This window comes from Lachnospira sp., from assembly GCF_016290755.1.
Lineage (GTDB): Bacteria > Bacillota > Clostridia > Lachnospirales > Lachnospiraceae > Lachnospira > Lachnospira multipara.
Genome location: NZ_JAEEVD010000002.1, coordinates 1 through 115,343 on the forward strand (window position 1 = coordinate 1; position 115,343 = coordinate 115,343).

The 115,343-nt window shown below is 35.4% G+C and carries 99 protein-coding genes and 1 tRNA gene; 54 read left to right on the forward strand and 46 right to left on the reverse strand.

Annotated elements, in window-relative coordinates:
- Positions 1–251: 251 nt before the first annotated feature.
- From QVA17_RS01215 to QVA17_RS01340, 26 genes are all read left to right on the forward strand, one after another.
- Positions 252–608: a PqqD family protein gene (locus QVA17_RS01215; protein ID WP_287385876.1), complete on the forward strand. Its 357-nt coding sequence runs from the start codon at positions 252–254 to the stop codon at positions 606–608.
- A 32-nt stretch (positions 609–640) separates the two neighbouring features.
- On the forward strand, positions 641–2,017 hold the full coding sequence (locus tag QVA17_RS01220; protein WP_287385878.1) for a glycoside hydrolase family 28 protein: 1,377 nt from the start codon (positions 641–643) through the stop codon (positions 2,015–2,017).
- Positions 2,018–2,098: 81 nt separating this feature from the next.
- On the forward strand, positions 2,099–2,854 hold the full coding sequence (locus tag QVA17_RS01225) for a response regulator (RefSeq protein ID WP_287385880.1): 756 nt from the start codon (positions 2,099–2,101) through the stop codon (positions 2,852–2,854).
- Between the two features lie 6 nt (positions 2,855–2,860).
- Complete coding sequence (locus QVA17_RS01230; protein ID WP_287385882.1) at positions 2,861–4,852, forward strand: sensor histidine kinase; 1,992 nt, start codon at positions 2,861–2,863, stop codon at positions 4,850–4,852.
- A 257-nt stretch (positions 4,853–5,109) separates the two neighbouring features.
- Complete coding sequence (locus tag QVA17_RS01235; protein WP_287385883.1) at positions 5,110–6,825, forward strand: DUF975 family protein; 1,716 nt, start codon at positions 5,110–5,112, stop codon at positions 6,823–6,825.
- A gap of 377 nt (positions 6,826–7,202) precedes the next feature.
- The gene (locus QVA17_RS01240) at positions 7,203–8,084 is read left to right on the forward strand and encodes a YitT family protein (RefSeq protein ID WP_027431572.1); all 882 of its coding nucleotides are present in this window, start codon (positions 7,203–7,205) and stop codon (positions 8,082–8,084) included.
- Between the two features lie 289 nt (positions 8,085–8,373).
- On the forward strand, positions 8,374–9,927 hold the full coding sequence (locus QVA17_RS01245; RefSeq protein WP_027431573.1) for an ABC-F family ATP-binding cassette domain-containing protein: 1,554 nt from the start codon (positions 8,374–8,376) through the stop codon (positions 9,925–9,927).
- Between the two features lie 185 nt (positions 9,928–10,112).
- Entirely contained in the window at positions 10,113–11,075 is a 963-nt protein-coding gene (locus QVA17_RS01250; RefSeq protein ID WP_287385886.1) for an alpha/beta hydrolase, read from the forward strand.
- A gap of 87 nt (positions 11,076–11,162) precedes the next feature.
- The gene (locus QVA17_RS01255) at positions 11,163–12,095 is read left to right on the forward strand and encodes a zinc dependent phospholipase C family protein (RefSeq protein WP_027431574.1); all 933 of its coding nucleotides are present in this window, start codon (positions 11,163–11,165) and stop codon (positions 12,093–12,095) included.
- Positions 12,088–13,701, forward strand: a complete 1,614-nt coding sequence (locus QVA17_RS01260; protein WP_287385888.1) for a bifunctional diguanylate cyclase/phosphodiesterase — start codon at positions 12,088–12,090, stop codon at positions 13,699–13,701. The genes QVA17_RS01255 and QVA17_RS01260 overlap by 8 nt, the downstream gene beginning before the upstream one ends.
- Positions 13,702–13,794: 93 nt before the next feature.
- Entirely contained in the window at positions 13,795–14,490 is a 696-nt protein-coding gene (locus QVA17_RS01265) for an MIP/aquaporin family protein (protein WP_103952756.1), read from the forward strand.
- Positions 14,491–14,753: 263 nt separating this feature from the next.
- Positions 14,754–15,197 carry an Hsp20/alpha crystallin family protein gene (locus QVA17_RS01270; protein WP_287385891.1) on the forward strand — a complete coding sequence of 148 codons (444 nt, stop codon included), beginning with the start codon at positions 14,754–14,756 and terminating at the stop codon, positions 15,195–15,197.
- A 471-nt stretch (positions 15,198–15,668) separates the two neighbouring features.
- The gene (acpP, locus tag QVA17_RS01275) at positions 15,669–15,905 is read left to right on the forward strand and encodes an acyl carrier protein (RefSeq protein WP_027431578.1); all 237 of its coding nucleotides are present in this window, start codon (positions 15,669–15,671) and stop codon (positions 15,903–15,905) included.
- A gap of 198 nt (positions 15,906–16,103) precedes the next feature.
- Positions 16,104–16,571 (forward strand): acetyl-CoA carboxylase biotin carboxyl carrier protein, encoded by a 468-nt coding sequence (locus tag QVA17_RS01280; RefSeq protein ID WP_287385893.1) that lies wholly within the window; start codon positions 16,104–16,106, stop codon positions 16,569–16,571.
- Entirely contained in the window at positions 16,553–17,935 is a 1,383-nt protein-coding gene (gene accC, locus QVA17_RS01285) for an acetyl-CoA carboxylase biotin carboxylase subunit (protein ID WP_027431580.1), read from the forward strand. The genes QVA17_RS01280 and accC overlap by 19 nt, the downstream gene beginning before the upstream one ends.
- 21 nt (positions 17,936–17,956) lie before the next feature.
- Positions 17,957–18,706, forward strand: coding sequence for an acetyl-CoA carboxylase carboxyltransferase subunit beta (locus QVA17_RS01290; protein ID WP_051195442.1), 750 nt, complete (start codon positions 17,957–17,959; stop codon positions 18,704–18,706).
- 12 nt (positions 18,707–18,718) lie between these two features.
- Positions 18,719–19,579: an acetyl-CoA carboxylase carboxyltransferase subunit alpha gene (locus tag QVA17_RS01295; protein ID WP_287385896.1), complete on the forward strand. Its 861-nt coding sequence runs from the start codon at positions 18,719–18,721 to the stop codon at positions 19,577–19,579.
- Positions 19,567–20,535: a beta-ketoacyl-ACP synthase III gene (locus tag QVA17_RS01300; RefSeq protein ID WP_287385897.1), complete on the forward strand. Its 969-nt coding sequence runs from the start codon at positions 19,567–19,569 to the stop codon at positions 20,533–20,535. Before QVA17_RS01295 ends, QVA17_RS01300 begins: the two co-directional genes overlap by 13 nt.
- A gap of 13 nt (positions 20,536–20,548) precedes the next feature.
- Positions 20,549–21,487 (forward strand): nitronate monooxygenase, encoded by a 939-nt coding sequence (locus tag QVA17_RS01305; protein WP_287385899.1) that lies wholly within the window; start codon positions 20,549–20,551, stop codon positions 21,485–21,487.
- A gap of 10 nt (positions 21,488–21,497) precedes the next feature.
- On the forward strand, positions 21,498–22,487 hold the full coding sequence (locus QVA17_RS01310; protein WP_034246027.1) for an ACP S-malonyltransferase: 990 nt from the start codon (positions 21,498–21,500) through the stop codon (positions 22,485–22,487).
- The gene (fabG, locus tag QVA17_RS01315; RefSeq protein ID WP_287385902.1) at positions 22,487–23,224 is read left to right on the forward strand and encodes a 3-oxoacyl-[acyl-carrier-protein] reductase; all 738 of its coding nucleotides are present in this window, start codon (positions 22,487–22,489) and stop codon (positions 23,222–23,224) included. Before QVA17_RS01310 ends, fabG begins: the two co-directional genes overlap by 1 nt.
- A gap of 220 nt (positions 23,225–23,444) precedes the next feature.
- Positions 23,445–24,698, forward strand: coding sequence for a beta-ketoacyl-ACP synthase II (gene fabF, locus QVA17_RS01320; RefSeq protein ID WP_287385904.1), 1,254 nt, complete (start codon positions 23,445–23,447; stop codon positions 24,696–24,698).
- Positions 24,699–24,730: 32 nt separating this feature from the next.
- A complete protein-coding gene (fabZ, locus tag QVA17_RS01325; RefSeq protein WP_027431585.1) occupies positions 24,731–25,168 on the forward strand; it encodes a 3-hydroxyacyl-ACP dehydratase FabZ in 438 nt (145 codons plus the stop codon).
- A 347-nt stretch (positions 25,169–25,515) separates the two neighbouring features.
- A complete protein-coding gene (locus QVA17_RS01330; protein ID WP_287385906.1) occupies positions 25,516–25,980 on the forward strand; it encodes a MarR family winged helix-turn-helix transcriptional regulator in 465 nt (154 codons plus the stop codon).
- Between the two features lie 116 nt (positions 25,981–26,096).
- Complete coding sequence (locus tag QVA17_RS01335) at positions 26,097–27,548, forward strand: aminoacyl-histidine dipeptidase (RefSeq protein ID WP_287385908.1); 1,452 nt, start codon at positions 26,097–26,099, stop codon at positions 27,546–27,548.
- 238 nt (positions 27,549–27,786) lie between these two features.
- Positions 27,787–29,466 carry a sensor domain-containing phosphodiesterase gene (locus QVA17_RS01340; RefSeq protein ID WP_287385910.1) on the forward strand — a complete coding sequence of 560 codons (1,680 nt, stop codon included), beginning with the start codon at positions 27,787–27,789 and terminating at the stop codon, positions 29,464–29,466.
- An 85-nt stretch (positions 29,467–29,551) separates the two neighbouring features.
- Here the strand turns inward: QVA17_RS01340 and QVA17_RS01345 are convergent, their stop codons facing one another.
- Positions 29,552–30,496 carry an NmrA family NAD(P)-binding protein gene (locus QVA17_RS01345; RefSeq protein WP_027431589.1) on the reverse strand — a complete coding sequence of 315 codons (945 nt, stop codon included), beginning with the start codon at positions 30,494–30,496 and terminating at the stop codon, positions 29,552–29,554.
- Between the two features lie 143 nt (positions 30,497–30,639).
- On the opposite strand from QVA17_RS01345, the gene QVA17_RS01350 reads away from it, so the two are divergent.
- The 9 genes from QVA17_RS01350 to QVA17_RS01390 all read left to right on the forward strand — a co-directional run bounded on the left by QVA17_RS01350 (position 30,640) and on the right by QVA17_RS01390 (position 43,186).
- Complete coding sequence (locus QVA17_RS01350) at positions 30,640–31,947, forward strand: glutamate-5-semialdehyde dehydrogenase (RefSeq protein ID WP_287385912.1); 1,308 nt, start codon at positions 30,640–30,642, stop codon at positions 31,945–31,947.
- A gap of 243 nt (positions 31,948–32,190) precedes the next feature.
- On the forward strand, positions 32,191–32,625 hold the full coding sequence (locus QVA17_RS01355) for a MarR family winged helix-turn-helix transcriptional regulator (protein WP_287385914.1): 435 nt from the start codon (positions 32,191–32,193) through the stop codon (positions 32,623–32,625).
- Positions 32,626–32,650: 25 nt separating this feature from the next.
- Positions 32,651–34,393, forward strand: coding sequence for an ABC transporter ATP-binding protein (locus QVA17_RS01360; RefSeq protein WP_330635124.1), 1,743 nt, complete (start codon positions 32,651–32,653; stop codon positions 34,391–34,393).
- A gap of 11 nt (positions 34,394–34,404) precedes the next feature.
- Positions 34,405–36,321, forward strand: coding sequence for an ABC transporter ATP-binding protein (locus QVA17_RS01365; RefSeq protein ID WP_287385916.1), 1,917 nt, complete (start codon positions 34,405–34,407; stop codon positions 36,319–36,321).
- A 121-nt stretch (positions 36,322–36,442) separates the two neighbouring features.
- Positions 36,443–37,801, forward strand: coding sequence for an HD-GYP domain-containing protein (locus QVA17_RS01370; RefSeq protein ID WP_051195443.1), 1,359 nt, complete (start codon positions 36,443–36,445; stop codon positions 37,799–37,801).
- A 134-nt stretch (positions 37,802–37,935) separates the two neighbouring features.
- Entirely contained in the window at positions 37,936–38,295 is a 360-nt protein-coding gene (locus tag QVA17_RS01375; protein ID WP_287385919.1) for an ArsR/SmtB family transcription factor, read from the forward strand.
- Between the two features lie 82 nt (positions 38,296–38,377).
- On the forward strand, positions 38,378–38,593 hold the full coding sequence (locus QVA17_RS01380) for a cation transporter (protein WP_027431595.1): 216 nt from the start codon (positions 38,378–38,380) through the stop codon (positions 38,591–38,593).
- A gap of 97 nt (positions 38,594–38,690) precedes the next feature.
- The gene (locus tag QVA17_RS01385) at positions 38,691–40,592 is read left to right on the forward strand and encodes a heavy metal translocating P-type ATPase (protein WP_287385921.1); all 1,902 of its coding nucleotides are present in this window, start codon (positions 38,691–38,693) and stop codon (positions 40,590–40,592) included.
- A gap of 260 nt (positions 40,593–40,852) precedes the next feature.
- Positions 40,853–43,186 carry an RICIN domain-containing protein gene (locus QVA17_RS01390; protein WP_287385923.1) on the forward strand — a complete coding sequence of 778 codons (2,334 nt, stop codon included), beginning with the start codon at positions 40,853–40,855 and terminating at the stop codon, positions 43,184–43,186.
- 173 nt (positions 43,187–43,359) lie between these two features.
- Here the strand turns inward: QVA17_RS01390 and QVA17_RS01395 are convergent, their stop codons facing one another.
- The 3 genes from QVA17_RS01395 to QVA17_RS01405 are packed head-to-tail and all read right to left on the reverse strand — an operon-like array spanning position 43,360 to position 45,568.
- A complete protein-coding gene (locus QVA17_RS01395) occupies positions 43,360–44,235 on the reverse strand; it encodes a pyridoxamine kinase (RefSeq protein WP_287385925.1) in 876 nt (291 codons plus the stop codon).
- 17 nt (positions 44,236–44,252) lie between these two features.
- Entirely contained in the window at positions 44,253–45,188 is a 936-nt protein-coding gene (locus QVA17_RS01400; protein ID WP_287385927.1) for a DMT family transporter, read from the reverse strand.
- Positions 45,188–45,568 (reverse strand): PH domain-containing protein, encoded by a 381-nt coding sequence (locus QVA17_RS01405; RefSeq protein ID WP_287385929.1) that lies wholly within the window; start codon positions 45,566–45,568, stop codon positions 45,188–45,190. Before QVA17_RS01405 ends, QVA17_RS01400 begins: the two co-directional genes overlap by 1 nt.
- 210 nt (positions 45,569–45,778) lie before the next feature.
- Between QVA17_RS01405 and QVA17_RS01410 the strand changes: the two genes are divergently transcribed.
- Positions 45,779–47,158: an MATE family efflux transporter gene (locus QVA17_RS01410; RefSeq protein WP_287385931.1), complete on the forward strand. Its 1,380-nt coding sequence runs from the start codon at positions 45,779–45,781 to the stop codon at positions 47,156–47,158.
- Positions 47,159–47,173: 15 nt separating this feature from the next.
- Positions 47,174–47,599 carry a MarR family winged helix-turn-helix transcriptional regulator gene (locus QVA17_RS01415; RefSeq protein WP_287385933.1) on the forward strand — a complete coding sequence of 142 codons (426 nt, stop codon included), beginning with the start codon at positions 47,174–47,176 and terminating at the stop codon, positions 47,597–47,599.
- Between the two features lie 107 nt (positions 47,600–47,706).
- On the opposite strand, the gene QVA17_RS01420 is transcribed toward QVA17_RS01415, so the two are convergent.
- The 3 genes from QVA17_RS01420 to QVA17_RS01425 form a co-directional block, all read right to left on the reverse strand.
- Positions 47,707–48,351 carry a DUF4234 domain-containing protein gene (locus tag QVA17_RS01420; RefSeq protein WP_287385935.1) on the reverse strand — a complete coding sequence of 215 codons (645 nt, stop codon included), beginning with the start codon at positions 48,349–48,351 and terminating at the stop codon, positions 47,707–47,709.
- A 5-nt stretch (positions 48,352–48,356) separates the two neighbouring features.
- Entirely contained in the window at positions 48,357–48,767 is a 411-nt protein-coding gene (locus QVA17_RS12665; protein WP_442911563.1) for a DUF2752 domain-containing protein, read from the reverse strand.
- A gap of 79 nt (positions 48,768–48,846) precedes the next feature.
- Entirely contained in the window at positions 48,847–49,743 is an 897-nt protein-coding gene (locus tag QVA17_RS01425; protein ID WP_287385937.1) for a LysR family transcriptional regulator, read from the reverse strand.
- Positions 49,744–49,873: 130 nt separating this feature from the next.
- Between QVA17_RS01425 and QVA17_RS01430 the strand changes: the two genes are divergently transcribed.
- From QVA17_RS01430 to QVA17_RS01465, 8 genes are all read left to right on the forward strand, one after another.
- A complete protein-coding gene (locus QVA17_RS01430) occupies positions 49,874–50,986 on the forward strand; it encodes a 5-methyltetrahydropteroyltriglutamate--homocysteine S-methyltransferase (RefSeq protein ID WP_287385939.1) in 1,113 nt (370 codons plus the stop codon).
- A gap of 132 nt (positions 50,987–51,118) precedes the next feature.
- Complete coding sequence (locus QVA17_RS01435) at positions 51,119–52,507, forward strand: TrkH family potassium uptake protein (protein WP_287385941.1); 1,389 nt, start codon at positions 51,119–51,121, stop codon at positions 52,505–52,507.
- A 15-nt stretch (positions 52,508–52,522) separates the two neighbouring features.
- The gene (locus QVA17_RS01440) at positions 52,523–53,170 is read left to right on the forward strand and encodes a potassium channel family protein (protein ID WP_034246030.1); all 648 of its coding nucleotides are present in this window, start codon (positions 52,523–52,525) and stop codon (positions 53,168–53,170) included.
- A 68-nt stretch (positions 53,171–53,238) separates the two neighbouring features.
- A complete protein-coding gene (gene alr / locus QVA17_RS01445) occupies positions 53,239–54,408 on the forward strand; it encodes an alanine racemase (RefSeq protein ID WP_287385944.1) in 1,170 nt (389 codons plus the stop codon).
- 233 nt (positions 54,409–54,641) lie between these two features.
- Positions 54,642–55,352, forward strand: a complete 711-nt coding sequence (locus QVA17_RS01450; RefSeq protein ID WP_287385946.1) for an ABC transporter ATP-binding protein — start codon at positions 54,642–54,644, stop codon at positions 55,350–55,352.
- Positions 55,353–55,364: 12 nt separating this feature from the next.
- On the forward strand, positions 55,365–57,692 hold the full coding sequence (locus QVA17_RS01455; protein ID WP_287385948.1) for an ABC transporter permease: 2,328 nt from the start codon (positions 55,365–55,367) through the stop codon (positions 57,690–57,692).
- Positions 57,693–57,795: 103 nt separating this feature from the next.
- Positions 57,796–59,166 (forward strand): MATE family efflux transporter, encoded by a 1,371-nt coding sequence (locus QVA17_RS01460; RefSeq protein WP_287385949.1) that lies wholly within the window; start codon positions 57,796–57,798, stop codon positions 59,164–59,166.
- Between the two features lie 51 nt (positions 59,167–59,217).
- On the forward strand, positions 59,218–59,916 hold the full coding sequence (locus QVA17_RS01465) for a tRNA lysidine(34) synthetase (protein WP_287385951.1): 699 nt from the start codon (positions 59,218–59,220) through the stop codon (positions 59,914–59,916).
- Between the two features lie 258 nt (positions 59,917–60,174).
- Here QVA17_RS01465 and QVA17_RS01470 read toward each other — a convergent pair whose 3' ends face one another.
- The 11 genes from QVA17_RS01470 to QVA17_RS01520 form a co-directional block, all read right to left on the reverse strand.
- Positions 60,175–60,648, reverse strand: coding sequence for a DUF2500 family protein (locus QVA17_RS01470; protein ID WP_287385953.1), 474 nt, complete (start codon positions 60,646–60,648; stop codon positions 60,175–60,177).
- 210 nt (positions 60,649–60,858) lie between these two features.
- Positions 60,859–61,749 (reverse strand): Fic family protein, encoded by an 891-nt coding sequence (locus QVA17_RS01475; RefSeq protein WP_287385954.1) that lies wholly within the window; start codon positions 61,747–61,749, stop codon positions 60,859–60,861.
- Between the two features lie 115 nt (positions 61,750–61,864).
- Positions 61,865–63,118: an ATP-binding protein gene (locus QVA17_RS01480; protein ID WP_287385955.1), complete on the reverse strand. Its 1,254-nt coding sequence runs from the start codon at positions 63,116–63,118 to the stop codon at positions 61,865–61,867.
- A 141-nt stretch (positions 63,119–63,259) separates the two neighbouring features.
- Positions 63,260–64,228, reverse strand: a complete 969-nt coding sequence (locus QVA17_RS01485; protein ID WP_287385957.1) for an N-acetylmuramoyl-L-alanine amidase family protein — start codon at positions 64,226–64,228, stop codon at positions 63,260–63,262.
- 65 nt (positions 64,229–64,293) lie between these two features.
- Positions 64,294–65,256, reverse strand: a complete 963-nt coding sequence (locus tag QVA17_RS01490; RefSeq protein WP_027431611.1) for an SseB family protein — start codon at positions 65,254–65,256, stop codon at positions 64,294–64,296.
- 180 nt (positions 65,257–65,436) lie between these two features.
- Positions 65,437–66,447, reverse strand: a complete 1,011-nt coding sequence (locus QVA17_RS01495; RefSeq protein WP_287385958.1) for a hypothetical protein — start codon at positions 66,445–66,447, stop codon at positions 65,437–65,439.
- A 158-nt stretch (positions 66,448–66,605) separates the two neighbouring features.
- Positions 66,606–69,821 carry a carbamoyl-phosphate synthase large subunit gene (gene carB / locus QVA17_RS01500; protein WP_027431613.1) on the reverse strand — a complete coding sequence of 1,072 codons (3,216 nt, stop codon included), beginning with the start codon at positions 69,819–69,821 and terminating at the stop codon, positions 66,606–66,608.
- Positions 69,814–70,896 (reverse strand): carbamoyl phosphate synthase small subunit, encoded by a 1,083-nt coding sequence (locus QVA17_RS01505; RefSeq protein ID WP_027431614.1) that lies wholly within the window; start codon positions 70,894–70,896, stop codon positions 69,814–69,816. Before QVA17_RS01505 ends, carB begins: the two co-directional genes overlap by 8 nt.
- A gap of 308 nt (positions 70,897–71,204) precedes the next feature.
- Positions 71,205–72,680 carry a sialidase family protein gene (locus QVA17_RS01510; protein ID WP_287385962.1) on the reverse strand — a complete coding sequence of 492 codons (1,476 nt, stop codon included), beginning with the start codon at positions 72,678–72,680 and terminating at the stop codon, positions 71,205–71,207.
- Positions 72,681–72,708: 28 nt separating this feature from the next.
- The gene (locus QVA17_RS01515; protein WP_287385964.1) at positions 72,709–73,524 is read right to left on the reverse strand and encodes a hypothetical protein; all 816 of its coding nucleotides are present in this window, start codon (positions 73,522–73,524) and stop codon (positions 72,709–72,711) included.
- Positions 73,511–74,185 carry an ATP-binding cassette domain-containing protein gene (locus QVA17_RS01520; RefSeq protein WP_287385965.1) on the reverse strand — a complete coding sequence of 225 codons (675 nt, stop codon included), beginning with the start codon at positions 74,183–74,185 and terminating at the stop codon, positions 73,511–73,513. The genes QVA17_RS01515 and QVA17_RS01520 overlap by 14 nt, the downstream gene beginning before the upstream one ends.
- 188 nt (positions 74,186–74,373) lie before the next feature.
- Between QVA17_RS01520 and QVA17_RS01525 the strand changes: the two genes are divergently transcribed.
- On the forward strand, positions 74,374–75,102 hold the full coding sequence (locus QVA17_RS01525; protein ID WP_287385967.1) for a phosphatase PAP2 family protein: 729 nt from the start codon (positions 74,374–74,376) through the stop codon (positions 75,100–75,102).
- Positions 75,103–75,248: 146 nt separating this feature from the next.
- On the opposite strand, the gene QVA17_RS01530 is transcribed toward QVA17_RS01525, so the two are convergent.
- Together QVA17_RS01530 and QVA17_RS01535 are read right to left on the reverse strand one after the other, a co-directional pair.
- A complete protein-coding gene (locus QVA17_RS01530; protein WP_287385969.1) occupies positions 75,249–75,740 on the reverse strand; it encodes a ribonuclease domain-containing protein in 492 nt (163 codons plus the stop codon).
- 52 nt (positions 75,741–75,792) lie between these two features.
- Positions 75,793–76,203, reverse strand: coding sequence for a barstar family protein (locus QVA17_RS01535; RefSeq protein ID WP_051195447.1), 411 nt, complete (start codon positions 76,201–76,203; stop codon positions 75,793–75,795).
- A gap of 141 nt (positions 76,204–76,344) precedes the next feature.
- On the opposite strand from QVA17_RS01535, the gene QVA17_RS01540 reads away from it, so the two are divergent.
- Positions 76,345–77,493 carry an aminotransferase class I/II-fold pyridoxal phosphate-dependent enzyme gene (locus QVA17_RS01540; protein ID WP_103953014.1) on the forward strand — a complete coding sequence of 383 codons (1,149 nt, stop codon included), beginning with the start codon at positions 76,345–76,347 and terminating at the stop codon, positions 77,491–77,493.
- 658 nt (positions 77,494–78,151) lie between these two features.
- On the opposite strand, the gene QVA17_RS01545 is transcribed toward QVA17_RS01540, so the two are convergent.
- The 3 genes from QVA17_RS01545 to QVA17_RS01555 all read right to left on the reverse strand — a co-directional run bounded on the left by QVA17_RS01545 (position 78,152) and on the right by QVA17_RS01555 (position 80,738).
- Positions 78,152–78,223: transfer RNA gene (locus tag QVA17_RS01545), tRNA-Gly, on the reverse strand.
- 658 nt (positions 78,224–78,881) lie between these two features.
- A complete protein-coding gene (locus tag QVA17_RS01550; RefSeq protein WP_287385974.1) occupies positions 78,882–79,868 on the reverse strand; it encodes a diaminopimelate dehydrogenase in 987 nt (328 codons plus the stop codon).
- A gap of 225 nt (positions 79,869–80,093) precedes the next feature.
- A complete protein-coding gene (locus QVA17_RS01555; RefSeq protein ID WP_287385976.1) occupies positions 80,094–80,738 on the reverse strand; it encodes an HAD family hydrolase in 645 nt (214 codons plus the stop codon).
- A 371-nt stretch (positions 80,739–81,109) separates the two neighbouring features.
- Between QVA17_RS01555 and fucO the strand changes: the two genes are divergently transcribed.
- Both fucO and QVA17_RS01565 read left to right on the forward strand, forming a co-directional pair.
- Positions 81,110–82,258 carry a lactaldehyde reductase gene (fucO, locus tag QVA17_RS01560; RefSeq protein WP_287385977.1) on the forward strand — a complete coding sequence of 383 codons (1,149 nt, stop codon included), beginning with the start codon at positions 81,110–81,112 and terminating at the stop codon, positions 82,256–82,258.
- A 181-nt stretch (positions 82,259–82,439) separates the two neighbouring features.
- On the forward strand, positions 82,440–82,976 hold the full coding sequence (locus QVA17_RS01565; protein WP_103953010.1) for a histidine phosphatase family protein: 537 nt from the start codon (positions 82,440–82,442) through the stop codon (positions 82,974–82,976).
- Here QVA17_RS01565 and QVA17_RS01570 read toward each other — a convergent pair whose 3' ends face one another.
- Complete coding sequence (locus tag QVA17_RS01570) at positions 82,977–83,681, reverse strand: GGDEF domain-containing protein (protein WP_287385980.1); 705 nt, start codon at positions 83,679–83,681, stop codon at positions 82,977–82,979.
- Positions 83,682–84,085: 404 nt separating this feature from the next.
- Positions 84,086–85,240 (reverse strand): GGDEF domain-containing protein, encoded by a 1,155-nt coding sequence (locus QVA17_RS01575; protein WP_287385981.1) that lies wholly within the window; start codon positions 85,238–85,240, stop codon positions 84,086–84,088.
- Positions 85,241–85,408: 168 nt separating this feature from the next.
- On the opposite strand from QVA17_RS01575, the gene QVA17_RS01580 reads away from it, so the two are divergent.
- The 4 genes from QVA17_RS01580 to QVA17_RS01595 all read left to right on the forward strand — a co-directional run bounded on the left by QVA17_RS01580 (position 85,409) and on the right by QVA17_RS01595 (position 91,757).
- Entirely contained in the window at positions 85,409–86,140 is a 732-nt protein-coding gene (locus QVA17_RS01580) for a response regulator transcription factor (protein ID WP_027431627.1), read from the forward strand.
- Positions 86,141–86,277: 137 nt separating this feature from the next.
- Positions 86,278–89,862 (forward strand): glycoside hydrolase family 5 protein, encoded by a 3,585-nt coding sequence (locus QVA17_RS01585; protein WP_287385982.1) that lies wholly within the window; start codon positions 86,278–86,280, stop codon positions 89,860–89,862.
- A gap of 149 nt (positions 89,863–90,011) precedes the next feature.
- Positions 90,012–90,950: a capsular polysaccharide synthesis protein gene (locus QVA17_RS01590; RefSeq protein ID WP_287385984.1), complete on the forward strand. Its 939-nt coding sequence runs from the start codon at positions 90,012–90,014 to the stop codon at positions 90,948–90,950.
- Positions 90,951–90,962: 12 nt separating this feature from the next.
- A complete protein-coding gene (locus tag QVA17_RS01595; RefSeq protein WP_287385986.1) occupies positions 90,963–91,757 on the forward strand; it encodes a sensor histidine kinase in 795 nt (264 codons plus the stop codon).
- A gap of 115 nt (positions 91,758–91,872) precedes the next feature.
- Here QVA17_RS01595 and QVA17_RS01600 read toward each other — a convergent pair whose 3' ends face one another.
- The gene (locus QVA17_RS01600) at positions 91,873–92,145 is read right to left on the reverse strand and encodes a PqqD family peptide modification chaperone (RefSeq protein WP_287385988.1); all 273 of its coding nucleotides are present in this window, start codon (positions 92,143–92,145) and stop codon (positions 91,873–91,875) included.
- A gap of 240 nt (positions 92,146–92,385) precedes the next feature.
- On the opposite strand from QVA17_RS01600, the gene QVA17_RS01605 reads away from it, so the two are divergent.
- Positions 92,386–92,838, forward strand: coding sequence for a lasso peptide biosynthesis B2 protein (locus QVA17_RS01605; protein WP_034245987.1), 453 nt, complete (start codon positions 92,386–92,388; stop codon positions 92,836–92,838).
- A gap of 72 nt (positions 92,839–92,910) precedes the next feature.
- Here the strand turns inward: QVA17_RS01605 and QVA17_RS01610 are convergent, their stop codons facing one another.
- From QVA17_RS01610 to QVA17_RS01705, 20 genes are all read right to left on the reverse strand, one after another.
- On the reverse strand, positions 92,911–94,584 hold the full coding sequence (locus QVA17_RS01610) for an ABC transporter ATP-binding protein (protein ID WP_287385990.1): 1,674 nt from the start codon (positions 94,582–94,584) through the stop codon (positions 92,911–92,913).
- 109 nt (positions 94,585–94,693) lie between these two features.
- Positions 94,694–94,900 (reverse strand): hypothetical protein, encoded by a 207-nt coding sequence (locus QVA17_RS01615; RefSeq protein ID WP_287385991.1) that lies wholly within the window; start codon positions 94,898–94,900, stop codon positions 94,694–94,696.
- 37 nt (positions 94,901–94,937) lie between these two features.
- Positions 94,938–95,072 (reverse strand): hypothetical protein, encoded by a 135-nt coding sequence (locus QVA17_RS01620; protein ID WP_278244400.1) that lies wholly within the window; start codon positions 95,070–95,072, stop codon positions 94,938–94,940.
- A 92-nt stretch (positions 95,073–95,164) separates the two neighbouring features.
- Positions 95,165–95,311 carry a paeninodin family lasso peptide gene (locus QVA17_RS01625; RefSeq protein ID WP_287385995.1) on the reverse strand — a complete coding sequence of 49 codons (147 nt, stop codon included), beginning with the start codon at positions 95,309–95,311 and terminating at the stop codon, positions 95,165–95,167.
- Between the two features lie 72 nt (positions 95,312–95,383).
- Positions 95,384–95,530 carry a paeninodin family lasso peptide gene (locus QVA17_RS01630; RefSeq protein WP_287385996.1) on the reverse strand — a complete coding sequence of 49 codons (147 nt, stop codon included), beginning with the start codon at positions 95,528–95,530 and terminating at the stop codon, positions 95,384–95,386.
- 153 nt (positions 95,531–95,683) lie between these two features.
- A complete protein-coding gene (locus tag QVA17_RS01635; RefSeq protein ID WP_287385997.1) occupies positions 95,684–97,693 on the reverse strand; it encodes an asparagine synthetase B family protein in 2,010 nt (669 codons plus the stop codon).
- Between the two features lie 87 nt (positions 97,694–97,780).
- Entirely contained in the window at positions 97,781–98,698 is a 918-nt protein-coding gene (locus tag QVA17_RS01640) for a hypothetical protein (protein ID WP_287385999.1), read from the reverse strand.
- Between the two features lie 6 nt (positions 98,699–98,704).
- On the reverse strand, positions 98,705–100,228 hold the full coding sequence (locus tag QVA17_RS01645) for an oligosaccharide flippase family protein (RefSeq protein ID WP_287386003.1): 1,524 nt from the start codon (positions 100,226–100,228) through the stop codon (positions 98,705–98,707).
- A 12-nt stretch (positions 100,229–100,240) separates the two neighbouring features.
- Positions 100,241–101,416 (reverse strand): nucleotidyltransferase domain-containing protein, encoded by a 1,176-nt coding sequence (locus tag QVA17_RS01650; protein ID WP_287386005.1) that lies wholly within the window; start codon positions 101,414–101,416, stop codon positions 100,241–100,243.
- A 22-nt stretch (positions 101,417–101,438) separates the two neighbouring features.
- A complete protein-coding gene (locus QVA17_RS01655) occupies positions 101,439–103,532 on the reverse strand; it encodes a CotH kinase family protein (RefSeq protein WP_287386007.1) in 2,094 nt (697 codons plus the stop codon).
- Positions 103,516–104,214: a VanZ family protein gene (locus QVA17_RS01660; protein ID WP_287386010.1), complete on the reverse strand. Its 699-nt coding sequence runs from the start codon at positions 104,212–104,214 to the stop codon at positions 103,516–103,518. The genes QVA17_RS01655 and QVA17_RS01660 overlap by 17 nt, the downstream gene beginning before the upstream one ends.
- Before the next feature lie 39 nt (positions 104,215–104,253).
- A complete protein-coding gene (locus tag QVA17_RS01665; protein ID WP_287386012.1) occupies positions 104,254–105,099 on the reverse strand; it encodes a glycosyltransferase family 32 protein in 846 nt (281 codons plus the stop codon).
- A 48-nt stretch (positions 105,100–105,147) separates the two neighbouring features.
- On the reverse strand, positions 105,148–106,509 hold the full coding sequence (locus QVA17_RS01670; protein ID WP_287386014.1) for an O-antigen ligase family protein: 1,362 nt from the start codon (positions 106,507–106,509) through the stop codon (positions 105,148–105,150).
- A 27-nt stretch (positions 106,510–106,536) separates the two neighbouring features.
- On the reverse strand, positions 106,537–107,466 hold the full coding sequence (locus QVA17_RS01675; RefSeq protein ID WP_287386016.1) for a glycosyltransferase: 930 nt from the start codon (positions 107,464–107,466) through the stop codon (positions 106,537–106,539).
- A 4-nt stretch (positions 107,467–107,470) separates the two neighbouring features.
- Positions 107,471–108,454 (reverse strand): glycosyltransferase family 2 protein, encoded by a 984-nt coding sequence (locus QVA17_RS01680; protein WP_074521395.1) that lies wholly within the window; start codon positions 108,452–108,454, stop codon positions 107,471–107,473.
- A gap of 25 nt (positions 108,455–108,479) precedes the next feature.
- Positions 108,480–109,907, reverse strand: coding sequence for a polysaccharide biosynthesis tyrosine autokinase (locus QVA17_RS01685; RefSeq protein ID WP_287386019.1), 1,428 nt, complete (start codon positions 109,905–109,907; stop codon positions 108,480–108,482).
- 30 nt (positions 109,908–109,937) lie between these two features.
- A complete protein-coding gene (gene pssE / locus QVA17_RS01690) occupies positions 109,938–110,429 on the reverse strand; it encodes a PssE/Cps14G family polysaccharide biosynthesis glycosyltransferase (protein WP_027431508.1) in 492 nt (163 codons plus the stop codon).
- Positions 110,430–110,438: 9 nt separating this feature from the next.
- Positions 110,439–110,894, reverse strand: coding sequence for a PssD/Cps14F family polysaccharide biosynthesis glycosyltransferase (gene pssD / locus QVA17_RS01695; protein WP_103952993.1), 456 nt, complete (start codon positions 110,892–110,894; stop codon positions 110,439–110,441).
- A 10-nt stretch (positions 110,895–110,904) separates the two neighbouring features.
- A complete protein-coding gene (locus QVA17_RS01700) occupies positions 110,905–112,341 on the reverse strand; it encodes a sugar transferase (RefSeq protein WP_287386021.1) in 1,437 nt (478 codons plus the stop codon).
- Positions 112,342–112,459: 118 nt separating this feature from the next.
- Complete coding sequence (locus QVA17_RS01705; RefSeq protein WP_287386022.1) at positions 112,460–115,186, reverse strand: glycoside hydrolase family 5 protein; 2,727 nt, start codon at positions 115,184–115,186, stop codon at positions 112,460–112,462.
- Between the last annotated feature and the right edge of the window lie 157 nt (positions 115,187–115,343).

The window sequence follows — 115,343 nt, forward strand, 5'->3', positions numbered from 1 at the left end:
TATTGGTAGTATTGTATTCTTTGCTATTTTAATTCTTTGCTTGCTCAAGTTCTCAATTTGGGATAAGAAAAACTATAAGAAGTAATCGGTAAAGATACTAAGTTTATAATACTTATTTTTCCCTCTCTATCTTAGGATAGAGGGGGATTTTTTTACCTTGACGGTTCATTATTTATTATGTCACAATAGATAAAGTGACTAGTAAAACAATCGATGCTTTTACAAATAAAAGAAAGTGGTGAAATTTTAAGATGGCTAAGAAAAAAGCTGAGGATAAAAAGAAAAATTATCTAGACAATATCCCTTATATTCCAGAGGATAGACAGTGGGAAGTTAAGGGTAAGATTGTCTATGTAACACAGATAAATTCAGGCTTCTACAATAAGATTGCCCAGAAGCTTTTTAAGACTCCAAAGACAAGTCAGATTAAGCTAGAGGGACTTGGAAGTTTTATATGGCAACAGATTGACGGGAAGAGAAGCATTTACGATATAGGAATTCTTGTGGCAGATAAGTATGCGGACAAGGCAGAGCCTTTATATGAAAGATTGTCACAGTATATGAAGACACTTGAGAATCTAGGCTTTATTAAGTTTAAGGAAAATTAAAAATAAAAGGAAATTAAAGAGGTAGGGAATTTATGAAGATGGAATTTAAGGTAGAATTACCAGTATTTAAGGAAAAGGAAGTCAATTTACTAGACTATAAGCCAGTTGCCAATAAGGCAGACTTAGAAACAAGTAAGCACAATGCTTTAGTTATTAATAAGGTAATTAAGGATTTATCAGAAAATGGCGGTGGAAAGCTTGTGATTCCAGCGGGTTTATGGATTACAGGACCTATAAATCTTCTTAGTGGAGTAGAGTTACATTTAGAAAGAAATGCAATTTTAAAGTTTTCTAAAAATCCAGAGGAGTATCCTCTAATCGTAACTAATTATGAAGGTCAGGACTGTATCCGTGCAGTATCTCCAATTACAGCAATTAATGCAATAAACATCGCTATTACAGGTGATGGAGTAATTGATGGTAGCGGTGATGAATGGAGACCTATTAAGGAATTTAAGCTTACTGCTAGAGCATGGCAGGAGAATTTAAAGAAAAGCGACTGCGTTCTTGATACTAAGGAGGGCGGTGTTTGGTTCCCTACAAAGACTGCATTTGACGGAAACACACATAATATCCAGCTAGCTTTTGAAGGAAAGGAAGATGCCGAAGTTTTAAAGCTTGCAACTCCTTACTATGATTTTTATAGACCAGTATTAATAAGCCTTAAGCACTGCGATAAGGTCTTACTTCAGGGTGTAACTTTTAAGAATTCGCCTGCTTGGAATATTCATCCATATTTCTGTACAAACCTTACAGTAGATAGCATTAACGTAAATAACGCTTATCATGCACAAAATGGCGATGGTATCGATATTGAATCTTGCAAGAATGTGGAAGTTAAGAATTCTAGATTTGAAACAGGCGATGATGCCATTTGCTTAAAGTCAGGAAAGAATGCTATTGCTAGAACAATCACTGGCCCTTCAGAGAATATCTACATCCATGATTGTCTTGTAAACGAAGGTCATGGCGGCTTTGTAATTGGTTCAGAGATGAGCCGTGGCATTAAGAATGTTTGGGTTGATAACTGTACATTCCTTGGCACAGACGTAGGTGTTAGAATGAAGAGTGCCCTTGGTCGTGGTGGCGTAGTTGAGAATATTAATATTGAAAATGTAAACATGGTGGGAATTAAAAACGAAGGCGTAATTATGACTATGTCTTATGTTTTAAATTCTCTTAACAGAAACGAGACTATTGCTAAGGAAAATGAGGAAGACATCCCATTCTTTAAGAATATCAATATCAACAATGTAAACTGCGTTGGTGCTAAGCATTCAGTAAAGATCGAGCCATTAGAAGGCCGCATGGATACAATCTCCAATGTAAATATTACAAATTCTAGATTTGAAGATTGTGGCGAAGCTCTAATTAAAGGTGAGAACATAAATATAGCGAAATTATTATAAAATTTTGCAATATCTAGTTACATTTGCTATAATATAATTAATATTTCAACTGTGAACAATTGAAGATTAATGGAGAAATGTATGCATGAAAAAATAGTCTTTATAGGTAATGATAAGGGCTTTGTTTATGGTTCTATAAAGAAGGGACTTGAAGAGCAGGGCTTTAATATTATCTCAGTGAATTCAGATATTGCTTATATTATGGGAAAAGAGTCGGAATCTAAGATTTGGCTCTTGTATATTGAGAACGAAGTAACGGATTATGTAAAGATTTTCGAATATATAAAAAAGGCAGTAATATCAAATGATGTTATGCTTTATTTGATTGCCTCAGATAGTGAAATTAGGGACGTGCACAGATATATTCCAGAGCATTTAATTAAGCATGCCTTTGAAAAACCGGTGGATATGTCTGGTATGTACAAATATTTTTCGCTGATGGTTTTAAAGCAGGAGGAGGTCGAGCAGGAGAAATCAATTCTCATTGTGGACGATGACCCTTCTTCTTTGCGTGCCCTAAGCGACTTCCTATCGGTAAAATATAAGGTTTACATGGCTAATTCTGCCATGAATGCCATTATGTTTCTAACTAAGAAAAAGGTGGACTTAATTATTCTAGATGTGAGTATGCCAGTGGTAGATGGCACTCAAGTTTTCCAAATGCTACAAGACGAGCCTTCAACAAGAGACATTCCAATTATGTTTTTAACTGGAAATTCAGAAAAAGACGTGGTTATGAATGTCCTAAGTTTGCACCCAGTAAAGTATCTATTAAAATCCATGGAGCCAGACAAGTTAATTCTTAGCATCGACGATTTTTTAGATAGCAGAAAGTAGGTGCCTATGGGGATTGGATTTATGGTTTTGCTGTTAATTCTAATCTGCGAGACATTTTTATTAATCAGAATAATTGTAAAAAATAGACATACTAAAGAGAAGCTAAAAAGAGAAGAAGAAATTATAAAGGAAAAGGCGCTAAATGAGGCAAAGTCTAGTTTTCTAACTCACATGTCTCATGAAATTAGAACGCCTATAAACGCTATTCTTGGCATGAATGAAATGATAATTAGGGAGAGCAAGGATAAGACAATCATATCCCACGCTAAAAATATCGAGGATTCTTCAAAGGCGCTACTTGGCCTAGTGGATGAAATTCTTGATTATAGCAGGCTTGAATCAGGAGATTTAAAGATAAATCTAATCCAATATCGCTTTGATAATTTAATAAATGAGGTGCTCTCCTTGACCTATGAGAAGGCCAAGGCTAAGGGCTTGTGCTTTGATATTCACATAAACCCTGAGATTCCCCTTAGAATGTACGGGGATGTGGTAAGAATCAAGGAGTGCCTACTTAACCTACTTACTAATTCTATAAAGTACACAAAGGAAGGCAGCGTCAGCCTTCGCATAGATTTTAAGAAGTTGGATTCTGAAAATGTAGAGCTATATGTAATTATTTCAGATTCCGGAGTGGGCATCAAAAAGGAAGACTTATATAAGCTAAACAATGCTTTTACGCGTCTTGATGAAATCAATAATAGCAGCATTGAGGGCATGGGGCTTGGCCTTAGTCTTACTAGTAGATTACTTGAGATGATGGGCTCAAAGCTTGAGATAGAGTCGGTTTACGGTCTTGGAACTACCTTTGCCTTTAGCTTAAAGCAACTAATTGTTGGCTGGCTTGAGTGCGGGGATGTGGTTAAAAACTATGAGGATTCCCTTTGTAAAATTAATAAGTATAAGAAGGCTTTTAGGGCTAGTAAGGCTAACATATTAGTGGTGGATGATGTGGAGGTTAATGCAAATGTAGTAAAGGGACTACTTTCACGAAGCCATGTAAAGCTTGATATTGCCCTTAGTGGAGAAGAGGCACTTGAAAAAGCAAAATTGAAAAAATACGACATTATATTTCTAGATCACAGAATGCCAAAGATGGATGGAGAGGAAACTCTTAAAAAACTAAGAGAGGATAAGGAGTCCTTATCTTTTAATTCACCTGTCATTGTTTTGACGGCTAATGTATTTAACGGAGTGCGTGACATTTACATAGAAAAAGGCTTTACGGATTATTTAGCAAAGCCGGTTTTTTACGAGGAATTAGAGAGGCTACTTATAAAGTATCTGCCAGAAGATAAGATTGATAATAACGATTTAGCTGACTCTAGCCTAGAATCTGCTTTTACTAATGATGCTAAATCTGGTTCAGATCTTTTTGCTACATGGGATTTTTATAGCTTTGAAAATGATAGCGATAGCCAGATTTTAAGCCTCTTTGGCGATATTAGTTATATCGATTATGAGCAGGCTCTTAGAAACTGCATGACAAGAAATACACTTATAAATAGCATAATTACTATAAATTCCACACTTCCTAACAATTTAGAAAAATTAGAGAGTTATTATAAGGCAGAGGATTATGTAAATTTAGAGATTCTAGTTCATGGCCTAAAGAGCTCTCTAAAACTTATTGGAGCCCTTGAAATCTCAGGACAGGCGGCACATATAGAGGATTTGTGCAAGTCCAAAAATTACAAAAATCTTGATATGGAATATGACGCCTTATGTGTTTTACTTACGAGATTAAAGGCAGATTTAGAAAATGTATTAAGCCCTTTAAAGGATGACAATAAAAAGGAGCTTATATCAAAAGAACAGCTCTCTGAAGCTTATTTGGCCATTAAGGAATATGCAGAAATTGGAGATTTTAGAAATGTGGATCAGATTATGAAACATTTACTTGATTATGAAATTCCAGGAAACGAGAGGGAAAAGTTTGAAAAGGTTAAGGAATATAGCCTTAATGTGGATGCAAAAGGCCTACTAGAAATCTTATAATGTATGTCCTATATTTACATAATTAGTTTTAAATGTTAGGTTATATATATATCTAGAAAGTGGAAACTTTACAGATACAACACTAGAAAACTTAAAGGAATATGCATATGAGTAGAAAAGAATTAAAAAAATCGGCTAGAAAAGTTTTAAGAAAACATTATTTTATTTTGATATTTGCTTGTTTAATGGCCTCTTTTTTAGGAGTAGATTTTTCAAGCTCCTTTATTAACAGTTCAAAGGTTTCCCCTAGGAGATTGTTGGGTGAAGTTACACAGGTGGTCCAGGTTTCAACGGTCATGGAGCCGGACAAATTTATAGATATCATAAATGAGGAAATTGAATACAGTAAGGAGGCTAGTTCTGGTACAAGTTTTGCAAGGAATAAGGGTTTTCTTGCTCAGTTAATTAACGGAACAAGTGATGGTCTGCTTTTTTATAGAGTATTACAGTCCATTAATTCCTTTGTAAGTTCAGAAAAAATAGCCATAAGAATCTTTGTTGTTATTTTTATGATACTGTATTTTTTAATATGGTTTTTGATTACAAATCCTTTTTCTGTGAGCTTTAGACGAGTCTTTCTAGAAGCTAGAACCTATAAGAAGGTGGATTATCAAAAGTTCGTGTATCTTTTTTATAACAAATGCTTGTTAAACGTAGCTATTTCGCAGGCTTTAAGGGCCCTATATCTATTTTTATGGACCTTTACTATTGTGGGCCTTCCAATTAGTTATTATAGATACAAGATGCTTTCCTACATTTTGGCTGAAAATCCAGCAATTAAGCCAAGACAGGCACTTAAGCTTTCAAGAGATATGATGCGAGGCCACAAGTGGGAAGCTTTTAAACTAGATATGTCTTTTATTTTGTGGTATGTGCTTTCGTCTTTTACTTTAGGAGCCCTAGGCCTTCTTTTTGTAAATGCCTATAAGATTGCCACAGTTAGCGAATATTATGTGTATTTGCGAGGCCTAGCTTATGAGAAGGGTCTTGAAAATGTATCGTTATTAAACGACGTTTACCTATACGAGATTGCTGATGCAGCCTTGATTAATGAAAAATATAACGATTTGGTGCTAGAGTACAACAAGGGCGTAGATGGTGAGGATTACGACTTAGATGCGGATCTTTGGCTTGCTAGCGCCATTGATAATTTAAGAAAGCAAAGGGGTGAGTCCTTTGATGAAAACGATTATAAGGAAAGTACGGGAATCTTTAAGTGGTTTGAGGATAATCTAGGCCTTAGCTTTAGAAATTCAAGATATAACCGCCTAAAGCAGAGTCTAAGACTTACTTTTGCTGCGGTTGATGACTATAACAAGATTAAAAATGGAGAAATCTACCCAGAGAGATTATCAAGCCTTCCATATAAGGAAAGACGAATGAAGGCAGATTACATGCGCATGTATTCTATGTTTTCAATTGTATCTATCTTCTTTATTGGCTGCTTTGTTGGCTGGACCTGGGAGGGAATGTTACATTTGATTCAAAAAGGAAGCTTTGTAAATAGAGGCGCACTAAACGGTCCGTGGATTCCAATTTATGGAGTTGGAGCTGTAGTTTCCATTACTTTAGGCTACAGATTTAGGGCTAAACCATTAAGAGAGTTTATCTTTATAGTCATAATAAGCGGAATAATCGAGTACACAACCTCATATTTGATGGAACTTGCCACAGGACTTAGATGGTGGTCATATAATGGTTACTATTTAAATCTAAACGGAAGAATCTGTCTTGAGGGCTTAATTGTATTTGGAATTGGGGGATGTGCCGTTGTTTACTGGCTTATACCATATATAGAAGGACATCTAAAAAAGATGGATTCTAGAATTCTGTCAATAATTTTGATTGCCTTGGTATTTTTATTCATTATTGATGTATTTTATTCATCTATGCATCCAAATACAGGGGCAGGAATAACCCATAAAGTTATCGCTTTAATGCGCCAAAATGCGTACTTTTTTGCAATAAAGTGATAGCAAAATAGAGTGAATATTTTAATAAAAATATTCTTTTTAAAAATTTAATATGCTTGACGATTTATGACAACAAATGCCTTAAAATGTGCATTTATGGAACCGTTCTCACAGCGTGAATATTATGTATAAATATGCATAAATACTGCATAGTATGAATAAAAAAACATTAGTGACAAAATATTGCACGGGTGTTATAATAGCTTAGGCGAAGGGAAGAGCGCTTATTTTTTTTGTCCTTTTTCCCGAGCTTGTTAAGAAAGCGTGATAACTTTTTTGGCAGGATTGCAGAAACGCTCCCCAAAAAATAATCGTTGAGTATTGGCTCACGCGGTAGTTGTAGTTTTAACTATTTTTATTTTTGTGGAGGGGCATATATGCAGAAACTAGAAAAAAGAATCGGTAGTACACTTGTGGATATCCTATTTGATATTCTGGGCGGCTTTTTATACGCGGTTGGTTATTACACATTTGCAAAGATGGGTGATTTCACACCAGGCGGTGTATCAGGTGTTGCTTTAATCTTTAATTATTTGTATTCGGTTCCAGTTGGTATCTTTACTTTGATATTTAACATACCGCTGGTAATTCTAAGTTATAAGGTTGTCGGTAAGAAGTTCTTATTTAAGACAGCTAAGACACTTATTTTTTGTACTATCTTCCTTGATGTCATTGCCCCAATGACACCTCTTTATACAGGAAGCAGAATAACAGCTTCGTTATTCTCAGGAGTTTGCCTTGGTGCATCAATGGCACTCTTTTATATGAGAGGTTCAAGTTCAGGAGGAATGGATTTCCTCATTATGACAGTCAAGGTAAAGAAGCCATATTTTAGTTTTGGCTTCGTAACAATAGTTACTGACTTCATTGTCATTGCAGCAGGTGGTCTCATCTATAAGGACATTGATTCAGTACTTTACGGTTTGATATCAGCATTTACTTGTTCCATCGTAATGGACAAGATCCTTTACGGTATGGGAGCAGGTAAGTTGATAATAATAATTACTGTTCGTAGTAAAGAGCTAACGGACATGATAGGTTCCATGACAGATCGTGGATCTACCATCATCAAAGCCATAGGTAGTTATACCGGTGATGATAGAGACGTTGTGTTGTGTGCATGTTCAAAGAATCAGACTTATGCGGTTACTGATTTGGCTCATAAAGCAGATCCTCATGCCTTCATAATGATCACTGAGACCAGTGAGGTTTTTGGTGAGGGATTTATTGAAGGTAAACGTAATATGAGCAGTAATTAATAAATCATTTTCCTTCCTCATAACGGTAGAGGGGAAGAAGAATCCCGTTTTTTTTAAGCTAATAGTTTCTTAGTAAGGAGATTAAGAAACTTTTTCCTAAGCTTACAAGACACATTTACTACATATCGGAGAATGGAAACATTCCCACGTTAGGGTGTTGCACCCTAACAGGAATGCACGAAGGACTTTTGTCCCTCGTGCATTTTTATTTTTATCACTAAATTAAGATTGAGACAAATTTTCTAATATGATATAATTTTACGGCTACGCTAATTAAAAAGGAGTATTTATGAGTATTTTAACAGTAGAGCATTTATCCCATGGATTTGGTGATAGAGCAATTTTTGAAGATGTATCTTTTAAATTGAATAAGGGAGAACATGTTGGCTATGTTGGTAATAATGGTGCCGGTAAGTCAACATTTATGAATATAATTACAGGTAAGCTCATGCCTGATGAAGGTAAGATTGAATGGGCTAAGAATGTGAAGGTTGGTTATCTTGACCAGCATGCAGTCCTTGAGAAGGGCATGACTATTGAGGCAGTTTTAAAGATGGCTTTTGATGATCTTTTTGAACTTGAGAATCATATGAATGACATCTGCGCTAAGATGGGTGATGCTAGTGAAGAAGAGATGGAACAGTACATGGAAGAGCTTGGTACTATTCAGGATGTCTTAACTAACAGAGATTTTTACTTAATTGATTCTAAGGTAGAAGAAGTTGCAAGAGCTCTAGGCCTTTTAGAGCTTGGACTTGATAAGGATGTTACAGAGCTTTCTGGTGGTCAAAGAACTAAGGTTTTACTTGGTAAGTTACTTCTTGCAAAGCCAGATATTTTACTTCTTGATGAACCTACAAACTATCTAGATCAGGAACACATTGCTTGGCTTACAAGATACTTAGAGGAATATGAGAATGCATTTATTCTTATTTCCCATGATATTCCATTCCTTAATAAGGTTGTAAATCTTATTTATCATGTGGATGGCAGACAGCTTAACAGATATGTGGGCGATTACGACAAGTTTATGGAAGTTTACGAGATGAAGAAGTCTCAGCTTGAGGCTGCATATAATAAGCAGCAGCAGGAAATTGCTGACCTTAAGGATTTCGTTGCTAGGAATAAGGCTAGAGTTTCTACAAGAAATATGGCTATGTCCCGTCAGAAAAAGCTTGATAACATGGATATTATTGAGCTTGAAAAGGAAGCTCCTAAGCCAGAATTTAACTTTAAGGTGGCACGTACACCTTCTAGATATATTTTCCAAACTCATGACCTTGTAATTGGATATGATGAGCCACTTTCAAAGCCTATTAATATTGAGATGGAACGCGGTCATATCGCTACAATTCGAGGCGTAAACGGAATTGGTAAGACAACACTTTTAAAGAGCATTTTAGGCCAGATTAAGCCTATTTCAGGTAGTGTTGAGCTTGGAGATTATTTAGAGATTGGATACTTTGAGCAGGAGACAAGACCGGATATTGAAACAACTTGTATTGAAGAGATTTGGGAGGAGTTCCCAGGTTTTACTCAGTACGAGGTGCGTTCAGCCCTTGCTAAGTGTGGACTTACAACTAAGCACATCGAAAGTAAGGTAAGAGTTTTATCCGGTGGTGAGCAGGCTAAGGTTAGACTTTGTAAGATTATTAATAGAGAGTCTAATTTACTTGTACTTGATGAGCCTACAAACCATTTAGACCAGGACGCTAAGAATGAGTTAAAGCGTGCTCTTAAGGAATATAAGGGTTCAGTGCTTATGGTTTGTCATGAGCCAGAATTCTATGAGGGTCTTGCAACTCAGGTAATTGACCTTGAAAAGTATACAACAAGATTATAGGATTATATTTAAAATTTTATAGATGGAGAAAAGCCACGTTTTTCTAGTCCTTTTAAGGGATTAGAGGGCGTGGCTTTATTTGTAGGAACTTATACAGGTGGACTTTTTCAGATATATTTGTTATATTATTAGTAGTATTCTAATCGTGAGGACATAACAAAATAAACGTAAGGTGGAGGCTTAAAATGAAGACTTATAAACAAGTTTTAATTGGAGCTTCTGCTTCTGTAGCTTTAGGATTATATGGAGCCACTAGGTATTTTTTTAATGTAGCTTTTGAGAGAAAGACGCTAGAAAAGTTCCCTAGACTTGGAAAGGGCTCTCCTTGGGAAGAGGAAATAGAAGAGGGGAGAATTTGGTTAAAATGCCACGCAGTACCAGTGGGCACCATTAACAGCTTTGATGGCTTGAAATTGTCTGGCTACTATGTGGAAGCACCAAATGCGAAGAGAACTATTGTAATGTGTCATGGATGGAGAGGAAGCTGGGAACGTGATTTAGCAGGTATTTCTAAGTGGTTTTATAAAAATGGCTGCAACATGCTTCTAATAGATCAAAGAGCACACGGATTTAGTCAAGGCAAATACACAACTTATGGACTTTTTGAAAGACTTGATTGTGTTAGTTGGTGTAACTGGTTAAATAAAATGTATAGGCCCGAGAAGATATTCTTGTATGGCGTGTCAATGGGGGCAAGTACTGTACTTATGGCATCAGGAACCGATGGATTACCAATTAATGTAGCAGGGATTATTGCTGATTGTGGCTTTAGTTCGCCTTATGACATTATTGCTTATACAGGCTGGAATATAGCCCATGTACCGGAACATCCATTTATGGATGTCTTAAATCTAATGGTGCGTAGAAGAATAGGTGTGGGATTAAAATCATTTAGTGTGGCAGACGCTATGAAAAATAATACAACACCATTACTATTAATCCATGGAAAAGAAGATGAATTTGTCCCCTTTGGCATGTCAATAGAAAACTACAACGAAAGTAATCAGGACACTTCGTTGCTACTAATTGACGGTGCAAATCATTGTCTTAGTTACTATGTGGATAGAAAAAATTATACTAAGACACTAAAAGAATTTATTATCAAGGCAGAAAAGGATTTCAAAACTAGGGATCTTTATGGGACTTGAACGCAGTGCCACTGCGTTCATGAGGAAGTAGCGAAGCGGATTCCGAATGTCCGCTTTACAAAAGTGGCAATATTAGGAGGTGACTAGATGCCAGCTTATTTTTCTCACTATACATGTGGGGTAAAAGCTTATGAGTCAATTCCAATATCATATTTGAAAAAATGTATATCAGACCACAGACATGCATACTGCTTTGGACTTGAGGGCCCGGATTTCGTTTTCTTTAATGTAACCTTTGGAAAGAGAAGTTTGGGTAGCATTATGCATGAGGAAAAATGCGGTCTTTTTCTTAGAAATTTATATAAAGAGTGCGTGAAATTAAAGGGAGAAAGTAGAAGAATAGCCCTTGCTTACTATGCTGGCTTTCTTGGCCACTACGCCCTTGATACAGTCGCTCATCCTCTCGTTTACAGTTTGTGTGAGGAGGATACAAAGATGAAATCTCTGGGAAAACATTTTCGATATGAAGCCGCAATGGATAATTATGTCGTAAGAGATTATTTAAAACGTGAAGTGACAGATGTAAAGATAATGCAGCTTACAAGGCTTTGGGGCATGGAAAAGAAAGTGGTTATGCGCGTCTTTAATAGGGCAGTAAGCAGGACCTACCATGCAAGAAAGATAAATCTACTTTCCGTCTATATGATGTATTTTTCCTATGCTTTTGTAAGGAATCACTTTAACGATAAGTTTAAGATTAAGGAGAATTTTTTTGAGGCTTTTGAAAATGTAATTTATAGACACAATTTTCATTCAGCCCTTTATGTAAATAACAACCTTTATGGTTACACAAAAGAAGACTACAAGCTCTTTAATGAAAAGATGGAGATGGGCATTAAAAGAGCCGCAGAGATACTTAGATGCTTTAATTATGCAACCCGTGGCGAATTGTACGGAGAAGAAGAAAAATGGAATAGGGAGTACGAATTTTTCAAAGAAATAGGGAACTTCTCTTATCATTCTGGTGAAAGGCTAGATGATGCATTTTACGAAGACGATGAGGTAGAAAATTATGGATAATTACAATAATAGATGTGCTATTATGGAAAACTTAATTCAATCATCTCTTGATGCAGTTCTTGTTTTTGATGAAAAAGGACGTCTTGATTTGACTAATGACAACGGCAAAGACCTATTAGAATTGCTTGATATTGATCCGGATAATTGCCATTTGACTAACATAAGTAGCAATAGGCACCTATCAGGCCTTGAGGATTTAAGCGAATCTTTTGTAAAGGCCATAAATTTAAAGGTAAATGATGAGGAAAGAAAATATAATTGCAATTACGGTAGGGTTTTTAAAGAGAAATCTTATGTGGGCTGCTTTTTGATTTTCAATGATTTCACCTGCCAAGAATTACTTTTTAGAAAGCAAAAATATATTGCTGAACACGATGAAATCACAGACTTCTACAATAAATCTGCCTTCTATAGATATACGGAGGAATTAATTGAGAATCATCCGGATATTAAATTTGATATTATTTATTCTGATATAAAGGACTTTAAATTAATTAATGAAAATTACGGACAAGATGTGGGTAATGAAGTTTTACTCTCAATTGCTGAGATTTTAAAGAACTTCCCACAAACTAATACGGTAATTGGCAGGCTAGAGGCAGATCACTTTGCACTTTGTATGCCAGATGACAGACTAGATGTGGACTTAATTAAGAAGCATTCCTGGATTCAGATAAAGAAGGATGATTATGACCTTGTGGTTCACAACGTCTTTGGAATTTATCAGATTAGTGATAAGGAAGAAATAGATGTGCCAACTATGTGCGAGCGAGCTAGAATGGCCCTTGAGCACGATGGACTTGAAAAGAAGGTTTGCTTTTATAACGAGGTTATGAAGGAAAACCTAATAAAGGAGCAGCACATTTTAAAGCACTTCGCCATGTATATTAGGGAGCGCAAGTTCCTAGTTTATATGCAGCCTCAATACGATTGCAAAACTGGCAATTTAGTGGGGGCTGAGGCTTTGGTTCGTTTAAAGAGGAAAAGCGGTATTTCGATTCCTTATGATTTTGTGCCAATCTTAGAAAAGAATGGTTATATAACTGAGATGGACTATTACGTTTGGGAAGAGGCTTGTAGATTTTTAAGAAAATGTATCGACAACAAGTCAGAAGTAGTGCCAATTGCAGTTAACGTTTCTTGCAAGGACTTTGATAAGATAAATGTTAACAATGCATTTTGCATACTAACAAAGAAATATAATATTCCTCATGACCTAATTAGACTTGAGATTACGGAAAGTGCCATTGCTTCAGACGAGAAGTTAATTAGAGTTGTAAAGGATCTAAGGCGAAACGGCTTCTTAGTGGAGATTGATGACTTTGGAAGCGGTTATTCATCCCTTAATATGCTGCAGAAAATCTCCATTGATGTGGTAAAGCTTGATATGAATTTTGTTAAGGAAGATTCAAATAAAGAAAGCGGACTAATAATTTTAGAGGGTATAATTAAGCTTTTAAAATCCCTTAGAATGACTGTTATTGCAGAGGGGGTTGAGACCAAGGAACAGCTAAATCTCTTGACTCGCTTAGGCTGTGATGTAATTCAGGGATATTATTATTCAAGGCCTATTCCAATGGATGAATTTTACGATAGTTTAAAATAAATGTTTATTTCTAAAAATATAAATGCTATACTTAACCTAGTGTTATCTAAAACTAAATAATTATTTCTAAAAAGATTATACGGAGGGATAAGTATGAAAAAATTTATTGCCGAATTAATCGGTACATGTGTACTTGTGACACTAGGTTGTGGAACTGCTATGCTTGTTGGCTGTAACGCTGTAATGGGTGGAGGTTACATTTTAACAGCTCTTGCCTTCGGCCTTTCAATTGTAGCTATGGCTTACTCAATTGGTAACATTTCAGGTTGCCATGTAAACCCAGCAGTTTCTTTTGCTTTCTTAATTAAGGGAGATTTATCTATTAAGGATTTCTGCTCATACGTTTGTGCTCAAATTTTAGGTGCACTTGCAGGTGCAGGTATTCTTGCATTTATATTTAACACAGGTAAGCTTGTGGACATGACTGGGGGTTATGGAAGCAATGGCGTATCGGGTGTTGGCGACAACTATGCAACTGCTATGATCGTTGAAATTGTTCTTACATACATTTTCGTAATGGCAATTCTTGGCGTTACATCAAAGAAGGCTAAGCATGGTAATGTAGCTGGTCTTGTAATCGGTTTAACACTTACATTAGTTCATATCCTAGGCATCGGCCTTACAGGTACATCTGTAAACCCAGCTAGAAGCTTAGGCCCAGCTATTGTAGCAGCAATCGATGGTAACTCAGATCCTATTAAGTGCGTTTGGGTATTTATTGTGGCTCCACTTATTGGTGCAGCTCTTGCAGCCCTTTGTACAAAGCTCTTAGAGGGTAAGAACGAGTAATATAAAAGATAAATATAAAATATAAGAATAGTAATAGATAATACTAAACTAACAAAACAGAATTAACTATGCATTACAAATTCAGTAATAGCCTGCCTTTCGAGTAATTTCGAGGGCAGGCTTAATTTTTTCTTAATAAAGTTTATAAAATGTTTTGTTAGCACTCTATTGACGTGAGTGCTAACAGGTGTTATAACATAATTGTCAAGAGGATAAGAACAGAAGTTAAAAAATAGCTCTTGAAGATTAAGGAGGAATTGAGTATGTTAAATTCATTATTAGTTAGAAATGGTATGTTTGATGATTTATTTGATGATTTCATGGATAAGACACCAGCTTTATTCTCTGGCTATGTAAGCCCTTGTCTTGGACATCTTAACACAGATGTAAAAGAGACAGAGACAAGCTATGATCTTGCAATCGATTTACCAGGATATGATAAAAACGACGTCAAGATTTCTCTAAACGATGGATACTTAAGCATTGAGGCATCTAGAGAATCAGATGATGAAAAGAAAGATAAGGATGGCAACTTCATAAGAAGAGAAAGATATTCTGGACAGGTTTGCAGAAGCTACTATGTCGGAAATGAAATTAAGGATGATGATATTAAGGCATCCTTCAAGGATGGAGTCTTAAATGTAATTGTACCTAAGAAGCTTGAAACTAAGAAGGTTGAAGAGAAGAAGTACATTGCAATTGACTAATCAAATATAGATCAAAAATAAACATACAAGTTAATGTTACAAGGGTAATATTACAAAAAAAACTTACAATAGAAAATTTCTTGGCTAGCTGCCTTTAGGGGCAGCTAGTTTTATGATGAGAATCAACTACTAAATAATAAACCTGATTTAAACTCTTTTGAAGGACTAGTTAAAAAGTTTAAACGGGTTTATTTTTTTTGCTCTTTTCTAATATTTTTAATTCATAAGGAAATTGTATAAAAAAATAAATAGATTGTATACAACTATTTGACTATCAAAATAAGTGCTGGAGCGAGATTGGAAACCCACGCTGAGAAGTGGTTTAAAAAACTAGGTTTTAAAGGATTTATACGTATACTGTTTTGATATTCAAACTAGCTTGACAAAAAAATTTAATTGTTTTATAGTCATAACGTTTTCAGTTAAACAATTTGTAAACAAAAAAATCAAACAGTAAAGGGAGTAATTATTATGACAACATTTGAAAACGTAAAAGAAATTATTGTAGACACATTAAGCCTTGATGCAGACGAGATTAAGTTAGAAAGCGATTTAATCAATGACTTAGGTATTGATTCATTAGACGTTATGGAATTAGTAATGGCTATCGATGAGAAGTGCAACGTAACAATTCCAGACGAAGAAATTCCTAACTTAACAACTGTTGAAGCTATCGTAAATTATATCGATGCTAATAAGGCAGCCTAAGGCAATGTCGTAACCGCTTAAGCGGTTACGATGTAGCGTCAGCCCGATTTTGCTCAAGCAAAACTCTAATGGCTGATGTTCTTTAAGAAGGGGCTTGTTATTTAACAAGCCCCGTTAATTTTTAAGGAAAGGGACTAAATAATGCTATTTAGTGTTGATAAGGGTATGAGTTTAGAAATACAAGATATAGAGAGACTTATGGACAAGTTCGAAAAGAGTTCCTTAAGTGAAATGTCAGTAAATGACAATAAAGTTAGTTTTGTTTTTAAGAAGAATATTGGTGCAAGTGCAGTTGATTATATAAATAAAGACTTAGTAGCAGTTAAGCCACAGGAAGTTGCAGTAAACACAGAATCAAATGTAGTTGCAGCAAATGAGTCTGTAGAAGCTCCTAAGGAAGCCGTAAAAGAGGAGACTAAGTTAGAAGGTAGCTATGTTACAGCTCCAGTTTCAGGAATCTTTTATAGTGCTAGTAAGCCAGGTGAACCAAACTTCGTTAAGGAAGGGGACACAGTTAAGAAGGGCGATGTACTAGGACTTATTGAAGCTATGAAGGTTATGAATGAACTTCTAGCTCCAAGAGATGGTGTAGTTGAGAAAATTAATGTTTCTGATGAAACATTTGTAGAGTATGGACAGGAGTTAATATGTTTAAGAGATTGTTAATTGCCAATCGTGGCGAGATAGGAATGAGAATACTTCGTTGCTGTCAGGAAATGGGTATTGAAACAGTAGTTGCTTATTCGAGCGAAGATGCAAACACATTACCAGTTACTTTTTCACCTGTTAGCGTCTGTATTGGACCTGCATCCCCAACAAAGTCTTACCTTAATCAGGATGCATTAATTCAAGCAGCTATTAGTTATAAATGTGATGCTATTCATCCAGGATATGGATTTTTATCAGAGAATCCTGACTTTGCAAAAAAATGTGAAGATGCAGGAATTAAATTTATTGGACCTAGTAGTGAGATGATTAGAAATATGGGTGAGAAATCTACAGCTAGAAGTCTTATGAAATCTAAGGGCGTTCCTGTAGTTCCAGGTTCAGATGGTCTAGTAAATAGCCTTGAAGAGGCTAAGGAAATTGCCTTAAAGATTGGTTTCCCAATTCTTATTAAAGCCTCTGCTGGTGGCGGTGGTCGAGGAATGAGAAGAGCTTATGATATGTCAGAACTTGCTAATGCTTTTGAAAGCGCAAAAGCTGAGGCTTTATCTGCTTTCGGTGATGATTCAATGTATATTGAGAAACTCATTTTAAATCCTCATCACGTAGAATTCCAGATCATTGGCGATGAACATGGACATATTGTTTCTCTTGGAGAACGTGATTGTTCAATGCAGAGAAGAAATCAGAAGTTAATCGAGGAAGCACCGGCTTCAATCCTTAATGAAAAGCAAAGAGCAGCAATGCAAAAGGCAGCCATTAAGGCAGCTATGGCAGTTAACTACTCCTCAGTTGGTACTGTGGAATTTGTAGTTGATCACGATAAGAACTTCTATTTCATTGAAATGAACACAAGAATTCAGGTGGAACATCCAGTAACTGAGATGGTTACAGGAGTTGACCTTGTAAAAGAACAAATTAGAGTGGCAGCAGGTCTTCCACTTTCCTTTAAGCAAAGCGACATTAAGACTCATGGTTATGCTATTGAATGTCGTATTAATGCTGAAAATCCTGAAAAGGATTTCGCTCCAAATCCAGGTAAAATTGATTTTCTTCATTTACCAGGTGGTGCAGGAGTTAGAGTTGAAAGTGCTATGTACTCAGGCGCAATGGTAAGTCCTTGGTATGATTCAATGATTGCTAAGGTTATTGTAAATGCACCTTCAAGACTTGAGGCTATTAGAAAAATGAGAGTAGCTCTTGAAGAGCTTACATGTGAGGGTATAGATACAAACATCGACTTCTTATATTTGCTTATGTATAACCCAGAATACATCATGGGCCGAATTGATACTTCCTTCCTTGAAAAGAATTGCGAAGGAATTATTAAGTGGGGCAAGGAAAGCAGAAAAGAAGCTCAGTAATGAAGAAAGGAAGCTTTTAACATGAATATGTTTAGCAATAAAAGACAGGTTTTATTAGCTTATAGAAAGCTTCGTACAAAGAATAAAATGCTATCTATGACTGGAAGACGACTTCGTTTCGTATCCGATGCAGGTACATTTTCAGAAATGTATGGAGACTTTAAGTTTAATAATCCACTAGAATTCCCTGAATATGAAGAAAAGTTAGAAGAGGGTTATAAAAACTCAGGTTCTAACGACGCAGCTTTAGTGGGCCGCGGAAAGATTAATGGAATCGACTTTATTGGCGTTGAGCTAAATAAGGGCTTCATGATGGGAAGTATGGGAACTGTAGTTGGTGAAAAGGTAACACTTGCTTGCGAGTTAGCAGATAGCCTAAATCTTCCACTTATTATTTTCTCAGCCAGCGGTGGCGCAAGAATGCAGGAAGGTATGTTTTCTTTAATGCAGATGGCTAAAACAAGTGCGGCAGTTGAGAAGTTTAAGGAAAATGGAGGCCTCTACATCTCAGTTCTTACACATCCAACCACAGGCGGAGTTAGTGCAAGTTTTGCAACTCTTGGAGATATTATTTTAGCTGAGCCAAATGCATTAATTGGCTTTGCTGGTCCAAGAGTAATTGAACAGACAATTAAGCAGAAGCTCCCAGCTGGTTTCCAAAGATCTGAATTCCAAAAGGATCACGGTCTTGTAGATAAGATTGTTCCTTTGGAAGAGATGAAAGAGACACTTTATAAGATTTTGAAGTTACACGGATGCAAGGAATTGTAAAAAGGAGACTTTATGAAGGAGAAGAAGAAGGAAATAAGCGCATACCAAAGAGTTCAGACAGCTAGACATAAGGATAGACCAAAGGTAACGGATTACATTGATGCGCTATTTGATGATTTTATAGAGCTTTCTGGAGATAGACTTGGAAAAGAAGATTTATCCCTACTTGGTGGAATTGCTAGTTTTCATGGCATGCCAGTAACAGTAATTGGCCACAGAAAGGGTAAGAATCTTGATGAAAATGTAAAGTACAATTTTGGTATGACAAGTCCAGAAGGTTATAGAAAAGCTCTTCGTTTAATGAAACAAGCGGAGAAGTTTAACAGACCTGTAATTACATTTATAGATACTCCTGGAGCATATCCTGGAATGGAAGCTGAGGAGAATGGTCAGTCAATTGCAATTGCAACAAATATTGCTAAGATGAGCAATTTAAAAGTACCTATTATTAGTATTGTAACTGGTGAGGGAAGTAGCGGTGGCGCCCTTGCAATTGGCGTTTCAGACAGAATTTGGATGTTAGAGAATGCAATTTATGCAGTACTTTCACCAGAAGGTTTCGCATCCATTTTATGGAAAGATAGTAAGAGAGTTAAGGAAGCCTGCGAGGTAATGAATATTACAGCAGATAGCCTTAAGAAGTATGGAATCGTTGATGATGTTATAAGCGAGGTTAAGCCTATTACTAGTGAAGATGGCTTCAAGATGATGATAGAAGAGCTTGATGACAAGCTAGAAAAGGAACTTAGTTCTTTGAAGAAAATGGACAAAGAAGATTTAGTTCAAAAAAGATATGAAAAATATCGTCATATTGAAGGCGAGAGAGCGCCAAAGGAAACAACTAATGGTGAGGTATTAAAATGGGCGGATTAAGTATTGTAGGTTTAGGTAAGGCCTTACCTATAAAGACATTTTCAAATGATGATTTCAGCGAATTTTTAGATACATCAGATGAATGGATAAGCACAAGAACAGGTATTAAAGAAAGACGACTTTGTAACTTAGAAGATAGATATAAGGGAGAAGAAGATCAGTTAGGTCTTGCTGTTGCAGCGGCTAGGGAAGCTCTAGAGGATTCAGAAATAGATTTGAATAAAATCGACATTTGCATAGTAGCCACAGCAACTCCAAAGTATGCTTTCCCTGCTACTGCTTGTATGGTAGCTAAGGAATTAGGCCTATCAGAAAATTGCATGTCCTTTGATTTAAGTGCAGCTTGTTCAGGCTTTATATATTCTCTAAATGTAGCCCACGACATGTTACTAACTAAGGGAAAAGATAGATATGCCTTAGTTGTGGGAGCAGAGGAATTCAGTAAGATTTTAGATTTTAAAGATAGATCCACATGTGTACTTTTTGGTGATGGTGCAGGGGCAGCAGTTGTAAAAATCGATGAGACTAAGGCCTATGCTAGTGCAAACCATACAAGAGGCGATGACATTTGCCTAATATCAGGTGGGGTTGCAAGCACTAGAAAGTTATCTATGGAGGGTAACACAGTTTATAGATTTGCTATTGGTGCAATAGAGCAGTTACTTAAGGAGTTAGTGGAGGAGAGTAAAATTTCCTTAGAAGAAATTGGACATATTGTTTGTCATCAGGCTAACAAAAGAATTATTAATCATGTAATTCGTTCCACAAAGCAGCCAGAGGAAAAGTTCTTTATGAATTTAGAGCACTATGGCAATACATCAGCAGCCAGCGTTCCAATAGCTTTAAAGGAAATGCAGGAAAAGGGAAAATTAAAAACTGGTGATGATGCTTACCTAGTAGGATTTGGCGCAGGTTTAACCTGGGGCGGAATTTTAGTTAATTATAGCGGTAAGTAGATAGGAGGATGAAATGAAACTACTTAATGAGATTTTAAATATTAAATACCCAATTATTCAGGGTGCTATGGCAAATATTGCAACAGGTCAGTTTGCAGCAGATTGTTCAAATGCAGGCGCACTTGGAATTATTGCAGCTGGTGGCTGGGATGCAGCAAAGCTTGAAGAGGAAATTCACAAGGCTAAGAAGTTAACTAATAAGCCTTTTGGTGTAAATTTAATGCTTATGAATCCACATTGTGATGAAATGGCAGAACTTGTTTGCAGAGAAAAGATTAGCCTTGTTACAACAGGTGCTGGTAATCCTGGTAAGTACATGGATTCTTTTAAAGAAGCTGGAATTAAGGTTTTCCCAGTTGTTGCTTCAGTTATGCTTGCTAAGAGAATGATTGAAAGTGGCGCTGATGCAATTATTGCAGAGGGTACAGAAAGTGGCGGTCATGTTGGTGAAATGACAACAATGACACTTGTTCCACAGATGGTAGATGCAGTGGATGTTCCTGTTATTGCAGCCGGTGGTATTGCAGATGGCAGACAGTTTGCAGCAGCCCTTAGCCTTGGTGCTTGTGGTGCTCAGATTGGTACATCACTTCTTGTAAGTAATGAGTGCCCAATTCATGAAAATTATAAGAAGGCTATTATTGAAGCTAAGGACAATGGAACAATCGTTACAGGTAGATCTGTAAATGCTCCAGTTAGAATTTTAAAGAATAAGATGGCTAGAGAATATACAAGAGCTGAAAAGAGTGGTGCTACAAGAGATGAACTTGAAAAGTATACACTTGGCTCTTTAAGAAAAGCTGTATTTGACGGCAATGTTGATGAGGGTTCATTAATGTCAGGTCAGGTATGTGGTCAGTTAAATGAAATTAAGCCACTTGAGACAATCCTTGAAGACTTAATGAAGGAAACAAAGGAAAGATTAAACTCATTATCATCAATTGCAGTATAGGAGGATAAAAATGATAGCATTTCTTTACGCTGGACAGGGAAGCCAGAAGGTAGGAATGGGTAAGGATTTCTACGATAACAGTACAGATTTTAAGAACATTTTTGATGAAGTTAGAAACGAGGCAGGTTTTGATTTAGAGGAAATCTGTTTTGAAGATAAGGAAGGCAGAATCAATAACACAAGATATACACAGGCTTGTCTTGCAGCTTTTGCAGCAGGGGTTACAAAGCTTTTAAACAAGGCTGGCATTAGCCCAGATTATCTTGCAGGCCTTTCACTTGGGGAATACAGTGCACTTCATGCAGCGGGTCTTATGGATGAGAAGGAATTAGTTAAGCTTGTAGGCTTTAGGGGTGCAGCAATGCAGGAGGCTGCTAATGGCCTTGATACTAAGATGAGTGCAATCTTAGGTTTAACAGGTGAGGACATTAAGCCAGTTTTAGATGAAATAAATAAAAAATATGAGGCAGAGAATAAGGAAAGAGAAAGCAAGGGAGAGATGCTTTTAAGCGTTGAAATCTCTAACTTTAACTGCAAGGGTCAGGTAGTTATTTCTGGTGCAAGCCAGTTAGTTACTGAGGCTGAAGAAAAGTTAAAGGAAGCCGGTGCAAAAAGATGTGTAGCTCTAAAGGTTAGCTCAGCTTTCCACACAAGCTACATGGCACCTGCTAGCAAAAAGCTAGAGGAATATTTTAACGACAATAACAATGGCCTTTTAGTAGATGAAAGAAAGCTATCTAAGCCAGTACTTTTCAATGCTATTGCAGATGAGAAGCAGGAAAGAAAAGTTTCTGATCTATTAATTGCACAGGTTAAAAATCCTGTAAGAATGGAACAGACTATTGTAAAGCTTAAGGATTTAGGCGTAGACACAATCGTAGAAATCGGACCAGGTAAGACTTTAGCTGGCTTTGTTAAAAAGACAGTTGAGGGCATTAAGGTCTATTCAATAGATAGTTATGCTGATTATGAAAATCTAGTAAAGGAGATGGCAAGTTAATGAAGGGACAGACAGCAATTGTAACTGGCGGTGCTAAGGGTATTGGTAAGGCAATAGCGCTTGGACTTGCAAAGAAAGGCTGCAATATTGTAATTAACTACAATTCAAGCAGTGCGGCAGCAGAAGAGACAGCAAAGGAAATTAGAGAATTAGGCGTTGAAGCTTTATGTGTTCAGGCAAATGTATCTAATTCAGAGGATTGTAAGAAGCTTTTTGAGGAAGCCCTAACTCTTACAGGTAAGGTTGAAATTTTAGTAAACAATGCCGGAATTACAAGAGATGGTCTTGCCCTTAGAATGAGCGATGAGGATTTCGATGCAGTTGTAAAGACTAATCTTTATGGAACATTTTACTGTATGAGAGAAGCCTATAAGTTAATGCTTAAGGCTAAGTATGGAAGAATCATCTCCCTTACAAGTGTTGTTGGTCTTCACGGTAATGCAGGTCAGGCTAATTATTCAGCTTCAAAGGCTGGTATTATTGGTCTTACAAAATCAATGGCAAAGGAACTTGCTGCAAAGAAGGTAACAATCAATGCAGTAGCTCCAGGTTTTATTGATACAGATATGACAGCAGCAATGAATGAAAATGCAAAGACAGCCGCTATTGCATCAATTCCAACAAAGAGAATGGGTAGCGTAGAGGATATTGCAAATACAGTAGCATTCCTTGCTTCAGAAGAAGCAAGCTATATAACAGGACAGGTAATTAGCGTCGATGGCGGTATGGGTATGTAATGTCGCAACCGCTTTAGCGGTTACGATGTAGCCCTCGCCCTCAGCCGAAAGGCTGATTTAATGGCGAGTGGTTCCCAAAATGTCGTAATCGCTTTAGCGATTGCGATGTAGCCCCGAGCAGATTTGCCAAAGGCAAATTCTAATGCGAGAGGGTTCCCAAATGTCGCAACTGCGAAGCAGTTGCGATGTAGCCCCGCGCGAGCAGTAGGAAAGGATAAATATGGGAAAGAGAGTTGTTATTACTGGAATGGGTATCGTAAGCCCTATTGGTAACAGTTTAGAGGAAGTACTAGAGAGTGTTAAGAATGGTAAGTGTGGTATTGACCAGATTACAAAATATGACACAACAGGCCGTAAGGTTAGCCTTGCAGCAGAAGTAAAGGACTTTGATATTACAAAGTATGTAGAAAAGAAGGATGCTAGAAAGTTAGATCCATACAGCCAGTTTGCTATTGCAGCTGCAACAGATGCATGTCACATGGCTGGAATTAACGAAGAGCATGACGAAGAGACAGATGATAGAGAAAGATATGGTTGTATTATTGCCAGCGGTATCGGTGGAATTTCTACAACTGAAAGAGAGCATGAGAGAGGAATGAAGCGTGGTTACGATATGGTAAGCCCACACTATATTCCAATGGCAATTTCTAATATGGCAGCAGGTCATGTTGCTATTAGATTTGGCCTTCATGGATACACAACATGTACTGTAACAGCTTGTGCTTCAAGTGGTAACGCTATTGGTGATGGCTTCCACTACATTAGAGATGGTTATGCTGATTTAATGGTAGTTGGTGGTTCAGAAAGCTCAATTACTGAGTTATCAATTGGTGGATTTACAAGTCTTACAGCTCTTTCAACAGCAACGGATAAGAACAGAGCTTCAATTCCTTTTGATAAGGAAAGAAATGGTTTTGTTATGGGTGAAGGTGCTGCTTGTCTCGTACTTGAAGAATACGAGCATGCTAAGAATAGAGGAGCTAAGATTTTAGCTGAAGTTGTAGGTTATGGTGCAAACTGTGATGCTCACCACGTTACAGCTCCACATCCAGAAGGAAAGTACGCTGCTAAGTGTATGGAACTTGCCCTTAAGGATGCAAATCTTTCAACAGAGGCAATTGATTATATCAATGCTCACGGAACATCAACTCACCTTAACGATTTAGGTGAGACAAGAGCCGTTAAGAGCTTATTTAAGGACCATGCTAAGGAATTAGTAATGAGTTCAACAAAGTCTATGACAGGACACTTACTTGGTGCCTCAGCTGCAGTTGAAGCTGTTATTACTTGCCTTGCTATGGAAAATGGAATCATTCCACCAACAGTTAACACAAAGGAATTAGATGATGAATTAGATCTTGATTACTGCTTAGGCGATAAGGCTAGAGCTGGCAAGATTAACTATGCAATGTCTAACTCATTTGGCTTTGGTGGCCACAATGCTTCCTTAGTATTTAAGGCAGTAGAGGAATAATTACATTATAGTAGAGATAGGAAGGCACAAAAATGGAATTAAATTCAAATGAAATCGAAAAGATTTTACCTCATAGATATCCATTTCTTTTAGTGGATAGAATTCTAGATTATAAACCAGGAGAATATGCAGTAGGCGTTAAGTGTGTATCTGCTAACGAGATGCATTTTCTTGGACATTTCCCAGGACAGCATGTAATGCCAGGAGTATTAATTATGGAAGCTTTAGCTCAAACTGGCGCTGTTGCACTTCTTTCAGAGGAAGAAAACAAGGGAAAGGTAGTATTCTTTGGTGGTATTAAGAATGCTAGATTTAAGAAGCAGGTCGTACCTGGTGATAAGTTAGAGCTTAGCTGCGAGATTATTACAAGACGTGCAAACGTTGGTATCGGCAAGGCTGTAGCTAAGGTAGATGGCAAGGTTGCTGCAATGGGTGAGTTAACTTTCGCTATTGGCGACAGAAACGAATAATCAAAAAAATTACAAAAAATATCAAAAATTAGAAGCCGCTTGTTTACTGGCTTTGCGGGCTATCAAGATTTTTAATAGCTCAATAAATTCAGTAAATAAGCGGTTTTGATAAATTCATTGATATATTAGATTTTTTTAAAAATGTATGATATAATACACTTAAGTTAAGTTTCGGTGACAATTGGTTAAAGTTTAAATCTTATAAGACGTGCACTTTAGTTTAGAAAATTTTTCGTAATTTTTTAAGTAAAAATATTGATTTTATGATAAAATCATGTTAAGCTATGAGACGTTGTGCATATTTTGTCTTAAAAGATAAAAAATCTCATGATTGGAGGATTTAAACAATGACAATGGAAGAACTATTTTTCGACGTCTATAACAAGTTTAAGTTGCACTTCTATAAGGATGTTTTCGTGAATTTTGGCAATCGTGAAGCAACTCTAACTACAGTAGAAACATTCTGTATGGAAGTTATTTATGCAATGAACAAGCCTACAATTAGTGAATTTGCCAAGTTTGTTGGTATTTCACCTCCTAATGCAGCATACAAGGTAAACTGCCTTGTAAAGAAGGGATACTTAAACAGAATTCCTTCAAGCGCAGATAGACGAGAGGCTTACCTTGAAGTAACAGATAAGTATCTTGACTACTTCAATTTTAGCGTAAATTATGCAAATACTGTTATTTCGAGAATGAAAGACAACCTTTCAAAAGAAGATTTAGAGGCACTTACAAGAATTCTTAATATCATGACTTCAGAGATGATGCCTGAGGTACCAGATTTCAAGAAGCGTGAAATACCACAGTAAGACAATAAATCAATAATTTTTAAGCCATCACTTCAGGGTTGAAGTGATGGCTATTTTATTATAAAATGGCTAAAGTAAATGTGTATTGCAAGAATCTATACAAGTGAGGTAAAGAAATGGGAATTTTAACAGGTTTAGAGCCAGAGAAGGTGTTTTACTATTTCGAAGAAATTACTAAAATCCCACATGGTTCAAGAGATACCAAAAGAATTAGTGACTATTTAGTAGGATTTGCTAAGGAACATAATTTAAAGTATATTCAGGATGAATTAAATAACGTTATTATATTTAAGGACGCTAGTAAGGGTTACGAGAATGCAGATTCAGTAATCATTCAGGGTCATATGGATATGGTTTGCGAGAAGGAAGACGATTGTGATATCGACTTTAGCAAGGATCCATTAAGACTTGAAGTTAATGACGGAATCATTAGTGCTAAGGGTACAACTCTTGGTGGTGATGATGGTATTGCAGTAGCTTATGCTCTTGCAATTTTAGATGATGATACAATTCTTCATCCAGCATTAGAAGTAGTTATTACAGTAGATGAAGAAATTGGTATGCTTGGTGCAGCTGACCTTGATACAACACCTCTTAAGTCAAAGATGATGATTAACATCGATTCAGAGGATGAGGGTATCTTACTTGCTAGCTGTGCAGGTGGTATGACAGCAACAGTTCATGTTCCAGTAAAGAAGGAAGCAATTAAGGGAACTAAGGCAACTTTAGTAGTAGATGGTTTAGCTGGTGGACACTCAGGTGTTGAAATTAATAAGGGTAGAGCTAATGCTAACAAGTTAGTTGGTAGAGTGCTTTACGGTCTTTCTAAGGAATTTAGTTTTAACTTAGTTTCAGTTAATGGCGGTCTTAAGGATAATGCTATTCCTAGAGCTTCTAAGGCAGAACTTGTATTTGCTCCTAACACTGATTTAGAAGCAGTTAAGGCTTGTCTTGCAGACTTTGATGCTGCCTTTAAGCATGAATATAAGACAACAGATGCTAAAGTTAAGGTTAGCTTAACAGCTGTTAGTGAAGATGAGGTCACAGCTTTTGATACAGACTCAACATCTAGAGTTATTACTGGTTTAATGAACCTTCCATTAGGTATTCAGAGCATGAGCTTTGATATTGAAGGTTTAGTTCAGACATCTCTTAACTTAGGTATTTTAGAGACAACAGAGACTGAAGTAGCATTTTCATATTCAGTAAGAAGTTCAGTAGAATCTGAAAAGCAGGATTTATATTTACAGCTTGAAAGCTTAGCTAAACTTCTTGGCGGTTGCGTTACATCAATGGGTGAATATCCAGCTTGGGAATACAAGGAAGATTCTAAACTTCGTAGCATAATGGTTGAATCTTTCAAGAGACAATATGGACATGATCCTGAAATTCAGGCTATCCATGCAGGTCTTGAGTGCGGTTTATTTGCAGGTAAGATTGAAGGACTTGATGCAGTTTCCTTTGGTCCTGATATGAAGGATGTTCATACACCTAATGAATCAATGGATGTTGCAAGTGTTAAGAGAACTTGGGATTACTTAGTTGACGTACTTGCAAGCTTAAAGTAGAATAAGGCAGTAGTGAAGCGGATTTCGAATGTCCGATTTACTTTGGAGCTAGGAGATTTTTCTCCTAGCTTTTTTATTTTTATGAAAATGTAACATTTTCAAAAGTTATTAGCATTAGGAAAAATATTTAACTATTCATTTGATATGATTACTTTGCTATGATAAAATATAGTTATAAACTACGAAATCACAATTGAATACAAAACTATGAAAATTATTATTTATTGGGGGAAAATAGATGAGTATTGAGGAAAAGATTGTATTTTTTAAGGAGATGTTTAAGATTTTTTCTGATGTTTCAGGAAACATCTATCCTTTCTGGGCCGATTACAATGAGGGGCTTGTATATTGGTCAGATGAAATAACTGAATATTTAGGTTTTCCATCTAGTGAAATGGATGTAAATGATGCAGAGTGTTTTTATAATGCTATAGTTCATCCAAGGGATAGAGTTAGATATATGGAAGGCGCAGATGCCATGTTTAGAGGGGAAACGACGGGCTTTAACTGTAATTATCTTATTAAGAATAAGAATGGGGATTATGTTTCCTTTACAACTAGGTCTAAGCTCTTAAGAGATAGAAATGGTGTGCCATCCGTTTATCTTGGAGTGGTTATAAATCATGATGCAGATGTGGAAATAGATGATTTAACTGGAGTTGGCAACAAGTCGGCAGTTATTGCTAAGGTAAGAAATTCTATTTCTGAAGAACGTAACTTTGGTCTTATGTTTTTTGGCCTTAGAAATTTTGATTATATCAATTCTTCTTATGGGTATGACAATGGTAGTGACTTGATTATTCAGATTGTTGTAAAACTAAAGGAATTATCAGGATCTAACATAATATATAGATGTAGTGGAACAAAGTTTGCAGTATTTTTTGACCAAGATGTTGAGGGAATGGAAGAAAAAATTAAGGGAATATATGAGAAAATAAGGGACTTTGTAGAAAACGATTTAACAATTAATTCTAAAAAGGTTTCTATTGGAATATATGGCGGTTTGATTAATTCTAAGGACTTTATTTCTTCCTCAGAGTATATAAATAACGTTTTATATCAAGCCTTCACTATGGGTAAGAACAGTGGCAGTGATAAATTTGTTTATTATAACGAAAACATTTTATTAAGTAGTAGAAGACAACAGGAGATGATATATGACGTTATTCGCTGTTTAAATGATAATTACAGAGGCTTCTTAATTGTTTATCAGCCAATTATGAATGTTAAGGAAAATAGAATCATTGGTATGGAGGCTTTACTTAGATGGCAGGATAGCCAGAGAGGCACTATTACACCGGGAAACTTTATTGATCAGATTGAAAAGGAAGTTGCTTTTTATGGTCTTTCAAATTGGATTATTAAAAGGGCAATTGAAGATAGTAAGGAATTTATGCGAAAGGACCCAGACTTTTTTATTAGTGTAAATTTATCTCATGCGCAATTACATAATGATAGGTTTATGTCAGATCTTGATAGCATTTTAAAAGAGGAAGATATTCCTTATAAAAACTTAAATCTAGAATTTACAAAGCGTTGTAGGATTCTTGAAAACAAAGAAATTAGGGATAAGATGATTACTATGTTTAATAAGGGGGTAAGACTAGTTATTGATGATTATGGCAGTAGTTATTCTTCCCTTAATTTGCTCTCTAATTATCCTGCAGATAGAATCAAGATTAGCAGGGAATTTGTAAAGGATATTGATAAGAGTAAGACTAGGCAAATAACCTTAAATGCCATAATTGACTGTATTAGACAGCTAGATAAGGAGGTTTGTATTGAAGGTATAGAGTCCGAAGAAATTCTAAAATTCTTTGTGGATAATTATGATATACGTTACGCACAGGGCTATTATTATTCAAGGCCTGTGGTTTTAACTAAGTTTAGAGAGCTTTATGAGAAGATGAATAAATAGATGATGACTTAGATGTGCTTTTTTGCCGGTAGATTTAAATAATCTACCGGCTTATTTTTATTTTCTATTATCTTATTAAAGGGCATTACTTATCCTTTGAATGTCTATCACCAATCTGGAAGTCTGCGTTGTGCTCAAACATGTATTGAACGGTTAAAGCCTTGTCTCCAGTAAGTTCCTCGAAGTCCTTAGTGAAGTTATCCATCTTGCCTTCACGAATAGCTTGAGCAAAGGTAACCATACCATCAGAAGAGAAAGGAGCTTCGCTACCATCTTTAAATACGCCATCTGTTGTTCTTGGAACGCCCATGGCATCAAATACCTGATAGTTCTCTTCATCAGTGATGAACTTATATGTTACGTGATTTCCTGTAGCCTTGTTACCAATCTCACAGAATTCAGAAATTGTCATAAGTTCAGGACCATTAATATCAAATACCTTCTTTGGATACTTATCTCCCTTTACAAGAGCGTGAGCTACAGCCTTAGCACAGTCACGTCTTGAGATATAGGCCATTTTACCATCGCCCTGGGAATTCTTTAATACGCCATCGGATTTTACATATGTAAAGTAATTAGTAATCATAGCCTCGGCATACTGAGAATTTCTTAGGAAAATGTAATCAAGACCCAAAGACTTTACATACTCTTCAGTGTAAATGTGATCCTTCTTTTCAACAGATGGATTTGTCTCGTCTGCTGCATTAACTAAAGAAGTATAGATGATTTGCTTTACGCCAACAGCCTTTGCGGCATCGATAGCATTTTTATGAGCAGCCTGTCTTTTAGCTCCAACGAAAGGCATGGAAATAAGTGCGAGTCTTTCAGCACCAGCAAAAGCTTCTTTTAATCCTTCAATGTTGTTAAAATCTGCCACACGAGTCTCGATGCCCTGGTCGCTGTAAGTCTTTAAAACTTCAGGATTATAGCCTGTTAAAATGATATTAGACTTATCTGTTAAAGTAAGTAATACTCTAGCAGCCTCGCCACCTAGATTTCCATCGACACCAGTTAATAATAATTTACCCATGAAAAACCTCCTATATTAAATTATAAAAATATCTACTTGTAATATATTATAACATCTTATATATTTTTATACAATTTTTCGTATTGATGTTTTGTCATTCAATAACTTATAATAGATTGGTAGTATTTGTAGGAGGTCGCTTTATGAGTATTAGAGAAGACGTAACAAGAATGAAGAGCGTGGCAGCAGAGCTTGCTAGCTCAAGCATTGAATTAAGAAATAAGGCACTTAAGATGGTGGCAGAGAATTTAAGAAAGAATGCTGACAAGATTTTTAAGGCTAACGAAATTGATATAGCTAATGCCTATGCCAATGGGGTACAGGAGTCAGTACTTAAAAGACTTAAGTTTGATAATCACAAGTTAGAGGATGTTATAGATGGTATTAATCAGTTAATAGGACTTGAAGACCCAGTGGGCAAGGTAACTCTAAATAGAGAGCTTGATGAGGGCTTGATTTTAAAGAGAGTAACTTGTCCTATCGGAATTATTGGAGTGATTTTTGAGGCAAGACCGGATGCCCTAGTTCAGATTGCTTCTTTATGTATTAAGAGTGGTAACTGTGCGATTTTAAAGGGTGGTAAGGAAACTGCTGAAAGTAATAGATGCCTCTTTGGAGTTATTAGAGAGGCAATTGTGGAGGCTGGCCTTCCAGAAATCTGCTTAATTCAAGCAGAGGCTCACTCTGAGATTGATGAATTATTAAAATGTGACGGCTTAGTTGACCTACTTATTCCACGAGGTTCTAACGCCTTTGTTCAGTACATTATGAATAATACTAAGATTCCTGTAATGGGACACGCTGACGGTATTTGTCACATTTTCATAGATAAGGATGCAGACCTTGCTAAGGCGATTCCTATCGTTGTGGATGCTAAGACTCAGTATAGCGCAGCTTGTAATGCAGTAGAGACAGTTTTAGTGCACAGTGAAATTGCTGCAAAGGCACTTCCAGTGTTAGTTAGAGCTCTTAATGAGGCAAATGTTGTGGTGAATGCTGATGCTTACACAACTAATGTTTACAATGCTTATAAGGAAGATTCTGATGCTGAGGTTCATGTAATTGAGGATGATGCATATAATGTAGAGTATCTTCGCTACGAGCTTGGTATTAAGATTGTTGAAAATGTTGACGAGGCCATTGCCCATATTAATAAGTTTGGTTCACATCATACAGATAGCATTATTACTGAGAATCAGGCAACAGCTGATAAGTTCCAGAACATGGTGGATTCAGCAGGGGTTTATCACAATGTTTCAACTCGTTTTGCAGATGGCTTTAGATATGGCTTTGGCGCTGAGGTTGGTATTAGTACAAGTAAGATTCATGCAAGAGGCCCAGTGGGGCTTGAGGGCTTAGTTACTTATAAGTATAAGCTTACAGGTAATGGCCAGATTGTTACTGACTATGCTAGTGGAATTAAGACTTTTAAGCATAGAGATTTAGATTAACATTAATAAACATTTTATAAATTGTATACAAACTGCTTGAAGAAAAAAATATTAGTGTTATAATACTTCGTACACGAACTGTTCGGAAACGAACTATTCGTATGCGAAGTATTTTTGTTATTAGAAGATAAATACTAATAGAAAGTAAATTATAGTATGTGTTATAATAAAAATAGTCCGCAACAGGGTAGCGAATACGTGCTGGATTGCAATTGATAGTTGCAATAGAAAGGAAAGTCACAAATGGAAAAGGAAAGTGCTATCAAAAAGATTTGCAAGCTCGAAAGAGTTGTAAAGAGACAATTTGATAAGCTTAGTGGTTCTACAGGAGTCAACGGTGCAGAAGGCCGAGTGATACATTTTCTTATATTAAACCAAGATAAGGATATATATCAAAAGGATGTAGAAATTGGGTTTGACTTACGTCCATCAACAGCATCTGAACTCTTAAAAAAAATGGAGTCCAAAGGATATATAACTAGAGAAACTTCAAAGACAGATGCGCGTCTTAAAAAAATTATTCTTACAGACTTAGCAAGGCAGCATGAAGATAGGATTTTTGAAGAGATTGGTAATTTAGAGCATTATGCCGAGAAGGATATTGATCCTAGAGACTTAGAAGCCTTTGATAGAGTAACTGAAAGTATACTCAGAAATCTAAGAGATTTTAAAAATTAATATATGAAAGGAAAGATTGCTATTTATGTTTAAGATTGTAAAAACTTTAAGCAAAAGCATAAGAGAATACAAGACTGCTTCAATTCTTACACCTACATATGTAACTCTTGAAGTTATCTTAGAATGTATTATTCCTCTTATTATGGCGGCGCTTATTAACAACATGACAGGTGATTCCATGACACCTATTTTAAAATATGGACTAATCTTACTTGTTATGGCTATGGCATCTCTATTTTGCGGTGTTATGTCAGCAAGAAAAGCGGCAACAGCTTCAGCTGGTTTTGCTAAAAATTTAAGACAGGATGTGTTTTATAAGATTCAGGATTTCTCCTTTGCAGATGTAGATAAATTTTCAACATCTTCTTTAGTAACACGTCTTACAACAGATATTACTAATGTGCAGAATGCTTATCAGATGGTTATTAGAGTAGCTGTAAGAACTCCTTTAATGTTTATCTTCTCAGTAGCAATGAGTTTTAGTATTAATGTTAAGATGGCTCTTATCTTTGTATGTATTGTTCCATTTTTAGCAATTGTTTTATTTGGAATTTTCTTTAAGGTACATCCTATTTTTAAGAGAATCTTTAAGAAGTACGATGCCTTAAATAACTCAGTTCAGGAAAATGTTTCTGCGATTCGAGTTGTTAAGTCCTTCGTTAGAGAAGACTATGAAACTAAGAAATTCTTTAAGGCTAGTGGAGATGTTAAAAATGACTTCACACATGCTGAAAAGATCTTAGCTCTTAATACACCAACAATGATGCTTAGTATGTTTACATCAATTTTACTTGTATGTTTTATTGGTGCACAGATCATTGTTAATTCAGGGGCTACAAGCCTTACAACAGGTGAGTTATCATCCCTTTTAACTTATGGTGTTCAGATTCTTACATCTCTTATGATGTTAAGCTTTGTATTTGTTATGGTTTCAATGGCAGCAGAATCTGCAGACAGAATTGTTGAAGTACTTGAAACTGAAAGTGATTTAAAGTCACCTGTTAATGGTAAGACTGAAATTAGAGATGGCGCCATTGACTTTGATGACGTGTCCTTTAAGTATAAGAAGACTAGTGAAAACTACGCTCTTACTAATATTAACTTACATATTAAAACTGGTCAGACAGTTGGTATTATTGGTGGTACAGGTGATTCTAAGACATCACTTATTCAGCTTATTCCAAGACTTTACGATACTACAAAGGGTATGGTAAGAGTTGGCGGAACTGATGTTAGAGACTACGACTTAGTAGCTCTTCGTGATGCAGTTTCAGTTGTATTACAAAAGAATGTCCTATTCTCAGGTACAATTAAGGAAAACTTACGTTGGGGTAATAAGGAAGCAACAGATGAGCAGATTGAAGAGGCTTGTAAGTTAGCTTGCGCCGATGAATTTATTCAGGGCTTCCCAGATAAGTATGACACTTATATTGAACAGGGTGGTTCTAATGTTTCTGGTGGTCAGAAGCAGAGACTTTGTATTGCTAGAGCCCTTCTTAAAAATCCAAAGGTCTTAATTATGGATGATTCAACATCTGCTGTAGATACTAAGACAGATGCCCTAATTCGTTCTGCCCTTGCTAAGTATTTACCAGAGACAACTAAGATTATTATTGCTCAGCGTGTTTCATCAGTTCAGGATGCTGACCTTATCTTAGTTCTAGATCAGGGTAAGATTGTTGAAAAGGGTACACACGATGAACTTGTGGCTCTTGGCGGCATTTACAATGAAGTATTTGAATCACAGACAAAGAGTAAGGAAGAATAGGAGGTATATGTATGAATAAGAAAAATGTAGAGAAAGACAATACATTTGGCAGATTAATAGGCTATATATTCAAGCATTATGCTCCTCAATTAATAGTAACTATTATCTGTATTATAATTGCAGCCCTTGCGTCTGTAATTGCAACTATCTTTTTACAAAGAATCATTGATGAAGTTATTACACCAGCAATGGGTATTGGTATGGATTCAGTTTGGTCTAAGTTTATTGGAATTATTATAACTATGGGCGTTATCTATATCCTTGGCGTTATTGCTTCATTTACATACACTCGTCTTATGGCAAATGTTACACAGGGTACTTTAATGCACTTAAGAAACGATATGTTTGAAAGAATGCAGACATTACCTATTAAGTATTTTGATACTAACGCTCACGGCGATATCATGAGTACTTATACTAACGATACAGATGCTATTAGACAGTTAATTGGACAGAGTTTACCACAGCTTTTCCAGTCAGGTCTTACAATTGCAGGTATCATTATTATGATGTGCTTTTATAGTATTTGGCTTACAGTAGTGGTAGGTGTATTCATTTTCCTAATGACAAGAGTAGTAAAGAATTTCGGTGGAAATTCCGCTAAGTATATGATGGCTCAGCAAAGAACTCTTGCTAAGGAAGAAGGTTTCGTTGAGGAAATGATGGAAGGCTCTAAGGTTATTAAGGTCTTTAATCATGAAGAAGAAAGTAAAGAAGCCTTTAAAAAGATTAACGAAGAGTTATTCGAAGCTAGTGATAAGGCTAATAAATACGGTAATATGCTTATGCCAACTCTAGGTAATATCGGTAATATTATGTACGTAGTTTTAGCAGTAGTTGGTGGTTTGTTAGTTTATTACTCAGTTTATAATTTAAGCTTACAAAACATTTTCACAGGTGCTCATGGAGCTGTTTCGCTTGGTATTATTATTTCCTTCCTTTCTATGTCTAGACAGTTATCACAGACAGTTGGCCAGGTATCTATGCAGGTATCAATGATTGCTATGGGTCTTGCTGGTGCTAGAAGAGTATTTGAACTTATGGATCAGGAACCAGAATATGATGAGGGTTACGTTACACTTGTTCGTGCAAAATATACTAAGGAAGGCGAGCTAGTTGAGGCCGATGAGGACACTTCTCTTTGGGCTTGGAAGCATCCACATAAGGCAGATGGAACAGTAACTTACACTCCTTTAAAGGGTGATATTGTTTTAGAGGATGTTGACTTTGGTTATGTTAAGAATAAGTTAGTTTTACATGATGTTTCCCTTTATGCAAAACCAGGTCAGAAGATTGCCTTCGTTGGTGCAACAGGTGCAGGTAAGACAACAATTACTAACCTTATTAACAGATTCTATGATATTGAAGATGGCAAGATTCGCTATGATGGTATTAACATAAATAAAATTAGAAAGACTGACCTTAGACGTTCTCTTGGTATCGTTTTACAGGAAGTTAACCTCTTTACAGGTACAGTTCTTGATAATATTAGATATGGTAAGTTAAATGCCACAGATGAAGAATGTATTGCAGCTGCAAAGCTTGCCAACGCTCATCACTTCATTGAAAGATTACCAGATGGTTATAATACAATGCTTACAGCTAATGGTGCCAATCTTTCACAGGGTCAGAGACAGTTACTCTCAATTGCTAGAGCTGCTGTAGCTAACCCACCTGTAATGATCCTTGATGAGGCTACATCATCAATTGATACAAGAACTGAGGCTATTGTTCAGGCGGGTATGGATAATCTTATGTTTGGTAGAACAGTATTTGTTATTGCCCATAGATTATCAACAGTTAGAAACAGTAAGGCTATTATGGTTCTTGACCATGGCCGAATCATTGAAAGAGGCGATCATGATGCCTTAATTGATCAAAAGGGTACATATTATCAGTTATATACTGGTGCTTTTGAGCTAGAATAGAGAAAAATTAAATAAATAAAGTATTTTTATCTATATAGATATATGTTATAATTATGGCGTTGTTTAAGAATATTAAACAACGTCATTTTTATTATGCTTTACAGCATGCAGGGAGGATAACATGCTTGGCAAAAAATCAGATAGAACAACATCCCTTTTAACTGCATTGTTAGTTATATTTTTGGGTGCTGTTAGTATTGTAGTAATTTTAGTTTTGAAGATTAATATAGAGCGGGCAATAGATGAGTTTGAAACTATTGTAACTATGAATTTTCAAGACAAGAATCATATAGAATCTTTGACGGAAGATATTTATAAGGAGAACTTTTACGTATACGGTAAGGTTTGGTCAGAAGAGTCTTATGTGGGTAATAGCTATTATGAATCCATTAATACTGAAGAGGATATAAGAGCAATACTTAGTGAGCTTTCAGAAAGTGCCCTTAGCGACAATTATGGAACCATGTATAGTAACATAAGCGAAGAGCTTAATGAGTATTTAAATATGGTTTCTAAGGTGGAAGAATATATTGAGGCTGGAAATTATGAAGAGGCAGAAAGCTATGTAAGCGATGTTATTAATAACAAGGTCTTAAGTATAAATAAGGAATTAAATGTTTTAGAGGAGCAGATTAATGACGAGGTAAAGGTAGCCCAAGACACTCTTAAGTACCGACTTATAAGTATTAGTATCATCTCAGTGGTAGCAATTATTGTTATTATTGCCACTACACTTGTAATTGTCTATTTATGTAATCAGATAACTTCAAAGCTAGAAGATTACAGTGATATCCTAGAGTTTAAGGTCAATAAGCAAAGCGAAGAGATAAACGAACATAATAATAGAATCATGAGTATCCAGAATAGCACTATAGATGCTATGGCTTCTTTGATTGAAAGTCGTGATGGAGATACGGGCATGCATATTGCAAGAACTAGTGCTTATGTGAAAATGTTAGCACAGCTTGCAAAGAACCAAGGTTATTACACTAACATCCTCACTAAGGATTACATTGAATTCCTTGTAAAGGCAGCGCCTATGCATGATATTGGTAAGATTAATGTACCAGATTCCATTTTAAAGAAACCAGGAATCTTAACTCATGATGAATATACCATTATGCAAAATCACACTAAAGAGGGTGGAAGAATTATTAGAGAAGCCCTTGGAAGTATTGAGGAAATCGAGTTTATTAATATAGCTTCAGATGTGGCCACTTTCCACCATGAAAAGTGGGATGGCAGTGGTTATCCTTATGGTCTTAAGGGAGAGGAAATTCCAATTTCAGCAAGAATCATGTCTGTGGCAGATGTCTTTGATGCCCTAGTTTCGGAGCGATGCTATAAGAGAGCCTACAGCTTTGATGAGGCTATGCTTATTATTAACGATAATATAGGTAAACATTTTGATCCAATCCTTAGTAGACTCTTTGTAGAGAATAAGGATAAGGTTAAACAGATAATGGAAGAACTTTCATAAATATTACCACTTTCTATTGACATCAGCTTAGAAAGTGGTATATTTAAATTACAACATATGAACACTTGCTCATATGTTTAACTCATTAAGAAAAGTCTTATAGGAGTTAAATAAACAAACGGAGGTCTTAACTGATGGCAATAAATGACGTAGATAGATGTGATATTAAACATATTCATACAGAGAAAGTAAAAGAGGTATTTTCCGCTATGCCTTCTGAGGATGAGTTATATGATTTAGCTGAACTCTTTAAGGTCTTTGGAGATTCTACTAGAATTAGAATTCTCTTTGCTCTTTTCGAATCAGAGATTTGCGTATGCGACTTAGCAGACACCCTAAACATGACTCAGTCAGCAGTTTCACATCAGCTAAAGATTCTAAAAAATTCAAAGCTAGTTGGTAGCAGAAGAGAAGGAAAGCAGGTTATTTATTTTCTAGCAGATGATCACGTTAGAACAATAATTGACCAGGGAAGAGAACACATAGAAGAATAATAAGATAATTTATAGGATAAATTTAAGAGAATATATATTCTAAGAGTATTAACTAAATTTAAGAAAAGGAAGGTAATTCATTATGAAGAAGAAATTTAAGTGTGAAATTGATTGTGCTAACTGCGCAGCAAAGGTTGAGGAAGCAATTAAGAAGGTTGAGGGTGTAAAGGATGCATCTGTTAATTTCCTCACACAGAAGTTTATGTTAGAAGCAGAAGATGATTGCTTTGAAGAAGTACTTGAGAAGGCAATTAAGGCAGGTAAGAAGGCAGAAGACGAATTTGAGGTTATTTTATAATTTCTATTTGTCAAAGATTTATATTTAGATTTATTGGAAAATGCGTCACAAAGCCCAAGAGTTATGTAAACTAAGGATTGTGACAATAGGAGATAGTATGACTAAGAAACAAAAAAAGATGCGAGCAAGAATTATTGTTTCAGGTATTCTCTATGCTTGTTTGTTTATAGCAGATAAGCTAGGAGCACTTGAAGGCTTTCCAATACTTGCAGTGGCCATAGCCTTTTTAGTACCTTATTTAATTATAGGCTATGATGTAATTTTAAGAGCCTTTAAGAACATTTCTAAAGGTCATGTATTTGATGAGAATTTCCTTATGATGATTGCAACATTTGCTGCATTTGCCACAGGGGAATTTACAGAAAGTGTAGCAGTTATGCTTTTCTATCAGGTAGGTGAGTTGTTCCAGTCTTACGCAGTTGGTAAGTCTAGAGCTTCAATTGCTGAGATGATGAGTATCGCTCCTGATTTTGCAAATTTAGAAGATGAAGAGGGCAACATATCAGAAGTTGACCCAGAAGATGTAGAAGTTGGATCAATTATTTTAGTTAGACCAGGTGAGAAGATTCCTATTGATGGAGTTGTTATAGAAGGGGAGTCTTTTGTAGATACTGCAGCCCTTACAGGGGAGTCAGTACCAAGAAAGGTAAGCCCTGGGGCAGATGTAATTAGTGGATGTGTCAATGGAGATACAGCCATTAAGATTAGAACTACTAAGGCTTATGAAGATTCTACAGTAAGTAAGATCTTAGAGCTTGTGGAAAATGCATCATCTAAGAAGTCTAGAATGGAGAATTTCATTACTAGATTTGCTAAGTATTACACACCAGTAGTTACTATAGGCGCTGTTTTACTTGCATTAGTTCCACCAACTATTCTTGGAATTATGTCAGGTAACTTTGCTTATGTAAGCTGGATTCACAGAGCATGTATTTTCTTAATTGTATCTTGCCCTTGTGCTATGGTTATTTCAGTGCCACTTGGTTTCTTTGGTGGTATTGGTGCAGCTTCAAAGATTGGTGTATTAGTTAAGGGTAGTAACTATTTAGAGGCTATTGCTCAAATGAAGAGCCTTGTCTTTGATAAGACAGGTACTTTAACTAAGGGTGAATTTAAGGTTAGTGAAGTTATTAATCTTAACGGTTTTAGTAAGGAAGATATTCTTTACTACGCTGCCTATGCTGAAAAATTTTCAACACATCCAATTGCTAAATCTATTCTTACAGCTTACGGTAAAGACGTAGATTTAAGCCTTATCTCTAATCAGCAGGAAGTATCAGGTCAGGGTATTAGCTCAGTAGTTAATAAGAGAGAAGTTTTAATTGGTAATTATAAGTTAATGCAGGCAAATGGCATTGACTGTGAGATAAATGACAGTCCAGCAACAATTTGTTACATAGCTGTTGATGGCAAGTTTGCAGGTTACATCATTATTTCTGATGTGATTAAGGAAGGTTCTAAGGAAGCTATGAAGGCTTTATCAAAGGTAGGCGTTTCAAAGCTTGTAATGCTTACTGGCGATAGAAAAGAAGTGGCCATGGCTGTTTCAAAGGAGCTTTCTTTAACAGATTGCAGATATGAGTTACTTCCAACAGACAAGGTTTCTAACGTGGAAGAGCTTATTAAGGCTTGCAAGAAGGACGAGAAGCTTGGCTTTGTTGGCGATGGTATTAACGACGCTCCAGTACTTATGAGAGCGGATGTGGGTATTGCTATGGGTAGCTTAGGTTCTGATGCAGCTATTGAGGCCGCAGATGTTGTAATTATGGATGATGACTTAAGAAAGATTCCTAAATTAGTTCGAATTGCAAGAAAAACTCTTAGAATTGTTAAGCAAAATGTTGTATTTGCCCTTGGAGTTAAGATTATAGTTTTAGCTTTAGGCGCTTTTGGACTTGCAACTATGTGGGAAGCAGTTTTTGCTGACGTTGGTGTTGCTGTAATTGCAATTTTAAACTCTATGAGAGTCTTATCTAGCAATTATGATGAGAAAAATTAATCAAATATATAAGTTAATATTAAAAATCCCCCTCTAAGAGGGGGAATTTTTTTTATACTTCTAGACTAGGATTAGTCAGATTGTATTTTGTTGGTTCTTAAGTACTAGTATATGATTACATTTAACAAGAAAATGATACTTTTACGCTATTTATATGTTAAAAGTGCCTAAAAAATAGACCTAAAACCAACTTTTTTACTATATAAAAAGTTTTTATAAAATGCTAAGATATTTTTGCATTAAATTTTATGGGAGGTTTTATGAGATCGATTTTGAAAAGAGGCCTTAGAACAAGCTTAACAGCAGTATTAGCTTTCGTTGTGGCTTTTGCTACTTTTGCAAGTTCTATGAGTTTCACTGCATCGGCATCTACAACTACATCTTGGAATTTCAAGAATAGCAGTTTTAAGAGCCTAGGAACTATTTCATCTACTACAACAGTAGATGGTTTAACACTTATTGCAACAAGCTCAAAGACTATGAGTGTTAAGGCAGACACACAGACTGTCAATGGAACAGAGTACACATATTGTCTAGCAACAGGAGGTAGTGGTTCAACTTCTTACCGTGCCGTAAAGGTTCCTGTTTCAGGTAATGACACAATTAAGGTAACAATGATGAGCTCAGGTTCATCAAGTAGATCATTAGTAGTAGCAGATGCTTCAGGCAATCAGCTTACAACACTTACAGCATCTACAACAGCTAGCACACAAAGCTATAGCTATTCAGGTTCATCAGGATATGTTTACCTTTACTCTTCTAATAGCGGAATTAACATCTATAAGATTCAGGTAGATTCTAATTCTTCATCTTCATCATCATCAAGCTCATACGAGATTTCTGATGGTTGGTATTACATTAAAAATGTAAATAGCCAGAAGTACTTAGATGTAACTGGAGATAGCGATTCAGATTTCGCTAACGTAGATCAGGAAACTGGTCTTGGTGATAAGAGCCAGAGATGGTATGTAACTAATAAGGGTAATAACGTAATTACACTTACAAATGGTATGTCAGGTGGAAGAATGCTTGATGTTTATTATGGTGGAACAACAGATGGTACTAACATTGATATTTGTAGTGCTAACGGTTCTACTGCACAGCAGTTTAATGTTGTAACAACAGGAACAGATGGCGTTTATTGTTTAACAACTGTAGTTAGTGGTGGCGCTCAAGCCCTTGATGTCTATGGTTGGTCAACAGCTTCAGGTGGAAATATTGATACTTGGACATATAACGGACTTGCTTGCCAGCAGTTCGTATTTGAGGCAATTGATTCATCAAGCTCAAGTAGTTCATCAAGCTCAAGTAGTTCATCAAGCAGTTCATCATCAAGTTCATCTAGCACAACAGATACTTCTGATGGTACTGTAGTTACATCTTACTCAAGCCTTGTATCAGCTATTGCTAGTGCTGAAAAAGCAGGTGGCGGTAAGGTATATGTAAAGGGAACAACTATTTCTTGTTCAGGACAAATCGCCCTTTCAACATCAAATGCAAATGTACAGATTATTGGTGTTCAAAACAGTGATGGTTCTTATCCTGTACTTGATTTTTCTTCTTTCCTTAGCAGCTATATTGGTAAGTCTACATCAGATAGCGCTGTAGGTATTAGAATTACAGGATCTTACTATACAATTAAGAACTTAATTGTTCAAAAGGCACCAGATAATGGTATTCAGATTAAGGGTTCTTCAGCAGGAAACAATACAGTTTCTAACGTAGTAACAAGATACAATAACGATGCGGGTCTACAGATTACAAGTGGCGCTTACTCTAACACAATTGAGTATGTATCAAGCTACCGTAACTGTGACGTTTATACACTTGGTGGTAATGCAGATGGATTTGCACCAAAGCTTGGAGCAGGTTCAGGAAACACATTCTATTGCTGCTACGCATGGGATAACTCAGATGATGGTTGGGATTCATATGATAAGTCAGGAGATGTAACTCCAGATCTTACATATACTCAGTGTGCTTGCTGGAACAATGGTAATCCAGATGTATTTACAGGTAAGTACGACTTTGACAATGGCGATGAACTTGATACTAACCTTTTATTAGTACAGTTAATCATGGCTAAGGATTCATCATTTGCATCAAATTATGCTAAGGGAACATTCTCATTACCAACATCAAGCTTTATTGTTACAAGCGCAGGAACAATTTCAATTTCATCTTGGACAGGTTCAAACTACGATGGTAACCCTAACGGCTTTAAGATGGGCTCAGCTTACTCAACAAGTACAGCAACAAGAGTATTTTCACACTGCTTAACATTTGATCATGACAGCAAGGGCTTTGATAATAACAATAGTTCAGTAACAGGTTCCTTCTCTTACTGTGTAGCCTTTGATAATGGTTACAACTATTACATTCAGCCACTTACAATTAAGACATGGTCTAAAGTTTATGCATTCTCAGGTGCATCAAGCAATAAGTTACCAAGTGGATATTCAGTAACAACACCAAGTTCATCATCACAGTCATCAATTAGAAGTACAGTAACTTCAACAAAGAATTCAATTATTTCTACTTGTGAAAATGATGGCATCCCAGGTGCAATTTACTTTGATATCTACAATTACTAGGCCTACAATTTATTATTGACTAGTACATAAGCTTACATAATGGACATATAGATAAATAAAAAAATTACTAGGAGAAAACTACCGAAATGTGGTAAAAATATAAAACAATAATAGAAAAATTTAATGCACTAGAGCCGCTAAATTAGCGGCTCTTTTTAGTATATAATCTGATTTTAATAATAAATATTATCTCTTAAGACACTGGCAAGATTTGCAAGTTCCTTTTCAAAGTAAACTCCATCTCTTGTATCAGCATCATTTGGTGTATCATTAATAGCCTCGGCTATAAAGTCCTGGGCAATCTCCACAGCCTTAAAAGTCATAAGGCCGTTTAGCTTAAGTGCTGTAATAATAGAGGCGAAGATGTCTCCTGTACCAGAAAAGCTCTTATCAATCATAGGAGTCTTACTTAAGTTAATCTCACCCTCTGATAAAACGAGATTATAAATGTAATAAGAATCTCCTTCACGGACACTAATACCAGTAATAATAACCTCCTGATTTGTAAGGGCGTTCTTACTTAATATAGTGGCTGCAGAACTTGCAAGGGCAATTAGTGAGTCGCGTTCTTTATTACATTTTAAAATGTCCCCTACAGGAATGTCAGCAAGAAGGCAAGCCTCCGTTAGGTTTGGAGTGATGATATTGGCCTGTCTTGTAAGTTCCTTGTGGATGTTTAGCAGGTCGTTAGTAAACATCTTATAGGTTTCACCGTCATCCCCAAGTACTGGGTCGATTAGTAAAAATGTATCCTCTTTTCTAAATTCCTCAATGAAACGTTTAACTAGAATAGCCTGCTTGTGATCTGTGATGTAGCCAGAGTAAATGCCATCAAAGCTTGCGTTATTTAATTTCCAGTTTTTAATGTATTCCTCAATCATGTCTGTAAGGTCAGTGTAGGAATAGTCTTCAAAGCCTGTCTGAGATGTGAAAACAGCAGTGGCTAGGGGAACACACTGAACTGATAAAACCGATATTATAGGTAGGGCTACGGATAAAGAACATTTTCCAAAGCCTGATAAATCGTTAATTACAGCTACTTTCTTCATATAATTACCTCCAAAGTTTAGGCTTTCTTTCCACCAAACTTGTTAACCACGTAAATACCGATGGATACAAGGATTAGGGCAAGAAGGCAATTAAGGTTTAGCTTATCGTATTCCTTTAAGAAGATGGCAGATAGTAGGGCACCAAAGATTGGGTTTGTAAAGCCGTAGATTGTTACCTTAGATACAGGGTTATATTTTAATAAAATGCCCCAAACTGAGTAGGCAACAGCACTAATCATAGCCATATAAATTAAAAGAATCACAGCGCCAACAGAATTTACTGAAATACTAGCGCCAAGGATTAAGCTAACAATTATCATAACAAGGCCACCAATTAGGAATTGATAGCCACTAAGTACTACAGGATTTTCCTTAAGGGAGAATTCCTTTACAAGTACTGATGAAATAGCATAAGAGACAGCAGCAATAAGGATGAAGCCTTCGCCGTTTAGGGCAAAGCTTGAACCAAAGTCGCCATCTGATAATGAAACGATTACAACACCTGCGATTCCAAGGAAACATCCAAGAATCTTATAAATAGTAAGTTTTTCCTGCTTTCTTACAAGACAAGCGATTAGTATGGCAAAAAAGGTTGTCATACTATTAATGATTGATGACTTAACTCCTGATGCATGGGCAAGGCCAGCATAAAAGAAGAAGTACTGAATAATAGTCTGGAAAAGACTTAGGGTTGAAATCATTTTAAAGGAACCCTTTTTTGGAAAAAGAAAACGTCTATCAATTAAACTTCCAATGGTAATTGTAAGGATACCGGCTAGGAAGAAACGAATTCCTGCAAAAAGAATCTGGGAAGCTGTATCAGTAGAGTCTATATTAAAAAGCTTATAACCAATCTTAATGCATGGAAAAGCGCTACCCCATAAAAAACAACAGAGTAGCGCTAGAATAAACACAAGCCAAGGCTTTGTAAAGACTGATGATTCTTTATTCATTAGTTTTCATAGTCTCCATCAAGCATATCATGTTCATCTTCTTCATGCCCGAGGAACTCTCTACTAGTTACTCTCTTCTTATCACGCATAATTTCAACAGCCTGAGATAATTCTTCTTTTACAGCCATAACGTGTTTGATATTCTTAATTTCAAAATCACCAAGTGTTTTATCTGATGTACAAAGCTTTATTGTACCAAGACCAAAAAGTCTTTGACCAAATGATCTTGTAACTGAAATGTCAAGAATTCTATATAGACGACATTCATCCTGACTCTTGTTAAAGAAACCAGTTTCTACAAAGAGTCTTTGATCGTCTCCGCTATATACTGTAAAAGTCCAAGGCAATCCACACCATAATCTTTTACGTTCTTTCCACATAAAATTTTCCTCCGTTTTGTTTAATTTACTAGCTTACTTAAGGCTAGGCAAGGGGCATAAATATAAGCTTTTCTTTAGCAAATGCCCTTCATGAATTAGTTTACCATTAATCTTAATTTCCTTCAATCTTTTATAGAGAAAAAGGTTGACAAGTCAACTAATATAAAATATTATCATTGATGAAAAAAATGTTTATAGGAGTTTTATTTTATGAAGGAAGAGGTAAATTTTAATAATAATCCACTTGCTGTGGAGCCAGTAAGCAAGCTTATTAGAAGCTTTGCAATTCCAAGCATTGTGTCTATGCTTGTAGGTTCCCTATATAACATAGTGGATCAGTTCTTTATTGGACAGAAGGTGGGAGAGTTAGGTAATGCGGCAACTAATATTGCTTTCCCTCTATCTACGTCATGTATAGCCATTGCTCTTTTATTTGGTATAGGAGGAGCATCAACTTTTAATATTCATATGGGTAAGCAAAGAGAGGATATGGCAGAATATTTTATGGGAAATGCAGCAATAACAGCGTTTATTTGTGGTATTGTGCTATCTTTTATTGCTGAGATTTTTCTGGTACCTATGCTTACATTTTTTGGAGCATCTAGTTCAATCCTTCCACTATCTTGTGAGTATACTAGAATTACAGCAATAGGTTTTCCAATGCTAATTCTTACAACCACAGGTGGACACTTAATTAGAGCTGATGGCAGACCTAAGATTAGTATGCTTTGTAACTTAGTAGGCGCTATTGTTAATACTATACTTGATGCTCTTTTTGTATTTGTACTGGGATACGGCATGGCAGGTGCAGCTATTGCCACAGTAATTGGCCAGTGCGTATCTTGCCTATTTGTAATTTATTATTTAGCCCATACTAAGTCGGTGAATTTAGGGCTTAAGCATTTCCGTATGCAGACAAGATACATTTTCCCAACCATATCTCTAGGGGTGGCGCCTTTTATAAATCAGCTTGCCATGATGCTTGTACAGATTGTTTTAAATAATTCTCTAAAGTATTACGGGGCAATTTCAATTTATGGGGCAGAGACAGCTATTGCAGTAGTTGGTATTGCCACAAAGGTAAATCAGGTTTATCTATCCTTTGTCATTGGTATGTCTCAGGGAATGCAGCCTATTGCTAGCTTTAATTACGGCGCTAGAAAATATGACAGAGTTATTGAGGTCTACAAAAAGACTATTAGAGTAAGCTTTATTATATCTTGCATCGCATGGGTTTTATTCTTCTTCTTCCCAAGAGAGATTATTTCTATCTTTGGCAAGGGAACAAGCGAGACTTACTACCTATTTGCAGTGAGATATTTTAAAATCTATCTATTCTTTACAATGCTTAATTTCCTACAGCTTACAAGCTCGAATTTCTTTACAGCTATTGGAAAGGCAAAGATTGGTGGCTTCTTATCCCTTACAAGACAGATTATTTTCCTATTGCCACTACTTTTAATCCTTCCATTATTCTTTAAGATTGATGGTATTATGTTTGCAGGACCAGTGGCAGATTTAGTAGCAGCCATAGTTTCAGGGGTCTTTGCCTTTAGGGAGATTAAGAGACTAACTAGAATGCAGAATTAGAGGAGATTTATTATTATGGATGAAAATGTAAGAATACTTCGACTTATTGCTTTCATAGCAAGAAAGCAGCAGATTAAGATTTCGAAAATGATGACAAAGTATAATCTTACTGCTGGAGAATTTCCTATATATATGGCCATATGTAATAACAAGGGTTTTACGCAAGAGCAGATATCTGAATACGTGTACGTTGATAAAGGCTTTACTGCTAGAGTTCTAAAAAGCTTAGAAGATAAGGGCTATATCTATAGAGAAAAAGATGAGAAGGATAAGCGAATTAATCACGTATATCCTACAAAACTAGCACTTTCTTTTCACAAGGAAGTCTCAGAACTTCTATCTGATAATAATAAAAGTGCCACAAAGGACTTTAGTTTAGAGGAAAAGCTACAATTTAAGGAGTATCTAACAAAGCTGGATGAGGCTTTGGATGAGCTCTAGAATTGCTTGCTATTGGATATTGATAAGCAAAAGAAATTAATTAGTAAAGGCAACTATTTAGTAATACTAAGTAGTTGCCTTTTTGATTATAATCTTATTTATTTTGATTAGACTAATCCTCTAGAATAGTTGTAAGCTGAACAAATCTTATTTGTGTTTTTAATTAAGATATGCATTGCAATAAATGGACCTATGCCACATAATATAACACCGAAAAGGTACCACATAAGTATAGTTGTACCATTTTCACTGAAATGTAGATTATATCTTGGTGCATTTTCTGCAAGACGATTACCTAATTTGTAGTACCAAATAAGAGCGTATATACCACATGTAATGAAAGATAAAACTATAAATGCAACTAAGCCACCAGTTTTTTCTCCATCACCGTCACAAGCAATATTTACATCATAAGCTAATTTGTAAATAAAGTAATAACTGTAAATGCCACAAGTGATTATTGATAAAACGATGTAACCTAATAAGCTTCGGTTAGTGTTAAGGGCTTCACCTCTATATGGCTGACCTGCATTGTTAAATGATTGTTTTACATCATTTACTGCACTACCTAAACTTTGTTCAGCATTATCAAATGCTTGATTAACGCTATCTGTGAAGTTGTTAAAACCTTCATTGGAATTGTTTGTATTGTAGTTGGCATTGTTATTATTGTTTGCATTAATTGGCGCACCACAATTAGGACAAAACTTTTCGTTGCCTTCTACTTTTGAACCACAATTGACACAAAACATTCCTTTTACCTCCTCATATTTCGCAGTATGCGATTAATAATATTATTGGATGGATGAAATGTAACAATTTCGTTGTCACCGGATACCATCCTTATAATGTAGACAAGAATAAAAGCGAGTAAGATTAATAACAATATGATATTACGATACTTACTTATAAACTTGCCATTTAAAAATGTTACTAAGAAAGCAATTGGAACTAAGAAAAAAAGAGGGTGATAATAAAAAGCTAAGTGTATATCTCCATGTAAAAGATAAATCCAAGCTCTTGTCATACCACATCCAGGACAGGAAATTCCAGTTATAAATTTTATTGGACATCCAATTCTTGTTATGGATAAAATGATACAGAAAAAAATTATCATTAATAGAAGTTTTATGAAATCTTTAAGTCTGTTTTTAAATGAATTATCCATTTTACATTCCTCATAAACAATTTAGCAACATAACTATATTATTGTTTTATGATTTTTTTGTCAATTAATATATTATTGTTTAGATATATTTTCTTATGGCCTCTAAATAAGCCTCTCCATATATAGAGGATACCAGCCCTTTCTTTCTTAAAGTACCAATACTCATAAACTCATCTGATATAAGGGGTTTTGAAATAATATTACCGCCGTTTAGCTCTTTACTAATAATACCTGAGCAGACAGTGTAGCCATTAAGACCTACAGCTAGGTTAAAGAGGGTGGCTCTATCACGAACCATAATGTTCTTCTTTCTATCTATAGAACTTAATAATTCTTCTGAATAGTAGAAGGAGTTATAGTCTCCTTGCTCATAGGATAGATAAGGGTAGTTCTCTAAATCTTTTAGGCTTAGCTTATCCTTCTTTGCTAGGGGGTGACTATTAGCAATAAAGACATGAGGAGTGGTCTTAATTAGTTCTTCAAAGATTAGGTCGTTTTTCTTAAAGAGCTTTGTTAGTACGTCGCTATTCTCCTTTGATAAGTAGATTATGCCGATTTCACTTTTTAGATTTGCCACATCTGAGATGATCTCGTTTGTCTGTGTTTCTCTTAAAATGAAGTCGTACTGATTACTATCATATTCTTTAATTACGTCAACGAAAGCATTTACAGCAAAAGAGTAGTGCTGGCAGGATACGCAAAATCTTGGCTTTCTATTACTAATGGCGGTGTAGCGCTCAGTAAGTAAGTTGGCCTGTTCTAGCACCTGTCTTGCATAGCCTAAAAATTCCTCCCCTTCTTTTGTTACAGTGATACCTTTATTTTTTCTATTAAATATGGTAATTCCCATTTCCTTTTCTAGTTCTAGAATTGCATGGGTAAGGCTAGGTTGTGATAGGAAGAGTTTGTTGGCAGCTTCTGTAATGTTACCAAGCTTGGCAGCAGTAACAATGTATTCTAATTGCTTTAGAGTCATGATGCACCTCCGGTTTAAACTAAAAATAATTTCCATAGAAAAAATTTATCACAAAGCTAGATTTATTGTATTTCATTTATAAGAAATTATCAATTAAAATGTATACAATTAAACAGATTTGGAGGTAATTATGGCAGATAAAAGATTAAAATTTGATTACGTAGGAAGTTTTTTAAGACCAGAGAAGTTAAAGGAAGCAAGAGCTGCCTTTGAGGAAGGAAAGATTAATCAAGTAGAATTAAAAGAAGTAGAAGATGAGTGTATAAAGGAACTTATAGATAAGCAGAAGGAATTAGGCTATGGAGTTATTACTGATGGTGAGTTTAGAAGAGCTACTTGGCATCTTGACTTTATGTGGGGCTTTGAGGGAGTAGGCCATAAAAAGACAGCTACAGGCCTTCCTTTCCATGATGAGGCAGCAATGATTGATGATACTTATTTAACTGGAAAGTTTAGAGCACCTAAGGAGCATCCTTTTGTGGAGCATTTCAAGTTTGTACAAAACTTTGAGGATGAGAATACATTTGCAAAACAGACAATTCCAGCCCCAGCCCAGGTTTTTGCTCAGTTTTGGATGCCAGTGCTTAGAGAACCTAGCCTTCAGTTTTATAAGGATGAAAATGAATTGGCGAAGGATTTAATTTCTGCCTACACTGAAGTTTGCAAGCAGTTATACGATGCAGGCTGCAGACACTTACAGCTAGATGACTGTACTTGGGGCATGCTTGCAGATGACAAGGGACATTTAGCTTATGGAGTGTCAAAGGAGGAATCAGTAAAGATTCAGGAATTCCATAAGAACTTAAACAATGCAGTAATTGACGCACTTCCAAAGGATATGGATATTACAACTCACATTTGCCGTGGTAATTTCCATTCAACTTATGCTAATTCCGGCCCATACGATGCGGTAGCAGAAGTTTTATTTGCCGGTGAAAATGTAAATAGCTATTATCTTGAATTTGATGACGCAAGAAGTGGCGGCTTTGAACCTTTAAAGTATGTAAGTGAGGACAAAAATGTAGTCCTTGGTCTTGTTACTACAAAGAGAGCAAGCCTAGAAAGAAAGGAAGCTTTAATTGAAAGAATTAAGGCGGCTACAAAGTACATTCCACTTGAGAGATTATCAATTAGCCCACAGTGCGGCTTTGCCTCTTGTGAAATTGGAAATAAGCTAGATTTTGAAGATCAATGGAAGAAGCTTAAGCTTGTAAAGGAAGTTGCAGAAGAGGTTTTTGCATAAGAAGTTTTACCAAAGATAAATATAATTTCCTATACTAATGTATATATACTATATTTAAAAAAGTTAAGTTTCTTTACTACTAGTCTAACATGTGCTATTATCTAAATAATTAGATAATAGGAGTTTTTTCAAATGAAAAGCGTATACGAGAATTCGGAAATATCAAAACACATGACTTCTACCCAAATAATTTTATTGGGTTTTATAGTAGCAATTTTAGTAGGTGCCGGTTTACTTATGTTGCCGGCAGCTACTGTTAAGGGAGAGACTACAACATTTTCAACAGCTCTCTTTACTTCTACAACATCAATATGTGTTACGGGACTTGTAGTTGTAGATACATTTTCCCATTGGACACTCTTTGGTCAGATTATAATACTTGTATTAATCCAGATTGGTGGATTTGGAGTTATCACAATTTATTCTATGCTTATGATGGCTTTAAGAAAGAAGTTTAGCCTTAGAACTAGAATTCTTATTCAGGATTACTATAATTTAGACTCTATTAAAGGACTTATTAAGTTCTTAAAGAGAGTAGTTAAGGGCAGCTTATTAGTTGAAGCTATTGGAGCTCTTCTTTATATGATTCGTTTCATACCAGAATTTGGGCTATTTAAGGGTATTTGGGCTTCTATCTTTAATGCTGTATCTGCTTTTTGTAATGCGGGTATGGATGTTTTAGGCTCTAACTCTTTAATGAATTATTATAATGATTACCTTATTAATATTGTAACAATTACCCTTATTATTCTAGGTGGTATTGGATATGTGGTATGGTTTGATGTTATTTATGTAACTAAGAAGGCCTTTAGTAGGAAGATTTCTTTTAGGAATATATGGAGAAGATTAAATGAACATACTAAGGTAGTTGTTTTATTAACTCTAGGGCTTATTGTTTTTGGCGCAATAACTACCCTTGTTTTTGAATGGGATAATCCAGCTACTATTGGAAATATGTCTCTTCCTAATAAGATTATGGCGTCAATCTTCCAGTCAGTTACTTATAGAACTGCAGGTTTTGCAACTATTGCACAGGATGGACTTAAATCTACTTCTTGTATAGTGGGATGCATTCTTATGTTTATTGGAGGTTCTCCAGTAGGTACAGCCGGTGGTGTGAAAACTATGACAGTTTTTGTTATTGCACTTAATGCTTTTGCCTTTATTAGAAATCGTAATGAAAATGTTATCTATGGAAAGAGAGTATCTTATAACCTTATTAATAAGGCGACTGCTATTATTACTTTTAGCTTAACATTTACTATGATGCTTACAATTCTTTTGATACATTTTGAAAATATATCTGCACTAGATGCGGCTTATGAAGTCTTTAGTGCAACAGGTACAGTAGGCTTATCTAGATCTGTTACAGCAAATCTTGATTTAATAGGTAGAGCTATTATTATAGTTGGAATGTATGCAGGTAGAATTGGTACTCTTTCAATGGCACTATTCTTTGCAACTTCACATTCAGATCAAAATGATATTAAGTATGCAAAGGGTAAGTTTATTGTGGGATAAGGAAAGGAGTTTATAATGAGATATAATTCATATGCAGTTTTTGGTTTAGGAAAATTTGGACAGGCCGTAGCTGATAAATTAATAGAAAGTGATGCAGATGTTATGGTAGTTGATAATGATGAGGAAATAATTGAGGATTATTCTTCAAGGGTTTCTGTGGCAGCAGCAACAGACCTTACAGATGCTGATAATATTAAGGCGCTTGGTATTTCTAATGTTGATTGCGCTATTGTATGTATGGGTATGAATCTTGAGGCTAGTATTATGTGTGTAATGGTAGCTAAGGAAAGTGGCGTTAAGCACGTGGTAGCTAAGGCTGGTTCTGCGAGAATGGGTTCAGTACTTGAAAAGATTGGTGCTGACGAAATTGTATATCCAGAAGAGGAAAGTGGATTTAGAACAGCAAGACGTCTTGTGTCTAGTGGATTTTTGGAATTTTACGAGCTTGATGATGATATTTGTATAGTTGAACTTCAGCCAAGAAAGGAATGGATTGGTAAGAGCTTAAAGCAGTTAGATCTTCGTAAAAAATATGGTGTAAACGTTATTTCCCTTAATCAGGGTAAGATAAAGGGCAGTGTAGATCCTGATGAAATTATCACAGAAACTACAACTCTTCTTGTTATGATGAATAAAAAAACTCTATCAAAATTTCAGAACTAGTCCGTTTGATAATTTATTAGCATAGGACTATAATGGTTTGAGATTTAATTTATTAAGGAGAAGGATTTATGGAATCTACATTAAGACGTACATGGGCTAACATAAATTTAGATGCTATTGCCTACAACTACAAAACTATTAAAGAACATATTGGAGAAGATGTTAAGTTTTTAGGAGTTGTAAAGGCGGATGCCTATGGTCATGGCAGTATAAGAGTTGGAAAACTTTTACAGGAACTAGGTGCTAATTATTTAGCAGTTAGTAGTATAGATGAAGCTCTAGAATTAAGAGTTAATGATGTAACTATGCCTATTTTAATTCTTGGTCATACACCTAAGGAACAGGTGGAAAGACTTATTAAGTATAATATTACTCAGGCAGTTACATGTAAGGCTAAAGCTGTAGAGTACAGTGCAGAGGCAGTCAAGTGTGGTGGTAATTTAAAGGTTCACATTAAGGTGGATACAGGTATGTCTAGACTTGGTTATCTTTGCGATAATGAAAGCTTTGGTACAGGTGTTGAAGGTATAGTAGAAGCATGCAATATGCCAGGCCTTGATGTGGAAGGTATATTTACACATTTTGCAGTAGCTGATGAATTTGGTGAGAAGAATGATGCATATACTAAGCACCAGTTCAAGCTCTTTACTGATGTAATTACAGCAGTTGAGGAAAAGCTTGGTAGAAAATTTGCTATTAGACACTGCGCTAACACAGGAGCCACAGTTAGATTTAAGGAAACTTATCTTGATATGGTAAGACCAGGTTTACTTCTATATGGTTATGGCGAATTTGCAAGAGAATGGGGTCTTAAGCCAGCTATGACACTTAAGACTACAATTAGCACAATTAAGATTTATCCTGCAGGAACAGCTATTAGTTATGGCGGAATCTATGTAACAGACAAGCAGACAAGAATAGGCGTAGTTCCTTATGGCTATGCTGATGGATTCTTTAGAAGCCTTTCTAATAAGTGTAGTCTTATGACTAAGCAGGGTCTTGCACCACAGCGTGGTAAGATTTGCATGGATATGTGCATGATTGATATTACTGACAAGCCTTTAGTAGATGTAGGTTCAGAGGTTGAGATTTTTGGTGAAAATAATTCGCTAGATGAACTTGCAGCACTTGCCGGAACAATTCCTTACGAATTAACTTGTGCAGTAAGCAAGCGAGTTCCAAGACAGTACATTAGAAATGGTGAGGTAGTAGAAAAAGAATTGCTTCTTAGAATGTAATTTTAAGACATACTCATTTTTAAATGTAAAAAAAGGACATTTCGATAAAATTTTTTCAAAAAATAAGATTGGAAGAAATAAAGAGATATACTGATGTATATTGTTTCTTCAATTTATTGACAGTTAAATACAATTAGACTAAACTAACTTTAGTAAGGCAAGTTTACCTTGTTTTATTATAGTTAGTTTTTTTACATTTGACTAAAATGAAAAATTTAATAAGGAGTGACTTTATGGGAGAAGAACATTTTTTAGAGATTAATAATCTTTTTAAATCTTACGGGGAAGGAGACTCAAAGCAAGAGGTACTAAAGGGTCTTTCCTTTAAAGTAAGAAAGGGAGAATTTTGCGTTTTACTTGGACCTTCAGGTTCGGGAAAATCTACACTTCTAAACATTATTGGAGGTATCGACACAGCTGATTCAGGCTACATTTCAATTAACAGCGACAAACTAGAGGACATGAATGAGAAGTCACTTACTTTATATAGACGTAAGCATTTGGGCTATGTTTTCCAGCTATATAACTTAATTCCTAATCTTAATGTTAAGGAAAATATTGAGGTAGGTGCTTACCTTTCAGATAATCCTCTTGATATTGATGATTTAATTAAGACCCTTGGCCTTTGGGAGCACAGATATAAGCTACCAAATCAACTATCTGGTGGACAACAGCAAAGAACTTCTATTGGTAGAGCTATTGTGAAAAATCCAGACATTTTACTTTGCGATGAACCTACGGGAGCCCTAGATTTTAACACATCAAAAGAAATTTTAAAGCTTATTGAAGATGTGAATAAAAAGTATGGCAACACCATTGTTATGGTTACTCACAATGCAGCGATTTCAGCTATGGCAGATCACACAATTAAGCTACTTGATGGCAATATTAGAGAGAATATTACTAACAACAATAAAATTTCAGCTGACAAGCTAGAATGGTAGAGGAGGCAGAATATGAAGAATCCTTTACGTAAAAGATATAAAAGAGAATTAAAGAAAGATTGGCTAAAGAACTTAAGCCTATTTCTTATTCTAGCCCTTGTTATTGGCTTTGTTTCAGCAATGTTTGTTGGAAATGAAAGTATGATGAAGGCTTTAAATGGCAGTTATGAAGAATATAATACAGAAGATGGTCGATTTCAGTTTGAGTCAGAGCTTAGTTCTGATTTAAAGGAAAAGTTAGAAAGTTATGACATTAGCCTTTATGAGGAATTCTATAAGGACTGCAGTCAGGATAATGATAATGACGGTGAGAAAGATGCCACAGTCAGAGTCTTTAAAAATCGATTGAATGTTGATAAAGCTTGTCTTATGGAAGGAAAGCTTCCATCCACAAATTCAGAAATTGCTATTGATAGAATGCATGCTGATAATAATGATTTAAAAATAGGAGATACAGTATATGTAGATGACAATGCATTTACAATAACTGGCTTTATTTCACTTCCAGATTATGTTTGTCTTTATGAGAATAATTCAGACTTTATGTTTGATGCATTAAGTTTTAATGTTGCTGTTGTTATAGATGAGGCTTATGAAAATATTGATGATAATGAGAAATTTTCATATGCTTATAAGTATAATGAAACACCTGTTAATGATACTGAAGCTAAGGAAAAGGCAGAGGATTTATTAGAAAATGTGGTAGCTGAGGTGAAGGCTTGCTATTTTGATAGTACTCTTGGCAATGAAAACAACATTGTGGACTTTGTTCCAGCTTACTTAAATAACGGCATTAACTTTGCCCCTGATGATTTAGAAGGGGACTTAAGCATGAGTTACATTTTACTAATTGTCTTTGTAATTGTAATTGCTTTTATTTTTGCAGTTAGTGCAAGAAATACAATTCATAAAGAGGCTACAACTATTGGAACTTTAAGGGCTTCAGGCTATACAAGGGGTGAAATTTTAAGACATTATCTTTTTATTCCAAGTCTTGTGACTTTCCTTGCAGCGATTTTTGGTAACATTCTTGGCTATACTTATTTGAAAAATGTAGCCGTGTCCCTTTATTACAATAGCTATTCCCTTCCAACTTACAAGACAGTTTGGAGCGTGGATGCCTTTATATATACAACTTTGATTCCAGTTGTGATTATGCTAGTGGTTAATTTCCTTGTAATCGTATCAAAGATTCGCATGGATATTTTAAACTTCCTTCGTGGAAACTTAAGTAGAAGTAAGAGATCAAAAGCTATTCGACTTCCTAGATGGAAATTTATGAAGAGATTCCGTCTAAGAATCATGCTTCAAAATGCTGGTGGTTACTTAATTTTAGCCCTCGGTCTTTTCTTTGTAGTATTTTTACTTACATTTGCAACTGCTATGCCAGAAACTATCCATCAATATCAAAAGACTAGCGTGGAAGAGATGTTTGCCAACTATCAATACGTTTTAAAAACTACTATTGATGAAAATGGCAAGGAAATTACAACAGAAACCAAAAACGCTAAAAAGTATAGCTACACAAGTCTTGAGACCACAGACGGCGTAAGAGTTTCTGAGCCTATTGGAGTTTACGGGGTCCTAAAGGATAACGATTACATTAACTTTTCTAAGGATTTATCTGAAAATGAAGTCTATGTATCAAGTTGTTATGCAGATAAATTCCATTTAAAGACTGGAGATAGTATTAGTTTAAAGGAAAAGTATGGAGATAAGACTTATGATTTTGAAATAGTAGGAATTTATGACTATCAGGGTGCATTATGTATTTTTATGGATAACGATGCCTATAATGAGACTTTTGATTTGGAGGAAGGCTCATATACTGGTTTCCTTTCTGATGAAGAAATAACTGACATTGAGGATAAATATATCGTTAGCGTTATTGATGAGGAGGACATAACAAAGGTTTCAAGACAGCTAGATCACTCCATGGGTGGTATGATGGGCTTCTTTAGAGTGGTGCTTGTTATTGTTTCAGCCCTTCTTGTAATCGTGTTAACTAAGATAATCACTGAAAGAAATTCCCTTTCAATTTCCATGGTTAAGGTTCTTGGTTTTAAAAATGGTGAAATCGCAAGCCTCTACATTATGGCCACGGGAATTGTTGCATTTGTATCCATTGCCATCAGCGTATTCCTTGCAGATATACTTATGGCTCAGGTTTGGAGATGGTATTTAAAGACTATGGATGGCTGGCTTTCTTATTATTTAGGCTATGCCTCAATGTTAAAGATTGGCCTTCTTGCTTTTGTGGGCTTTATTGTGGCAGCTTTAGTTTGCTTTAAGCTTATAAAGAGGATTCCAATGACAGATGCTTTAAAGAATATGGAGTAAGTTCGTTGTTTTTTAAAGTTTTTCTTAAAACTACAGGCTTTTATTGACTTAAAATTTTTATGAGAGGATAATATAAGTGTATATATAAAGGAGTTAATTTAATATGAGTTCGATTAAAAAAATGACTTATTACGAGAAAATGGCGGAGTCACCAATTCCTTCACTTATACTTAGACTCTCAGTTCCTACAGTTATAAGTATGCTTGTAACAAATATTTATAACATGGTAGATACTGCTTTCGTTGGTTTGCTTGGTACTTCAGCAAGTGGAGCAGTAGGTGTGGTTTTTGGTTTCATGGCCATTATTCAAGCATTTGGTTTTATGTTTGGCCAAGGTTCTGGAAGTATTTTATCTAGAAGTCTTGGTAGTAAAGATATTGAAAATGCAAGTAAGACAGCAACAACAGGTTTTACTTGCTCTTTTCTTTTTGGAATTATTTTCATAATTATTGGTCTACCATTTCTTGACCAGTTAGTAGTGCTACTTGGTAGTACAGATACTATTGCAGTTTATGCAAAAGACTATATAATCTTTATTTTATTTGCATCACCTTTTATGGCAAGTTCCCTAACTCTTAATAACATTCTTCGTTATGAGGGTAAGGCAGCCCTTGGTATGGTGGGCCTTATGACAGGAGCAGTTCTTAATATGGCCCTTGATCCAATCCTTATGTTTGGCTTAAATATGGGAATTGCTGGTGCTGGTTTATCAACAGCCCTTAGTCAGTTAGTAAGTTTTTCAATTCTTATTAGCATGTTTATTAGAGGCAAGACTATTGTTAAGCTTAAGAAAGAAAACTTTGTGGCAGATGTCCATTTTATTCTAAATATTATGACAACAGGTTTTCCAAGTTTACTAAGACAGGGCCTAAACAGTGTGGCTACAGTGCTACTTAATACTCAGGCGTCAGTTTATGGCGATGGAGCAGTTGCTGCCATGAGTATCGTTTCAAGAATCGTATTCTTTGTAATGTCTGTTGCCATTGGTATTGGTCAGGGCTTCCAGCCAGTTAGTGGATTTAATTATGGAGCTAAGAAGTATTCTAGATTAAGAAAAGCCTATGTATTTACTTTCTTTATGGCAGAGCTTTTAGTAATTATTGGCTTATCCATTGTGCTTGTGAATGCAGACGGTCTAATTGGAATTTTTAGAAATGATCCTGAGGTTATTGAAATTGGAACAAGAGCTTTAAAGCTTCAGATGTTGACACTTCTTTTCGTTCCTATTACAGTAGTTACGGAAATGCTTTTCCAAACTACAGGCAACAAACTAAGAGCCTCAGTTTTATCAGCCTTAAGAAGTGGTATATTTTTCATACCAACATTAATTATCTTGGCTAAAATTAGAGGCCTTGCAGGAATTCAGGAAGCACAGCCCGTTGCCTACGTTTTAACATTTGTACCAGCCCTTGTAATGGCAATGATATTCTTTATTAGATTGCCAAAGCTTGATGGGGATATAGATGAATTATAGTAGACGAATTATAGTAGATGAATTATAGATTTAGACTAATTTGAGGTTAGTATGAAATTACAGAAATTATATAGCTATGTGCGAAAAGCTCTTGATGATTATAAGATGATAGAAGATGGGGACAGAATTGCCATTGGAATATCTGGTGGAAAAGATTCTTTAACTCTTTTGTATGCCCTTGCGGGTTTAAGAAAATTTTATCCAAAGAAATTTAGTTTAGTAGCTATCACAATAGACCTAGGTTATGAGGGCTTTGACACATCTAAATTAGAGGACTTATGTAAGGAACTTGATGTGGAATATATTCGAGTTAAAACTAAAATTGCTGGCATGGTTAAAAATGGTGAGTGCTCCCTTTGCGCTAGACTAAGAAAGGGTGCCTTTAAAACTGAAGCCCTTGTAAATAATTGCAATAAAATCGCCTATGCTCACAATATGGATGATGTGGTTGAAACTATGATGATGGCTTTAATATATGAAGGTAGATTTTGTAGCTTTTGGCCAGTTACAAAATTTGATGATTGCAATTTAACGGTTATAAGACCTCTTATATATGCACCAGTTGCGGATATTGTGGGCTTTAAAAATAAGTATAAATTACCAATAGAAAAGAATCCTTGTCCTTACGACAAAACAACAAATAGAACCTACGTAAGAGAGCTTTTAAAGGAGATAAATGAACATGCTCCAGGTGTGAAAAAGAGAATGATGACAGCAATTAAAAACGCTGGATTAGAAGGCTGGAGTTAGAAAGTCATTGTATCTTTTTTTAGATCGATTTAATTCAAATTGATTTTAATAAAAATGATTTGAATTAAGTGCGGTGTATAAAATATATATTATAGATAGTGACTCTAATCGATAAAATCCAAAAAACTTTGAAAAAAATCGATTAGAACAGCTTACAGGAGAGTGGTAGTTTATAAAAAATAAAGCTAAAATAAAATGCACACAATTCTAAAAATATAATTTTTAGAATTGTGTGTTTAAATTGTTTTAAAATTTAGCTTATTTGAAATCAATAAAATCTTTACCTTTAAAGGTAAGAGTTTTTGAATCCCCAATATTTAATCTTTCATAATTATCTTTTGACATAGCTAAATCAACAGTTTTATTATCTATTGTTTTGAAGATAACCCTATATGATTTGTTTTTTTCAAACATGCCTTTGTTAGGGCGGAGGTAAAGCTTTCCACGTCCAGCATTTAACATGTCATAATCTTCATATTCCTCAACAAACTTACTCTCAATATTTGCTTTAACTGTAATTGTCCTTGAAAAGAAGCGTAGGCGAATTGCTTTTACAAGTTTTACTAAAATAAAAAGAATACATGCTATGATTACTGCATATCCAACAATTAAATATGGAAGTGGTAAATCCAAAGCACTTGGGTCTGTTCCTCCAGACATTCTAATTGAAGTTGACCCATCAGGCCCTTCAACTGCAGTTACATCCATTAGTACATTAAATAAAATATGCATAATTTATCCCCCTTTATAAATTATATTTGCTACAATTTCATATTAATGTTTGAAATATTTTAAGTCAATAATAATTATAAGAAATAAGAAATAAGTACTACGTATTGTTATTAATATTATAAATAGTAGAGAGGTGAAGAATAATATTCGCTAAATCCGTGTTTAACGAAGTTAAAAAAGAATCAATAAGAGGAGGGGATAAAACCCTCCTTAAATCTTTAATTTATAATAATCTAAAATCTGTTTAAATCTGTTTTGGGCTAAACCACAGGTATCAAGCAGATATCCCTTTTCTTCATTCCAATTATGAAGCCCTCTGTAATAATACAGTTTTAAATCTTCCTCAATTATAAAAGGAATTATGTCGTGTTTAATGCATTCCTTAAACATAATAAGTCGTCCAACACGCCCATTTCCATCTTGAAAAGGATGGATTTTTTCAAAGTTATAATGGAATTCTATAATATCTTCTAAGCCAATATTATCCTTGTTTTCATAGTTTTTGATTAGATTTTTTATCGCAGTTTTTACTTCCTCAGGCTTAGCTGTTTCTTGTCCGCCAACTTCATTTTCAAGTAATTTATAATCACCAACTCTAAACCAGGACTTCCTAGAATCGGAAGTTCCCTGCTTTAATAGAAAATGTAATTTCTTAATGTAGCTTTCATTTAGCTTATAATTATAGCTATCAATAATATAATCTATACAAGCAAAGTGATTACTTGTTTCAATTACATCATCTACATTGATTACTTCATCAGAAACTCCAATTGTATTAGTTTTAAAAATGTATTGTGTTTGTTCATGACTTAATCGGCTTCCTTCAATATGATTTGAATTATAAGTAAAATCTATTTGAAGCTTGTGATAAATGCTATTTTTTATTTTTTCTTTTCTTTCAAATTTTAGGCGATCAATAAATTTAGTTGGTATTGCTGTATTTCTTTTTTTTCTTTCTGGCTTCTTAAAATCTTCTGGAATTTTCCAACTATTTCCTTCTAAAATTGCTCCAGATATTTTGCCAGTTTGGCAATAATTTCTAATGCTTCTTTCTGATACAGAAATTTTCTTTGCCGCCTCTGATACTGATAAATACTTCATTTTAGCATCTCCTTTGTAATTATATTTTACCACATCGGCAAAATATAATCTAGTTTTTGAGGCTAATATTATAAAGATAAATTGCCAGCAAAATAAATAATTATCTCCTTATATACTAAAACTCCAAACTATTCTCATTGAGCAGAAAATATTTCATGCCCATGATTACAAAGCCTTCCTCATTTCTCCAAGGCTTTTTTGTTCCATTTACTATAACAATCTTCTTAAATGAATCCGGAATATTTCGAAGTGAATTAAGTTCCTGTGTTTGCTTTTCCTCAGAAGTCATATCATAAGCCACCTGAATGTAATATCTCTGACTGCCCTGGTTTACTACAAAATCAACCTCTAGCTGCTTATGAACTCTCTTTCCGTCACTATTCTTTGCAAATACATCCACAATACCAACATCTACATTGTAGCCACGCACAAGCAACTCATTATAAACAATGTTCTCCATAATATGAGTCGGCTCCTGCTGTCTGAAGTTTAGTCTGGCATTTCTAAGTCCTATATCCGAAAAATAGTATTTCAGATTGGCTCCTACATATTTTCTCCCCTTAATATCATACCGGTTCGCTTTAGAAATCAAAAATGCCTCTGTCAAATAATCAATATGATTGGATATAGTTTTATTGCTGTAATTGATACCTCTCTCACTTTTGAAAGTATTTGATATTTTTGTTGGATTGGTAGGTGCTCCTATGGCAGAAGCAAGAATGTCCACCAAAGTTCCAATCTCATCAACATTTTGAATTCTGTTTCGCTCTACCACATCCTTGATATAAACATTGGTAAAAATATTTTTAAGATACTCAGCTTTCTGGCGTTCTACAGAAAATTGTGCCACTTGTGGTAAACCACCGTATATCATATATTCTTCCCAAGCATCATCATAATCTCCATCATAAGCCGCATAGAACTCTGCAAAAGACAACGGATAAATTCTGATTTCATCTCCTCTGCCTCTAAATTCAGTTACAATATCACTAGATAAAAATTTTGAATTACTGCCGGTTACATACACATCAATGTTACTGATACGAAGCAAACTATTCAGCACTTCTTCAAATCGTGGCATAAACTGTACTTCGTCCAAGAGCAGATAATACTTCCTGTCATCTTCCACCCGCTCTTTAATATGCTGATAACACTTCTTTGGATCTCTCAGTTCCTCATTTTCAATGCCATCTAAAGCAATTTCAATGATGTGGTCATTATCTACACCATTTTCCAATAAATATTTCTTAAACAACACAAATAACAGGAATGATTTGCCGCATCTCCTGATTCCCGTGATAATCTTAATCATTCCGTTATCTTTTCTTATCTTTAACTGTTCAAGGTATGAATCTCTCTTAATCTCCATAGTGCTACTCCTTGTTTTTGTGCATTGCACGTATTTTGGTAATGCTATTTTACCATTAAATTATTTTTACTTCAATAGCCATTACTATTTTTTGTGCATTTGCACTTTTTTATGTAGCAATTATAGAAGATAAATGATTTTCTATTTATTGCTTAATGTATAAATTATAGCATTTGCCACATCATGAGCAACTATTGATTGATAGCCTGTATCAGTTAGTAATTTATAGTCCGCAGCATTTGAAAGATAGCCTAGTTCAATAAGAAGGGAACTTTCGGTTGCGTATTTTAAAACTCTAAAGTCATTGTAAATGCTTTTGATATTATAGCCGGAACTTGCTAGATAATAGGCAAATCTACTGGCTTCTTCGCTAGAATTGTAATAATAAAGTTCCATTCCTTTTACAGAAGAACTTACATTAGAATTACAGTGAATACTAACAAATAAAGCGTCGTAATACTGATTTTCAAAATAGACTCTGTCATTTAAAGACATGTATTCATCGGATTCTCTTGTCATATAAACAGTATAGCCAGAGCTTTCTAAAACATCACGTATAATTAAGGCAACTGCAAGGTTAATATCCTTTTCATATACAGAACCTACGTCTTTTCCAGGATCTGAGCCGCCATGACCTGGATCTAGAATAATAATATTAGCTCCTTCACTTTCACTATTAATTTTAGGAACATTTTGTACTAGATTTTCAATGCTGTCACTGTTAGTGTTAATGTCTGCATCCGCATCAGCATCTGTATATCCATTGTCGTTTGGATCCTCATCGAGGCCATATTCAATTTCTTCTTCGGGATTGGTTTCTTCTTTTTGGCTTGTAGATTCTGCCGTTAGACTTACATTTTCTTCAGAACTATCTTCTATGTTAGATAAGCTCTCTAGCTCTGCTTTTTTGGTGGTTTCACCCTCAGTGCTAGACACAGTGATATAGACATTGCCTTCTTCTGCAGCAACGTCTACTAAAACAGAATTGTCATTCTTCTTATTATTGAAATCTTTAAGATTAGCGTATATTGCAAATACACTGGCACTTAAAAATAAAAGTGCCAGTGTAATAATAACTCCTATTAATAATTTATCTACCCTTTTTCTCATCTCTACCCCATGCATTTATGGTTTGCCAACCTATAGTAGTTATTGCTTATTCAGTTAATTGTTAATTAGTATTCAGAATTAATCTTCTTCATATTCTCTACAGATAGGAAGTAGCTAATTCCTAAGGCATTAATAATAATACCTGAAGCCTCAAGTTCGTCCATTAAGTCAATGAGTTCTTCGAACTTGTAAAGCATGTTCTCGTGCTGATCCTTGTAGCACTTGTCCATTTCAAAACCGTCTGTAAATACAGGAACTGAAATAATCTGCTCGCCTTCAGCATGGGAAACCTTATCTGTTAAGTCAATGAATGGATGTGAAATAGAAACTTCAGTTTCTGTCTCTTCCTTGATACATGGAACCATGTATTCAGCATTCTTCATTGCCTTAAACATAAGAACTTCGTGTGACTTTAAGATTTCTTCCTTAGTTTCTGTCTTTCCTTCTTTTCTGAATTCCTGGAAGAAAGAAATCATGGAATTCTGAAGACCTGGATTAGTTACATAGTCTTCGTTCTTGAAAAATGCATCATAAGTCGCAAATTCTTCTCTTGAAATCTTATAGTCATTTGTAATACCGTCTGTGAAGCGAATATTCTTATATCCGTTACGGTACATATGACCAATTTCATTAAAGAAAGTTTCTGGGCTTTCGATTCCTAAAGAAACCTTGTAGCCAGCCTTCTTTAACTGCTGTTCTACCTTCTCGTGATTGTGATAATTGTAAAGAACGATTAAATCATCATCAACCATATATGGGTAAGCTGTAGTATCGCAGTAAACCATCCAAAGATGATCCTGCTTCTTTAATTTTTCAACTAATACCTTATTATAAATTTTATATAGACTATTAAAGTATCCTTCATCATTAACATTGCCCTTTTCCTTAGCTGCATTAACTAGCCCAGGAATTATCTTTGTCATAACCTCAATGCTATCTGAAAGATTAAGCCCCTCCATCATTTCGATTCCCTTATCTTCATCCTTAAAGATATGTCTTGTAATATCTTTAGCTTTAATAGCGTCCATAAAAAACCACCCTTGCATCTCCCTAACTTGTGCAAGCCTTTCATTATTACTTGTAGGCAGCTAGTGCTAGTATATCATTGTCTGTAAAAATCTATTACTTTAGGGTTAAATACTAGCCCTTTTCCCCTAAACCTACTGTATTAGAATAACATAAAATACGCATTATTGAAAGTATTTACATTAATATGTTGTAAAGTAATCCTTTATTTCATCCATGTTTGCACCCTTTGCAAGTGCAAGAGATAAAAGAATTCTTGACTGTGTTGGAGTGTGATAATTGCTTAGGTCTGTGTTCTCATTTGCAGAAACAATAATTACAGGAACTCCGGAATAGTTAGAATTTATAATCTCGCTTGCAGTTTCTGAGACTTCGCCTGATTTATTAGTTGTAACTAAAATTATACCGTCTGAATTTGATATAGCCTTTTCAAGGATTGAACCGTCGTTGCCTAAATAGTCATAGACAATGGAAACATAAGATAAATCCTTAAGGTCTGTGATATCAATTTTGTTCTCATTTGAAACTGGATTAGTTGATACATTTTCTAAAGAATCACCAATCTTAGCAGTTAAGATGTTGCCTGAAAGCTCGCTTGTAGTTAGCTGACCTAGATAGTTTGTAATATCGCTATCTACAAGGGCATACTTATTATCAAGGATTTCTGTGCTAATGACAGCTATCTTATTCTCTGAGCTAAGAGTTAGATTAAGAAAATATGACAACTCCTCGCAAGTCTGTGTGCTAGTAACTACTATTACGTAGTTATTAGAGGCTAAATTTTCATTAATTGCAGTCTCAATCTTAATTAAATCTGCTGTTTCAAGTGCATTGGCGTTTGAAATATCGTAGTTTGCATAGTTTACAGAGTAGTTTTTATCTTCTAATGTAAGTGAGTTAGACTCTGTATTTACTGCATTTCCAATAGAATAAACTAAAAGAGAACTTTCAGTATTAACCTCTGCTTCAGTGCTTTCTGTAGTTTCACCTTCGCTTGTAGCACTTGTTTCGTTAGTGTTAATTACACTAGAGTTTGAGCTTTTACTAGTTTCCTCTTCGGTTGCTTCTTCACTTGTCTCTTCTAATCTACTAGAATCTGCTGATTTAAAGTAGTTCATTGGGTTAGCAAAATTACAGCCCTGCAAAAATAGTAATAATCCCATAGATAAGAGAACTAATATATTTTTCTTCATATAGATAAAATCTCCTAATATTTAAAATTTAATATAATTATATCATTAGAGAAAATGTCAGTCCACGTAAAAGAATAAACTATTTATTAAAATACTATTATCTTTAACAGAAGGCTAAAAAAAGCCCCAAAGCTTAATTGCTTTGGGGCCCTGATTTATTAGTTGCCTCTGTTATCGATTGTTGCAATATCGATGATTGAAAGGTCTTTATTGTTAAATGCATGCTCTAAACTTGAGATAAGTGCGTGTGCAGTATCTAAGCTTGTTAAGCAGTTTACACCTGTTTCGATGGCGTATCTTCTGATTAAGAAACCATCGTGGGCTCTTTCGATACCATTTTCAGGAGTATCAATTACAAGGTCGATTCTATGGCCTAAGATAAGATCAAGGAGTGTTGGAGCTTCCTGGCCAATCTTGTTAACCTGGTAAACGTTTATTCCATGTTCCTTAAATACCTTAGCTGTACCTCTTGAAGCGTAAATCTTATATCCAAGAGCCTCGAATCTCTTAGCGATATCTACACCATCTTCCTTATCAGCATCTGCAAGTGTCATAATGATCTGCTTATGCTTTGGAAGTCTAACGCCAGCGCCTGTAAATGCCTTGTAAAGAGCTTCATCGAAGTCCTTAGAGATACCAAGACACTCACCTGTTGACTTCATTTCTGGTCCTAAGCTAATATCAGCGCCTCTGATCTTCTCGAATGAGAATACAGGCATCTTAATTGCGTAGTAGTCAGCAGCCTTCTGTAAGCCTGGTTCATAGCCTAAGTCACGAATCTTTGCACCGTTAATTACACGAGTTGCAAGCTTAACGATTGGAATACCAGTTACCTTACTGATGTATGGAACTGTACGGCTTGAACGAGGGTTAACCTCGATTACATAAACCTGATCGTTGTATACGATGAACTGGATGTTAATCATACCCTTTACATGAAGAGCTCTTGCAAGTCTTCCTGTGTAATCTTCAATCATATCTACAATCTTAGGGCTAATTGACTTAGCTGGGTAAACTGAGATTGAGTCACCTGAGTGGATACCAGCTCTTTCAATATGCTCCATAATACCTGGGATTAAAATGTCTTCGCCGTCGCAAACTGCATCGACTTCGATTTCCTTACCCATTAAGTACTTATCTACAAGGATTGGATGATCCTGCTTAATTCTGTTAATGATTTCCATGAATTCTACAACATCTTCATCACTTACAGCAATCTGCATACCCTGTCCACCAAGTACATATGATGGTCTTACAAGTACTGGGTAGCCAAGCTCGTTAGCTGCCTTTAGAGCCTCTTCTACTGTGTAGACTGTCTGACCTTTAGCTCTAGGAATCTGAGTTTTTTCAAGGATTTCATCAAATAATTCTCTATCTTCAGCTGCATCAACATCTTCAGCCTTAGTACCAAGGATAGGTACACCCATTTCCATAAGGCTTTCTGTTAACTTAATAGCTGTTTGTCCACCAAACTGAACTACTGCTCCATCTGGTTTTTCGTGTTCTACAATTGATTCAACATCTTCTGCAGTAAGTGGTTCGAAGTAAAGCTTATCAGCTATATCAAAGTCAGTAGAAACTGTCTCTGGGTTGTTGTTGATAATGATTGTTTCATAGCCTTCCTTCTTGAATGCCCATGTACAGTGTACTGAACAGAAGTCGAACTCGATACCCTGACCGATTCTAATAGGACCTGAACCAAGTACTAATACCTTCTTCTTATCATGTGTTTCGCTAGCTTCATTCTGGCTACCGTATACTGAATAGTAGTAAGGTGTTTCTGAATCAAACTCAGCGGCACATGTATCAACCATCTTAAAGGCTGCATGAATGTTATATTCATTACGAAGTGCCTTAATTTCCTTCTCAGTCTTACCAGTTAATTCACCGATAACATTATCTGGGAATTCAATTCTCTTAGCTTCAGCAAGTAATTCCTTTGTTAAAGGACCTCTCTTTAAAGCATTTTCCATATCTACAATAATCTGTAACTTATCGATAAACCAAAGGTCAATCTTTGTGATTTCATGCATCTTAGCTGGCTTAATATGTCTTCTTAAACCTTCTGCAATCTTCCAGATTCTTCTATCATCTACAACTGCAAGGTCTTCAAGTAATTCTTCATCAGTAAGACCTGTAAAGTCGTAAGACATAAGGCTGTCTACGTGCTGTTCAAGAGATCTGATAGCCTTCATAAGACCACCCTCGAAGTTATCACAAATACTCATAACTTCACCAGTTGCCTTCATCTGAGTTGTAAGAGTTCTCTTAGCTGAGATGAACTTATCAAATGGAAGTCTAGGAATCTTTACTACACAGTAATCAAGAGCTGGTTCAAAGGAAGCATAAGTCTTTCCTGTAACTGCATTCTTGATTTCATCAAGGTTATATCCAAGAGCAATCTTAGCTGCAACCTTAGCAATTGGGTAACCAGTTGCCTTTGAAGCAAGAGCTGAAGATCTTGAAACTCTAGGGTTAACTTCGATTACACAATATTCAAAACTATCTGGATTTAAGGCATACTGTACGTTACATCCACCTGTAATTCCGAGTTCGTCGATAATGTTAAGAGCTGATGTTCTAAGCATCTGATATTCCTTATCAGAAAGTGTCTGAGAAGGAGCAACTACGATACTATCACCTGTATGTACACCAACTGGATCGATGTTCTCCATGTTACAAATTGTAATGCAAGTACCGTTGCTATCACGCATTACTTCGTATTCGATTTCCTTCCAACCAGCGATACATCTTTCTACTAAAACTTCACCAACTCGTGAAAGTCTTAAACCATTTTCAAGAATTTCTCTAAGTTCTGCTACGTTGTGGGCAATACCACCACCTGAACCACCAAGTGTGTAAGCAGGACGAAGAACTACTGGGTAGCCAATCTTAGCTGCAAATGCCTCACCATCTTCTACGTTATTAACTACGAGGGAAGCTGCACATGGCTCACCAATCTTTTCCATTGTTTCCTTGAACATTAAACGGTCTTCAGCCTTCTTAATTGTAAGAGCTGTTGTACCAATAAGGTTTACACCCTGTTCTTCAAGGAAGCCTGTTTCAGCGATTTCCATAGCAAGGTTAAGACCAGCCTGACCACCAAGTGTAGGTAAGATACTATCTGGCTTTTCCTTTAAGATAATCTGCTTTAGGGCTTCAACTGTAAGAGGCTCAATATAAACCTCATCAGCAATATCTTTATCTGTCATGATTGTAGCAGGATTAGAGTTTACTAATACTACTTCAATTCCTTCTTCTTTAAGTGAACGGCAAGCCTGAGTACCAGCGTAATCAAACTCTGCAGCCTGTCCAATAATAATAGGTCCTGAACCAATAACTAAAACTTTCTTAATATTAGGATTCTTAGGCATTTGCGTTTTCCTCCTTCATCATGTCCATAAATCTATCGAATAGGTATGCTGTATCCTGTGGACCAGCGCAAGCTTCTGGGTGGAACTGAACTGTGAAAATGTTCTTTCCTACGTATGCTAAACCTTCGTTTGTCTTATCATTTACGTTGATAAATGCTGACTTAGCGACGCTTTCGTTAAGTGTAGATTCATCTACAGCATAGCCGTGGTTCTGTGAAGAGATATAAACCTTACCTGTAGCTAAATCCTTAACTGGATGGTTAGCACCTCTATGACCATACTTAAGTCTATATGTATCAGCTCCTGTAGCAAGTGCCATAAGCTGGTGTCCTAAACAAATTGCAAAGATAGGAACATTGCTAGCATAAAGCTTCTTAATTTCTTCAATTATTTCTGTGCACTCTTTTGGATCTCCAGGACCGTTAGATAACATAATACCGTCTGGATTTGTTGCCAGAATCTCCTCAGCTTTAGTGAATGCTGGATAAACAGTAACCTCGCAACCTCTTTTATTAAGAGAACGAGCAATGTTTTTCTTAGCACCGAAGTCAAGTAAGGCAACCTTAGGACCTTTACCCTCTAAAACATATTTCTCTTTACATGTTACTTTTTTAACAACACCTTTAACTGTGTATTCCTTTAATCTTGGGATAATTTCATCAAGATTATAATTCTCATTAGTAGTAATCATTCCATTCATTGTACCCTCTTCTCTTAAAATCTTTGTGAGGGCTCTTGTATCAATACCACAAATACCGGGGATATCATTATCCAGAAGGAATTTCTGAATAGGATCTTCTTCTCTGAAATTGCTTGGCATTCGAGATAATTCTCTAACAATGAAGCCATCTGGCCAAGCTTTTAACGACTCCATATCTTCATAACATACTCCATAATTACCGATTAACGGATAAGTCATAGTAACAGCCTGTCCCGCATAAGACGGATCAGTTAGTACCTCGAGATATCCTGTCATGGAAGTATTAAAAACAATTTCGCTAATAACTTCCTTTGTCGAACCAATGCTGGTTCCTGTAAATACCGTTCCATCTTCAAGAATTAAAAAAGCTTTCATCAATGTCACCAATTTCCTTTCACTCTATATTAATATAGCTATAAAAAAGCAGATATTTATAGCTATCTGTCTGACAAGTCACATAAAAAGATTTATTTAAAAATCTAGATTTGCGCAAAAAAAAAGACACAAAAATGCCTTTTTTCTTATCAAACTTTCATAGATATTATCATAACTAATTGGAATTTTCAAGGGGAAATTTTCATGTCTATAAAAAAATGCGTAGCATGTTACTTTATTACAGTAAAGTGCTACGCAATTAATTATTTATAGTAAAAATGACCTATTAGTTTATATATTTAGTCGTCTTATTCAGTTACATTAATTTCTAACTGACCTACGTAATTCCAAGTTACACCATTATCACTTGAAGCATATTTAGCAGCGGTCTTGCCATCATTATAAGTGGCATTATCCCCCTGACTTAAATAGACAACAATGGTTGAGTCATCCTCTAGTATTGGAACTAGTGCATCCTTGTAAACATCGGACCAAGTAAGAGTTGTGGAACCTGAACTTGCAGCTGAGCTATCAAGTTCCTGGTCTTCAAGGATGATATTAGAAAATGTAGTGCCACCGTCATGTGATACGTAAAGGTTAGAGACATAATTTTCATTGTAATAATAACAAATAAAGATTGTGTTATTATCCGTTGTTAAAACGCCCTTAATAGGGTGCTGTAGAGGGGTATTACCCATCTCTGTCCAAGTCTCGCCACCATCCGTAGTTCTATAGATAATAGAGCTTTGAACGCCGGTATCGTAATTACTGTCATAACCTACAACAATAAATCCGTTAGTCGTATCTACAAAATTAACGTAGGCAAAATCCACGCTATTAAGAGTGGAACTAAGCTCGTAAGTTGTCCAGTTAGTACCCTTATCATTAGAGTAAATCACAGATAGAGGCACGTAGTTTCCATTGACAGATTTACCACCATAGACAAAGGCAGTCATGCTCTGACTTATCATGTAACTAGTGGAAAGCACCACCTTATCACTTGAACTTGAGCTTGTGCTAGAACTTGTAGAGCTTGAAGAATCATAAATTAAATTCTCAATATCCACAGGAACTACGATATAGCTAGAACTGCCGTTGTAACTTACATAGAGGATACTATTGCTAATGTTATAGCTAGAGAGCTCGTCTGTTGAAGTGTTACTTGTAACAGTTGTTGTGGAAGCGGAATTCTGAATGCTTTCGTCGTATTGAGAAATTCCGTAATCTTCCGGTGTCTGAATGGCTGAGACGTAAACTGTTGCTGTATTATCGTAATGGTCGACTAATGAAAATGTAACAACCCACTCGCAGGTTAGCTTACCATTAAGGGTTACGCCATCCCAAGTGGAGAAATACTCTGAGCTTTGCGAGACAACATTTGCATTAAAAGAAATAAGACAGGTTCTAGTTGACTCATCTAGGATTGTTGTGTCATTAATCTTCACATTAGAAAGCTTCTTACTTCTTGGAACAAAAACGCCAGTAAATTGATTAAGGAAACTATCAATCCAAGTATCTGCTACAGTTGTTGTAGACATAGATGTAAAATTGTAGGTATTCTCATTATCAGAACTAGTCTCTGACTCCTCTTCATCTTCAGAAGTGACAACATTTCCATTCTTATCAATGTCGATGCTAAAGGTGTATCTAGAAGTGAATTCCATGTTCTTTTGAACGTGAGTTTTATACATTTCAAAAATAAAAATAGAGGCAACTCCTATGACTAGCATCACAACAAGGACTCGCCATATTATATTCTTTACTAAATCCTTGTTTGCCGCCATAAGATCACCTCTCTAAAATCAAATAAAATTATTCTTCATGCTTTAGATGAATAGCCTCACGAATAATAACTCTGTAGTACTTATACCACCAAAGGAAATACATTGAACCAGCGCCAATAATAAAGAAAAGTACGATGATTGCTGGATGTGTCACGTATAACCAGTTAATAGAAATCTTTCTATTAATTAGTGGTAGACCATAAGTTAAAATAACGCAAATCGCCATAACTGTACCATTAAATAGGTTTCTGTTCTCATAAAGGGAACGAAGTCTATCAAAGGCAAGAATTGCAAGCATTTCACCAATTGGCCTTGTGAAAATAACAAGTAAACATAACATCAAACTGTTATAAATTGAAACCTTAAATATAAGTAATAAGATGAAATAGAAAATAAAGTCAGTTATCATCTTATAAATTAATTTTCCTAAGAAATTAAGATATGGACTAATAAGCATTACTCGAATCATTAAATAGTCCCTATCGCCCATGGCTAAAAGCGTTGTATTAGCCAAGCTACCACAGATAATGGAAAGCATTGTAAACATGAAAATCATAGCTAATTCCTGATCTGTAGCTACAAGTGGTCGTACAATAGATATCAATCTAAAAGGTACATATATAAGTAATAAGAAGTAGATAAATCTTCTTAAAAATTCACCGATTACTGTGAAAAGCTGCATTATAATACCAATAGCATTACGGGTTTTTGGCATGTTAGTAAATGTAGCCTCATCAATATGCCAGTTTAGGAAAGGAAACTTTAAAATAATACGAATTCCATTATTAGTTCCTTCATAAAAACGCAAAATCTTGTCGGCAAAAAGTTTTCTAAATAATTTCATTCTCTGCCTCCCCTAAAATATCAAGCACAGCATGTCTAATCTCAGGGATTGCCATAGTATCCTTAGAAACTAAGTTAAGCTCTCCATTATTAAGAATTACTGTATCCTTTGATATCTTTTCTGAAATCTTAAGTAAGCCTGTAGAAATAATAATTACATGGTTATCCTTCATCTCATCAAGTACAGATAAGAAATGATTGATATATTCGTCACTGCAATAATCAAAAGGCTCATCAAATAAAATAACGTAAGGCTTCTGAATCAAGAAAGCAGCAAGCTGTAATAACTTCTTATGCTCAAAACTGTAATAACATATTAAATTGCCCCAAATATCATCTGGAATCGCTACCTTATCCAAATAATAATTAGGCTTTAAAGAGCCAGGATTAAGTGAACAAAGGAATTCTATGTATTCATAACCTGTTATATACATAGGTAAAACACTCTGCTTTGTGGCATAAAATATAGTGCTCTTAGCTCTTGTAATAATTTCGCCATAGTCTACTGGAATATCTTCGCAAATACACTCAAATAGTGTAGTTCTACCAGAACCTAGGCTTCCTAAAATTGAATAAATTTGACCTTTATTAAAAATAAAATTTACATCGGTAAGAATCTCCTTACCGCCTAATGACTTCTTTATATGATTTAATTGTAACATAACCCTCTCCAATCTTGTCACAAATCCTAAAATATTATAGTATAGAAGCTCATAAAATGCAAATATTATGCGGTTTTGTATAGTTATATTTCTATTTGTTTATTGCATAAAAAAACTCCCTTTGTTATAATGCAAAGAGGATTTGGGTAGATAATATGGAATATACAATTTTAAGGAGATGAAATTCCATGAAGAGTAAAATTGGTAACTTACTAAAGACTAATTGGAGAATACTTTACGGATTATACGTATTTATATATTTTCCTTGGTTTTTTACCTTAGAAAAGAAGATAACACTTACGCATTCAGGAATGCATATTTTAAATACAGCTTTTGACGATGCTATTCCTTTTATTGAATGGTTTATAGTGCCCTACACCTTGTGGGCTCTATATATTGTTATAACAGTTGTTGTTTTTTATTTTAAGGCAAATGATGCAGAATATAGAGGCTTAGCACTTTCCCTTATAATTGGAATGTCTGTTGCACTTACAATCTGCATGATTTATCCTAACGGATTGACACTTAGACCAGACCATGTGTCTGACACAATTTTTGGTAAGATGGTGGCAAGACTTTATGCTTCAGATACTTCAACTAACGTATTCCCAAGCATTCATGTCTTAAATTCATTAGTTGTTACATTTGCAATATTAAGATCAGAACTTTTTAAAGAAAAGAAGTATATTATTGTTAAGCTCTTAAGCCTTACATTATGCGTGCTAATCTGCTTATCAACAGTATTCTTAAAGCAGCACTGCATCTATGATGTACTTGGCGCATCACTTCTTTTCGTAGTTCTAACAAAGCTTATCTACTATGTAGATTACTCAAAGGTTATGGAAAAGTTAGAACTAAAGTTTCAACTTAAGAAGAAAGTTAAAGAATATCTTGTAAACGACAAATCGAATTACTAGTTAATAAGTAATTAAATAGCAATAAGAAAGCAATATAAAAGCTTACGCCTTTAGTTTCTGGCGTAAGCTTTTTTGTTTTTTCTTTAATTGTGAAAATGTGTTGCGACCGCTTTGTCTGTGACTGGTCGTGCCACAATAGCTTCAATTTACTCCTCGCCGTATAAAAGCGTGAAGCTTTCGTAATGGTCTTCGGTGTAGTAAATCAGGCCATCGTTTGAATAAACAATTCTTTTGGCACCACGATTGCTTTTACCTAAGGTGTCAATGTCACATTCCTTGTAGGTTCTGCCAGATTTTGAAGGAAGTAGACCTTCGTTATTAGAAAATGTAGAACCGCCGATACAGCAATTTTCTTTATATTTTTCTACAGAGCCACCACTCCACCCTAGTTTCTTAGCTTCATCCTTTGTGATGTAGTTGCTTGGAAGCTTGTTATAGATATGAATGTAGAGGGCAACCTCATCTTTGCTATCATAGATTCCATCTTCGCTAACACTTATACTAGTTTGTGTTTGGCTGTTAGCTTTATTTGCACTAGATATTAGGCTAGATGTATCGCATCCAAGAGGAATTAATACAAGCAAGGCTACAAGCGCAAGTAAAACTAGTGATTTAAATTTTTCTCTTATCTTTTTCATTTCTTACATATCTCTCACTTTTTAAATTCTTGGCTAAACCTATAGGTGATTCTTATAAAAGTACAAGATTACAGTTGTGAACATGATCCTTATTCTGGTCTAGCATTTTACAAATAATATCAAATAACGTGTCCCCAGTGTAACTTTTGGCATCGTCTAGATTCTTCTGGAAAATGGCCCTATTGCTTGGGTGACACTTCTTCATTCTCGAATCATAATAATTAGCGGTTGCGTTGTAACCAAGATCAATCTTACTTTTGTCAGCGTTCTCCCAACGAATGAGCACAGGTTCCCCAACCTTATAGACACCATTCCCGCCAATTAGCAGGTCGTTTAGGGCGTCTAAATTGTGCCCGATTGGAAAGCTACCGTCAGTGAAAACTCTTGCAATTTCGTTGTAAAAGCCTTCTAAGTCATTAAAATTGTTACCGTCAATTGTTAATGTGTGCGAATATTTCTGCATTAATGATACCTCCCTTTTTTGCTACAAAGTTACGTTTTATGCACGCATGTATATTATAAAATAAATTTATAGAAAATACTAGTTAAATTAAAACTTAAGGAGTAATATAAGCATGTAGTATTTGTAAATTAGGAGGAAGTTATGTATATTGACTTTTCAAAAAGGGGCGAGAAATTCGGCCCTAACATTTTTAACGTTTTAGAAGAAAAACGACAAGAAAGAATTAAAAATAATCTATCGGTTTACAATTTTAGTGTGGGAACACCAGATTTTAAGCCATCAACTGAGGTCATGGAGCTAGTTTCAAAGGCGGCTCTTGATTCTGAAAATTATAAATATTCCCTAGGTGATAGCAAGGAGCTTTTAGATAGCGTAATCAGATGGTACAAAAAAAGATACAACGTCGATCTTAATCACAATCAGATTTCATCGGTCTTTGGTACACAGGAAGGTATGGCGCACGTTTGCCTTGGCCTTGTAAATCCTGGTGACTTGGTTCTTGTGCCAAATCCTGGTTATCCAATATTTGAAATAGGCCCTTTTCTTTGTGGCGCCGAGGTGGCTTACTATAACCTCTACCCTGAAAATGGATATCTAATCGACTTTGAAAACTTTGATGAGGAACTTGCTAAAAGAGCCAAGGTCATGGTGGTTTCTTACCCACTTAATCCGGTTGGTGCCATTGCAAATCCTAAATTCTATGAGGATTTGGTGGCCTTTGCTAAAAAATACAACATCGTCATAATCCACGATAATGCCTATTCTGAAATTATTTATGATGGAAATGTGGGCGGCTCTTTTCTTGCAACTGATGGCGCCATGGATGTGGGCGTCGAGTTTAACTCACTTTCAAAAAGCTACAATCTAACTGGCCTACGCCTCTCCTTCCTTATTGGAAACGAGGATATAATAAAGAGCTTTAAATCTATCCGAAGCCAGTACGATTACGGCACTAGCTACATCTATCAAAAGGCTGCTATTGCCGCCCTTGACGGCGACCAGTCTTACGTTAAGGAAAACTGCGCTAGATACGAGAAGCGTAGAGATGTCCTAGAGGCTAACCTTCACAAGCTTGGCCTTAAGCCTATGGGCTCGAAGGGCTCTATGTTTGTCTGGGCTAAGATTCTTGATGAAAATGTAAACTCAACCGACTTTGTTATCAACACCCTAGAAAAATACGGCATCCTCTGCACCCCAGGCACAAGCTTTGGAAGCCTCGGAGAAGGATATGTAAGATTTGCGTTGGTAATTCCGGCTTGGAAGATTGAGGAAATCTTTGGAGAATTGTAGGAAGTGGTAAACTGCCGGAGCTTAAGGAAGCAAGTGGTGAATTGCCGGGGTTTCTGTGCCTATAGGAAGGATTATAGGCTAGGAAAAGCACAGACTTGCTTAATTGGAACTGGACGGGAGTGCTGAGCTGTCGGTGATTAAGGAAGCAAGTGGTGAATTGCCGGGGTTTCTGTGCCTATAGGAAGGATTATAAGCTAAGAAAAGCACAAACTTGCTTAATTGGAACTGGACGGAAATGGTGATTTTGACTTTATTCTTTAGAATTGTATAAATCAGGCACAGGGTCTCTTATAAGCTTTTTGTAAAAATACGACACAGAGTGGCTATGATTAAGGAATCTAGTAAGAATAAGCACAAGAATCCTTCTAGCTTTAGTATCGGAAAAAGCTGTAATTGGCTATAATTGTATAATAGTGGAAAAAGGGCACAGGAAATTCTCTGATTATTAAAGATAATTAAGATTTCTTGTGCCTGTATTTATTATATGGATAAGTTATAGCCAAAAACGCAACCATTGTAGCAACTGCTTGCAGTTGATATGTAGGCACGAGTAGTGCGAAGCACTTCTAATACGAGAGCTTCCAGAAAGGAGCGAGGTTCAATCTCCTTCGCTAAACAACAAAAAAAGAAGAAGCAAAATGCTTCTTCTTTCTAGTAGAGCGCGAGACGGGGATCGAACCCGCGACCCCCTCCTTGGCAAGGAGGTGCTCCACCACTGAGCCACTCGCGCATGTCTTAATTTGTTGTGTGCCGCAGCACGTGTTTAATAATACATGGTCAGACATTTTTTGTCAACAGTATTTTTGAAAAAAATTGCGTAAAATACGAAAAAAGACAGTTTGTAAATTATTGATAAAAACGACATTTTATAAATTACTATAATCTTGTCTTCATTTTTACTTGCTTTTATTATTCTTTATTAGCTGTGTGACTATATTCTACTTATCTAGCTTTTATAGCCACAGACCTTTCTTAAATGCTTTTGTAAAAATTGGACATAATGTGGCTGCAAATTAATAAAAGTGAGAAAAAAGTCACTACTCTACATAAGCCTGAAGGGACTAAGCAAGTTGCTTTGTGCTTATAGGAAGCAAATCACTAAATAAAAGTCACAAGGAATTATAGGGTAATTAAATAAAGAGAACAATTCTTGTGCCTGTAAAACAGTAAATAGCAAGTTTTGACCACAAATCAAAGTAAAATTAGAATTCTGGCGACAAAATTCCCGAAAATATGCCCAAATTCCCGGATAAACGACAAAATTCCCGGATAAACGACAAAATCCCCGAGAATATGCCAAAATTCCCGGATAAACACAAAACACCACTAAAAAAGCTCCCAGCTTTCGCTGGGAGCCTCCATTCCACTACAATTCCACCGAAATGAAATTATAATAAGTGCTTTCTTAATTCCTCACCTGAAAGTGGGCTGATGTATGAAGGAGCAATATCAAATACTGTCTTACAACCAAATGAACCTTCATTAGCTAGCTTGTAAGCTGCTCTTGCATAAGCTGCAATTACAGAACCTGTAAATTCTGGGTTTGAATCAAGTGTAAGCTTGTATTCGATGATGTGCTTATGTTCCTTGTCAAAGCCTGTAACACCACTTCTAAGTACGAAACCACCGTGTGGAAGACCTGAATGGTTCTTTTTTAATTCTTCTTCAGAGATGAAGTTTACAGTTGTATCGTAATCTGCAAAGTAGTTAGGCATTTCCTTGATTTCCTTCTCGATACGAGCAAGGTCAGCGCCTTCTTCTGCTACAACATAGCATTCTCTTAAATGCTTTTCTCTTGTTGTAAGTTCTGGGTTTTCACCTGAACGTACTCTTTCAACAGCAGCTTCAATAGGAACTGTGTACTGTCTAGCATCAACAACGCCATCAATTCTTCTAATAGCATCTGAGTGACCCTGGCTAACACCACGACCCCAGAATGTGTAGTTTTCACCCTCTGGTAAAACAGAAGTTGAAATCATACGAAGAAGTGAGAACATACCTGGATCCCATCCCATAGAGATGATTCCAACGTGCTTAGATTCCTTAGCTGAAGCATCAACATTTGCAAAATGCTCAGGAATTCTTGCATGTGTATCGAAACTGTCGATTACGTTGAATAACTTAGCGTACTTAGGAGTCTGCTCTGGTAAATCAGTTGCAGAACCACCAGCTAATACTAAGACATCAATCTTATCAACATAGCTTTCTACATTATCAACTGAATCAACTGGAACGCCTTCAGTCTTTATAGTTACAGTCTTTGGATCTCTTCTTGTAAATACAGCAACAAGTTCAAGATCATCGTTTTGTCTAATGGCACTCTCAACTCCACGAGCGAGGTTACCATAACCTAGAATACCAATTCTAATACTCATTCTTTTTACCTCCATAAACTTGGTCGAGATTTTTCATAAATAATCTTCATATTTGGATGAAAATGTATTTAAAATCTCCACCGGATTAAGACACATAAAATATTATATAACCTTATAATAGATTGTGCAAAATTTTTTTAAAAAAATGTATCGCATAACATTGGGCTAAAAAAATACCTGTAAACAGGCAGATTACATCTTTAATTACATTTAAGAACTATATAACTAGATTAAATCTAGAAGTTCCTCGCATTTATTTGCAAATGTTGTGGCTCCGTTTGCCTCTAAAAAGTCCTTATCTCTAAAGCCCCAGGTAACGGCGATTTCATCAACCCCTGCGTTTTTAGCTGTATTTACATCAACATCTGAGTCGCCGATGTAAACAGTATCCTCCTTTGCAATCTTTAACTCCTCTAGAATTCTTAAAAGCGAGTCTGGTGCTGGCTTTACAGCAACCTCAGGAAGAGAGCCTCTTGCGATTTCAAAAAGACCTTCAAAGTAAATATCATTAAGCTTTTCCACTGTAAAGTTTGGCTTATTTGAAAGAATGGCAAGTTTTACTCCATTATTTTTAAGAACTTTTAGGACATCTAAAATACCATCGTAAGCCTTAGTTAAGTCGTTACAATGCTTGTCATAATATTCCTTATATTCATCGTGGATGATTTTTTCTTCTTCTTTACTTGTACCTGCTGGCACTGCTCTTTCTATAAGTTTTACAGAACCGTTACCAACAAATTGTCGGATTTCTTCAAGACTTCTTTCAGGATGGTTGTGAGCCTTAAGTATTACATTTACTGAAGCCCAAAGATCCTTTAAGGTATCAAGAAGGGTTCCATCTAAATCAAAGACAGCTAATTTATATCTCATTTTTTATTCCTTTCCTATCAGGTAACTTACTTAAATTCCATTAGCTATTAGAAATTAATTGAAATCTTTAGTTTGTTATCCAACACTTTTTGGCTAATTATAAGTTCTTTATCACTAACTGTAAAGCAGAGGCAAAGTATTACTTTACTTTTTTTGGAAAAACAGGCAAATACTACATTTTCATAAGGGAAATCAGATAAAAAGATATATAAAAATAATTTTTAAAACTTGCCTTAAAATACTTGTACTATATTCAAAAAGTGTTAAAATATTAACTAGAAGGATTTGACGGGTGACAACTAATATTTTTGTGCAAAAACGACATGATTTAGTGGCATTGTCAAATAAATAATATAAGTGGAGGTTTTTATATGGCAAACAGATTTGTACTTAATGAACGTTCTTATCATGGGGCAGGCGCAATCAAGGAGATTGCAACTGAAGTTAAGGAAAGAGGTTTTAAGAAGGCATTTGTCTGCTCTGATCCAGACTTAGTAAAATTTGGGGTAACTAAGAAGGTATTAGACGTGCTTGATGGTGCTGGTTTAGCTTATGAATTATATTCTAACATTAAGCCTAATCCAACTATTGAAAATGTACAGACAGGTGTTGAAAGCTTTAAGAAGGCTGGAACTGACTACATCATCGCAATTGGTGGCGGTTCATCAATGGATACTGCAAAGGCAATCGGAATTATTATTAACAATCCAGATTTTGCAGACGTTAGAAGCCTTGAAGGTGTAGCTGATACAAAGAAACCATCAGTTCCAATTATCGCAGTTCCAACTACTGCTGGTACTGCAGCTGAGGTTACAATTAACTACGTAATTACTGATGCTGAAAAGAATCGTAAGATGGTATGTGTTGATCCTAAGGATATTCCAATCGTGGCTGTTGTTGATCCAGACATGATGTCATCAATGCCAAAGGGCTTAACAGCTGCAACAGGCATGGATGCTTTAACACATGCAATTGAAGGATATATTACTAATGGAGCTTGGGAATTATCAGACATGTTCCATTTAAAGGCAATCGAGCTTATTTCTAAGCACTTAAGAGCTGCTGTTGAGAATAAGCCAGAAGGCAGAGAAGGCATGGCACTTGGCCAGTATGTAGCAGGTATGGGCTTCTCTAATGTAGGTCTTGGCTTGGTTCACTCAATGGCTCACCCACTAGGTGCTGTATACGATACACCTCATGGTGTGGCAAATGCAATTCTTCTCCCATCTATCATGGCTTACAACGCTGATGCTACAGGCGAGAAGTTTAGAGATATTGCTAAGGCAATGGGTGTAGAAGGTACTGAAAATATGTCTCAGGACGAGTACAGAAAGGCAGCCGTTGATGCTGTTGCTAAGCTTTCTGCAGATGTTGGAATTCCTAAGGATTTAAAGGATATCGTTAAGGATGAGGATGTACATTTCCTTGCAGAGTCAGCACACGCTGATGCTTGTTTCCCAGGAAATCCAAAGCAGCCAACAGTAGAAGAAATCGAAGGCCTTTATAGAGCTCTTTTATAAAATGAGCTTTTGCCTAAATCATTAGTTAATCAGGTAAATATATGTTAAAATGAGTCAGAGGTAAGGAATTTATCTCTGGCTCTTTTGATTTTAGAATTTCAAGAACGTTAGAATTCCAATAAAGTTGGAATTTCAAGAACGAAAAAAGAAGCAAATTAAGGATGGAAAATTAGGAGGCGTTATGGCAGTTTTTTACTATACTAGACATGGTCAGACCGTTTGGAATGTGGCCAATAAGATTTGTGGCAGCACAGACGTGGAGCTGACTGAGCTTGGTCACAAGCAGGCAATTGAACTTGGGGAAATGATTAAGAAGGAAAATATAAAGATTGATGAAATCATCTACTCACCTTTAATTAGAGCTAGGGACACTGCCCTACACATTTCCGAAATCACTGGAATCCCAGCAAGAAAAGAAGAAAGACTTATGGAGCAAAATTTCGGCAAGTACGAGGGAACTCCAAGAGATGGTCTTGAATTTGCAAAGGCCAAGGAAAACTTTGTTAATTCCTTTGAGGGCGGAGAATCTATGTTAAAATGTGCTCACAGAATCTACTCTCTTTTAGAAGATATAAAAAAAGAGCCCCAAAAGGTTTATCTTTTAGTGGCTCATAATGGCATAATTCGTATGGTAGAGAGCTATTTTCACGATATGACAAATGAAGAGTTTGCAGCATGTAAGATGAAAAACTGCGAACTCAGACGTTACGAAATCTAATTAGTTTTCTCTACTATTTTTGACATCGTAGAGCTTGGCGTCGGCAGCTTCTATAAAGTCCTTGGCATTCTTTATGGTGTCGTCATATTTTGCAATGCCAATAGAAACGTTAAATTCATAGCCGCTATTAGACATGATGTTAAGCTCTTTAAGCTTTGATGAGATTCGTGAGGCAACTACCTCAGCTTCCCTATCATAATTTTCAATAAAACACACAACAAATTCATCTCCGCCATATCTAGCAGTAGATACAAAGCGGAGATTTTTAGTGCCCTCAGTAATGGCTTTTGCTAGTCTTATTAAACTCTTATCCCCTTCAAGATGTCCATAATTATCATTAATTTGTTTAAAGTGGTCCCCGTCAATCATTAAAAGAGCCGTACGTTTCCTTAAGTTTGAGGCCAACATTTTCTCAATATCCTGATTAAGATATGTTCTGTCGTTTAGGTTTGTAAGCGGGTCTTTAGATATATTTTCATGCTGAATAATCAAGTAAAAGATAAGGATTGAAATGGCGGTTGTACCATCCCAGAGATCGAGTTTACTAAATAAGGTAACATAAGGTAATGCAAGGAAAATGAGCATCAGTATGTAAATTCTTCTCTCCCTATTATTTGGTGTAATAATTGCGCAGTAAGTGCCCCTTAGCACGCTTATAATCAGGTAAAAGTATGATGTAAAGTCAACTAAAAAGTACAATGGCATATAAACTATTTTTAAATCCTTGCCTACGTAGAAAATTAAATTCGTAAAAGGAGTGGAAATGATTAAAAACAAAGTAATGAAATGGAAAATTAAGCATACATATTCTATTTTTGTAGAAATGGAGATTTTTGAGCGCATTAAATACTCCATGCATAAAAACAGTGAGGCACGAAGACTAATCTCAAGAGAATAGTAAATTATCCAGATGCTGTAAATAAAAAACTTTGAGTCGCTTTCGTAAATATTTATATCATCAATTATACAATTAAAAGTTAAATAAAAGATGTTTATTACAATAAAAGCCAAAAGTCTAGATCTAAGCATAGAACGCCTAAAGGTTCGACTTAAGTCAATGGCTATAATTATTAAGATTATAATGGATATAATAGCTTGTTCAATTGAAACTAAGTGAAATTCTTCCATGTATACTTCTCCTTCTTTATTTCGTAAAGGGCATCATCTGCCGCTTTTATAAACTCCTCTGGAGTTAAATATTCCTCTTTGTAGTTTTCAATTCCAATTGAAATCGTAACGTCGGATTTTGCATTTTCCTCTTGATTAATCTTTTCAAGGGTCTTTGTAATGGTGTAGGCAATTAGGCGCCCGTCGTTATTCTGCCTTTCAATAAAGGCAATGATAAACTCATCGCCCCCGTATCTTGCAACAGTGCAATGCTTAAGAAAATATGTGCACTGCTCTAGGGCTTGTCCAATCCTTATTAGACTTTTATCCCCTTCTTGATGTCCGAAATTATCATTAATCTTTTTAAAATCATTGGCATCAATCATAAGTAAAACCAGCTTATCTCTATTTTTGCGCCTCATTAAGCTGTAGAGATCAGTTATAAGAAAACGCCTGTTATTTAGGCCAGTTAGAGAGTCTGTAGACACATTTCTTTTTGAAAAGTCCAAATAGAATATTAAAAATGTAATGGCCAAACTAATTTCTAGAATTGGCACATTTACAGCTCTTGATACGGATTGACCTACTAAAGGAACCATAATAAAAGCAATAAACATAAAGGCAAATTTCTTTTCATTTTTATCATATGCAGTTTTTATACAATTTACTATTACTATTAGAATGAAAACATAGTATACTAAAGATATCAAATATGGAAATAAATAAAGAGGACCACGAATATATTGCATATTTTCATCAATTTTAAAAATTAGTCCACTAAATGGCGTGCTGACATATAAAGTGATAGATATAGTTAGTGTTATTGCTGCAATGTATTCAACAAATCTCTTATCAAATAGTTTTGAATGTAAGAGATAAATAATAGTGGTAAAGGTAAATATACTAATTCCAATAATCGAGATGAATTTTAAAATTTCAGATAAATAAAAATATGGTTTGAAGTTGTGTTTAAACACAGTAAAGCTAAGTAAAGTTAATATATAAGAAATGTAGTATAAATGTACAATGCCAATATAGGACAATACCTTACCTTGTAAACGTGATTTTTTCGTTGTTAAGATTATATGAACGCCTAATATAAGCATGATTACATAGGCTATAATTGTTTCCTCAATTTTTGCGATAATTATTGCCATAATATACCTCTAACTGTTGGTAAGATTTTGAAAATGTATCAAATTATTCACATACTATATAAATATATTATATGATAAACAACGTCCTTTATCAAGAAAAACTAAAAAAGCAATTGCATTATTTTAATAACTGTTTTATTATGGGATTACTGACCTTAGGAGGAAACTATGGATAATATTACAGTACTTCTTGTGGATGATGATTCAGAAGTTATAGATTTGAATAAAAAGTTTTTTGAAAAAAAGAATTATAGAGTTTACACTGCGTATTCAAGTAAGGATGCCCTTGATATTTTAAAAATGAATAGAGTAGATTGCATTTTATTAGATGTTATGATGCCGGATATGGATGGCTTTGAAGCTTGTAGTAGAATGCGTAAATTAACCAATGTGCCTATATTGTTTTTAACAGGCAAGGATTCTGAGGAGGACAAGATAAAAGGTTTAGAAGTTGGTGGAGACGACTTCATTTTAAAACCTTATAGTTTAAATGAGATAAATGCCAGAATTCAGGCGAATGTGAGAAGATTTAGACAGTATAATAAATCTTTAATAGGGGAAGAAATCATTCAAGAAAGTAGAGGTGAAAAAAGTAGCGCCATTGAACAATTCGGACATTTATCAGTTAACTATCTTGCGCATAAGGTTTATTGTGATGGGGACGAGATAGGTTTATCTAACAGAGAATATGAGATTTTAGTTATATTGCTTAGTCACAATGGAGAGGTGACTACATTTGAGGAGATATCTAATAAGTTATTTGGGACATATTCTGATACTGATAGACAAACAATCATGGTACAAATATCAAGATTGCGTAAAAAACTAGACGCATACTTAAATATTTGTGATATGATAACAAGCGTGCGTTTTAAAGGATACGAATTCCACGCAAAGTAAATATCAATTAAATCGCCTGTATCGATGCTATTTTCTTAATTGACTAGATTTGAATTACAGATTAATTAAGCCAACAATCGATAGTAATAAACCAGAAACACGAGACTTTATTTTTTTGACTTAGGAGGTTTTTCTACATGATTAGACTTAAAAACTTTTTTAAGAAAGCACTAGCCTGCGCTTTAGTAGCCACAACTGTTATCACGACTAATTTTACATATAACAGTACTCTTACTATGGCAGCAAATGAAACTACTGAGGAAACATTTTTTGAAGATGTTAATTTGTCCGATTTTTACAATTGGAAAAAGGGTATTTATCAAAGCAATGGTCATTATGATGCATGGAATTCATTTCTATCAACAAAGGAGTATATGAGGGTTACTCCCGGAGAAGTTTATAAAATTTCTTGTTCAAGCTCTAATTACTACATAGTTGTGTCTCAGTTTGATGCGGATTTTAACGTAGTTAGTTATGATGATACTATCTATGATGGTTCGGAAGTGATAATTAAGGACACAACAAAGTATGTGACAGTTTCTATTTACAATCCATCGAATTATTCAATGACGTACACTAGATTTTCTGATCTTTTTGCAGAGGGTTTTACAATAAGCCAGGAAAAAATCACGGACTACTCTAGTGATGTTAGTAAGACAAATCTTAATAATCCGGGACTTTGGAAGCGAGGTCTTATAAGTACTGACGGTTCTAAGATTCTTAATTACACATCTTATATGTGCCTTAGAAATCTAGTAACTGTGGACCCTTCAAAGACCTACGTTTACAAAACTAATATTAGTTCTCTTCGCTTAATTATTAATGAATTAGATGAGAATGAAAATGTAATTCAAAGGGATGAAATCACAAACAAGTCTACAATAAGTTTTAATGAAAAAACAAAATATCTTAGTATTTCAGCCTACAATGCTAGCGATTATAGCTTAACCATTGGACAGTTTAGATATTATCTTGAGAATTCAACTTATAGTTTAAGTCTTCAAGCTACAGAAAATGCTGGTGAGGAGGAAAATACAAAGACTCCTGAGGAAACACCAAGTACTGAGCCTGAGCCTGAAACTCCAGAGCAGGCAGTAGATGAGGATTTAGTAGTTAATGAAAATGTACTTACTAGTCTAGATTCTAGTCTTGAATGGGTGGTTGGAACTTTTGATGAAAAGGGACAAGTTAAAGATATTAATGATTATATTCGACTTGATAGTTATTATTTAGTAAATCAGGGATCTATAAAAATAACAATGCCAAACAATTTCCTACGTCTTATTATCAATGAATATGATGAGAATAAGAACTTCATAAAGTCGGTGGACTTAGGTAATTGTGACATTTTCACAGCAGATGAATCTGCAAAATATGTAACTTACAGTCTTTACGAATATTCTTGCGAGGAGGTTTTAGAGCTTGAGACTAGCGAGTTAATTAGTCATATTGATACAGCAATTGATTTTACAGTGATTGAGGACCTTGAAGCTATTAGAGAGGATGCTGAGAGATTAACAGGTGAGGTTCACAAGGGCACTTTAAGTAATTCATCAAATTACAGATACGGTCACTACTATTCTTGGGGCGGCTATTATGAGCAGGCTTCAGGGGTTTACTGTACTAGAAATAAATATGCTATTCAGGCAGACAAAGCTTATTATTTAAATGTTAACGATTCCCGCATGCAGCTTGCCCTAGTGGAATACGATTCTGAGGGTAATACTATTAGATATGTGGATCATTTAACTAATGGTAGTAAGTATGAGCCTTCCCAAAATGCTTGCTATGTAGCCTTTAACCTATCTTCTAGCGTTTGGGGCGTGGATGTTTTAGGACTTCTTGATGCAGGACTTACAATCGATTTAAATACGGAGTATTACTGCACGGGTCTTGAAAGCGTTGATATTGAGGATTTTGATTTTGCAGATTTTACAAATTACCAGATGGGAAGTTTTTCAAGCTCTGGTTTTAATGTAAGTGCCGATAGCCTTGCAACTAGCTGCTATCTTGATCTTTCAAAGGCAGCAGACACTTATAGAGTTAATTTAGATAACCATTATTTACGAATGACAATTGTGGAATATACAGAAGATGGAACTTATGTAAAGACAACTAGTTTCCAGTCTGGGGAGATGTTTACACCAGATGATACAACAGCTTACATAGGAGTTTATATTAAGAGAAACACTTCAAATTATACTGAAAGCGATTACAGAACATTTTTCAATGACAAACAAACTGTTAGTTTAACAGAATTTACAAGCTATAAACACAACACAACAATGAATGCTATTTCAGCTACAGAATTTATGAACACTATGAATGTGGGCTGGAACCTAGGTAATTCCCTTGATTCTCATTATGGTAATAGAACAGGCACTGGGGTTTTAAATCAGGAGACAACTTGGGGAAATATCGTAATAACTGAGGATTTAATTGAATATGTTAAGGCTCAGGGCTTTAACACAATTAGAATTCCAGTAACTTGGTATTACAATACTTATACTGATGAAAATGGAAATCTTAAGGTAATTGATGACTGGTTTGAAAGAGTTCAAACTGTTGTAGATTACGCAATTAAAAATGACATGTATGTAATTTTAAATACTCACCATGAGCAGCCAATTATTTATGCTGGTACTTCAGAGGACAGCTTTAATCAGGTTTTATCAGACGCCGAGGATCTTTGGACAGAGATTGCAACTTACTTTGCAGACTATGATGAACATTTGATTTTTGAGAGTTACAACGAGGTTGATAATGTGGCTCTTAGCTGGAATTACAGTGATACAGCTGCTAATCAAATGAACCAGTTAAATCAGCTTTTCGTTGATACAGTTAGAGCAACTGGTGGAAATAATTCAGAAAGACTTTTAATTGTTCCTACTCTACTGGATGGTTACGAAAGTAGCTTTAGAGATGCATTTTCATTACCAATAGATAGCGCTACGGATAAGTTAATCGTGGAGGTTCACGACTACTCTACTGCCTTTGACCAGGATATTGATTCCTTATTTGAACCAATTTCAAACTGGTCTGTGGAAATTGGCGCACCAGTAATTATTGGCGAATTTGGTACTAAGCCTAACTACTCTCCTAGCGAATACAGAGCTGAGGCCGCAAGTAATTACGTAGCTCGTGCAGCGGCTTATGGTATAAAATGTGTCTACTGGGATGACGGTAACTTAAATAATTACGGCCTTGTAAACCGTGTGGATTACAGCCAGTCAAATACAGAGGTTTTATCAGCTATTGTAAATGCAGCAGCTTATGAGACTTCAAATAAAACAACTTACGATTCAATGGATAGCTTTGTTTGGATGAGCTTGAATCAGTCAACCGGCGCCCTAAAGGAAGATAAATACTGGGGCACTATTGTTACTGATATTGATGGAAAGGGCGTTGAGATTCCAGAGGGCGCCGAATATTTAACAGTGCTTTTATCAGTAACTGGCGAGTTCTATCAGGCAAGAGTACACTACGTTCACTTCTATGATAAGAACATGAACGTCCTTCAAACAAACAACTCTTCTTCAGGAAATCTAATGGCAACCTACACAATTCCTGAGGGTGCAAAGTATGTCCGTGTGGGAATTAACAATAGCTACATGGCTTGTAAGGAGCAAATGTATGCAAGCTACTTTAATTCAGGACTACTCTCTCTCACACTTGGTTTTGTGGATTTAGATGATAGCGGTAGCTACGTGAAGGTGGAGTAGAAGGCGGGCTTGCTTCAATAAAATAATGAAAAAAAGAGACCTAATATCGGGATTTTATCTTGATGTTAGGTCTCATTTTGCATTATACTTTTAAGGATTAATTATAGCAGACATTTAAGAAAGGACTAGATTTAGACTAGATTATAGATATGGCAAGTAAGGTTATTAATAAGATTAAAGATAGAATGCTTTTGGGTTCGATTTATGACAACATAATGTTAAAGACAAAATATAAGGGGGAGCATCTTTCCTTTAATTACAATGTTATGATGGGACAAAAGCACAGAATGCTTTATTATAAAAGACTTAAGAAGGAATATTTGGCAAAGGTTAGCGCTAATAGACCTTGGGAAAATTTGGAGAAAAGAGACAACAATAATCAGGTTTGGATTTGTTGGTTTCAGGGCTTAGAGGCAGCTCCAGAGCTAGTTAAGATTTGTGTTGATTCGGTAAAGAAACATTTGCCAGGTAAAAAAATTACAATTATTACTGAGGAAAATTATGGCGATTACGTTGAGATGCCAAGACACATTTTAGAAAAGAAGAAAGCAGGAATTATAAGCTACACTTACTTTTCTGACCTTGTAAGACTCGAGCTTTTGACAAAATACGGCGGATACTGGATTGATTCTACTGTTTTATTGACGGGTTCAAAGTTTGTAGAATTTACAGATAAGATGGATTTCTTTGCTTACTCTTTTTATTATTTTGGCTTTAATCCGGAGATTATGACAATTAATAACTGGTTTATGAAAAGTAAGACAAATAACAATATTTTAAATCTCACAAAGGAGCTTTTATACGCTTATTGGAAGGATTATGATAGGGATTTAAACTACTTTATTAACATGCTTTTTATGACTATGGCGGTGGATTTCTATAAAGAAGAATTTGAGAAAATGCCAATTGTTAGTCAGGTAAATGCCCACGTTCTTGCAAGTTACATGGGCGAGGAATTTGACGAGCTTAAGTGGGAGCTTTTAAAGAGCATGACGGATGTTCATAAGCTTAGTAATAAGTTTTCTGAGAAGGAAACTAGCGGGGAGAATACATTTTATAAGAGATTGATGGCTAGAGAGTTGGATTAATAGGGAGGAATTATGCAGAAGAACGTTTTTACACAACCAGAGATTTCCCAGGTTAAGGATTTGACTTTGAAGTTGGCGAAGGCAAACAAGCAGCTTTCTAATGAGCATAAGATTAGAAATCAGATGCTTGCAAACATTTCTCATGATTTAAGGGCGCCAATGACTGCAATTAGAAATGCAGTTGATTACCTTAATACCTTTGAGGGTGAGGAAATGCCAAGTTCTGAGGAATTTCACTCTATTGTTGCCATGCTTGATAGACGTAGCACAGTTTTGGAAAATTTAATTCAGGACTTGTTCTACCTCACTTCTCTAGATAATCCTTCTCACAGATATAGTTTTGAGAGGGTCAACATGAAGAATTTTCTCAAGGAATATTACATTTATCTCTTGGAGGACAGTCGTTTTAAGACAAGAAAGCTAGAGTATTTAATTGGCTATGACCTTGAAGCCTTCTGTAGCATTGATATAGACACTTTTACCCGTACATTGGACAATTTATTCATAAATGCATTTAAGTACTCAAATGAGGGCGATAGCATTAAATTAGATGCTTATATAAAAAGGAGAAAGCTTGTTATTTGCATCGAAGATACAGGGCTTGGCATTGCTAAGGAAGATGTAGCAAAGATTTTTGATAGATCTTACACAGTTTCAAATGCAAGAACTCCAGAGTCGGTTACAGGTAGCGGACTTGGCCTTGCCATTGTGAAATCCATTATTGAGCATCACAAGGGAAAGGTTTACTGCGAAAGTGAATTAGGGGTTGGAAGTAAGTTTTTTATAGAACTTCCCCTAATAAAGTAGATCTGTGAAATAAAACATATAAGCTTTAGACTTGTAAAAATGGGACATGTATAAATACAATAAGGATAAAATAAGACCCCTGCAAAATTGCAGGGGTCTTATTTTTATCCTTATCTTATTTAGCTTCAATAAAGCCTAATTTTTTAAGATTTTCTAAGAAACTAATTGTTGCACTTAAGCACTCGTCTTCTGAGACGTCGTACTGTGCTCTTAGATTTAATACTATATCTTCAACCTTTGTATCTTCTTGGATTATATCCCAAATTTCATTAGCTGCGCCTTTTAAAAGGAAGTATTTACCAGTTTCAAAATCAATCATTGCCTTGTCGCCATCAAGTTCGGCAACCTCAAGCTTTTTTGTCAAATGGATTCTAGTGCTTTTATCCATAAGTTCCTCCTCAAATAAATATGTGAGATCAAAAAAACATAAAATTTTTTCTTATTATATAATACTTTATTTTAAAAAAATGTCAATTTAAAATTGATAAAAAATTTTCATTATTAGTAAATAAAACTAATATTGATATTCCCTGACTTTCGTTGAAAATCTGTGAAATTTTTAGATGTATTTTCCAGACATATATGGTAAAATTTTTACACATTATTTTATTTTAATGAGGTTTTGATAATGAGAAAGATTAAACGATTATTTGAGCTATGTTTTAACTTTATTTTTAAGAATCATGAGAAGTTAATGACTATTCAGGCAGTTATAGTTTCTGCTTATTATTTTAAATGTATCTATAAGATTCCGGCTAAAAAGCTAGAGGAAAGATTTGGAACGAGAGGCGTGGAATCCCCTGAAAAAGAGGATCTTGAAAATCTTAAGCTTGCAATGCATGTGGGAGATAGAGTTGCTAGAGTTACAACTAAAGCTCCTTGGGAGACTAAGTGCTTGTGCAGAGCTTGGACAGCCCAGTATCTTTTAAAGAAGAGACATGTTCACTCTACGATGTATCTTGGCATTGGCAAGGATGAAACAGGCAAGATGGTAGCTCACGCATGGTTACGATGCGGCCAGGTCTTTGTTACTGGTGGAGATGGTAGCGACTATACTACTGTTGCTAAGTTCTATGTTTAGAAATGAATTGAAAAAAATAAGACATAAGAAGACAGCCAAGGCAATATAATGCTTTGGCTGTCTTCTTATATATTAAATAGTATGTTTATTCTCAATCTTAATTTCTCTATCACAGTATTTTAGGACACTTGGTCTATGAGTGATGAGAAGGCAAGTTGGTCTTGGGCTTAGTTTTTTGATGCCTTCTAAGACTTTGATTTCAGTCTTTTCATCAAGGGATGAAGTGGCTTCATCTAAAACTAGGAAAGGCGCCTTACGAACTAAGGCTCTTGCGATGGCTACTCGCTGTGCCTGTCCTTCTGAGATACCGTGACCTCTTTCCCCAATAACTGTATCAATGCCCTTTGGAAGCTCGCTTATAAAGCTATCTGCAGCGGCCATTTTAACGGCCTCAAGGATTTCTTCTTCTGTGGCATTATAATTGCCCATTTGGATATTTTCGCGGATTGTGCCGCTAAAAAGTGTGTTACCCTGTGGGACGTAGGAAATGAACTCTCTTGTAGAAGCGTTGGCGGGCTCTGATTCATTTTCTTTATTATAAAAAGAAATTAGGCCGCTTGCTTGGTTCATAAAACTCATAATAAGTCTTACAAGAGTTGTTTTACCAATACCTGATTCACCAACGATGGCAACGAATTCACCAGGCTTGATGTCTAAATTCACATCTTCAAGGACAAAGTCTTTTTCTGTGTAACCAAAGTTTACATTATCAAGCTTTACTCCAACATTTGTTGAGTCAATCTTGTTTGGTAAACGGTCTTCTGTCTTAATGTCCTCAAGCTCAATGATTCGGCCAGCAGAAGTAAAGATAGAAACAATCTTAGGTAGCTGCTGTGCAAGGTTAATGATTGGAGCTTGAACTCTATTAACAAGAGTAAGGAAAATCGACATTGTACCGTATGTAATTGAGTTATTTGATAACTGAATGGCACCAAAGGCAAATGCTGCGATATAGCCAAACTGGAAGGCAAAATTAAGGGCTGATGAGCTGGCAATACCAACCTCGGCACGCTTTAATACCCACTTAAATCTGTTATCACGTAAATTTGTAAGTCTATCTACTGCTTCATCTTCGATTGTGAAGGCCTTTACAATAAGTAAGTTAGCAAGGCTTTCCTGAACAAAGGAACGATAAGCAGATTCTGATTCTTGCACCTTCTTTTGGTATTTGTGCATTTTCCTAGCAAAAGCATAGCTTATTAAAGCTGAGAGAGGCGCTAGAATAATGGCAAATATAGCAAGAAGTGGCTCATAATAAAAGAGAGTAAAGAAGGTTGCACAAAGTTCAAAGAAAAGCTCGATGATTGTTGGTATTGTATTGACGATACCGTCTGCAACATTTCCTGCATCACTTGTAAAACGGGTCATTAAATCCCCTGTGTGATATTCTTTTATATCCATCCAATGAGCATGAATAATCTTCTCATAGACTTGCTTTCTTATGCCAAATGAAAAGCGCTCGTTAAGCATTATTGAAACGAGACTATTAGCCACCGTAAAGGCGATGTTTACAAAGATCATAATAAAGTAAATGCCAATAGCCCAGGCAATAATGTTGCCACCTGTTGCTGAATCTATAATGGTCTTTGATAAAAGAGCCATAAGTATAGAAAAGACTGTGGCCATAATATTAAAAAACATAACCAAGATGATTCTTGGAATGTAAGGTTTCGAGTATGAAAATAACCAGCTGATATATTCTTTCTTAGATTTTATCTTTGCTAGTTTTGAAAAAAATTTATTCACTAGTTCCTCCAAGTTAAATGATTTTTAGAAAAAAATAGAAGGGCTTAATTAAAGCCCTTCCAATTATAGTTTCCACTAAGTAAAAAGTCTATAAAAATTTCATAGAAAATTACCAAATCCAACCCTTACCGAAGAAACCATAAATATTGAAACCAGAACAGTTATCTCCACTAACTTCTTCTGCCCAACCTGAAATATCTACGTAATTTCCAGAGTTATTGCAGCTAGTTGTTGGTTGTTCATAGCCGTATCCACGGTCACATGCTGTATCCTTAATCTCAAATTCTTCGATTGCAGGTGTCTTCCAATTCTTCATAATTGAATCTCCTTTACTACGAAGTTAAATATTAAACTTAAGATTCAAAGCTTGCCCAAAGGTTACCATTCTCATCGATTCTAAATGCATCGAAAGATGGCTTAATGCTTTTTCCCTGTGCTGTCTCTACAATTTCAAGTTCTTCTACTCTAGGTGTTATCCAAGTTTTCATAATATAACTTCCTCCTTATTAAAAAACATCACAATTAATGTAGCATAAATACAGTAGTTGTAAAGCTTTCTAACGATTTTGTAAGTTATTAATTATTCTTCTGCACCTGATGGGAAGCTAACCCAAAGGTTACCATTTTCATCTGTTCTAATAGCATCGTAAGTAGCCTTAATAACCTTACCCTGTGCTGTTTCTGTAATTTCTAATACTTCTAATTCTGGTGTTGTCCAAGTTCTCATTGTAAAATCCTCCGTTTTAAATCTTCTTCATTTTAATTTCATTAAATCATTAATTTAATAATTAGCTAAATCTTATTCTTCAGCTCCTGATGGGAAGCTAGCCCAAAGGTTACCATTTTCATCTGTTCTGATAGCATCGAAAGTAGCCTTAATAACCTTACCCTGTGCTGTTTCTTCAATAGCTAATACTTCTAATTCTGGCTTTGTCCATGTCTTCATAATGAAGTCCCTCCTTTTATTTCTTAATTCTTTTTTATTATATTATGAGATTGGAATTTGTAAAGCAATCTAACAATTTTGTAAGAATTAAATCTTTGTGAAATAAAAAACGAGTTTCGCACAAATGCCCTATTTGTGCGGTTGGAAACTTTGTTAATTTACAAGGTTTCCAAATTCGGATAGACTAACCAAGCATAGAGTTTCCTGTATTTGGTCACTGTTTATCTGCTCTTTCGCCTCTAGTTCTTTTTTAAAGTTTTCTATTTTTTCTTTATCAAAGTACTCTAAAAGGAAAGGGTTTCCTAAGCTAGATAAAACCTTGCTTTTTAGCTCATGCTTCCAAACCTGATTTACTCTGTAAGCATAATCAGAACTTTGTAAGCCACGTCGATTTACAATATCAAGAATTTCATCTGGCACGATGCCCCTCATATAGTCTCTAACCATGCGGCGCTCCACACCATTTTTAACAAAGCAAGAAGGATCTGCCCTAAAGCAAAAGTCGATTATTCGTTTATCCTTTGCGGGGTCCCTTATAACAAGGCCATAAATAAGGCTAAGACGGGTGTCAAAGAGGCCTAGATGCTGTAGGATTCTAGTGTCGTAAACGTAGCGCTCAAACTGCTTTCTAGAGTCCATGTAGCTACCGCCCTCTCTAGTGAAATTCTCCTTTATAAGCTGCTTTATCTTGTACTTTTCAATTAAGTCTGCCCTTAGAAAATGTTCATCTATAGCAGAGATATCTAGGAAGAATTTATTCATAAATGTCTTTAAAAAGGTCTTAAGGAAGTATTTTTTAGAGACCTTACGGTAGTTGCAAAAAGCCTTGGCTTCTTTTAGTGCTGTGGCAAATTTACATTTTCTTAAATCCTGATAAACCCTTGATAAAATCTTGCCGTTAGATATTGTGGAATTGCCGTACTGACCCTTTAACATGACCTTACAGTCATTGGCACTTGCAAGCTCGTAAATCTCGCTAATCCAAGTGTAGTTAACTAGGGATTTGTGAGGAAGTTCAGTTAGCTTAATGGTATTTTCTAAATCTGAGAAGGCAGTTTTTCCCTTACAATCTACAAAGTTTGGCTCAAGATTATCGTAGTATTTTTTGATGATCTTTGGGCCAAAGGATTCGTCATCGATGGCGTATTTGTCACTATCTGCGCTGGCTAGGTAGTCCTTTAGAGGAACAGAGGTGTAGGAATAAAGCTTCTTATCCTCTTTTTTAAGTTCCTTTAAGGCAAGGCAGGCAACAGAGCTAGAATCAAGGCCGGAACTTAAGGTACAGCCTGTATTTTTCTCAGATCTAAGGACTGATTTCACGCAAGTATTTAGGGTAGTTACAAAGGCCTCTCTCCAGTCTTTGTCACTTTTATACTTTAATTTGTTTTCCTTGGCTTCCTTTGCAGGATTGTAGTAGCTGTGGGACTTGATTTTGCCATTTTTTATGAAAATGTAATGGCCAGCCTCCACTGTATATATGCCCTCATAGGCAGACAAATTAACCTTGTAGATCATGTCTGGATTTGCAAGGGCAGAAGCTAGGCTAATCCACTCTTCGTTTAGCTTATAGTTTTTTTTAGTAGTTTCCTTTGTGGCCGCCTTAATACTATTAAGTAGGGTTCCAAAGTAGATGTAATCCCCATCTAGGGCATAATGTATAGTTCTAGTTGAGGTGTGGTCTGTGTATAGATAGAATTCCTTGCTATCTAGATGGTAAACTGCAAAGCTAAATATACCTAAAACTTTTTTTGGAAAATCTGGACCAAAGCTTAGGTATGCGGCATAGATAAGTTCCTGGTCAGAAATCTTCTCACAAGCTTTTTTGAAAGAATCAGACATTGAATCAGCCTCATTTTCTTTGAAAAATTCTGACATATCAGTTACAAGATTTTCCTTTACTAGAGGAATTAATTCTTCCCTATTATCAATCATACAATCTGTGGCAAAGACGATTTGTCTTTTTTCATCATAGTATGGGGAGATGCTGTAGTGATCTTCTTTTGTGAAGTATTGCTCGCCGGAAACAAATACGAATTCTGGATTTGTTTGGGCGTTAATTTTATCTATTTTATAGCCCTGCAGACTTTTAGTCATTGCACTTTTAATGGCCTCTAGGTCTTCTAGGCCACCTGTTGTTTTAATTACGCCGGATATTGCTGCCATAATTTTTCCCTTCCTTTATATCTAATTTTAGCCTAAATCCAGCGCTACTAGATTTAGGCTATTAGGTAAATTTTTTACAATTTGAATCTATAATTCTATCTTAAAGAAATCCTTTACAATCTCTAATTGCTCTTTTGTACTATCTATATTTTCTGGTCGTGTCATGTGGAGGATGTCTAGTTTAGAGGCGATTTTAAGGCATCTTGAGAAGTCCTTAATATCTGTCTTTAGCTCACGCATGGCTGGGAATAGGAACCAGTTTGTATAAATAGCTGCTACTTTGTCATTACCCTTAATGGCTTCATACTGGACTTTATCAACATCTGCTGAATGATCAAGGACAATCATGCCAAGGCACTGGGCAGGTTCAGTTGAAAAACCTTCAGTTCTTGAAAGGGCAAATTTATCCTTAGTTTCATCGATGTAACGTAAATCTTCTTCCTTTAGGCCGTTACGCTCAAGGGCATCTCTACAAAGCTTTTGCTGTGGGAAGGCTGGGTAAGCAAGAAGCTTATCCTCTTCTATATTTACAACCACTACGTCGTCTGAGATGAGGCTCGCATTAGTTGTATCAAGGATACGAGTTGTAAGAGTGGATTTTCCACTACCACTAACTCCTGAAATTAAGAGAGCCTTGCCATTAATTCTTACACAGCTGCAGTGAATTGAGTGCATATCTCTTTGCCAGAATAAAAAGGCAATACAGTAGCCAAGAATAAAAGGGTGAAGATTTTCTTCACTGGCATTTTCTCTTTTATAGGCTGTGATATATTTTCCATCTTTAATTCCAAAGAAGCCCCAGCTATTAGTAAAGTAGCTAAAGTGTCTATCAATCTTTGAAGCTAGCTCTGTGTCTGTAGGCAACTCCTTTAAAATTTCTTCTGGTAACTGCTCATTAGTAATAATAATATCGGCGTCGTCTTTGCTAATTTCATCAATGCTTACACACTGATAAAGCTCAAATTCAGACATTACCTTCTTTCCATAGAGTTTGTAGTAGTACATTTTCCTTTAGCTCCTTTTCTTTATAAAACTCTTAACCTTGTTAGTAATCATCTTAAAGCCATCAGTATTGTGATAAAAAATTATGTAAATAACGGACACAACAAGTCCAACGAAAATGATTTCCACAATTAACTTTGGCCATGAATCAATAGTAAATCTATCTAGTAATAGCTTAAGTAAAACACAGCTAGCTAGGGCAATTAGCGCATTTTTAGCAATAGATGTGTAGTAACCTGTAGCACTTTTATCAAAGAAATCCTTAAATAAAACTATTGGTTCATATAAGAAGTAAGATGAAAGTCTTGATATAACTGTTGCAAGTAAAATTCCTGCAAGACCAAGCCAGAGGCCTAAAATTACTGATAAAACAATATTTAGGATGGAACCTGCAAGGGAAACATATTTTGTCTTCATGTAAAGACCTGTGGCATCTCTGTAAACCCAGAAAGGCTGTAGGATACATGAAAGGTATGTATTAAGTGTAATTGCCACTACTGTTAAGAAGTCGAGGGTATAGTTAGCGCCTAACCAAACTGTGATAAAGTCGTTAATTACAAGGAAGAATCCACAAGTAATAACGCCGCTCATAATAAAGGATAGGGACTGAATACTTACAAAGACTTCGTATCTTTTCTGGCTATTTTCCTTGGCAATAACATTACCGATACTTGCTGTTAATGCTGAGAAAATGATTTGCAAAACGAGAAGTAACTTCTGACTTATCATAAGATAGTTAGAGTAAAGTCCTGCAATTCCAATACCAACAATCATGGAAATAATAATGTTATCAGTTCCTGTAAATAAGGTGTTACTTAATTTGTAAATTACAACTGATCGCAAATTTTTATAAATACTTTCCCTGTCCTCTTTTGAAAGCTTTTCCTTGTTCTTAATGTAAGGATAGTATTTCTCGGCTTTCCTTGTGGCAATTAGATTTCTAATAAACTGAAGCACAACGCCTATTGCAAGATAGACAATGTAGTTTTGCCATAAAACAAGGGCTAGAATCTGTAAAAATGTTTTTCCAAAGGAAATGTAAATATTAATGGAAGTTAACTCATAATTCTTTTGGTCTGCTGTAAGAATAGTTGTTTTATATACAAAAAGATATGAAATAATTACTCCAGCAAGAGAGAATAGATAGTAAACTTCAAGAAGTGGTATATCTGTTTCTGTCTTTACAATTACACGTAGGAAAGGCACTAAAATAAGGCCAATTACTGTAATTGAAATTGCTATAATTCTATAGACATTACTATAGAAGGTTACAAGTGCGGCTAATTTTTTCTCATCCTTCATAGCAAGAGGCTTGTAAAAAGAATAAGCCATTGCTGTATTAAAGCCTAAATCTGCCATGGATAAAAGGTTTAAAACATCCGAAAAAACACTGTTAATACCTAGATATTCTGCACCTAAATATCTAATAAAAACGGTTCTTGATACAAAGCTAAGGACCATAGCCACAAATTGAGAAGCAAAACCCCAAGTCATGTTTTTAGCAGTTTGTTTTGTTCTACTTTCTTTACTCATAAATCCTCCAAATTACTCATCAGTTCTAGTAAAGTCTAAGCCCATATTCTTATATAGGTCTACGATTGTCTTAGCTTTTGTAGTATCTACGCGAGTTAATTCAATTCTTCTCTTTCGACTTTCCTTATGTGTAAGGCCTTTTGCCCCTCTAACAAGCCAGTAGTAAGGCAAAAGCTCTGGGTGCTTGTTAAGCTTTGGATAGAATTCCTTCATGTAGGAAATTGGTGGGAAGAAGAACCATTTTCCCTTAACCACCTTTGCAATATCCTGATTTTCTTCCTGCTTAGCAAACTGGCTAAAGAAGCCGTTTTCACCCTTACCATATACACCACAATCAAGCATAAAGTAGAATAAACTTTTTTCTAGACTGTCTAATTCCTTCTTTTCTAACCAGTCATAGGCAAGGCGCCTTGACTGGAATTCGAAGCTTGATAGACCACAAACTTCTAGCTCAGTTTCTAGCTTTTCGTAGTCTAATTTATTCTTAAAATGTTCTAAGTAGACATAGATATCTACTAAATTTCTAATGCCACATCCATTTTCATAAAAATGTTTCGCCATATGAGCAATCATGTAAACATAGAAGTCTTCAATACTAAGTTGGTAACAAGCCTTTGTGCCTTCCTTAAGAGTTGCTCTTTTAACCTGATAGTAATCATAGATTTTCTTGTCTACATTTTTATCAAATAAAGCCCAATGAGCCTCAACAATCCAGTGAGGTTCTTTTCTATAAACGTCGTGAATCTTGACAGAATCAATAAGCTCATAACCCATGAACTTAAATAATTCTCTAGATCGATTCATGGTCTGGTCATAGATCATAAGGTCAATGTCCCCCATTTGGCGAAGTACAGACTTTGGATAGATTTCCTTTAAAACTGAACCTTTCATTAGCATATAGTCGACGCCGTAGTTTTCAAGGTTATTGGAAATGTTTTTTACCTGCTGTCTTTGACCTAGGTCAATGAAGGTATCTGTTGCTAGTCTTGCCTTAATTAACTTCTTGTATTTTTCATCAATATCTAGCTTAGTTAAGGGTTCTAGTAAAATGTATTCCATCTGATGTAGACTTGCTAGCCTGCACAAATCCTCAATATTTACGCCTTCATAAACACTTTTAATTTCTTCTTTTTCTAGTGATGATAAAATTAAGTCTCTTAAGAAATCAATGTTGATTGTGTTATTCATGATTATAGCTCCCCCTCTATTTTTAAATCTCGTTTGTGTACTTTAAGATATAGTCTTTTCTAGTTTCAAAGAATTCTCTTATTGTATCTAGTTCACTAGAATATGCAGAGGATAAAGATCCACTAGAGATAAATCTCTTGTAACTATATTCAGTACCTTTTTCAAGCATGTCTGTGACTGCTGTTATGGCTTCGTTAACATTTTCCTCACTAAAAGTATTATTAGCGAAGTCTTCCATTGTCTGGATAAGCTTAGCTCTAAACTCTTCGTTGTCAATTAAAGACATAAACATCTTATCGTCATGGAAAGCGTCGAAAAGATAAGAGTTAATAGTTGCGGAAGCAAGTCCGTTTGAGCTTGCATTTTCCATAGTTCCATCTAGTGGTGTATAGACATAGCGCCACTTTCCATCACTATATTCTGTCTCGCCGTCCTCAGAAACTGTTCTCCAAACATACTTTGTATCTGAATCAAGGTAGGCATTAGATAAATATAGATTTGCTGCCATAAACTGAATGTAGCTATCCATATCAATTCTTGCCTCTGCGTAGTCGTAGTTATCTTCATCAGCCATGTCATGCTTTGCAATCCAGCTAACAAGATCTGCGTATTCTTCGCCGTATTCAGAGTGATTACTATTAGATACCTCTCCTGTAGTTGTTGAAACTACTACGTCACTTTCATCTAGAGAATAAGTATCAGCAATATAGCCCTCATCAATAGTTGCTCGTAGGCAGTAAAGTCCCCAGTATTCGCCGTTAATAAAGACGGAAACTGGTGTGAGGCTTAAGCTTGCTACCTTAGTGTCCTCTAAAAGATTAGCAGCTAAGTATTCTCTTATCTTATATGTGTTATCTGTAAGATTTGTTGTAAGTGTTAGGCTATTATTAGTGCCACCAAAGAACTTATTAAGGCTTGAGCCCTCCCAGTTTAAATCTGAATCTGAGCTTAAAAGTAAACTCTTTTGAGATGTAGAAACGGAGTAGTCATTAATTACGCTAAGCTTAAGATTTCCCTCATAAGTCTTATCCTTACTCTTTTCATAATATTCAACTGTTACGTTCTTTTCATCAGCTGTTAAGAAGTTAGAGTAATCAGAAGCCTGAAGTCCTCTAGCAAGAGCTGATTCATAGCCAGTACCCTTTACATAAATACCATTAAAATAATCTGCAAAATCCTCTGGATTTATTGTGATTGAAAGGCAAGCGTAGTTTTTAATATCTGAGCTTGATTTCTGGCCGATGTAGTAAGTCTGAGTATAGACATTAGATACATTTCCATCAGCATCCACAGCAATTGCTCTAATTACTGTACCCTTACTTGAGCTTGTAGTAACATAAGAATCGTTATTCTGCTCTGCTACTTCTTTAGTAAGAGTAAGGTCTGTTCCACTAGCATTGCTAATCTTAATTTCATCTGTATAAATATTTGACTCTGTAGTTGGAGTCTCACCATTAGTTGTATAGTAAATTGTCTTACCCTCAGCTGCTTCAAGGCTTAGAGAGATGTCGTTATCATAGTAACCACCATAGACACTAAAGCTTACATCATCAGTGCTTTTAACAATTGTAGCCTTTGAGTTGTTGCCATTTTTTGTCTGGCTCATAATGGCTGTAGATGTAAAGCTTGTGTCTGTGTAGCCAAAGCTTTGATCTGCTGTAAGAGTTGGAACTGTTAAATAGCGGCCTCTAGTTCCAAGATAGTTTTCCATTGTATCATCCCCAAGGCTTACAATGTCATGCTCGCCGCTTCCTAGTGTTAGACCTGTTTCTACTACTAAATAGTCCTTAGAATCAAGACTTGTATTCTCCTCAAAACTATAAATCTTTTCTCCGTTAAGATAGAGAGAAAGATTTGAAAGGTCTGCATCTGTCTGGTCGTTATTGTAGAGCTCTACATAACCACTAGCACTAACTTCATTTATATATACATTTTCTAAATTCACATTAGAATTAAGGGAAATGTCTGTTGCTGTTTCTAAATTCTCTAGAGTTTTTTCTTCATCCTTTTGGGCCATCTTATCACTAACGATGATAATGGCAAGAATTATGATGATTACAACACTTATTGCAATTATTATCTTATCTCTAGTTTTAAACTTATTCTTTGAAGCCATGATTTCCTCCATTTTTATTTCTAGCTTTTTTGATTAGTCTTATAATTAGCATTACTAAACAAGCAAGTATTGCGCCTATGAGCCCACCAGTTATATTAGTGATAATATCTTCCACTTCAAAATAACCACGGCCTGTGATTAACTGAACGGTTTCGATAGTTCCACTAGTTATAACGCTGTATAGGAAGGGCAATAATAGTTTTCCAATTAAGCCTTCTTTATAATGAGCCACACTAAGAATAAAGCCCCAAGGCATAAAGAGCGCTATATTTAAAATGTAATAAATAGACGCTGTTATAGCACCGATTTCTCCTAAATTTTTTAATAGCAACTTAGTTAATGGGAGCTTTGTTGGGTGACAGATAAATTCAAAAAATGTTTTAATCACCGTCTGGGTAACTCTAGTATCTAAATTTATTGTGCCCCTTGTGCCCTCTTCTCTATTAAAGAAGGTAATGCTAAGCAATACGCAGGCGTAAGCAAGTATTGCAATTATTATTGTTTCATCTAATGCCTTAACCTTTCTAATTTCTCTTTTTGAAAGAAAAAGACATAAAGAATGTGTTATCAATGCAAGCCCAAAGACAGCTAAAATTAATAGTCCATATGAAACGCTTTGTGTTTGTTGATCAAATATTAATTTAAATAGCTCGTTATAGCTAATCTGTGTGTAACCATCCATAGATATCCTCCATTTTTAACAAACAGGATTATTTATAGCTTATAAATTTGGTAATTCTGTGTTATTTCTCTGGGCTAGATAGTAAGAATAGAAAGGAATATTTTTCTTTAATTCCTTATATCTCTTCTTTCTAACTAGTATTTGTACTTTATCATAGATTGCTGGATTTTTCTTTAAAAATCCCTTAATCTTTGCTTTTAATCCCTGACCTTCGTTGTCAGACTTAGTTCTCCATTCTCCTGCATTTAGGTGAATTGCATAATGTCTACCTGTTAGAGTACCGATTTCAAAATACTCCTTAGGGAAGATTACAAAGTCGCCTAAATCCTGGAACTTGTTGTTTAACTTAAAGTCTTTATAGGTCTTTAAAATATGGTAAGTGTGATAATAATTACTTGTTGGATAACCGTAGGCAATATATTTTCCATCTACAAAATCTAGCTGCTTGCCATTAGGTGTCTTTCCAAAAACAGTGTTATCATACATATCAAGTAAGTCTTTAATATACTTATTGCCTGGCTTTGCGCCAATGATGGCAGTTCCTACTGAATCATCAAAGATGAAGTTAATAAAGCAAGAGTAATCAAGTAAATTATCAAAGCTTTTGTTTACCTTAACATCTGTATCAAGATAAATTCCGCCGTATTCGTATACAGCCTTTAATCTATAGTAATCTCCAATGAAGCCTAACTTTCTTTCTTTAAAGGTCTTTCTTACAAAATCATTTTCATCAAAAGAACAATTAGATTCATCCCAACGCATTATCTTATAGCCCTTTAGTTTTTCCCAAGTGTCAAGGCATTCTTTTAGGTCCTTTGGAAGTGGCTTACCGCCAAACCAGCAATAATGTAGAATCTTAGGAATTTTGTTTGTATTATTAGTCATTTGATCCTCCTAAATCTTAGCAGCTGCTTTTAACTAACTAAAAGCAAGTTAATATAAAACTGACTTCTTAATGTATTTTGAATTTGTCTTTAATTTACTATCCTCTTTTGGAACTTCCTTAAGGGGATGTGAATAGCAATCTCTACATATGAAAAGTGCAAATAAAATGTAGATGTACTTTAAGTTCATAAGGGAGTCAATCCAAAATAAATTAGCATAGGCACTTACTACACCAACGAAAAGTACGATGCAATAAGGGTCTTTGTAGCGGTAAATTTTTTTCACAAAGTCTTTTAGGAAGCTAAAGATTATTAAAATGTAGCTAAAAAGACCAGGATAAGCGTAACGGATATATTCGCAAATGTAGTAATTATCTACACTGTAAACGTAGGAACCGTTAATCTCGGCACCAAAGGAACGCTTTCTACCAATACCTACAAGTGGGTTTAACCATTTTAATTTAAAAATGTCATAGAGCTGGGCTCTGTAGTTTGAAGACTCTGCCAAGGCTGAATCAGCACCGTAGTTTACAGAAAAGTTTGTTCCAAAGCCTTCATCTATAATACTTGTAATCTGAAGCATAACGTATCTACCAAAGGCCATGTTCTGTGTTAGGAATACCACCACAATCATAATAAGTATGAAAGGCACAAACACTGCCCCAAATCTTCTTTTATGTTCCTTGCTTGAGAAAATAAATAAAGCAAGAAGCTCAAAGAAGAGAATTGAAAGGGTTGAACGTGAGCCGCATAAAAATACATTTGCAATAAGAAGAATCAAAAGACCTTTTCTTAAAAGGAAATCAATTCTGTTATTCTTGTAGTCAAAGACTACGAAAGGTGTCATGGTAACAAGCATAAGTCCGTATCCTAGGGAATGGATAGCAGGTCCCATGATTCTGTAACTTCCTGATCTAACAAAGACACCAGTGTAAAGACCCTTAATGGTTTCAAGCTTTGCAAATAAACTTTCTCCAAGTAGGTATTCAATAACGCCCATAATTAGTAGGAAATATATAAATCTTATAATCCATTTGAAAACGTAATCAGCGCCGTATTCTGTCTTTATTAAATAAATCAATGTAAATAAAATCAAAAATTCAATAAAGGGATTAAGAAAGGCACCAATATCTGCACGTAATACCAAAGTGTATAAAGTTACGAAAATGTAGAGCCCAATGAAAATGCTTTGCTTAAGTTCCATTACCATTCCAGTAAATCTCTTTACTTCCACTTGCGAGGTGAAGATGATAAATAAGATCACAAAAAGCATAATACGCTGGGCAGTAAAATCTATGACTAGATGAAAGCCGAAGTACTGTGGAAGTACGTATAGGGCAAATAAAAAGAGCCAGGCAATTTTACTATAGAAGTTTTTTTCGTACTTATCTTTTATATATTTACTTTTCATATATTCTCCAATCTTGAAAGTAAATTATTAGTTCTTAATTGCCATCATAAGCTCCACAGGAATTGACTTTCTGCTGTGATAACAATTGTTATATTTAAAGATTAGTGGGATGGTATTAAAAATTTTCTTATCCCTTAAAATTTCAATTCGTAAATCAGTAGCCTTTATATTTTTCTTTAAAAGGTCGATTTTTTTCAAATCTTTGTCACTGGCCTCAACATAAGTTAAAGTCTGTGCATGGCTTTTCTTTAAATCCTCAAGGAACTTAATTCTCTTCTTTAAGTCACGCATCTTATGCATGGTGACGTTGTTAGAATGAAGTCGTCTATGAAGAGTTATGCCATGATAGAAGTAGAGACCGCCGCGAACGAGAGCCATTTTCCAAAAGAACTCATCATGAGCCCAGCCCTTATACCAGAAGTCCTTGATATCCTCGTAAAAGCTTCTTCTAATAAGCATGCAGCAACCTTCACAGCCAATAAAGATGTTAGTAGAATTAAAGTCTAGCTTTACTAGTTCCTTATTGTTTGTAAAAGTCTTAGTTGCCTCTTTTGATGGTCTAGGGGCATCTGCTGAAGATACAAAACTATCAAACTCAGAGCAGAGCAGGTCGATATTAGTGTTTGCCTCCATAAGGCTAGTCATGTTCTCCACCTTATCTTCCACCCATAAATCATCCTGATCACAAAAGAAAATGTAGTCGCCAGTTGTAAGGCTTACAGCTTTTAGAAAGTTTGAGGCATAGCCAAGATTTTCTTCATTTTTAACTAGCTTAATTAAATTTTCTAACTTCTTTTCCTTTATGTAATTGGTCACGATTTCAAAAGTTTTATCCTTTGAACCATCATCGCAAATAATGATTTCGTCTACCTTTTTAGTCTGATTAATTACTGATTCTAACTGTTCAATTATAAAGTCGGCTCCGTTATAGGAAGCCATTGCAACTGAAATTTTCATTTTACTAACCTCTCATAAGTCTAGCTAAAACTAAACTTATTAATCCTGCATTATAAGGGCTAATGAAGTTAATGTAAGTCTTTAACTTGCCCTGATAATATGGATTTTTCTTGTATTCTGGAAACCAATTCTCAAGATTATAAAAACTATCTCTAATTAGTTTCTTCTTTAATTTCTTATCTGTAACTCGTCCGATTCTGCTTATGTTGCTGCATAGCAAAATCTTAGAGATAAAGTATTCAAGTTCCTTTTTGTATTCTTCATAGAAACCCTTATCTTTATAAAAATCAATTATGTCCTTTAAAACTAGAATTATGTCCCCAGTCTTTTGCTGTGCCTTTAAGGACTTAGAGTTCATGGTAGAACCCACTCTTAAAAAGTAGTGAACAAAAGGGTCAGAGACGTAGTTGCTAGTCTTAATAAAAGGAATGGTCTTTATAAAAAATGCAGTATCCTCGTAAATTAAGCCTTCAGGGAATTTAATGTTATTCTCCTTAAGGATTGAAGCCTTGTAGAGCTTATTCCAAGGGGAAACCTGAGGATTTATAAACATATCTTTATTGTCCTTATGGGCTCTAACTTCACCTCTAGTTTTAAGCTCCTTATAGTCCCCATTCTTATCTTCTATAAAGTGAAAATAACATTCTACATAATCTGCATCATTTTTTATTGCTGACTCATACATGGTCTTAAACATATCCTCTTCTACGAAATCGTCAGAGTCTGCAAAAGCAATGTAATCTCCTGTGGCAAGAGTTATACCTAGGTTTCTTGCAGTGGCTTGACCGCCGTTTTTCTTAGATACAACTTTTACCTTGTCAGGATAGGCCCTCTTATATTCCTCTAGAATTTCTAGGGAATCATCTGTTGAGCCATCATTTATGAAAATGATTTCTATGTCCGTAAGGCTTTGACCTACAAGATGATCGGCACATCGCCTTAGATATTTTGATGTGTTATAAACTGGAACTATGATACTAACCTGCATGTCTTACCTCACTTTTGAATTTAATTTACTTGCTTGCGCTATATTTTAAACCGTAGCCATATTCCTTACCGTACTTCTTTGTGTTGTACTTGTATTCTCTAGAGTTTACGGCGATGCCATTATAGATAAATCCGCAAATGTCAGCTCCAAGTGGCTCGATAGTTCTAATTACATTTTCTTCCTTATCAAACTTAGTGTGGTTCTCGCGAACAACTAAGACGAAGCTTGTAACGCTATCAGCAAGGGCAAGAGCATCTGCTACTTCGCCAACAGGTGGGAAGTCAATAAAGATAACATCGTAAGTTTCTTTTAAGCTCTCAAGTAAGTTTTTACATTTTTCACTAGATAATAATTCCATAGGGTTTGGAGGAATCTCACCAGCAAATAAAATGTCTAAGTTGTTATTATAGTTAAATAGGTCATAGTCCTTATTAATACCTGCAAGGTACTGGCTTAAGCCCTGACGAGAAGTAGTCTTTAATACTCTTGAGATACCGCTCTTTCTTAAGTCACCATCAATAAGTAAAACCTTCTTACCAAGGAAAGAATAGCTAATGGCAAGGTTCATAGAGTTAAGGGACTTACCCTCGCCTGAATCTGCACTAGTAATGCCATAAATTGGGCACTTCTGATCCTTAGCTGTATATAAAAGCTTAGTTCTAATTGAGTTGTAGGCCTCAGTAATTGTGAAAGTGCTATCCTCATTTAAAACCTTAGGGTTGTAAGAAGAATTCTTAATAACCCCTTTAGCTTCTTCAGTTTCGATTTCAGGTACATCACCAAGGATTGGAATTGTAAACATATCCTCGATTTCGTACTTCTTTCTAATTGTTGTGTTTAGTAAGCCCTTTAAGATAAAGAAGATAAAGGCAAGGATTGCACCAAAGAAGAATCCAAGGATGGCTGTAAATGGTACATTTGTCTGCTGATATGGGCTTGTTGGAAGCTCTGCAGAATCAAGTACCTGCACGCCACCGGCCTTAACTAAAGTTACAATCATATCTGGTGCTAATTCACCAATAGCGTTGGCGATTTTCTGTGCATTAAGTGGGTTTGAATCAACAACGTAAACATAGAATACGGCTGTATCTTCAACGGCACTTGTAGAGATAATATTTTTAAAAGTAGATGTTGAGTAATTAAGTCCTGTCTCCTCCTTTAAGGCTTCAAGGAATGTGTTACTCTTTAAAATCTGTGTATAGCTAGAAATGAGGTTCTTTGCCTGATTTACTTCGCTATACGTGATATTTACAGAAGTATCTGAAGCGTAGTCTGGATCTGAGTATGCGTAAAATGAAATCTTAGCCTGATATACAGAACTACGAGTTGCATAAGCATATCCTCCAAATAAAAGTGCAGCAACTAGGCCACAAAATACCATGTAAGTGAGATTCTTCTTAATAATCCAAAGAATCTTTTCTAAATGAAAGTTAGCTACAATAATCTTAAACATAAATCTTTCCTTTCTTAATAGTTTCCTTTCCTATAGACTTTCTTCTAATCTAGCTAGGTAATCTTCTAATCTTGCAATTACTTTATCTTTACTTGAAACGTATTTGTCAAACTTGTGTGTCTTTGCTTTATTTATGAGTGAGACAAGGTCGTCTCCCTCTTCATAGATGAAGCAGAAATTCTTTTTTGAAAATGCTTTCGCAATCTCTATCTGGTGATCATCTACATGTTCCTTAAACTTCGCTAGTCTTGGGGCTACAATTATAGGCTTGTCCTTATTAATGGCCTTTAAAATTGTTCCTACCCCGCTGTGACTAATTATCAAGGAAGCCTCCTCCATCTTTTTAGTAAATTCTTCATTTGAAAGAAAGTCTAAATACTGGTAATTTCTTGGCTTATAATCGCTGTTTCCAACTTGAGCAAATATTTCCTCTTTTATAAGGCCCTCTTCTTTTAAGTCATCTACAAGTTTTAATAGTCTGTTAAATTGGAACTTCTGAGTTCCTAGTGAAATAAATATCATAAAAGTCTCCTAAAAGATTCCACCAATATATTCAGCCTCTGGGAAAAATTCTTTGCATTCCTCCCACTGCACACAGAATAAATCAGCTTTCTTTTTCATTAACTTTCCTGTAAGAGAGGCAGAATCAACTCTTGCAAAGGATTCAATATAGATTACCTTTGCTCCAAGTCTTTTTGCCACCACACAAAAAGGATAGGTCATTAGGGCACCTGTTGAAATTACAACATCGGGTCTTTCCTTTTTTAGGATTTTCCTTGCCTTTAAAAATAGTTTTATAAAGGCAGGGATAAAATCCTTTTGTTTTCTATTTATTTGTGGCACTTTTATGCATTTGTCTCCCCAAAGGGTCTGTTCCTGGCCACCTTCTTCAGTTACTAAAAAAGAGTCATACTTTTTTGCAATTGGATACAGACAAGATATTTCTTCTAAATGTCCTCCTGAAGAGGCTAAAAAAGCAATCTTCATAATGTCTCCTTTAATATGCGTCGTTTCTACCTATTACTGCCACAAAGGTCTTTAGTAAGATCTTTAGGTCAAGAGATGGTGTCCAATTGTCAATGTATTCCACATCTAAGTCAACTACTTCTTCAAAATCTGTGATTTTACTACGGCCATTTACCTGCCAATTTCCCGTAATACCTGGCCAAATAACAAGTCGCTTCCAGTGTCTTTGAGTGTAGTTGCTCACTTCATCCACTGTGGGAGGCCTAGTACCCACCAAACTCATATCACCCTTTAAAACATTAAATAACTGTGGTAGCTCATCAATACTTGTCTTTCTTATAAAACGTCCAACCTTTGTGATTCGTGGATCATCACTCATTTTAAACATAAGGTTGTTGTTCATTTGATTATTTTTTAACAAATCTTTCTTCTTTGCTTCAGCATCGTTACACATGCTTCGAAGTTTATACATATCAAAGATTCGTCCATTTTTACCAACTCTTCTTTGCTTAAAGAAAACTGGTCCCTTTGAATCAAGTTTTATTGCAATAGCTGCAACTAAAACAATTGGGGAAGTTACAACGATAAGAATCGAACTAACTATAATATCAAATAATCTTTTTAAGAATTTTGTAGACATACTAAGAGGTACTGCGTGATATGTCATAACAGGATACTTTCCGATACTACTTACGTAGCGCTGAATACTGTTAGATTTATATACATTAAGGATAAGTCTTGTAGTAACTCCCATTACATTACATATATCCATAATGTTCTGAATTGTAGCAATATCTTTCTCGTGCTTACTCATTATAAAAATTTGGTCAATATTGTTATTCTGAATGATTTCAACTAAATCATCTATGTTTCCAAGATAGTTGGCATCTTTTCCCTGCTCCCTGTCAAAGGAAAGAAAGCCTACGATTTCAGCATTGAAATTACTTCTATGCATACAATGGATGAAATCCGTATAATCTCTCTTGTTTCCAATCATGATAGAACGTTGTGATAGCAAATGAGTCTTTGTAACTAAGTATCTATTAAACATTGCATTAATTAAGAGCAATATAAAATAAATAATGACAAAGAAGAATAGCTGGAATGCATTTTCATAAATTCTTCTATCATGTGTAAGGTAAGGTAGCAATATATTTACAGCTAAACTTAAAAGATAGGATCTTGTAACAAATAATACGAATCTATCTCTGTAAAAGAAAGTTGTAACATTATATGCCCTTGTGTCCTTGTTAGTCATTATATAAATAATGACGATACCTAAACAAACTGCCCATAGATCTGAAAATAGACTTGCTTCATCTAGGTAATAATGGTTAATTATTGCAGCAATATAGTAGGAAAAAACTCCTAGCAATATGTCTGTCAACATGTAAACAAAGTTGGTGTTAGCTCCACCGTTTCGTCGGTACATGCTTTTACCGACTATTTTCCCTAATTTAGCACCCATAGAGTCTCCCGTCCTCACTATTTAAAAATAAATTGATTTTAGAAAAAATCAGATATGATTTTAACACTATATTGCAATTCTTTTCAATAGTTTCCAATGAGGTTTATATATAAATTTTTTATTTTATTGACACTATACTGTCACTACTTTCTGTATCTATATAAGATATAGAAAGGCTTAACTTTCCCGTATTAAATGCATAGGAATATTCTTCTTTAGTTCTGGCCTGATAGCTATCATTTATACCTACTCTTATGTACTTTGCTCCCTCTGGTACTTCAAAGGTGTTGTTCTTGTAACCGTAGTCACTATTGTTTGTTTCTATGACATTCATATTTTCATCGTAAAAATGTACATAGTGTATCTTTGTGCTTGCATATCCATCAGTGGAATTAAGATTTAAACTGATATAGTTAACATTTTCAGAAATCTCAATTCCTGTAGCTTGATTTCCTGTAACAATGGTGCCCCAGTACTTATCTTCCACTAGTTCACCCGTAGTTTGATTTAGTCGCATCCAGAGGAAATTCTCCATGCTATCCAGGCAGTAGCTATTAGTTGCCATGTAAACGCTAGGATTTATTAGGGCTTCAATAATGTCTGTCCTTGAACTTTCTAAATCTTTTCTATTAATTATTGCGTAGTCATTCATGGAACCATTGTCCCAGTAAATGCACTTAATACCGTGATTGGCGGCATTGGCTACATAGTTTGAGGCATGAATATCTCTATATTTTAAAGGCTTAAAGCTTTTATTAGAGCTTCCAAACTCTCCAATAATTATTGGAAGCTCATACTTTTTAGAGTATTCTTCTAAGTTAGTAAAGAAGCTATCAATCTCGTCTGTGTAAACCGTTGAGTAATCATGAACCGTAAGGATTAATCTATTCTCTGCACTATCCTCTGGCACAACAAAGCTTTCAAGGTAATTAGTTTCCGCTCCATCAAGAAGGGTTGGAATCATAAGAATTCTGTCGGTGTTATTGCCACCAGTCTCTCTTACTGTGTCTACAAAAATCTGATTTAGTTTATTAACCTGTTGTGCAGCCTTGGCACTATAATTCCAGCTTTGCTCTAAATTGTCCACTTCGTTGTAGCTCTCAAAAATCAAGCGCTCATCGTAATCTTTAAAGTAGTTTGCAATTTCACTCCAAAGCATGGCAGCGTTTGCGTATACATTTTCCATCTCCTCATCACTGACGCCGGCATAGATAAGCTCCTGCTCGTGGTGAGTATCAAGAATCACATAAAGACCATCCTCAAGGGCATAGTCTACAACTGTTTGCACGCGGTCAAGCCACTCTTCATAAACTTTCAGGTTTCCATTAGAATCCACATAGGTGTTGTTATACCAGGTCACGGGAATTCTTATGGTGTTAAAGCCGGACTCCTTCACGTAGTCAATTAGGTCCTTTGAAACTGTAGGGTTTCCCCAAGAAGTTTCCTGCTCTAGATTAGCGCTCTCGCCTCTATCTCCGTAGTGGGAATCAAGGGAATTACCAAGATTCCAGCCTACATTCATTGAGGCAACAAAGTCTGTTGCAGATAAATCCGACATGTTAGTGTTGTGCTCATATTTTGTAAAGAGGCTTAAGTCTATTGTCACATTTTCCTTAAAGAGTTTTTCAAAAAATGTGTAGCCCTCCGTGTCGTTTGCACTAATACTTACAGCAATATAGTTTGTAGACTCGCTAGGAGTAAAAAACTCACCGTTCTCAAAGGAGTTGCTTTGTAAATAGTTGCCTTCGCTGTCAAACTCGCTAATTTGCATTGTAAGATAGTGGTTTGAAAGGCTGATGAGGTATTTGCTGTTGCTGGCCTCTAGATTTAGGTAGTATTTAACTCTTAAAGAACTTGATTCTACCGCGATGCCTTCTTTATAAAAACGACCGGATTCGTAATTGTCAAAGTCTGTGAAGTCAAAATCTGATAGAGATACATTTTCAAGGGTCTCATATCTAAAGCTATCACTAAAATCAATGACTAGGCCGTCCTTTAGTAAGTCAAGACAGTCACTGCCCCAATCGCTGGATCTTAAAATTATGCCAATATAGGCGCACTCTGGCTTCTTTGCCTTGTAACTACTAAGGTTTTTATAGCTTCCTGCGTAATCAAGCCATTTGCCGTTTTCGTCGTATTCGCTGATTTCTATGTTAACCCTGTAGTCGTTAACATTTACGCAATAGGTCTTGTCTGCATCGATTCTGTAAAAATCTCTAGTGCAATAGCTACCGCTATCAGAAGAATAGGAACCACCCCAAGATAGGTAATAGCCGACTCTATAGTTACTATAATTTGAAAGGGAACCAGAACTTATATATGTGGAAAGTTTGGAATCATCCTCTGAAATGTCATCTAGATTGTTGATTTGTTCTAAATTGATGGAGGAAGTAAGTTGCTCCTCTAGGCTTTCTTTAGTGTTTGTAACCAGCTCTCCACTTTCGTATTCATAAAGGGAGAAGCTAACTTTATCTGTGTCCTCGTTTAAGGAAAATATATCGTGATCCCCTAAATCTGTGGACTTGATAAACAAATTATCTTCTGTATATTCATTAATAATTAGGCGTAGGGCACTGTTAATACTGATTCGATAAGAACTTGAATCAATTTGGTAAAGGGCCTTAATGCATAGGTAATTATTATCTTTATTAAAATGTATCTGATCATCAACGATACCAGAACTAAAATCAGATTTAGAAAGGCTTATAGTGGTTTCGCCTCTGTAATCTTTAACCTCTAGTTTGCTATCTTTATTTGTAAATATTAATGTCCTAATAACTATTAATAGTAAAATGACTGCAATTGCTGCAATCCCTATTATTATAGTTGGTTTTTTTAGTCTCATTTAACTAGCTCCTCTAAAAGATTTCGCTAATTATTTTACTGTATATAGCTATAAAATAAAAGAATTTTTTTAATAAAGAAAATTTATATTTAGCTATGTCATTGATACATTTTCATAAAGATGATAAAATTTTAGATTGTAAAGACAAAAATAAAGT

Coding starts and splice junctions, on each gene's coding strand:
- QVA17_RS01510 (WP_287385962.1), bottom strand. CDS start 72,680: ATGGCGGCAAACAAGGATTTAGTAAAGAATATAATATGGCGAGTCCTT.
- QVA17_RS01660 (WP_287386010.1), bottom strand. CDS start 104,214: ATGGATGGTTACACACAGATTAGCTATAACGAGCTATTTAAATTAATA.
- QVA17_RS01675 (WP_287386016.1), bottom strand. CDS start 107,466: ATGAAAATTTCAGTTGCAATGGCTTCCTATAACGGAGCCGACTTTATA.
- QVA17_RS01515 (WP_287385964.1), bottom strand. CDS start 73,524: ATGAAATTATTTAGAAAACTTTTTGCCGACAAGATTTTGCGTTTTTAT.
- QVA17_RS01345 (WP_027431589.1), bottom strand. CDS start 30,496: ATGGGTAAATTATTATTAACTGGTGTCGATGGAAATCTAGGTGGCGAG.
- QVA17_RS01600 (WP_287385988.1), bottom strand. CDS start 92,145: ATGGATAAAAGCACTAGAATCCATTTGACAAAAAAGCTTGAGGTTGCC.
- QVA17_RS01295 (WP_287385896.1), top strand. CDS start 18,719: ATGAAGGAGAAGAAGAAGGAAATAAGCGCATACCAAAGAGTTCAGACA.
- QVA17_RS01375 (WP_287385919.1), top strand. CDS start 37,936: ATGGCAATAAATGACGTAGATAGATGTGATATTAAACATATTCATACA.
- QVA17_RS01555 (WP_287385976.1), bottom strand. CDS start 80,738: ATGAGATATAAATTAGCTGTCTTTGATTTAGATGGAACCCTTCTTGAT.
- QVA17_RS01645 (WP_287386003.1), bottom strand. CDS start 100,228: ATGAGTAAAGAAAGTAGAACAAAACAAACTGCTAAAAACATGACTTGG.
- QVA17_RS01565 (WP_103953010.1), top strand. CDS start 82,440: ATGGCAGTTTTTTACTATACTAGACATGGTCAGACCGTTTGGAATGTG.
- QVA17_RS01390 (WP_287385923.1), top strand. CDS start 40,853: ATGAGATCGATTTTGAAAAGAGGCCTTAGAACAAGCTTAACAGCAGTA.
- QVA17_RS01425 (WP_287385937.1), bottom strand. CDS start 49,743: ATGACTCTAAAGCAATTAGAATACATTGTTACTGCTGCCAAGCTTGGT.
- QVA17_RS01355 (WP_287385914.1), top strand. CDS start 32,191: ATGGAAAAGGAAAGTGCTATCAAAAAGATTTGCAAGCTCGAAAGAGTT.
- QVA17_RS01595 (WP_287385986.1), top strand. CDS start 90,963: ATGCAGAAGAACGTTTTTACACAACCAGAGATTTCCCAGGTTAAGGAT.
- QVA17_RS01245 (WP_027431573.1), top strand. CDS start 8,374: ATGAGTATTTTAACAGTAGAGCATTTATCCCATGGATTTGGTGATAGA.
- fabZ (WP_027431585.1), top strand. CDS start 24,731: ATGGAATTAAATTCAAATGAAATCGAAAAGATTTTACCTCATAGATAT.
- QVA17_RS01700 (WP_287386021.1), bottom strand. CDS start 112,341: ATGGGTGCTAAATTAGGGAAAATAGTCGGTAAAAGCATGTACCGACGA.
- QVA17_RS01520 (WP_287385965.1), bottom strand. CDS start 74,185: ATGTTACAATTAAATCATATAAAGAAGTCATTAGGCGGTAAGGAGATT.
- QVA17_RS01585 (WP_287385982.1), top strand. CDS start 86,278: ATGATTAGACTTAAAAACTTTTTTAAGAAAGCACTAGCCTGCGCTTTA.
- QVA17_RS01575 (WP_287385981.1), bottom strand. CDS start 85,240: ATGGCAATAATTATCGCAAAAATTGAGGAAACAATTATAGCCTATGTA.
- QVA17_RS01385 (WP_287385921.1), top strand. CDS start 38,691: ATGACTAAGAAACAAAAAAAGATGCGAGCAAGAATTATTGTTTCAGGT.
- QVA17_RS01490 (WP_027431611.1), bottom strand. CDS start 65,256: ATGGACGCTATTAAAGCTAAAGATATTACAAGACATATCTTTAAGGAT.
- pssD (WP_103952993.1), bottom strand. CDS start 110,894: ATGAAGATTGCTTTTTTAGCCTCTTCAGGAGGACATTTAGAAGAAATA.
- fabG (WP_287385902.1), top strand. CDS start 22,487: ATGAAGGGACAGACAGCAATTGTAACTGGCGGTGCTAAGGGTATTGGT.
- QVA17_RS01625 (WP_287385995.1), bottom strand. CDS start 95,311: ATGAGAACTTGGACAACACCAGAATTAGAAGTATTAGAAATTACAGAA.
- QVA17_RS01655 (WP_287386007.1), bottom strand. CDS start 103,532: ATGGCTTCAAAGAATAAGTTTAAAACTAGAGATAAGATAATAATTGCA.
- QVA17_RS01470 (WP_287385953.1), bottom strand. CDS start 60,648: ATGCATATTTTATTTAATGTACTAATGGATGTAACTGCAGTTGAAGGG.
- QVA17_RS01685 (WP_287386019.1), bottom strand. CDS start 109,907: ATGTTTAAGATTATTGTAGCTAACTTTCATTTAGAAAAGATTCTTTGG.
- QVA17_RS01525 (WP_287385967.1), top strand. CDS start 74,374: ATGAAGAGTAAAATTGGTAACTTACTAAAGACTAATTGGAGAATACTT.
- QVA17_RS01450 (WP_287385946.1), top strand. CDS start 54,642: ATGGGAGAAGAACATTTTTTAGAGATTAATAATCTTTTTAAATCTTAC.
- QVA17_RS01630 (WP_287385996.1), bottom strand. CDS start 95,530: ATGAAGACATGGACAAAGCCAGAATTAGAAGTATTAGCTATTGAAGAA.
- QVA17_RS01230 (WP_287385882.1), top strand. CDS start 2,861: ATGGGGATTGGATTTATGGTTTTGCTGTTAATTCTAATCTGCGAGACA.
- QVA17_RS01440 (WP_034246030.1), top strand. CDS start 52,523: ATGAGATATAATTCATATGCAGTTTTTGGTTTAGGAAAATTTGGACAG.
- QVA17_RS01270 (WP_287385891.1), top strand. CDS start 14,754: ATGTTAAATTCATTATTAGTTAGAAATGGTATGTTTGATGATTTATTT.
- QVA17_RS01335 (WP_287385908.1), top strand. CDS start 26,097: ATGGGAATTTTAACAGGTTTAGAGCCAGAGAAGGTGTTTTACTATTTC.
- QVA17_RS01220 (WP_287385878.1), top strand. CDS start 641: ATGAAGATGGAATTTAAGGTAGAATTACCAGTATTTAAGGAAAAGGAA.
- QVA17_RS01455 (WP_287385948.1), top strand. CDS start 55,365: ATGAAGAATCCTTTACGTAAAAGATATAAAAGAGAATTAAAGAAAGAT.
- QVA17_RS01580 (WP_027431627.1), top strand. CDS start 85,409: ATGGATAATATTACAGTACTTCTTGTGGATGATGATTCAGAAGTTATA.
- QVA17_RS01530 (WP_287385969.1), bottom strand. CDS start 75,740: ATGAAAAAGATAAGAGAAAAATTTAAATCACTAGTTTTACTTGCGCTT.
- pssE (WP_027431508.1), bottom strand. CDS start 110,429: ATGATATTTATTTCACTAGGAACTCAGAAGTTCCAATTTAACAGACTA.
- QVA17_RS01540 (WP_103953014.1), top strand. CDS start 76,345: ATGTATATTGACTTTTCAAAAAGGGGCGAGAAATTCGGCCCTAACATT.
- QVA17_RS01360 (WP_330635124.1), top strand. CDS start 32,651: ATGTTTAAGATTGTAAAAACTTTAAGCAAAAGCATAAGAGAATACAAG.
- QVA17_RS01505 (WP_027431614.1), bottom strand. CDS start 70,896: ATGAAAGCTTTTTTAATTCTTGAAGATGGAACGGTATTTACAGGAACC.
- QVA17_RS01370 (WP_051195443.1), top strand. CDS start 36,443: ATGCTTGGCAAAAAATCAGATAGAACAACATCCCTTTTAACTGCATTG.
- QVA17_RS01615 (WP_287385991.1), bottom strand. CDS start 94,900: ATGAAGAATTGGAAGACACCTGCAATCGAAGAATTTGAGATTAAGGAT.
- QVA17_RS01430 (WP_287385939.1), top strand. CDS start 49,874: ATGGCAGATAAAAGATTAAAATTTGATTACGTAGGAAGTTTTTTAAGA.
- QVA17_RS01485 (WP_287385957.1), bottom strand. CDS start 64,228: ATGAGAAAAAGGGTAGATAAATTATTAATAGGAGTTATTATTACACTG.
- QVA17_RS01420 (WP_287385935.1), bottom strand. CDS start 48,351: ATGTTTTGTGTCAATTGTGGTTCAAAAGTAGAAGGCAACGAAAAGTTT.
- QVA17_RS01415 (WP_287385933.1), top strand. CDS start 47,174: ATGGATGAAAATGTAAGAATACTTCGACTTATTGCTTTCATAGCAAGA.
- carB (WP_027431613.1), bottom strand. CDS start 69,821: ATGCCTAAGAATCCTAATATTAAGAAAGTTTTAGTTATTGGTTCAGGA.
- QVA17_RS01475 (WP_287385954.1), bottom strand. CDS start 61,749: ATGAAGTATTTATCAGTATCAGAGGCGGCAAAGAAAATTTCTGTATCA.
- fabF (WP_287385904.1), top strand. CDS start 23,445: ATGGGAAAGAGAGTTGTTATTACTGGAATGGGTATCGTAAGCCCTATT.
- QVA17_RS01665 (WP_287386012.1), bottom strand. CDS start 105,099: ATGACTAATAATACAAACAAAATTCCTAAGATTCTACATTATTGCTGG.
- QVA17_RS01435 (WP_287385941.1), top strand. CDS start 51,119: ATGAAAAGCGTATACGAGAATTCGGAAATATCAAAACACATGACTTCT.
- QVA17_RS01405 (WP_287385929.1), bottom strand. CDS start 45,568: ATGTGGAAAGAACGTAAAAGATTATGGTGTGGATTGCCTTGGACTTTT.
- QVA17_RS01495 (WP_287385958.1), bottom strand. CDS start 66,447: ATGAAGAAAAATATATTAGTTCTCTTATCTATGGGATTATTACTATTT.
- QVA17_RS01620 (WP_278244400.1), bottom strand. CDS start 95,072: ATGAAAACTTGGATAACACCTAGAGTAGAAGAACTTGAAATTGTAGAG.
- QVA17_RS01365 (WP_287385916.1), top strand. CDS start 34,405: ATGAATAAGAAAAATGTAGAGAAAGACAATACATTTGGCAGATTAATA.
- QVA17_RS12665 (WP_442911563.1), bottom strand. CDS start 48,767: ATGGATAATTCATTTAAAAACAGACTTAAAGATTTCATAAAACTTCTA.
- QVA17_RS01310 (WP_034246027.1), top strand. CDS start 21,498: ATGATAGCATTTCTTTACGCTGGACAGGGAAGCCAGAAGGTAGGAATG.
- QVA17_RS01635 (WP_287385997.1), bottom strand. CDS start 97,693: ATGGCAGCAATATCCGGCGTAATTAAAACAACAGGTGGCCTAGAAGAC.
- QVA17_RS01330 (WP_287385906.1), top strand. CDS start 25,516: ATGACAATGGAAGAACTATTTTTCGACGTCTATAACAAGTTTAAGTTG.
- QVA17_RS01250 (WP_287385886.1), top strand. CDS start 10,113: ATGAAGACTTATAAACAAGTTTTAATTGGAGCTTCTGCTTCTGTAGCT.
- QVA17_RS01290 (WP_051195442.1), top strand. CDS start 17,957: ATGAATATGTTTAGCAATAAAAGACAGGTTTTATTAGCTTATAGAAAG.
- QVA17_RS01300 (WP_287385897.1), top strand. CDS start 19,567: ATGGGCGGATTAAGTATTGTAGGTTTAGGTAAGGCCTTACCTATAAAG.
- QVA17_RS01705 (WP_287386022.1), bottom strand. CDS start 115,186: ATGAGACTAAAAAAACCAACTATAATAATAGGGATTGCAGCAATTGCA.
- QVA17_RS01670 (WP_287386014.1), bottom strand. CDS start 106,509: ATGAAAAGTAAATATATAAAAGATAAGTACGAAAAAAACTTCTATAGT.
- QVA17_RS01280 (WP_287385893.1), top strand. CDS start 16,104: ATGGACAAGTTCGAAAAGAGTTCCTTAAGTGAAATGTCAGTAAATGAC.
- QVA17_RS01680 (WP_074521395.1), bottom strand. CDS start 108,454: ATGCAGGTTAGTATCATAGTTCCAGTTTATAACACATCAAAATATCTA.
- accC (WP_027431580.1), top strand. CDS start 16,553: ATGTTTAAGAGATTGTTAATTGCCAATCGTGGCGAGATAGGAATGAGA.
- QVA17_RS01215 (WP_287385876.1), top strand. CDS start 252: ATGGCTAAGAAAAAAGCTGAGGATAAAAAGAAAAATTATCTAGACAAT.
- QVA17_RS01590 (WP_287385984.1), top strand. CDS start 90,012: ATGGCAAGTAAGGTTATTAATAAGATTAAAGATAGAATGCTTTTGGGT.
- acpP (WP_027431578.1), top strand. CDS start 15,669: ATGACAACATTTGAAAACGTAAAAGAAATTATTGTAGACACATTAAGC.
- alr (WP_287385944.1), top strand. CDS start 53,239: ATGGAATCTACATTAAGACGTACATGGGCTAACATAAATTTAGATGCT.
- QVA17_RS01305 (WP_287385899.1), top strand. CDS start 20,549: ATGAAACTACTTAATGAGATTTTAAATATTAAATACCCAATTATTCAG.
- QVA17_RS01480 (WP_287385955.1), bottom strand. CDS start 63,118: ATGGAGATTAAGAGAGATTCATACCTTGAACAGTTAAAGATAAGAAAA.
- QVA17_RS01400 (WP_287385927.1), bottom strand. CDS start 45,188: ATGAATAAAGAATCATCAGTCTTTACAAAGCCTTGGCTTGTGTTTATT.
- QVA17_RS01550 (WP_287385974.1), bottom strand. CDS start 79,868: ATGAGTATTAGAATTGGTATTCTAGGTTATGGTAACCTCGCTCGTGGA.
- fucO (WP_287385977.1), top strand. CDS start 81,110: ATGGCAAACAGATTTGTACTTAATGAACGTTCTTATCATGGGGCAGGC.
- QVA17_RS01265 (WP_103952756.1), top strand. CDS start 13,795: ATGAAAAAATTTATTGCCGAATTAATCGGTACATGTGTACTTGTGACA.
- QVA17_RS01340 (WP_287385910.1), top strand. CDS start 27,787: ATGAGTATTGAGGAAAAGATTGTATTTTTTAAGGAGATGTTTAAGATT.
- QVA17_RS01395 (WP_287385925.1), bottom strand. CDS start 44,235: ATGAAGAAAGTAGCTGTAATTAACGATTTATCAGGCTTTGGAAAATGT.
- QVA17_RS01410 (WP_287385931.1), top strand. CDS start 45,779: ATGAAGGAAGAGGTAAATTTTAATAATAATCCACTTGCTGTGGAGCCA.
- QVA17_RS01460 (WP_287385949.1), top strand. CDS start 57,796: ATGAGTTCGATTAAAAAAATGACTTATTACGAGAAAATGGCGGAGTCA.
- QVA17_RS01350 (WP_287385912.1), top strand. CDS start 30,640: ATGAGTATTAGAGAAGACGTAACAAGAATGAAGAGCGTGGCAGCAGAG.
- QVA17_RS01570 (WP_287385980.1), bottom strand. CDS start 83,681: ATGCCATTGTACTTTTTAGTTGACTTTACATCATACTTTTACCTGATT.
- QVA17_RS01465 (WP_287385951.1), top strand. CDS start 59,218: ATGAAATTACAGAAATTATATAGCTATGTGCGAAAAGCTCTTGATGAT.
- QVA17_RS01260 (WP_287385888.1), top strand. CDS start 12,088: ATGGATAATTACAATAATAGATGTGCTATTATGGAAAACTTAATTCAA.
- QVA17_RS01535 (WP_051195447.1), bottom strand. CDS start 76,203: ATGCAGAAATATTCGCACACATTAACAATTGACGGTAACAATTTTAAT.
- QVA17_RS01240 (WP_027431572.1), top strand. CDS start 7,203: ATGCAGAAACTAGAAAAAAGAATCGGTAGTACACTTGTGGATATCCTA.
- QVA17_RS01605 (WP_034245987.1), top strand. CDS start 92,386: ATGAGAAAGATTAAACGATTATTTGAGCTATGTTTTAACTTTATTTTT.
- QVA17_RS01650 (WP_287386005.1), bottom strand. CDS start 101,416: ATGAATAACACAATCAACATTGATTTCTTAAGAGACTTAATTTTATCA.
- QVA17_RS01640 (WP_287385999.1), bottom strand. CDS start 98,698: ATGTACTACTACAAACTCTATGGAAAGAAGGTAATGTCTGAATTTGAG.
- QVA17_RS01380 (WP_027431595.1), top strand. CDS start 38,378: ATGAAGAAGAAATTTAAGTGTGAAATTGATTGTGCTAACTGCGCAGCA.
- QVA17_RS01225 (WP_287385880.1), top strand. CDS start 2,099: ATGCATGAAAAAATAGTCTTTATAGGTAATGATAAGGGCTTTGTTTAT.
- QVA17_RS01255 (WP_027431574.1), top strand. CDS start 11,163: ATGCCAGCTTATTTTTCTCACTATACATGTGGGGTAAAAGCTTATGAG.